Raw genomic sequence first — 115,343 nt, forward strand, 5'->3', positions numbered from 1 at the left:
CGAGCCTTACGCCGCGGCCGTGAAGGCGCTCGCCGACGCAGTCACGCGCGCGCCTATCGACGGCGTGTTCCTGTCGTCGCGGCCGCAATGGGGGCAGCCGCGCACCGGCGATTGGTGGCACCTCTCGCTCGAGCCCGCGGCGGCGCTGGTGTACCGGGCCTCGCCGGTGCGCACCGCCTCGCAGGCGGCCGCCGAGCGGCGGGTCGACCGTGACACCCTCCTGCGCGGCCTGGCCGAGTTCCCGCTCGAGCTGGTGCGGCACGCCCACGCGCTCCTCACCACCGACAAGCTCTACCGCTCCGAGGCGTGCATCAGCGTCGCCGCGTGGTTGCTCGCGCTGCACGAGCGGCTGGCGGCGACCGCCAACCAGCGGGCGCGCGACAACCTCGTGTGGCAGGCCGTCGCCGGCGCGCCGGCCGGGTTCGTGCGCGTGCGCAGCACGATGATCGGCACCTTGCTCGAGGACCTCGCGGCGGGCCTCTCGTTCGACGCGGTCAAGTCCCGCTTCGACGCCAAGATGCACCCGCTCGCCTATCAGCGGCCGACGGCGCCGCCGAGCGCCGGCAACATCGCCCGCGCCGAGGAGATCGTCGCCAAGCTCGGGGCGGCGGGTTCGCTCGAGCGGCGGTTCGCGCGGCTCGGCGACATCGTCCCGCTGTGGTTGCCGGCGCCGGAGAAGCCGGCGCGCGAGGAGCGGGGCGTCTTCTCGCACCTGCGCGAGCGGGCCTCCAAGCCGACGTGGCACGACGTCCCGCCGACCGTGATGACGTGGGACAAGTTCTCGCGCACCGTCTTGCCGACCGCCGAGGGCCTCGAGTTCCTCGTCCCCGACCGCGCCGATTCGTACCTCGGGCTCGTCACCGCCAAGAACCCGGACGCGCCGCCGATCGTGCAGTGGGACCGCGAGGACGCGCGCAACCCGGTCACCTGGTACCTCTACGTCAACGGCTCCGCGCCGGCGCGGTGGAACCTCAAGCCCGGCCAGTTCCATCCTGTCACCGCCGTCACCTATCAGCCGTCGATGTGGGGCGACGCGGCCAAGTTCCCGCATCACGGCCAGAAGGTCATCTTCCTCCTCAAGGGCGCCAGGGACCTCGAGTACAGCGGCGGCGCCGGCTTCTTCCCCTCGTTCCTCAAGAGCGAGTACCACGAGATCCGCAGCACCCTCGAGGCTTACGCCAAGAGCGCCGTCGTCGACGGCAAGGACGACGCCGAGGCGTGCGGGATCTGCCTGCAGAAGGGCACCACCTGGGACTACACCTTCCGCGTCGCCGGCAAGGGCGGCGTGCGCCTCGTCTACAAGCTCGACCGCTGGGATTGACGGCCCAGCGCGGAGTCCGCGAGCCCCCCACCGCGGTGGCAGACGGAGGCCCCGTCGAGTAGGGTGAGGTCTGCATGCGCACCCTGGCCCTCGGCGCCGCGATCCTGTGCGGCGCCGCCTGCATCCCCTCCGAGCCCTACTGGTGGATTCAGGACGCGAGGATGCTCGGCACGCGGATGCTCGTCGTCGAGCCCGGCGGCTATTCGACGCTGCTGCAGGTGCCGCCCGGCCAGCGGCGGGCCACCGCCTTGCCGCTCGACACCGTCGAGATCGAGTGGCTGGTCGCCGCGACCGAGGACGTCGAGATCCAGCCGCCGATCTGGCTGGCGTGCACCCGCGGCGGCTGCATCGAGGCGTACTACAACCGCGGTCACGGGATCCTCGACTGTCCGCAGCCGCTGCCGTTCGACATCCCGTGGGCCTGCCGCCTCGGCGAGGGTCACAAGATCCGCGTCGGCTTCGCCGGCGCCTTCACCCTCTCGCCCGAATTCTACTACGCCGGCCTGTCGATCATGGCGATCGGCAGCCGCACCCCCGACGTCTCCTCGCAGACCTGCCTCGAGCGCTACGGCACCACCCCCCACGCCGGCCTCGAGCAGTGCCTGATCGGCCGCGACATCCACATACCCGGGCCGCTGTGGGCCGTCTTGCCGTTCGCGCCCGAGCTCGCCGAGCTGCCGGTCGACTTCATCGCCCAGCCGCCGGACACCCACCCCGACGTCGTCGGCTTTCGCGTGTCGCGGGAGCTGGGCGCCGAGCGGATCGAGCTGCTCGCCGAGCCCGACGACACCGTGCTCGTCGCGCCCGGCGAGCGCGTCACGGTGCTACCGCTGTTCGTCGGCGGCGGCGCGCAGGATTACATCGAGAACAGCGTGGACGCCGACGGCGACGGCCCGGAGGAGCCGATGCCGGTGATGCGGACGGAGTTCCTCGAGATCAACGCGCAGCTCACTGCGCTCGTCGATCAGTTCAACGCCCCCAATCGCGCCGACCCCGAGGCCGAGATCGAATGGGTCGTGTCCGACCACCCTGAACCGATGACGATGTTCGTCTCCGTCCGCGACAACCGGGCCGGCCGCGGCTTCGCCCGCCTGCACTTCGACAGCACGACCCGATGATCGCGGCGGTCCTCCTCGTCGTCCTCGCCGCGGCCCCAGCGGCCGCGAAGGCCACGCCGGCGGCCGGCGAACGGCCGGCCCGCGCGACCGTCCAGGGCACGCTGCGCAGCGCCGGCGAGCGCACGCCCGTCGCCGGCGCCAAGGTCTTCGCCAGCGCGCGGCGCGGGCCGGCGTGGACGCGCGAGGCGGTGTCGGGCGAGGACGGCCGGTTCGTCCTCACCGACCTGCCGGCGGAGGACTTCATCCTCACCGTCGTCGCCGCCGAGCATCAGCGCCTCGAGCAACCGGTCACCGCCCCGTTCTGGCGCCGGCGCAAGCCGCCGGTGATCTACCTGCAACCGGCCGGCTCCGGCAGCTACCGCACGATCGTCCAGCAGGAGCGGACCGCGCGCCCGAGCCCGTACAGCGCCCGCCTCTCGCCCGACGAGATCCAGGGCCTCCCCGGCAGCCAGGGCGATCCGCTGCGCGCCTTGCAGAACCTGCCCGGAGTGGCCCGCGCGCCCGGCGGCCTCGGCCTGCTGGTGCTGCGCGGCGCGACCCCCAATCAATCGCAGGTGTTCTTCGGCGAGCACCCGCTGCCGCGCGCCTTCCACGTGCCCGGCCTCGCCAGCGTGATCCAGACCGGCGTCCTGCAGGATCTGCAGTACATCCCCGGCAGCTTCTCCAGCCATTACGGCAACGCCGTCGGCGGCGTCGTCACCATGACCCCGCGGGTCGGCCGGCGCGACGGCCTGCACGGCCACGCCAAGCTCGACATCACGTCGGTCGGCGGCCTGGTCGAGGGCCCGCTCGGCAAGGGCTCGTTCCTGATGGCGGCCCAGCGCGGCTACCTCGACCTCGTGCTCAAGGCCCTGCCCGCGGACGTCCGCGGCGACCAGTTCATCCGCCCGCGCTACCACGATTATCAGCTGATCTTCGACCACCCGGTCGGCAACGGCGGCAGCCTCACCGCCCGGGTCCTCGGCGCCACCGACGACCTCCGCTACCCCGATTCGACCTACAGCCCGGGCTCGAACTTCGCCCTGCGCGCCGGCTTCCACCGCTTCGACCTCACGTATCGCAAGCGCCACGGCACCTGGGACTTCCTGCTCGCGCCGGCGCTCCGCCTCGACCGCACGGTGTTCGAGACCAGCCAGCTCTACCGCCGCCGCACCGACGTGGTCGGCCTGCTGCGCGCCGAGGTGACCGCCCGCCCGTCGCGCAACTTCCAGCTGACCGTCGGCGTCGACACGCAGATCGATCGCTACGCCACGCGCCTGCGCCAGGAGCCGCTGCCGCCCGGGACCTACGGGCCGCCGGACTACGAATTCCCCGACACCACCGACCGCGGCCTGGTGACGACCAGCGGCCTCTATCTGTCGTCGCAGATCGGCAGCGGCCGCTTCACCCTGTTCCCGGGCGTGCGCGTCAACCTGTTCACCGGCAAGGACAACGCCGCGTTCGCGGTCGACCCGCGCGTGCTGGCCCGCGTCGTCGCCCACGACCGCGTCACCCTGCAGTTCGGCGCCGGCCTCTACTCGCAGGCCAGCCAGCGCAAGTACGAGGAGACCTCGGGCTTCATCTCCAACTCCGAGAACCCCTACGGCGGCACCACCTCGATCGCCGGCTTCAGCCCGCTGGTCCTGCCGGGCGCGCTGCGCTACCTCGACGCGCGCCTCGAGTTCGACCCGCGCGGCCGCGTCGGCGCCGCCAGGGCCGTGCAGCTCAGCGCCAACGTCCACGTCGACATCACCAACACTCTCGGCTTCGACGGCACCGTCTTCTACCGCCGCGTGCGCGACAACCTGCCGCTGCTGCCGGAGGCCCCGGCCTTCCCGGACGTGGGCACCCAGACCTGGGGCGCCGAGGCGATGCTGCGCCACGACCTCACCGCCCGCCTGTTCGGCTGGATCGCCTACACGTACATGCGCTCGCTGCTCGGCTACGCGACGTGGGACGTGGTGCGGCCGAACATCCCGGCCGACTTCGACCAGCGGCACAACCTCGTGCTGCTGCTCGGCTACAAGCTGCCGCGCCGGTGGACGATCGCCACCCGCTTCCGCGTGGTGACCGGCCTGCCGTACACGCCGCGGGTGGGGGCGCAGATCGAGAGCGGCCTGGGGATCCGTCCGCTCGACGGGCCGGTCAACAGCGCCCGCCTGCCGGTGTTCCACCAGCTCGACCTCCGCATCGATCGCACGTGGGTCTACAAGCGGGCGATGGTGGCGGCCTACCTCGACGTGCAGAACATCTACAACCGCCAGAACCCCGAGGGCATCCTCTACAACTACGACTTCTCCGACCAGCGCGCCGTCGTCGGCGTGCCGATCCTGCCGGTCCTCGGGGTGCGCGTGACGTACTGACAGCGGCTCGTCCCGCAACCTGTCCTGAAGGCCACCAACTCGTCTTGGGCAGCGCCAACGCGAGTTGAGCCGCGAGCGCACGCCGGCGACCGTGGCGAAGGGCAGGCCGACCTCGTATCAATGTGTCGAGGTTGTGATGTCGATCTTCGAAGTCGTATGGAAGGGCGTCGTATTGTTTCTGCTGGCGAGCTGCCAGCTCCCCACGGGGATGACGGGCACCACCGAGTCGCCGGGCGAGTCGGCGACTTCGAATCCGGCGACCACGAGCGAGGGCGAGTCGGCCTCGTCGACCAGCGCGCCCACGTCCTCGACCACGAGCGAGGGCACCTCGACGACCGGGCCGACATCGTCTTCGACCGCGACCACGACCGCCGGCGACGAAGTTTCCACCACCACCGGCGCGCCGGACCCCGAGTGGGACGCGTCCTGCGCCGCCTGGTGCACCCGCGCGGTCGAGTGCCTCGGTCCGCCCGACTTCCGCGACTTCGATTCGTGCATGCGGATGTGCGTCCCCGACCCGCCCGACAGCCCCGCCTGCGTCGAGGCCACGATCGCCTTCCGCCACTGCGTCGCCGGCCTCTCGTGCGCCGAACTCGTCACCGGCGATTACACTCCGTGCTCGGAGGAGCTCCTCGCAGCGAGCGAGGTCTGCGCGTGCACCACGTCCTGGGGCGGGTGCTCGCTCAAGCGCTGGTGTCCTGGGCATCCCACGATCGCGATCGAGTGCGACGAGAGCAGCTGCACGTGCACCTCCGACCATGAGGTCATCGGCACCTGCCCGGCCGCGGACTTCTGCGACCTCGACCTGCCCGGCCAGGAGGCCTTCGCCGAGGCCTGCTGCGGCCTCGTCTTCTCGCCGTCACCGGACATCTGAAGCGGCCCTGCCAGAAGCGCGGCTCTGGCCCGGCCCCGCCGCTTGCGAGACTCGACGACGAGGTGGCGCCAGCCGGCGCACCGTGGACGCCGCGGAGCTCGGTGAAGTGCTCGTCGTGCGAGGGTGAAGCACAGCGCGTCGACTCGATGCCGCCCGTGTTCGTCGCTCCAAACGCCGAGAACTGGGCCACCTCGGCACCGCCGCACGACTTCTTTAAACCCTCCACATCACCCGCAACCCCTCCGTTCGTCGACCCACCCCTTCTGTCTCGATCACGCCGAGCCAATACAGTCCGAAGGGACATCCTGCCAGTGCGCTTGACTCACGCCGGCCACCGTCCGATCGTCTGCGCCCCCCATCGCAAAGGCAGCAGATTGTCCGCATTCAGCTTCCTCATGGTCGTCGACGCGGCCAGGCCATCGCACGCCGACAAGTCCCCGCGCTTCCCCGAGATCGCCCACGCCCGCGGCTTCGTCCCGCTCGCCTGGCTCGCCCTGTTCGAGCCCGACGACCTCCACGTCATGCCTCGCCGGGGCGGCCGCGCCACCCTCACCGGCTTTACCACCATCGCCCGCGCCCGCGAGAACCTCGCCCGCCGCAGCGCCATGCTCGGCGACATGTTCGCCAGCTACAAGGTCGGCGACCGCCACGTCCCGATCCTCGATCGCCACCTGCAACGACTCGACCCCGAGCGCCACGTCCAGGTCTGGACCGACGACCTCGACGCGCCCTGGCAGGCCGCCGACAAGCCCGCGATCGCGGCCCTGATCCGCGGCTTCGATCGCAACGACAACGACGCGTGGACCGCCCTCCTGCGCGCCGTCGACACCCGCCGCGACGTCACCGGCCTGCCGACGTTCCGCGACTTCGCCGACGCCGTCGGTCGCTGCGTCGGCTGGCTCGCGGGTGAGCCCGCCCCGGGCAGCGCTCACGTCTTCGAGCCGATCCTCGAGCGTTTCGCCGAACACTTCGCCCAGGCCATCGAACAGGCCTGGGCCGCCGCGATCCCGGAGATCCTCCACGACCTGTGGTGGTGGGCCGGCGAGCACGACCGCTGCTACGCCGTCGTCGAGCGGCTCGACCGGGCGCGCGCCGCGGAGCGCCTCGCCTGGTACGCCGCCCTCGACCCCGACCCCCGCCGCGCCAGCGAGCGCGCCGCCCAGGCCCGCGCCCTCGCCCCGCGCGTCAAGGTCGCCCCCCGCCGCGAGGAGTTCGAGATCTGGCCCGACCACCTCGCCGCCGAGCTCTCCGCGGACCCGGCCCGCGCCCTCGCCATGGTCGAGGAAACCACCCCTGGGTACGAGCGACGTGCCCTCGCCACCAGAATCGCCTTCACCCTCCGCGACATCCCCCCGGCCTGGCACGCGGACATCCTCGCCCACGGCGCCAGCGCCGAGAACGACTACATGGAGGGCACGATCGTGCCCGTGGAGCGCTGGGTCCGTGAGTGGACCGCCGAGCGCTGCGGCGGCCCGCCGGTCCTCGCGGCCGCCGAGGCGGACCTCCTCGCCGCCGCCCGCCGCGCCGCCGAGGCGTTCGCCACCACCTTCGGCATCGTCCCCGGCCGCGCTCCGCCGACCCCGAAGCGCGTCGCCAGGGTGGTCGAAGACCTCGTCGCCAGTCGCACCACCGGCCGTCTCGCCGGGCTGCTCCCCCTCCTGCTCCAGCTCGGCGAGGCCGGCGAGGTCGAGCGCGTACGCGAGGCCGTCGAGCAGGTCGAACGCGCCGTCGGGACGCTGCTCGGCCACGACTACAAGTTCGCCCGCGAGGTCGTCTCGTTCATCCCCGGCCGCGCCCTCGAGGCCGACGCGGACCACCTCGGCGTCGTCGACCTCGCGGCCTGGCCGTACCGCAGCGCCCTCGTCGCCGACGGCCTCACCCGCGACGGCGAGCACATCAGGGCCCTCGCCCTGGCCAACGAATTGCTCGAGGACCCGCCCGGCACGCACGAGTGCAAGGTCATCGGCCGCCTCGCCCGCACCGCCCTCCACGGCCACGACGACGGCCCCGCACGGCTCACCGCGATCGCCACCGCCGTCCTCGCGCGCCTGCCCTGAGCATCGCCGCCGCCACCCGCGAGGCGGCGACGGCGGTTCGCGCTCACTGGAACATGACCGGGAGCGCCGAAGATCGCTGGCCCACCGAGTCGGCCCGCCGGAGCACTGCTGGAAGCAGCACGCCTGGGTCGGGCGCGTCGTCTGAACGACGGAGGTGGACTGCCGGAGCGCTGGCCGTCTCCGCGGCGACATCGACCCGCTCGGGCTCAGCGAGTCGTTCGGCCGGCCTTCCGCGCGTCGGCTCCACGACATGCGCGAGTGACGGGAGTCGCGCGGGCGCAGCTGCCTCTGGGCGGAGAGGGATGGCGCACCGCAGCTCCATCTCGCGGCTCTGCAGGGCCTGTGGCGCGGTCCGGGTGCGGCGCTAAGCTCCTCTCGCCATGTCCGACGACAAGGACCCGCCGGCGTTCCTGCAGGCTCGCCTCGCCAACGAGCGCACGCTCCTGGCCTGGCTGCGCACGGCGGTCGCGCTGATGGGCTTCGGCCTGATGGTCGCGCGCCTCGGCGTGTTCCTCGACACGCTGTCCCGGACCACCCACGAGCACCTGCGGGCCGCCGGCCAGTCGCGCTGGACCGGCGCGGCCCTGCTGATCACCGGCAGCATCGTCGCCATCATCGGCTACCACCGCGTCCGCGCCTACGCCAGGGTCATCGACCCGCAGCGGCGCCCGCCCGGCGACCGCGGCCTCTACCTCACCGCCGGGCTCGTCATCGTCCTCGGCGTCGGCCTGGCCACCTTCGTCGTCGTCATGTACTGAAGGGCATGTCCTGCAGGACATGCCCTTCGCTACATGCCTCTTCGGGCATGTTCGTTCATCAGAACATGTCGCGCATCCAGCCGACGAAGCGCTTGCCGAGGCCGGGGCGGCGCTCGCCGCGGGGCGCCTGGACCTCCGCGGCGGCCATCGGCTGGTGGGCCGCGCCGTAGAGCACGAGGCCGACGCCGGTCGAGAACTTGGGGTCCTGGATGACCTGGGCGAACCCGCCCTCGGTGAGGGCCGGCTGACTGCGGCCGAAGCTGGCCCCGTGGACGGGCACGCCGCGGCGGACCGGCATCTGGAACACGTCCTCGACGATCTCGACCATGCCCTCCATCTGCGAGCCGCCGCCGGTGAGGACGATGCCCGAGCCGGCCATCTCCATCATCCCGGACTTCAGCAGCTCCTCCTGGGCCATCAGCAAGATCTCCTCGACGCGCGGCTCGATCACCTCGCCGAGGAAGCGGCGGGGGAACGCCCGCGGCGGGCGCGGGCCGACGCCTGCGACCTCGACCACCGCGTCGCCCTCGATCATGCTGACGAGCGCGCAGCCGTGGCGGCGCTTGATCGCCTCGGCTTCGGCGACGCTGGTGTGGAGGCCGTGGGCGACGTCCTGGGTGATCCGGTGGCCGCCCATGACGATGACCGAGGTGAACACGTTGGTGCCCTCGGAGTAGATGGTCAGGTCGGTGGTGCCGCCGCCGATGTCGATGAGGACGACGCCGAGCTCGCGCTCGTCCTCGTGGAGCACGCTGATCGCCGAGGCGAGGGGCTGCAGCACGACCTCGACGACGTCGAGGCCGGCGCGGTTACAGCACTTGATGATGTTCTGGACGCTGGTGGTGGCGGCGGTGATGACGTGGGCGCGGGCCTCCATGCGCACGCCGCTCATGCCGATCGGGTCCTTGATCTGGCCCTGGCCGTCGATCATGTACTCGAGCGGCAGGGTGTGGATGATCTGGCGGTCGAGCGGGATGTTGACCGCCTTGGCCTGCTCGAGCACCCGCGCGACGTCGGCCTCGGTGACCTCGCGGTTGCGCATGCTGACCTGGCCGAGGCTGCTAAACCCGCGGATGTGACCGCCGGCGATGCCGACGAACACCGACTGGACCTCGACGGCGGCCATCTGCTCGGCCTCCTGGATCGCCTGGGCGATGCTGTTGGTGGTCGCCTCGATGTTGACCACCACGCCCTGGCGCAGCCCCTCCGACGGACAGGTCCCGACGCCGATGATGTCGACCCCGCTCTCGGTCACCTCGCCGATGATCGCGGCGACCTTGGTCGTGCCGATGTCGAGTCCGACGATCACTTCTCCGACTTCTGCCATGGCTTCGTTCCTAGTCGTACTTCGGGATCCCGGAAGCAAATTTGTTGCCGGAGGCGGCCTTCTTCTTCTTCTTGCTCTTGGCCTTGGCCGGCCCCGCGGGCTGGCTCGCCGCCTGCGCCGGGGCGGCTGGCTCTTGGGCAATGTCCTTGGAGACAGGCTTGTGCGCGCCGGCGCCGCGGGCCAGCACCGCCGCCTCGGCGTCGGCGTCGAGGAAGCTGGCGACCACCCGCTCCGGCGTGCCGGGGGCGGCCTCGAGGTCGAGGTGGACCACCGCGAGCTGCTCGGCCCGCTCGCCGAGGGCCGCGCGCAGGGCGTCGAAGCGGGCCAGCTTGGGCTCGACCTCGCCGCGGCCGAGCCGCAGCGCCGCGCCGGTCTTGGCGGTGTACAGCGCGACCGACCCGCCCTCGTCGACGTGGACCTCGGACAGCCGCGGCCGCGGCGCCTGCTGGTAGGCCGTCAGCGCCGCCAGGCCGCGGCGGATGGCCGTCTGGGCCCGCGCGTCGCCGGCGACCAGCTGCTCGCGGTCGATGCCGGTGATCACCGGCAGCTCGCCGCGCTCGCCCTCCTCGAGCCGCTTGAACGGCACGCCGTCGCGGTCGATCAGGTAGAAGTAGCCCGACAGCAGCGCCGCCGCCGCCTCGTGCTCCTCGACCTCGACGATCAGCGTGTCGGGCAGCGAGCGCTGCACGCTGGCGCGCTTGACCCACGGCTCGGCGGCGATCTTGGCCTGCAGCGCGTCGGTGTCGACGGCGAGGATGTTGGTGCCGGGCTCGAGGCCGAGCAGCGACTGCAACCTGTCCACAGGGACATGTGGCGTGGCCTGGAACACCAGCGACTTGGCCTCGAAGCGGGCCGAGGTCGTGACGTACTGATAGCCGGCCTGGACCGCCAGCAGCACGCCCCACGCCAGGGTCACGGCGATCGCCAGGCGGGCCGCGAGGCTGAAGAACCGGCGGCCGCGCGCGCCCACCCGCGGCACCGCGGCGACCAGTTGCTTCAGACCGGCGCGCGGCACGTGCACCGCCGGCTTGACCCCCGCCCGCGGCGCGTCGACGCGGCGATTGACCCGCTGGCTCGCCCGGCTCGCGGTCACCGCCGGCTTGCGCGCGACCGGGGCCGGCGCCGGCATCGGCCGCGGCCGCGCCTGCTGCACCCGTCGGTTCTGCTTGCGCGCCTGCGCGGCGTTCGCGCGAGGGCTGTTGTTGAAGAGACCCATGGCGAAGTGAGCGAGCCTGGCGACTATCAGGCGCCCCATGTGTGGGCAAGAATTCGGCGCCATGTGGGACTGAACATCCGCGCGGTACCGCGTCCTCGCCGCGCCCTCGCCGTGCCCGCCTGCGCGCGTCCGCGCGAGGACGTGAGGCACAGCTCGTTCAGTCCGCCGCGCGGCCGGCGACCGGGCGCGACGAACCTGTCCCCACGGACAGGCGCTCGCCGCCTCGCCCACCTGTCCATTCGTACAGGGCCCATCCTCGGCGCCCGCTCGCCGCGCCGTCTCACATGCCTTTTCGGACAGGCGAACCGCCGCGGCGCGCTCGCCTGGCGTCTCACTCGTCCACTCGCCCCGTCGGCTCCTCGCGTCGTGACATCCGCGCCCATCACATGCCCCTTCGGACATGTGAATCTCCGCGGCCCTCGCCTGCTCTCACCGCTCTTCCCTCGTCCCGTCGGCTCCGCGCGTCGTGGCACCCGCGCCGCGCACAGGACCTTCGGACACGTGAATCTCCGCGGCGCGCTCGCCCCGGCCTCACGACGTGACCGCCCATCCTCCGCAGGACAGGTGCTCCCGCGCTACAGCGCGAAGTCCCCGAGCCGCGGCCGCTGCAGCCAGTTGCGCTCCGACCACGCGACGCCCTTCTCGGCCGCGTGCATCGTGAACGCGTGGCGCGACGTCGCCGAGTGGTTGTGCGAGCTGCGGTGCGGCAGGTGGTCGTGGAACACCACCACGGTGCCCGCGGGCACCTCGAGCGCGACCGCCTGCTCGGCCGTCGGCCACGGCGTGGCGTCGACCGTGCGCAGGGTGCCGACGCGGGCGCGCCAGTCGACCTCGTAGAGCTCGCGCAGCGGCGTGCGGTGGCCGCCGGGCTGCACCCACAGGCAGCCGTTGTCGCGGTGCGCGTCCTCCAGCGCGATCCACATGCCGGTCACGCAGGGAGGCTCGCAGATCAGGTACGTCGCGTCCTGATGCCAGCGGACCTCGCCGCCGATCCGCGGCTGTTTAAAAATCAGCATCGTCTGCCACAGCACCGGCGCCGCGTAGCCGAGGTCGCGCAGCAGCTCGCCGAAGCAGGGGCGGCGGCAGAACTCGCGGAACTCGGGCACCAGGTCGTGCAGCGCGTGGCCGATCTTGTTGATCGCCAGCCGCGGCGGGCACACCAGCCGGCCCTCACCATCGAGCGCCTGCTCCTCGAGGAAGCAGCGCACGCCCTCGGCCGAGGCGAAGAACGCGTCGTCGCGGCCGGCGTCGCGGTCCCTGGTGGTGAACACGGTGCGCTCGGCCGCGGGGTCGAAGCGATCGACGATCGCCAGCGCCGCCGCGCGGAGCGACGCCAGCGCCGCCTCGGGGACGAGGCGCGGCAGCACCACGTAACCCTGCTCGCGGAAGTCGTGGACCTGGTCTCGGCTCAACATCGGCTCGGCTCCTTGCCCGCCGCGAGCGTCCTGGCGGCGGCGAAGATCTGCTGGCGCAGCCACAGGTGGCCAGGGTCGTCCTGGTGGCGCTCGTGCCACACCTGCCGCACCGTGAAGCCGGGCACCGCGAGCGGCGGCGCCAGAGTGCGCAGGTCGAGCGCCGGGCCGAGCCGCCGCACCAGCCGCGCCGGCGTCGTCAGCACGAGGTCGGAGCTGGCGACGATCAGCGGCGCCGCCAGGAAGTGCGGCACGACCAGAGCGATCTGCCGCGCATGGCCGAGCTCGGCCAGCTGGTCGTCGACCACGCTCTGCGAGCCGCCGCGCACGCTGACCAGCACGTGGCGCAGGCGCAGGTAGGTCGCCAGGTCGATGTTGCGCTTGACCTCCGGGTGGCCCTTGCGACACACGAGGACCATCTCCTCGGAGAACAGCGCCTGCTGCTGCAGGCCGGGGCTGGCGTCGAACACCACCCCGAGCGCGAGCGACAGCGCCCCCGTCTCGAGCGGCGCGGCCACGTCGCTCAGCTCGAGCGGGCGCACGCGCAGCTGCACGCCCGGCGCCGCCGCGGACACGCGGGCGAGCAGCGGCGGCAGCAGCACCGCCTCGATGTAGTCGGTGCTGGCCAGCACGAACTCGCGGCGGCTGGTCTTCGGGTCGAAGCGGGCCGACCCGCTCAGGAGGGCCCCGGCGTCGCGCAGGACGGCGCGCAGCGGGATCAGCAGCTGTTCGCCGCGGGTGGTGGGGATCATCCCGCCCCGGGTCCGCACCAGCAGCTCGTCGCCGAAGGTCGCGCGCAGGCGCGCGAGGGCGTGGCTGGTCGCCGAGGCGGTGAGCCCCAGCCGCGCGCCCGCCCGCGTCACGCTGCGCTCGCTGAGCAGGGCCTCGAGGGCGACCAGCAGGTTGAGGTCCACGCCCTGCAGTTGCACGCCGTGCATCCTATCATGAAGAAGATGCGCTTACTGCAACTTGGCCGGCGGCGCACGATGGCGGCCGAGGAAGACGACATGAGCAAGCGAATCATCCTGATCACCGGGGCGAACAAGGGCATCGGCTTGGAGACCGCGCGGCAGCTGGCCCGCGAGGGGCACACGGTGCTCGTCGCCGCGCGCGACGCGGCCAAGGCCGAGGCCGCGGTCGCCGAGCTCGCCCGCGACGGCCTCAAGGCGGAGGCGGTCCAGCTCGACGTGACCGACGCCGCCTCGATCGCCCGCGCCGCCGAGCAGGTCGGCGCCCGCCACGGCAAGCTCGACACCCTCGTCAACAACGCCGGCGTCGTGCTCGAGGGTTGGGGCACCACCACCAGCCAGACCACGCTCGAGCAGTGGCGCGGCACCTTCGAGGCCAACGTGTTCGGCCTGGTCGCGGTGACCCAGGCGCTCCTCCCGCTGGTCCGCAAGAGCGAGGCCGGCCGGATCGTCAACGTCAGCAGCATCCTCGGCTCGCTGACCCTGCACGCCGATCCGTCGTCCCCGATCTACGACATGAAGTCGGTCGCCTACGACACCTCGAAGGCCGCCGTCAATCAGTACACCGTCCACCTCGCCCACGAGCTCCGCGACACGCCCATCAAGGTCAACGCTGCTCACCCCGGGTGGGTCAAGACCGACCTCGGCGGCGAGCAGGCCCCGATGGAGATCCCCGACGGCGCCAAGACCAGCGTGTGGCTGGCCACCCTGCCCGAAGACGGCCCCACCGGCGGCTTCTTCCACATGCGCGACCGCCTGCCCTGGTAGCCCGCGAATGACGGATGTGCGAAGGGACATGCTCTGTCGGGCATGTCCCTTCAGTCATTGATCAATGTCCCTCGAGAAGACCTTCGGGACATGTCCTAAAGAATCTCGCGCCGACGCCGGGGGCGCGTAGCCGCTCCGCGGCGGCGATCGCGGCGTCTCCGTGTCGCCACAATTCTTCTCGCGGCCCGCGAGCACGGGCCCGCGGCGAGGCAAAACAGGGGACGTGACCTCGAGCCCCGCCGAGCCTGACCGCGCCCGCCCCGCTCCGCCCTCCTCGGTCCTGCGCGCGGCCCGGGACCGGCTGCTCGCACGGCTCGACGCGCTCCCGCAGACCGCAACGGACGAGCCGGCCGCGGCTCCGTGGCCCGAGGCCGACGAGCGCTACCAGTTCGGCCCGCCGTTCGCGGCCGGCGGGATCGGGGTGATCCGCCGGGCCATCGATCGTCGGCTCGGACGGGTCGTCGCGGTGAAGGAGCTGCGCAGCCGCGACCCCGCGGCCGCGCGCAGGTTCGAGCTCGAGGCGGCGATCACCGCCCGCCTGCAGCACCCGGCGATCGTGCCGCTCTACGACCTCGGCCGCTTCGCCGACGGTGAGCCCTACTACTGCATGAAGCTGGTCGACGGCGACTCGCTCGAGCAGCTGCTCGGCGAGCAGACGAACCTGGCCGGGCGACTGGCGCTGCTCGAGCACGTCCTCACGGTCGCCGACGCGATCGCCTACGCGCACGACCACGGGGTGATCCACCGCGACCTCAAGCCGGCCAACATCCTGGTCGGCGCGCACGGTGAGACCGTGGTGATCGACTGGGGACTGGCCAAGGACGCGCTCGGCGAGGTGTCGGCCGGGCTCGTGGCGCCGGCGCAGGCCGCGAGCGACGCGACCCTGACCGAGGCCGGCACGGTCATCGGCACGCCGCGCTACATGCCGCCGGAGCAGGCCCGCGGCGAGGCGGTCGACCCCCGCAGCGACGTATTCGCGCTCGGGGCGGTGCTGTTCCACCTGCTCGCCGGTCGCCCGCCCTTCGCCGGGCTCGAGCGCGCCGCGGTGCTGCACCGCCTGGCCGACGACGCGCTCGAGGACCTGCGCCCGCTCGCCGGCGCCGCGCCGCCCGAGCTGGTGGCGATCGCACAAAAGGCCATGTCCCCGCGGCCAGGCGATCGCTACCCGACCGCGCAGGCGTTCGCCGCCGACCTCCGCCGCTTCCTCGCCGGCCGCCTGGTCGACGCTCACCGCTATCGGCCCGACGAATTGCTGCGCCTGTGGTTGCGACGGCACCGCGGCGCCGCGGCGGTCGCCGGCCTGGCGATCGTCGCCTTGACCGCGGCCACCCTCGTGTACGTGCGAGCGGTCGGCGAGCAGCGCGACCGGGCCGAGCAGGCGCGCGCGGACGCCGAGCGGCGGGCGACCGCGGCCGCGCTCGCGCAGGCCCACGCGGCGCTCGCCGAGGATCTGGGGGAGTCGCTCGCGCTGCTGCGACCGCTCGAGCTCGAGGCGCCGGCGGACCTCCGGCGCGCGCGGCTGATCGCCCTCGCCGCCGCGGCCCGCGGCGCCCCCGACCGGGTGCTGCGCGGGCACGTGCGGCCGATCGAGCACCTGGCCGCGCTGGCCGGCGGCGACCTGGTCAGCATCGACGCCGGCGGGGCGGTTTGGCGATGGAACTTCAGGACAGGTTCCGGAGGACAGGTGGTCGACCTGGCCGCGCACTCGGGGACGGTGATCGCGGCCGCCGGGGCGCCGGTGTGGGCGGCCCTGGCCGACGACCGCGCGCTCGTCTTCCGCGACGACGAGCCGCCGGAGTCGATCGAGCTGGCGCCGCTGGGGCAGATCAACTTCTCGAGCGGGACCCACCGCTGGGAGCTGTCGCGCGGGGGCGAGACCCTGGCGGCCCTCCAGACCATCAACCGCGTCGAGGGGCGAGAGTTCGCGTCGGCGTACCTGTGGGACCTCCGACAGCAGCCCGCGCGTCGCATCGAGCCGCCGCTCGCGGGTGTCCACGACGTCGTGATGAGCCCCGACGGGCAGACCGTGGCGCTGTTCGACGTGTTGCTCCGGACGGTGCAGCAGCGCGGCGGCGCGACCACGCTGCTGCCGGACCTCGGCGGCGCCGGGCGGTACTCGCCGCGCGGCGATCACTTCGTCGGCAACAAGGGCTCGCTGGAGCTCGCCACCGGCGCGCGGCGCGAGTACGAGGGCCGCCTGCTCGCGGTCACGGCCGACGACCGCGCCCTGGTGTTTCGGCCGTCCGGACGCACCTGGACCTCGCCGGAGGAGCAGCTGCTCGTCCTGATCGATCTGCAGACCGGCGCCGAGTCGTGGCAGACCGACCTGCAGCCGTCGACCGCGCTCAATCTTTCGCTGTGGGAGCAGGGCGGCGGCCTGATGATCGCCCCGCGCGGCGACCGCTTCGCGCTGCGCTACCAGCACGACTGGACCCTGTGGTCGATGGCGACCGGCAAGCTGCTGCGGGTCCTCGAGGTCGGCGACGCCACGCGCGGGGCGTTCCTCGCCGACGGCAGCTTCGTCGCGGTCCACCACCACGATCTGTGGCTGTGGGGCCCCGAACCACTGCCTGCACCGACGAGCGGCACATGGGTCGCCGCGGCGCCCGACGGTCGGCACGTCTTGGTGTCCGTGGCGAAGGGCGAATCACTGCACCGCCTCGACCGCGCCGATGCGAGCACCCGACCGCTCGGCTGCCCGGTCGCCCCCGACGCGTGGGCGCACCGCGCCTGGCGAAACGGCGTCGTGCTCGACGAGCGCGGGCGCGTGCTGGCCCGGACGCGCGACGGCGGCGCTTGCCTGCAGGACGAGGCCGGCGCCGAGCGCACGCTCGCGGTCGACGGCAAGGTCACGACGGTCGCGCTGGCGCGGGGCAGCGAGAGCTTCGCCGTCGGCCTCGAGGACGGGCGCGTCCTGCTGTACGGCCGCGCCGAGGCCCCGCTGGCGCGGTGGCAGCTCGCCGGCCCGCTGGAGCGGCTGTGGGCGCTGACGGGCGGCACGGACCTGCTCGCCGCGACCCGCGAGGGCCGGGTGTTCGCGCTGCGCTCGGGGCAGGCCGCGCCGCTGTCGCTGGGGACGCTGCGCGAGCCGCAGGAGGTCGGCGCCATCGCGGTCGCGTCGCACCCGCACGCCGCGACCGCGGTGATCGGTCTGCCGCGCGCCGACCAGCTGCTGTTCTACGCCGCCGGCGAGGTCGCGTCGCGCCCGGCAGTCCTGCTCAAGCCGAACCTCGCGTACAGCCCGAGCGGCGCCCGGGCGGCGATCATCCTCGCCGACCGCCGCCTGCTCGTCGTCGCCGGCGCGGACGATCCGGGCCGCGAGATCGCCCTGCCGGAGGACCACGACGTCCGCCCGTGGCCGGGCTGGCTCCTCGGGACGCACTCGCTGCAATTCGTCGACGAGGACACGGTCGAGGCGTTCAGCGGCACGTCGCTGCGGGTCCGCGTCGACCTCGAGCTCGGCGAGGCCTTCGTGATCGAGCGCGAGACCTCGACGGACTCGCTCGGCCTCGGCCTGCGAGCGCCCCGCCCGGCCGAGCTGCTGCGCTGGCTCGGCGCGCGCGCCGAGGCGACCGAGCCTGTCCCGCAGGACAGGCTCGAGTTCGCGGCGTGGCTGGCCGCGCGCACCCGCTGAGCTCGAGCTCGTCCGCCGCCGAGCCGGGAGGCCCCGTCTCGCCTAATTGTTGCGCTCGGCTCGGCGCGCGCACCGAGACGATCGATCTGCCCCGAAAGCCATGCCCGAGTCTGCGGCGCGGCTCGCCGCGCGTCCGCCGGGCTCGAGCCCGCTCCGCGCCGAGCCGCGCAAAAGCACGAAGGGACATGCTCTTTCGAGCATGTCCCTCGAGTCATGCGCGCGGCGCCGGCGTCAGCGGATGAAGCCGTTCTCGTCGCGGCGGCGGAGGAACGCGGGGATCTCGCTGGGATCGCCGCTGACGGCCGGGGGCTCGAGGCGCTGCGACTGGCGCACGCCCTGGTGGACCTGCTGCTGCGGGTGGACCTGCTGCTGCGGGTGGACCTGCTGCTGCGGGTGGACCTGCTGCTGCTGCGGGTGAGCCTGCGGGTGGACCTGCTGCGGGTGGACCTGCGGCGCGCTCGGCTGGCCGATCACGCCGGAGCGGCTCATGCTCGACGAGCTGGCCGAAGGGACAGGTACCGCGGCGCCGCGCTCGTGGACGCTCAGGCGCTCGACCATCGACTGGCGCAGGCTGCTGGAGCTCTGCTGCGGCTGCGGCGGCGGCTGCGGCGGGGTGGGCGCGAACATCGGGTTCTGCTGCACGGGCTGGGGGTTCGGCATGCCGAACGGGACCTGGACCTGCGAGCGGCGCTTGCCCGGCGGGCTCGTCATGGTCGAGCGGATGACCTGCTCGAGCTCCTCCTCGGCCGGCGCGTGGCGGTCGAAGCCGGTGGCGATGACGGTGATGCGCAGGGCGTCGCCCATGTTGTGGTCGATGACCGCGCCGAAGATGATGTTGCAGTCCTCGTGGGCGGCCTCCTGGATGAGGGAGGCGGCCTCCTCGACCTCGTGGAGCTTGAGGTCGGGCCCGGCGGTGATGTTGATGAGGATGCCCTGGGCGCCGTGGATCGTGACGTCCTCGAGCAGCGGCGAGCTGATCGCCTGCTGGGCGGCCTGCATCGCCCGGCCCTCGTCGTGGCCGATGCCCATGCCCATCAGCGCGCGGCCCTGGCCGGACATGATGGTGCGCACGTCGGCGAAGTCGACGTTGATGATGCCGGGCACGGTGATGAGGTCGGACACGCCCTGGGTCGCGTGCTGCAACACCTCGTCGGCCAGGCGGAAGCTGTCGAGCAGGCTGGTGTTCGAGGAGGTGACCTGCAGCAGGCGGTCGTTCGGGATCGTGATCAGGGTGTCGACGGCCTTCTCGAGCTTCTCGATGCCGGCGTCGGCGAACCGCAAGCGCCGCTTGCCCTCGAAGCGGAACGGCTTGGTGACCACGCCGACGGTCAGCGCGCCCATCTCCCGCGCGATCTGGGCGATGATCGGCGCCGCACCCGTGCCGGTGCCGCCGCCCATGCCCGCCGTCACGAACACCATGTCGGCCCCGCGCAGCGCCTCGGCGATCTCGTCCACGCTCTCGAGCGCAGCCTCGCGGCCCTTCTCCGGGTTGGCGCCCGCCCCGAGCCCGCGAGTCACGTCCTTGCCGAGCTGGATCACGGTCTGGGCCATGCTCTTCTCGAGCGCCTGCACGTCGGTGTTCGCCGTGTAGAACTCGACGCCCTCGACCTTGTTCGTGATCATCGTATTGACGGCGTTGCCTCCCGCCCCGCCGACGCCGATGACCTTGATCTTCGCCTGTTGAACGATTTCCTCGAGTTCGAACTGCGCCATACTGCCTGCCCACTTTCCCGTCGGGCTCCTGGCCTGACGGTCATGTGCTTCGCTTCTCGAACTACGCACTTATCCGAGGCGATCGCCCATTGCAAAAAATTTGTGTTCTTCGCGAAGGCATGTAGCCGGATGTAGGTCCGACTCTCACCTCCACAAACCAGGCCCGGGCGCCCAGGCGGCGGCGAATTCACCGCGTAGATCGTCCAATCGGGCGTACGGCCGCCCTCGCGGGGGCTCGGCCGATGTGTCTCATGGGACAGATTTTCCCTTCGGCACGTGCGGCCGGGCCCGCCGCCCGCGAGTCCGGCTGGAGGGCCTCGATCACACCGGATCGAGGCCGATCGTTTTTCAGGGAGATCGGACGCGTCAGCAGCTCCGAGGCGCACCGAGGCGGCTGTCCTCACGGACAGAAAAGGTGATCAGGTTTTCAGGCCCGATCACAGCACCAGATCGATCGGCCAGGTTCGAGAGCGCAGCAGGCGCGGCGACCATGCCCGAGCCCGATCGGCGGAGCAAATTTTCGGGCCTGCCGACCCCGGTGCCACGATTGCGGCCCGCCGCCGATCCACGCATGCAGATCGGGGGATCGGTCCTCGGGGACAGATCGGTGATTGGCGCCGACCGAGCCGAAACGCCGCAGAGGCCGCCCTGGACGGCCAGATCGGCGATTGACCCGTGCCCTGGATCAGCCGTGGAGCGCAGGGGCGGCCCCTCGGACGGATCGGCGATTTCCCCGCCGATCCCCCCGGATCGCGGATCGGTCCTCGAGGACAGATCGGCGATTTCACCGCCGCTCGCGCCGGCCCGGGCGAGCGGTCCCCGGGGGCAGATCGGTGATTTCACCGCGGTGTCGCGATTCACCGCAGGGCGGCCCGCATGGCGGCGACGACGTCGACCCCGAGCGGGCGCCCGAGCCACAGCTCCTCGGCGAACACGCCCTGCCACAGGAGCATCTCGAGCCCGTCCTGGACCAGGGCCCCGGCCGCCTCGGCGAGGTCGAGCAGGCCGCCGGCCGGCCGCGGGTAGACGATGTCGACCACGCGAGCCGCGGGCGCCAGACCGCCGACCAGCGCGGCCGCCGGCACGGGGTAGTCGGACGGGCCGTGGGCCATGCCGACGGTGGTGCAGTTGACCAGCAGGTCGACCGCCGGGCCGCCGCCGACCGCGTCCCAGCCGGCGGCGACGACCGGCCCGCTCGCCGGGAGCTCGGCCGCCAGGGCTGCCGGATCTCGGCTGACCCAGCGGACATGTCCTCCGGGACCGAGGAGCTCGCCGGCGATCGCGTCGACGACCGCCCGCGCGGCGCCACCTGACCCGAGGACCATGGCCTCTCGGACATGTCCTGCAGACAGCTCGCGGACGGCCGCCGCGAAGCCGCGGCCGTCGGTGTTGTGGCCGACGATCGCGCCGGCCGCGAACACGATCGTGTTGACGGCGCCGATCCGCCGCGCCTCGGGGCCGAGGTCGTCGCACAGCGCCAGGGCGGCCTGCTTGTGCGGCACGGTGAGGTTGAGCCCGCCGAAGCCGAGCGCCCGGGCCCCGCGCACGGCCTCGGCCAGGCGCTCCGGGCCGACGTGGAACGCGAGGTAGCGGTGCGGCAGACCGAGCCTCGCGAACGCGGCCGCGTGCATCGCCGGCGAGCGCGAGTGCGCGACCGGGTCGCCGAGCACCCCGAAGCACTTCGCCATCGCCTGCCCGCCGCTCGCCGTCGACATCGCCGCGAGGATACCGCGAACGGTCAGCCTCGCGCGGACACACCGCCGCTGCCTCGCGGACGCAAGCGCTGCGCTCGCGGTGCCGCGCGGAGCCCGAGCGAGGTTCGCTCGCAAGGTTCGCCCGCGGCTCAGGCGGCGCTCCGGGCCGGACCGTCGCTCGCGCGAGGCACGGCCCCACCGGGCATCCGCGGCGCTCGCGCCCGTGAGGTCCTGTACGATGCCGCATGACCGCGATTCGAGTCACCTTCGTGGACGCCGCGCGCGGCGTCGTCTTCGGCGAGACCGACGTGCCGGCGGATCACCTGCCCGAGTCGTTCTCCGCCGCGACCACGATGAGTCTGGGAGACCGCCGGTGGCAGGTCGAGGAGGCCGAACCCGCCGAGCGCCGCGACTTCCTGGCCAAGGGCCGGCTGCGGCTCGTCTTGCGCGAGCTCCAGTGGGTCGACCCGAAGACGATCATGTACACCCTGCCGACGCTCGAGAACACGATGCCGCCGCTCGTCGAGGGCGAGACCGCCGGCGCGTTCGCCATGCACGAGGACGACTGGCGCCAGCGCGAGCTGGTGTCGATCGCGTTCATGCCGGAGATCGAGGCCGAGCTCGCGGCGATCCAGGTCGTGCTCGCCGAACGCAAGGGCCCCGGCTTCGCCGACCTGCACGTCCGGGAGCGGATCCCCGAGCCCCTGAGCGACACGGGCCTCGTGCTCGGCGAGCTGCAGGCCGCGCTCGGTCATCCTGCCCGGCGCGACCTCGTGGTCGACGACCTGCGAGTGGTCGGCGGCTTCGCCCTCATGCCCGCGTCGGGGCCGGTCTACGGCCACGAGCACGAGGGTCTCGTCGCGGCGGTCGGCGTCGTCGACGGCTTCCCGCCGGCGCTCGCCGAACTCGCGCGGGCGCGAGGGCTCGTCCTCGTCGACTGGTGCGCCGCGACCGTCGTCGAGCCGCACCAGTGAGCGCAGGCGCAGACCCTCGGCGCGAGCTCCACGGTCCCGCCGCGGCGCACAGGCGTCCTGCGCGCTCGCTCGCGCAGCCATCGCCGCGAATCCCGATGCGGATCCGCGGCTCCGAGGCTCAACGCTTTCGCTCGCCGAGGTTCGGTGCGATCAGGTCACCGACTTCGCCCCGCTTGGGGAAGCGACCCAGCTGATCCTTGCTGAAGATCCGCTGGCCATCGGCGAGGACGTCGAACACGCCACGATCGCCGCGGTGGACCTTGCACTCGACCTTGTCGCCGAAGCGAGCCTGCAGTTCGGCCACCAGACCGGTGGCTTGGGGCAGGTAGTTTCAGCGCACGCAGTAATAGACGTCGATCTGCATGCCTCGATCCTAGCACGTCACTTCTTGGCGGCTGACGTCGCGTCCGCCGGCGCGGCGGGCTGAGCCGGGATGCCCGGGACCGCCTGGTCGCCGATGGTCGCCAGCGAGCCCGGGCACTCGAGCGCCCCGAGGAAGGCCACGAGGTCGTCGATCTCGGCGTCGGTGAGGTTGCGGTTGGCGTAGTTGGGGTCGAGGTCGGTGCGCTTCGGACCGCCGGCCATGGTCGCCACGACGGTGCGGAGGTCCGCCACGCTGCCGTCGTGGAAGTACGGCGCGGTCCGCGTCACGTTGCGCAGCGTGGGCGTGCGGAACTTGTACAGGTCGGCCTGATCCTTCGACGCGTCCATGCGGCCCTTGTCGGGGCCCTCGCCGGCGTCGGACAGGCCGATCCCCATCTTGTGGTAGAGGTCGTCGCTGAAGTTGTCACCGCTGTGGCAGGTGGTGCACGCCCCCTTGCCGCGGAACAGCTCCCAGCCGCGCTGCTGGGCCTCGTTCATGCTGTTCTTGTCCCACGCGGTGCCGCCGCACAGGAGCGTGCGCTCGTACGCCGACAGCGCCTTGACGACGTGCTCGGGCAGCACCGGGTCGCCGTCCTTGAGGCCGAACACGCGGCCGAACTCGGCCTTGTACTCGGGCAGCGCGCCGACCTCGGCCGCCTTGGCCGCCAGCTTCTCCTCGCCGACGCCCATGTTGCCGCCCTTCCACGCGCCGATCGCCTGCTTCTCGAGGTTGGCCGCGCGGCCGTCCCAGTACAGGGCGGTGTGGTAGGCGACGTTCCAGATCGTCGGGGTGTTGCGCGGCAGCTCCTTGTCGCCGGGGCCGAGCGCCCGCGCCCGCCCGTCCGCGTTGCCGAGCTCGTTCTGGTGGCAGCTGTAACAGCTGCGCGAGCCGTCGACGCTGAGCCGCTTGTCCATGAACAGCTTGTGCCCGAGCTCGACCTTGGCCGCGGTCATCGGGTTGTCGGCCGGCACCTCGGGCGCGCGCATGCCCTGCGGCAGCTCCCACGCGTACTCCTCGACGGGCTCGGGCTGGGCCTCCGGCGTCGCGGGCGCCTTGGCGTCGCCGGCCTTGCCGTCCTTCGCGCCCGCCTTCTCCGCCTTGTCGCCGCCCTTCGGCGCGACCTCGCCGGGTTCGCCGCAGGCGAGCAGCGTGCAGAGCCCGCACGCGAGCGCGGTGCGGAGGCGGTGCGAGGTGGCGAGGTGGGGCGGGCGCGCGTGCATGCGCCGCACCCTACACCAGTTCCACCACGCCCCCAAGCCCGCAGCAGCCGGACGACTCGCCCGCGCGCCGGGCCTCGAGTATCCTGCCACGGCGATGAAGCCGGACGAGCTCGGGCCGATGCGGACGCTCCTCTTGCAACGCCGCGCCGAACTGCTGAAGGGCGGCGACGTGCCGGTGGAGTTCGAGCACAACGAGGTGGTGACCAAGCCCGACGAGGACGCCGCGCCGCTGGCCGAGATGACGCAGGTCATCGCCTCCAACCGCAACCGCGCCCGCACCGAGGCCCTCGCCGCCATCGACGACGCGCTCCGCCGAATGGCCGACGACCCCGAGGAATTCGGCCTCTGCGAGGCCTGCGACGAGCCGATCGCCCAGCGCCGCCTGCTCCTCGTGCCCACCGCCACCCTCTGCGCCACCTGCCAGCGCGAGGACGAACAGGCCAACAGCGGCCGCGGCCGCAGCCGCCGCCACCTCACCGACTATCGCTGAGCCTGTCCCTCGGGACAGTTGTCAAAAGGGGCATGCTCGAAGGGTCATGTTTTGAAGAACATGCCCATCAGGACATGGCCTACAGGCCTCGCCGAGGGCGAGCACGCCGAGGCTTCACCCGCGCCGCGCTCGGACGTCCCCCTGTAGATCCGTCGCGGACCTGTCCGCCGTCACTCGAGCGGGTAGTCGGTGTACCCGCGCTCGCCCGGCGTATAGAAAGTCGAGTGGTCGCCCGCGGCCAGCGGCAGGCCCGCGCGCAGGCGCGAGACCAGGCGCGGGTTCGCGATGAACGGGCGGCCGAACGCGACGAGGTCGCCACGGCCTGCGGCCAGATCTGCCTCCGCGCGGGCCGCGTCGTACTCGCCCGAGAGGATCAGGCGACCGCCGAAGCTCCGACGGATCTCCGCCTGCAGGTCGGCCGGCACCACCTTGCCGCCGAAGTCGACCAGATGGACGTACGCGAGCCCCAGCTCGGACAGGCCGCGCACCAGGTGGACGTACACCGCGTCGAGCTCGGGGTCGACCGCCATCCCATTGAAGGTGCCGTACGGGGACAGACGGATCCCCACGCGCCCGGCCCCGATCCGCGAGACCGTCGCGCGCGCGACCTCGAGGGCGAAGCGCGCCCGGCCCTGGGCCGTGCCGCCCCAATCGTCGCGGCGCTGGTTGCTGGCCGTGTTCAAAAATTGGTCGATGAGGTAGCCGTTGGCGCCGTGCAGCTCGACGCCGTCGAAGCCGGCCTCGCGCGCGAGCCCTGCCGAGTGCGCGTAGCCGTCGATCGCGGCGGCGATGTCGGCCTCGCTCAGCTCGCGCGGCACCGGATGCGGCTGCGGCCCCTCCTGGTCGGTGTACATCGCGCCCGCGAGCGCGATCGGCGAGGCTCCGCGCACCTCCGCGCCGGGCGGCAAGTTGAGCGGGTGACCGACGCGCCCGGTGTGCATGAGCTGGACGAAGATCTTGGCGCCGCCGGCGTGAGCCGCGTCGGTGGCGCCGCGCCACCCGCGAGCCTGCTCGTGAGTGAAGAGGCCGGGGATCCGCGCATAACCGAGCCCGTCGGCGATCGGGGCGGTGCCCTCGGTGATGATGAGGCCGGCCTCGCTGCGCTGGCCGTAGTAGGTGGCCATCAGCGCGTTGGGGAGGTTGCCGGTCGCACGACTGCGCGTCATCGGGGCCATGACGACGCGGTTCTTCACTTCGACGTCGCCGAGCACGATCGGGGTGTAAAGGAGCTCGCTCATGGGTTCAACGTAGTGACGGCCGTGCGACTAAAGTAGATGCGCCGCCGACAACACATTGTTGCTCCCGGCGGGTCAATCGACGTCCGCGCGCCGATCGCCCACCATGACGCCATGGCACCCCGTCCGCTCGAGCCGCTCGACGCCTTCATCACCCGCCTCCGCCGCGCCGCCCCGACCGTCGCTCAGCAGCCGGTCCGCTTCGGCGGCCATCACTTCAGCCACGCGGTGGTCGTCGAAGACGGCCGCTGGCGCGTGCGCCCCCTGGTCCTCGATCGCGAGGTGGCCGACAATTTTTTAAAGGAGCGCGGCTACTTCATGCCGGAGAACGCAGAGGCCCTCAGCCAGCCCGGCGACCCGGTGCTGCTCGAGGCGGACAGCCTCGAGCAACTGATCGAGGGGATCAAGGGCATGAAGTGGCCGATGTGGTAGGCATTTCGCTATCTGCCATGAAGGACATGTCTTTGAAGGCATGTCCTCGATGACATGTCCATCTCTGCGAGATGCAGCTCAGAACGGCACGGTAGGAATGGACAGGGGCATCTCGTCATCGCCGATATCGAGGTCGTTGCCCTGACCGAGCTGGCCGTACTTGTTGGCGCCCCAGCAGCGCAGCGTCTCGTCGGTCAACACGGCGCAGGTGTTGGCCCCGGCTTCCTCGCCGCCGTCGCTACCCGAGGCTGAAATCAGCCTGGCGCTCACACCCAGGGGGACCGCCATCTCGGGCGCGAACCGAGACTCCCCGTCACCGTACCCGAGCGCACCCTTCGCACCGCGGCCCCAGCACAGCACGTCGCCGACGAGGAGGCGCGCGCAGGTGTGGAAAGAGCCGGCGACGACCTGATCCACGCCGGTCAGGATGTCGTCGTGCGGCAAGGACTCGGGCGTGTTGCCGACGTTCTGCATCCCACCGGTTCCGAGCTGACCATCCGTCCCCCTGCCCCAGCAGCGGACGGTATCCCCCTCCATCAGGGCGCACGTATGAAAGGCGCCGGCGGTGACTGCACGCGCCGGGGCGCCGAGCTTGACCGGCGCGGGCAACTCCCCGGGATTGTCGCCGATTGAATCGGTGTGCCCGAGACCGAGCTGTCCGGATTGATTGTGCCCCCAGCACAGGATGTCGCCGTTGTCCCTGAGGACGCATGTATGCTCGCCGCCCAGGGCCAGCTGCTTGGCGCCCGTGACGCCCGGCACATCCACCTTGGGGACCTCGCGTTTTTCACTCGAATCACCATATCCGAGCATGCCGTACAGGCCGTCACCCCAGCACCGGACCGTACCGCCCTCCACGATGGCGCAGGTGTGCTCATGACCGGCTGCGATATCCACCACCCCATCGGCGATGCCGTCCGGAGGCGGCATTTCGCCCGGCTCGTCGCCTCGATGGATGGACAGCTGGACATCCTCGAGCTTCCCCGTGTAGCCGTCCCCGAGCTGTCCCGTGTGATTGTTCCCCCAGCAGCGCAGCGCGTCGGTATCGAGGCGCGCGCAGACGTGATTGAAACCGGCGGCCAACTGCACCACCTTGCCACCGACCTCGACGTCGGCGGCCGGTAGTTCGCCCGGCCCGTTGCCCAGATCGTCGGTCTTGCCCTGCCCCAGTACGCCGTATTCGCCCTGCCCCCAGCACCTGACGCGTCCGTCGCCGAAGGCGACACACACGAATTCGCCGCCGACGGCGAGGCTCTTGATTTCCGTCGACAAGCAAACGGCGTCGCACTCGTCACCCGCCGCCAAGTTCCCGTCGTCGCAAATCTCGCCGGCCTGGAGGATGTCGTCGCCGCAGGCAGGGAGAGCGCAGGCATTGCTGCACCCGTCATCATTGACGAGGTTGCCGTCGTCGCAGCCCTCGCCGCTCTGCACCAGCCCATCCCCACATGTAGCGAGGGTGCACGCGTTCGTGCAACTGTCGCTGTCGTCGAGATCGCCGTCGTCACAGGCCTCGGTGCCCTCGACGATGCCATTGCCGCAGATCGGCGAGTCGCCGCTCATCATGTCGGGAGGGTCGGGAGGGTCGAGAGGGTCGAGAGGCTCGAGAGGATCCGTCGGGTCCATCGGAGACGAAGGGCCGCTCGACCCGTCCGTCTCGGATTCGCGCGAGGCCGTGCTGTCCGAACCGGTCGGCTCGTAGAAACAGGCGAGCCCGGCCGCAGCGACGAACCAGGTATACAATAGGATCTGGCGCATGGTGAGTCGCCTCTCAGAAACGAACGGGTCCGGCGAACATTTCGTCGTCGGGGGTCTCGTCGTCGCCGATGTTGTTTCGATGGCCGTAACCGAGCTGACCTTTTGTGTTTCTTCCCCAGCACCGGAGAGTGTTGTCCATGAGCACTGCGCAGGTCGACCGGCCCAAAGTACCGAAATCCCAATACCCGCTGCTGGAGCGCAGCATCCTGGCCGGCCCGCCGAGCGCCACGAATTCGCCCGGATTCGGGAATTTTCCGGACTTCGCATAGCCGAGGGTCCCTTCATCCGCCACGCCCCAACACTTGACGCCCCCGCCCTCGAGCAGGGCGCACGTGTGACCAAATCCTGCGGCGATTTCCTTCGCAGCATCGCCGCCGAGGTCGACGTCCTCGATGAGCTCGATCTCCCCCGGCTCATCCCCGATGTCTTCATTCAATGTCCCGTTCCCGAGCTGCCCGACGCTATTATCTCCCCAACATCGCACCGTACCGCCCATCATGAGCGCGCAGTTGTGAAAAGCGCCGGCCGCGATCGCCTGGACAGGACCGCCGAGAGGGACCGCCGGGGGAGGCATCTCCCCCTTGCTCGCGTGTCCCTGGCCGAGCTCACCCTGGGTGTTGTAGCCCCAACACCGCACCGTATCGTCCTCCAGAAGAGCGCAGGAATGCCGCGTACCCAGAGCGAGCCGCCGCGCCCCCGTGATCCCGGGGACATCATCCTTCGGCGCTGACTGCGAGTAGACATTGTCGACACCGAGCTGCCCCAGAGCGCCGTAGCCCCAGCAGCGCACTTTCTTTCCGGTCAAGATGACGCAGGTGTGATAGCCACCGGCGGCGATCCGTATCGCGCCACCAATTACCTCCTTCGGCGGGAATTCCGCGGTAGGGCCGCACCGATCTGCGCTGTCCCCATACCCCAGAGCTCCGAGCACGCCTTGGCCGCAACAGTAAACGCTGCCCGTTTCAAGGAGTGCGCAGTGATGATTAGCTCCTGCGCTGACCTGAACCACCCTCCCGCCCGCGTTGACGTTCGCTACGGGCAGCTCTCCCGGGTCGTCGCCGAGGTCCTCGGTGTCGCCGTTGGCCAGCGTGCCGAACTCGTTCTGACCCCAGCAGCGGAGGGTGCCGCCCTTGAGGACGATGCACGTGTGCTGGGCGCCCACCGCGAGGTCCTCCACCTCGGCGTTCTTGCACTCGGGCGAGCAGGCATCGTCCGCTTCGCGCCCGCCGTCATCGCACTCTTCGCCCGCGACGAGGTTGAGCACGCCGTCGCCGCAGGCGGGCTTCATGCAGTTCGCCTCACAGGAGGCGGTCTGGGCCTCCTCGTCGCAGTCCTCGCCGAGCTGGACCACGCCATCGCCGCAGGTCGCCGGCACGCAAGCGTTGCTGCAGCCGTCGAGGTCGTCCGAATTGCCGTCGTCGCAGCCCTCGCCGGCGTGAAGCACCCCGTCCCCACAAAAGGCCAGGCGGCACGCATTTGTGCACGCGTCGCCGTCATCCTGGTCGGCGTCGTCGCATTGCTCGTCACCCTCGACGATGCCGTTCCCGCATATGGCCTCGAGACCGGCCGTGGGGCCCGAGGAAGCGTCGGAGGCGGAGGTCGTGGTCGTGGTGGTGGTGGACGACGTATTCGCCGTGGTGGTCCCCGTGAGGCTCGCTTCGCCGTTGGAGCTCGTGGACTCGGTGGGCGATGCGGTGAGATCCGCCGAGCATCCTAACCCGAGCAGAGCGGCCGTAAACGCGAGATACGGGCCCGGTGGCCGAAATCGACGGCGCCCAGAGCGCGGGCAGCATGGTAGCAGGCTATAAAGTCCCATCACGACCGAAGGTATCACGGATGGGGCATGACCAGGAATGGACGAGCATGTCGGGCTATTACGGACCGACGAACCTTTGTCCCACAATTTCCATTCTCAAAAAGAATGGGGCGGAGATTGATTTTGGACAGCTCGCCCGCGAGCGTTCGGCCGCAACCGCGTAAAAATGGTCGGCTCGCGCTTCGGCGCGATACCTGCTTTCAACGACGGCGACATCGTGCTCGCCCGAATCGGCCTTCGTGCTCATCCCTGAGCGGACGGAGCGGGCGACGCGGCGGCACGCGGCGCGCCGATGAGATCCCCGCTCACAGCCTCGGACCGTCCCGCCGGCCTCCTGCGAATACGCGCAGGCGGGTCGGCGGAAACGAGGTCGCGGCCGCCGATTCAGGGACCTCGCCCCGCAGAGCCGCGTCGGCTCCGCGGCCGAATCACCGAATTCGTCACGCGCACGAGCGACCGGTTCAGGAGCTTCGCCACGCGGAGCGCGTCGGCCTCGCGGCCGAATCGGCGACTTCGTCACGAGCCGCGCAGAGCGCCCGTCACTGCGAGCGCGCCACGGCCACGCGCTCGAGCGCCGTATTGCTGACGATCGCCGGCGCCCACCAGCTGCCGCCGACGCGGCGCGTGTGGCGGGGCGTGTGGGCCTGGCCGTCGAGGTAGACCAGCTCGAGCTCTGCGTCGCCGATGCCGGCGCTGAGCGCCGGGGGCCCGTAGATCGTCGGGCTCGGCTGCAGCACCGTCGCCGCGGCCTGCCACGCCCCGCCGACGAACAGGGCCACGTAGAGCTGGCCGTCGAGGCCGCGGAAGGCCAGGGCCGCGTCGCCGCCGGGTAGCGGCGCGAGGGCGGCCCGCGCCGAGGTCTGGGCGCCGGGGACCTGCGCGGGGGCCGACCACGCTCCATTATCAAAAATGCCGAAGCGCAGCTGACCGCCGCCGTTGACCGCGTGCACTGCGAGCACCCGATCGTTCGTGAGCGTGACGACGGCCGGCTGGCGGTCGAACGCCTGCGTCTCGGCGTCGACCGATTGCTGCGCTTGCCAGGCTCCGGTGCGCCGGCGCGCGAACAATTGATTGCTCTGCGCCCCGTCGTGGAAGACCAGCAGGGCGTCGGCGCCGAGCGTGGTCACGCTGCCGGGCCCGGGGCCGAAGCTGCCGATCATCTCGGCCGTCGGGTTCCACGCGCCGGCGGTGAAGCGCGCGTAGTAGTGCTGGAAGTTGTCGCCGTGGAAGACCGCGTGCGCGCCGGCCCCCGCGGCGCTGATCGTCGGCGCCGCGCGGGTCGTGTCGGCGCCGATCTGCGCGGGCGCGGACCAGGTGCCCGCCTGCCACGTCACGTAGCGCAGCTGGTTGTCGGCCGGGTCACCGATCTTGGTGTAGCGGAACACGCCGACGCCGACATCCTCGCTGGTGATCGCCACGTCGAGGCCGTCGACCGTCGGCGCGGGGATGTTCTTCACCGTCCACGTCGCGCCGTCGAAGTGGCCGCCGAGCATCGCCCCGGCGTGGCCGCCGAGCAGTAGCACGAACTCGCACGACTCGCAGTCCGGCCCGCCGCAGTCGACCCCGGCCTCGCCGCCGTTCTGCTGGCCGTCGCTGCAGGTCGCCGCGGTGCAGTCGTTGGCGCAGTCGTCGTCGTCGACCAGGTTGCCGTCGTCGCACGCCTCCATGCCGGCCCACACGAGGCCGTCGCCGCACTTGGCGACCGCGCAGGCCAGCGTGCAGGCGGCGTCGTTCGCGTTGAACATGCCGTCGTCGCACGCCTCGCCCGGCCCCACCACCCCGTCGCCGCACTGCGGGAGCAGGCAACCATTGGTGCACTCGTCGTCGTCGACGTCGTTGCCGTCGTCGCACGCCTCGCCCGGCCACACCACCCCGTCGCCGCATTCGTTCAGGGTGCAGTCGGCCTTGCATTCGTCGAAGTCGTAGTTGTTGCCGTCGTCGCACGCCTCGCCCGGGTCGAGCTCGCCGTCGCCGCACTCGTCGCCGGGGCCGGTGGAGGTGCTCGTATCACTCGTCGAGGTCGTGTCGCCCGTCGTCGTATCACCCGTGGTGGTGTCCCCCGTCGTCGTGGACGTCGTACTCGTCGACGTCGTGGTCGTATCATTCGTCGTCGTCGAGCTGTCCGTCGTCGTCGTCGACGTGCCGGTGGTCGTCGGCGCGTCGGTGGTCGTCGGTGCGCCGGTCGTGGTCGTCGTCGTGCTCGTCGTGGCGCTGACGAACGAGGTGCTCGGATCGTCCGTCGTGCTGCCGCTCGTGCTGCCGGTGCTGGCGGTGTCGCCGTCGCCGCAGGCAGGGACGAGGAGGGCGAGGACCAGCGCGCGGGCATATCTCGACATGGCGGGCAGGATACCCGCGGCCGCGCTCGCCCAGGCGGACAAATCACCGCATACGGTCCACGTCGCGATCGCCCGCAGGGTCCGCGCCTAGACCTGCAGGGTCCGCACGATCGGCAGGTCGCGCACGCGCTGGCCGGTGAGCGCGAAGATCGCGTTGGTCAGCGCCGGCGCGACCGGGGGCACGCCCGGCTCACCGACGCCGCAGGGCGGGCCGGTGTCGGCCACGATCTCGACGTGGATCGCCCGCGGCGCGTCGGGGAAGCGCATCAGCCGGAAGTCGCGGAAGTTGCTCTGCACGGTCGCGCCGTGCTGCATCGTGATCTCGCCGTACAGCGCGTGGCTGAGGGCGAAGATCACCGCGCCCTCGAACTGCGAGCGCACGCGCTCGCGATTGATGAGGGTGCCGGCGTCGAGGCAGCTCCACACCTCGTCGACGCGGATCTTGCCGTCCTTGCCCTTGACCACGCTGACGACCACCGCGACGTAGGTGAGGAAGCTGCGGTGGCACGCGAGGCCGAGGGCGCGGCCGTTCTTCTCGCGGTTGTCCCAGTCGGCCAGCTCGGTCACGCGCTCGATCACCCGGCGATGGCGGCCGGTGTCGATCGGGTGCTCCGTCAGCGACTGGTCGTAATTCGGCAGCGACTGGACCCCGAGCTCCGCGAGCGTGACGATCCGCGGCGGGCCGAGGATCTCGAGCAGCGTCTCGCGCGGGTCGCTGCCCCGAGCCGCCGCGATTTCGCCGATGAAGCTCTGGACCGCGAACGCGTGATAAATGTTGGCCACCGAGCGCAGCCAGCCGATCCGCACGTGCGCCTTCGCCTCGCAGTTCTCGGCCTGCACGTTGGCGATCGCCAGCGGCACGTCGAGCACGCCCTGCTGCAGCTCGCCGGGGTTCGACAGGGTGGTGTCGGAGAAGGTCGAGCCGATCGGCGGGAAGGCGGTGCGGTGCTGCCACGCGACCACCTTGCCCTGCGCGTCGAGGCCGGCGACGAGCCGCTGGGTGCTGACCGTATGATAGTAGTCGTGCTGGATGTCGTCCTCGCGGGTCCACTGCACCCGCACCGGGGCGCCGGTCGCCTTGGCCAGCAGCGCCGCCTCGACCACGTAGTCCGGCTTCGACTTGCGGCCGAAGCCGCCGCCGAGCAGCGTCACGTGGACTGTCACATTCTCCTCGTCGAGCCCCAGCGCCTTGGCCACCGACTTGCGCGAGGCCTGCGGGTTCTGGGTCGAGGTCCACACCTCGCAGGTCTGGCCGTCGAACTTCGCCACCGCCGCGGGCGGCTCCATCGTCGCGTGGGCGAGGTGCGGCACGTGGTACACGGCCTCGACCTGTTTGGCCGAGCCGGCCAGCGCCGCCGCGACGTCGCCGACCTCGCGGACCACCACGCCGGGCAGGCCGACGGCGGCCAGCAGGGTCTTGCGGTAGCTCTCGGAGTCGTAGTCGCCGTTGTCGCCGGGGGCCCAGGTGACCTCGAGCTTGGCGCGGCCGCGCAGGGCGGCCCAGGTGTCGTCGGCGACCACTGCGACCCCGCCGAGCGGCTGGAACGCGAACGGAGGCGTGGGCGCCGGCAGCGGCACGACGTGGCGCACGCCGGGGATCGCCAGGGCCGGTTTGGCGTCGTGCGCGGTGGCCCGGCCGCCGACCACCGGCGGGCGAGCGACCACCGCGGTCAGCATCCCGGGCAGCACCACGTCGGCCCCGTACACCGCGCGGCCCTCGACGATCGCCGGCCCGTCGAGCAGCGGCAGCTCCTTGCCGACGTGCAGCAGCTCGGCCTGCGGTCGCAGTAAAATGTCCTTCGGGACAGGCAGCTTCGAGGCCGCGATCGCCAGCTCGCCGAACCCGAGCGAGCGCCCGCTGGCCTCGTGCCACACCGCGTGGTCGTGGGCCACGCAGGTCGCCGGCGACACCTTCCACTGCTTGGCCGCCGCCGCGATCAGCATCATCCGCGCGCACGCGCCGAGCTTGCGCAGGGCGTCGTAGAAGCCGCGCACGCTGTGCGAGCCGTCGGTGTTCTGGTCGCCGTAGGCCGCGTCGCCGGGGGCCTGCACGACCTCGACGCGGTCCATCGCCGCGCCGAGCTCGTCGGCGATCAGCACCGGCAGCGAGCTGCGCACGCCCTGGCCCATCTCGGAGCGCGCGCACACGATCTGGACCCCGCCGTTGGGGGTGACGTGGACGAACAGGTTGGGCCGCAGGCCGGCGCCCTCGGCCTCGGCCGCCGCCTTGGCCGCGGGGTCGACCGCGGGGGGCATCGCCGGCGCTGCGCGGGCGAACGAGCCGAGCGCGAGGCCGGTCAGCGCGCCGCCGAGGCCGGCGAGGAAGGTGCGGCGGAGCAGGCGGATCGGCGGCCCGGACATCGCGCTCACTTCTCCTTGGCCTTACCGGCGGCCACGGCCGCCTGCTTCACCGCGGTGCGGATCCGCAGGTACGTCCCGCAGCGGCACAGGTTGCCCGCCAGCGAGGTGTCGATCTCCTCTTCGGTCGGGTGCGGATTGCTGGCCAGCAGCGCCGCCGCGGTCATGATCTGGCCGGCCTGGCAGTAGCCGCACTGCGGCACCGCCAGCTCGACCCACGCCTGCTGCAGCGGGTGCGAGCCGTCGGGCGAGAGGCCCTCGATCGTCGTCACCTTGCGACCGTCGGCCCGCCGCACCGGCGTCACGCACGCGCGCACGGCCTCGCCGTCGAGGTGGACCACGCACGCGCCGCACAGCGCCTGGCCGCAGCCGTACTTGGTGCCGGTGAGGCCGACGTGGTCGCGCAGCGCCCACAGCAGCGGCATCTGCGGATCGATCTCGAGGACGTGCGCCTTCCCGTTGACGTGCAAGGTGATCGTCATGGCCCCTCCCCGACCGGACAGGCCGCGCCGTCGGCGACCCACGCGGCCATCAACGCCCCGAACTCCGCCTGCGTGCCCGGCACCGGCGCGCGCTCGTGGCCGGGCGACCAGCCCCACGCGACGAGCTCGTCGTGCGCCGAGTGCTCGACGATCTGCGCCAGGGTCTTGCCGCCGTTGCGCTTCGGATCTTTGAGCTGCTCGCACAGGCCGGCCGGGGTGAGGCCGACCCACGCCATCTCGATCGGCGCGAGGTGCCACTTCGGCGCCCCAGGCACGCGCGCCAGCTCGAGGTTCTGGTCCTGATGACACGACGTGCACAGGAGCCCCGGCACGCCCTCGTTGTTCGCGCCGCGCACCACCGGCGGGTCGTGCACCCGGGCGTCGTCGCCCTGCAGCGGCGTGTCACCGGCCGGGTGACAATTGGTGCAGCGCGGGTGGAGCATCACCGTCGACGCCTCGAGGAACAGCGCGCGCGAGCGTTCGACCGGGTCGGCGATCGCCGCGAATTGCTGCGGCTCGCGCAGCTGCCCCGGCTCGGCCGGCGGCAGCGCGGCGCCTTTCTCCGGCTCCTGTCCCCGCGCCTGTTCGCCCTCCGGCGCCGGCGCGCGGCGACAGGCGACCAGCGCCCCCGGCAGGCACGCGCAGACCACGAGGCATGCGAGGAGGCGCATCGCCCCACTGGTGTGATCGGATTTGGCGCCCGCGCAACCGGCGAGCTCGCCGCGACCGGCTCAGCGGACGGGCGTCACTTGGCGGGCGCCTTGGCCGGCTTCTTCGCCGCCGGCTTCTTCGCCTTCTTCTTGCCGCCGGCCGGCACCACCACGACGGAGCCGTCCTCGGGCTCGGCGCCGATCGTCGGGTCCTGATTGAACAGCTTGAGGGCCGCGTCACGCAGGGTGCTGTTGCCGCTGGCCGGGGCCGGCGCGGTGTAGCCGAGCCAGGCCTGGCGCAGGACCATCTGCTCGTAGGTGGCGCCCGGGTCGAGGGCGATCTTGTAGGTGATGGCGCCGCCGGTCGCGGCCACCGCGGTGCGCTCGATCATCCGCGCCCCGCGCTGGACCGTCAGCGTGTGCCGCGAGTTGCCGGCCATCGCCTTGATCTGCCGCTTGGCCTCGGCCGCGCCGCCGATCTTGAGGCCGTCGATGGCGACCAGCACGTCGCCGTTGGCCAGGCCGGCCTTGTCGCCGGCGCCGCCCTGGCGCACCAGCTCGATCAGCGCGCCCTTGTCGCTCTGCTCGGCGAACACCAGCTCGAGGTCGCCACCTGTATCTTGGACCAGGTCCATCTTGTAGCCGGCCTGGCGCAGGTGCTTGCCGTACTCGATCTCGTCGAAGCCGTGGACGTACTTGCGGAACAGCTCGCTGACCTCCGCGCCCGCGGCCCCGCCGGCGGCGACGAAGGTGGCCTCGAGCTCGGTCGGCGAGATGCCGGCGCCGGTGTTCTTCCAGCGGCCGAAGAGCTCGCGCATGACCGTGTCGAGGCTGCGCTGGCCGCCGGAGATCCGCCGCAGCTCGATGTCGAGGGCCATGGCGATGAGCATGCCCTTGTTGTAGTAGTCGACGTAGCTGTTGCCGCCGTCGTCGGGCCGCAGCCAGGCCTCCCACGAGGCCTGCTCGACCGTCATCTGCTTGCGCCCCGGCGACTCCTGCAGGCGCTTGATCTGCTCGCCGAGCGCCTCCATCGCCTCGGACTCGCTGGCCAGCCCGGCGCGGGCCAGGATCACCCACGCGTAGTAGCTGGTGAAGCCCTCCGAGAACCACAGCATGCTGGTGTGGACCTCGCGCTCGTAGGAGAACGGGCCGAGCACGCCGGGGCGGATGCGCTTGACGTTCCAGGCGTGGAAGAACTCGTGGGCGGCGACGCCTAGGAATTTTCGGTAGGCCGCGGGGTCGCCGAAGATCCACGGCTCGAGCCCGATCGCGGTCGAGTTGCGGTGCTCGAGGCCGCTGCGACCGCCGGGCCGCAGGTGCAGGATGTACGTGTAGTCGGTGAACGGCACGCCCTCTTCGCCGCCGAAGATCGCGTAGGTGGTGTCGGCGATCTTGGCCAGGTCGGAGCTCAGCTTCTTGTCGCTGTAGTTGCCGATGCCCTGCAGGGCGACGTGGAACTGGACCTTGCCGGCCTTGAAGTTGATGGTGTCGACCTTGCCGACGTGGACCGGCGCGTCGACCAGCATGTCGTAGTCGTTGGCCTTGAAGGCCTTGCCGCCGCTGCCCGCGCGCGGCAGCGCACACACCACCTGCGCGCCCGGCAGGCCCTCGACGCGCAGCTCGATCGGCCGGTCCTTGTGGCCGACGGCGTAGGGGAACAGGTACACGCCGTTGAAGAAGCCGAACTCGTCGTCGAGGAAGGCGCCGCCGATGCCGCTGTACGTGCCGCGGTAGACGCGGTAGCGGAGCTTGAACGGCTGGCCGCCGTGGGTCACGCGCCAGGTGATCTCGTCGACCTTGACGACGGGGATCGGCTTGCCGCCGGCGGTCTCGGCGACCATGCCGCGGACGTTGCGGTGGGCCTCGGTGACTCGATACGCGCCGGGGTTCCAGCGCGGCAGCTGCAGGTCGGTGACCTCGCCCGGCAGGTCGGAGAAGCTGAGCTCGACCTGGAATTCGTGGCGATGCGGGTCGTCCATCGCGACCTTGTAGACGAACGCGTCGAGCTTCTTGGCCGCCGCCTCGGCCCCCGGCGCCGCCGACGTGGTCGTCGGGTCGACGAGCAAGAGGCCGAGCGCCAGCGCCGCGGCGAACCGGCGCTTCGAGAGCAAGCGAGACAGCATGGCCGGAGGATACTCGAAGTGCCCCCCGGGGCGCCCGCGCCGGGGCGTTTGCTGCGGGTAGAGCCGCGGAGAAAACGAGTACACTCCGGCGCCTTGTCCCTCGCCCCGCCCCAGCGCCAGCCCGCGCGCCCCGGTCCGTGGCCGCTCGCCGCGATCGCGGGCGCCGTCGCGGCGCTGGTGCTGATCCCCGGCCACGGCGCGCACGGCTTGTGGTCGCAGGGCGAGATCGGGGCGCTGCAGCGCGCCCAGGCGGCCCTCGGCGCCGCGCTCTCGGGCCTGGAGCGCAGCCCGTGGCTGCCCGACGCCCTGCGGACGCAGGCGCTCGCGCTCACCGGCGACCCCGCGGCCATCCGCCTGCCCGGCGCGATCGCCACCTGCGTCCTCGTCGCGCTCGCCGCCGGCCTGGCCCGCGCGCTCGGCTTCTCCGCGACCTACTCCCTGCTCGCCGGCGCGTTCGCCCTCGCCTTCCCGCTGTCGCTCACCCAGGGCCGCCTCGCCGTCGGCGACCCGGTCGGCGAGCTGGCCTCCACCGCCGCCGCCCTGCTCCTCGCCGCCGCCCTCGCCAGCCCCCGCCTCGCCCGCGCCCTGGGCCTCGCCGCCGCCGGCGCCCTCGCCCTCGCCCTCGCCGCCACCGCCTCCGGCCTGTGGCTCGGCGTGGTGCTGCCGCTGATCGCCGCCGCGCTGTGGGGCCCTGCTCCTTCGCGCATGTCCTCTAAAACATGGCCGCCCGGACATAGCCTGGAGGGCATGCCCGTGAGCGCAGCCGACCTGTCCTCCGCGCCAGCCGCTCGCTCGGCCGCCGGCAACCCGTCCTCGTCGCTCTCCGCCGACCTGTCCTTCGCGCCAGCCGCTCCCGCGGCCGCCGGCGGCCTGTCCTCGTCGCTCTCCGCCGACCTGTCCTTCGCGCCAGCCGCTCCCGCGGCCGCCGGGGCCCGGCGCGGCGCGGCCCCGGTCTCACCTGCTCCTTCGGACCTGTCCCCTCCGCCATCCGCGCTCTCGCGCCCGCTGCGGCTGGTGCTGGTCGCCGGGGCGCTGGCGGCCGCCGGCGCGGCCGGGTGGCTGGCGTACCACCAGGGGGACGGCTACATCCCCGCGCTCGGCGCGGCCAAGGACCTGGCGCTGCGCGAGCGGCCGCACGTGCGGGGCTTCCACGCCGCGCTCGAGGACTGCGGCTACCAGCTGTTCCCGTGGCTGCCGCTGGTGCTGCTCGGCCTGCTGCAGCCGGGGCGGGCGCGCTGGCCGGCGCTGTGGTTCGCCGTCGGGCTCGCGCTGGTCAGCGCCTCCTCGCTGCTGTACGGCGCGCGGGCGGTGCCGCTGACCGTCCCGGCCGCCGTCCTCGCCGCGGCCGCCTTCGCCCGCCTCGTCTCTCCGCGCACGCCCGCGGCGGCGCGCCGGCTGGCCCTCGTGCTCGCCCTCGCCGGCTGCTGGATCTTCGCCAAGGATGCCCGCCGCACCCCCAGCCGCGTCGGCGCCGCCCTGGCGCCCGCGCGCGGCGAGCACAACTACCCGGCCGCCGACCTCGGCGCCCCCGACCTGCTCGCCGGCCTCGCCGGCGGGGCCGCGCTCGCCCTGTTACTTTCGGCCATGTTCTCTGCGCCAGGTCCCGGAGGACAGGGCGCTTCGCGCATGTCCCGAAGGCTCTACGAGCTGCGGACCCGCCTGCCGGTCTGGCTGCCCGCCGCGGTGATGGTCGCCTGCCTCGGCCGGCAGGCCTGGAGCTACGGCCGCGAGCTGCTGCCGCGGACCAGCGAGCAGTTCTCGCTGCTGCGCCCGCTGTCGCGCTGGGCCGCGTGGGCCGACGCCGGCGCCCTGCCGAAGGCCCTCGGCGTCCACCGGGTCACCGACCCCGGCCTCGACCTCTACGGCCCGGCCGCCGACCAGCGGGTCCCGCTGGCCACGCGCGACGCGCTCAGCAACGTCCTGCGCCAGCCGGCCCCGGCGGCCGCGCTGATCCGCACCAGCGAGCTGGCGGCGCTGCACCAGACGGCCCGCGCCGGCGGCTTCCCGCTGTACGTCCTCGACGCCAGCAACCGCGACGTCCTGCTGATCGCCAACGCCCTGCCGCCCGGCGAGGCCGACGTGAACCCGATCCGCCGGGTCCTGTTCGACGAGCCGCCGGCGCTGGCCCACCAGACCCTGGTCCGCTTCGACGACTACGTCGAGGTGATCGGCTGGGAGTGGGACGAGCCGGTGGTGCGCGGCCGCGACGTCGAGCTGCGCGTGGTCCTGCGCGCGCTCAAGCCGATGCCGAGCGGCAGCAAGATCACCTTCCGCCTGCAGCAGGGCCGGCTGTCGCGCGTCAACCCGATGCCGCACGACCTGGTCGAGAACATCTACCCGCCGCAGTACTGGCGCGCCGGCGACTACCTCCTGCACCGCTTCCGCGTCCACGTGCCCACGCTGGAGATCGTCCCCGGCCCGCACGAGGTCGTGCTCGGCATGCGCCGGACCGAGAACGCCAACTACAAGATCACCGTCCCCGAGGGCGAGACCGGCGAGCACGGCGTGCGCGTGTTCCCCGGTCCGCACGAGTTCGCGGTCGTCGGCGAGCTCCAGGTCTGGTGACCGCGGCGGTCCGCGAGGCTTCGACCTGTCCCTCGGGACAGCATCTTCGGCCTGCTCTCGGAGCACACCGCGGCGGCCCTGCGCCCGCCGCGATCCGCGGCACGCGCCTCAGCTCTCGACTACCCGCGACGTCGTCCGCACGAACGAGGCGATGTGCTGCGCGCTCGCCTCGGGGTGCTGGTGGTGCGGACCGTGGCCGGCGGACGGGTACGTCAGCAGCTGCACCGTCGGCAGCGTCTGATTGAGCGCGTACCAGTTCTCGACCGGGAAGATGATGTCGTGGTCGCCGGCGATGTGGAGGATCGGCAGCGTCGTCGCCCGCAGCGCCTCGAGGACCGGCAGCGCCGGGAAGATCGGGGCCGTGTGGTCTTTCGAGAGGTTGGCGCGGGCGAACTCGGCCGGCACCGGGACGCTGCGGTCCTTCGTCCTCGCCGCGATCCGGTCGACCGAGCGCCGGGCCGCCGCGCGGCTCTCGGGCGAGCGCGGCTCGAAGAACAGGATCACCTCGTCCTCGAAGTCGTTGACCTCGCGGGCGGCGGTGGTGAAGAACAGCTCCTCGGCCGGCTTGACGATCGGCCCCGGCGGCGTCGTCCCGAACAGCACCGCGTGGCTCAGGTGCGTCGGGTGGACGGCGACGACGACCTGGGCGACGATCCCTCCGAGCGACCAGCCAGCGATCACCACGTCGCGGAGCTCCAGCGCCTCGATCAGGTCGCGGGGATCGGCGGCCATCGCGAACGGGTTGTAGGTGGCGGTCCCGGTCGACAGGCCGAGGCCGCTGTAGTCGAAGGTGATCACACGGAACCCCGCGCCGGCCAGCGCGTCGAGGAACGCAGGGTCCCAACAATCCAGGTTGCCGCGGAAGCGCGTGCAGAGGACGATCGGCTGGCCGGAGCCGATCGATCGGTACGCCAGACGGCGGCCGTTCGTCTCGATGAACAGGTTCGGTGCGTCGATCGCGGACATGCTCCCCGTGTAGCGAGTTCCGCGGGGCCGCAAAACCCGACCAAGGTGGGGTGTGGACGCCCGACGACGGTCGCGCGAATCGGCCGTCTCGGTCTGCCGCCCGAGCGCGCGAGCGACCGCCGCGGGCCGCGCTTCTTCATGCGCCGTGACATGTCCGTCGAGACATGTACGATTCTGGCCCGGATACCACGTCCCGAAGGCCATGGTCTTCCGGTCTGCCAGCGGTCGCCCTCGCGGCTGTCATCCCTCGACTCCGCTCCTGTCCTCACGGACATGTCTTTTACGCCTGCCGGCGGTCGCGCTCGCAGCGGCCATCCCCGGACGTTCTCACCTGTCCCGACAGACATGTCGTTCGACCCGTCGCGCAACTCGCCGCCCGCCGTCATAAATCTGTCCCGAAGGACAGCTTATTCTCCCGCTCAGCGCGGGCGCAGCCAGCGAATCGCCCCGGCCTGCTCCTCCGCCGCGCGGCGGTGATTCAGCGCCAGCAGGCCCGACAGCACCGCCGCCTCGGAGCCGTCGCCCGCCAGCGCGTACGCGCCCGCGACCCGGTGATCGATCTCCGCGTGCACCGCCTGCAGCTCGGCCGGCGGCGCGTTGTACATCGCGGTGATCGTCCAGCCGGCGGCCGCGAGCCTCCTGCGGCACGCCTCGAGGCGCTCGCCGAGCGCCGCGAGCTCGGCCCGCGGCTCCGGCTCGCACGCGGGGAACGGGAACGTCTCGAAGCACACGCTCTTGTTGTAGCGCGGGCGGTCGGCCAGAGTGCCTCCGTTCGCGCGCGCCCACAGCCGGTGGATCTGCGACGACAGCACCGCCAGGTGGAACGCGTCGTCGAGCGCGATCGCCAGCAGCGGGTGCTCCGGCACCACCGCCCCGTCGACGAACACGAACACGCGGTGCTTCGCTGTCTCCGGCGTGACGATGTAGCGCGACAGCCCCGCGATCGTCCGGCGCGTCGTCGGCATCGTCTCGGCGAATTGCCAGTAGCGCTCGCGCCGGCCGGCCCGGCTGTTGCGCGCGCGTTCGGGCTGCACCGCGGCCACCAGCCGCTCGAACGCCGCCGGCGCCGCGCTGCGGGCCGCCGCCTCCGACAGCCCCGTGAAGTCGATCACCCGCACCTCGCGCGACCGCTGCAGCACGTCGCGGCCGTTGACGATCGGTCGCACGTACCCCGACTCCTGCCCCGCGCTCGCCGGCAGCAGGAACCCGCGCCCGCCGAGCATCACCCCCGCCCCGGCCAGCCCCCCGTTGGCCAGCAGGCGGCGCGCGCTGGCCAGTTCGACGCCGACGCGCAGGTCCGCCGAGATGATCCCGCGCTCGACCGCCTCGTCGCCGCCCGCGCGCACGCGAATGCAGCGACCGTCGCCGCGGCCCGCCGCCGCCACGGTCATGGCGATCCGCACCGCCGCCCCGCGCGGCCCGTCGACCCACGGGTGATCCGCGATCGCGCCCACCAGGTGGATCGCCCCGCGGCGCAGGAAGCCCTCGATCACCCGGCGGTTGTAGATCTGCGTCACGCTGTTGGTCGTCACCAGGCCGAATCGCCGCAGCTGCCCGGACTCCAGCAGCGTCGCCGCGCGGTGCCACCAATACATCACCAGGTCCGCGCTCTCGGGCACCGCCGAATCGTAGCAGGCGCGGAGCCGCGCCACATACGATTCGCCGAGACTCGCGCGCAGCCGCGATTTGCCGAGGAACGGCGGATTGCCGGCCACGAACGTCGCCGGCGGCCACGGCGACAGCAGCGCGTCGGCGTGGACGATCGTCGCCCGCTGGCTCGCGCCCCGCGGTCCCGCGCGCAGGCCGGCGATCCACAGCACCAGCCGCGCCACCTCGCAGGTCCAGCCGCTGCGATCGATCCCGATCATCTGCGCCGGCGTCACCGCCCGCTCCGCCGATTCGCGACAATCAGCGCCCAAGAACGACAGCACCTCGTCCTCGAGCCGGCGCAGCGACTCGTGGGCGACCACGAGGAAGTTGCCCGCGCCGCACGCCGGGTCGAGCACCCGCACCGCCGCCAGCTCGGCGAGGAACGCCCGCACCGCGCGGCCGGCCGCCGGCGCCTCGTCACGCGAACGCAGCGCCAGGGTCTCGTCCTGCACCCGCGCCCAGTCGGCGCGCAGCGGCTCGTCGACCACCAGCGCGACCAGCCGCTCGACGTAGGCCCGCGGGGTGAAGTGCGCGCCGAGCCGCCGCCGTTCGCCCGGCCCCAGCGCTCCCAGCAGCAGGTCGCCGAAGATCACCGGATCGATCTCTCCCCAGGGCGCCTCCGTGAGCGCGTACAGCTCGACGAGCTCGCCGCGCCGCAGCGCCAGCGCCGGCGTGGCCACCAGCGCCGCCGCCTCTCCCGGCCAGATGAGCGCCGCCCACAGCTCGCCGAGCGCCGCCGCGAACCCGTCCGGCGCCGCGATCGCTCGCCCCACCAGCGCCGCCATCCCGCCCCGCGCCGCCAGCCCGAGCGCCTCGGCGATCAGCGTGAAGGTGCAGCGGATCAAGAACCGCGCGACCCGCTCCGGCTCCCCCGTGCGCCGCCGCAGCCGCGCCGCCAGCGAGGACAACCTCGCCGCCGCCGCGCGCGTGGCCTCGACCTCCATCGCAACCTCGACCATAGCGCAGTCGCCTCATCAGGGCGCCGCGCCGCACCGTCGTGGCCGAGGAACCGCGTCTCCGACGGCGCGCCTCCGCCGAGGCGCGACCTCTCCGACCTCACGCGCCAGCACTCCGCCCGGCCCGCCGGCCGGCGTCGGACCGACCTCGACCGGGGCCGAGAGCGGCCGCAACGGACCCGCCGGCTCTCGCTGTTCCTGGCCCAAGGGACAGGTCGCATATCTCTCCGCGACCGCCCCGGCTCGCCCTCCCCGACCTCGCTCTCGGTGGATTCGCCGCTGGGTCCTGCTCACCACATGGCACAAAAGACACATCATATGTCTCTTGCGCCATGTCGCATCCTGTTAAAACACTTCAGGACTGCCACGAATCGCGCTACGAGGCTGATATCGGGCAGTCACCGAAGAAGCCTCGTGCACACGCTCCGCGGTGAACCCGCGCAGCCAGGCGCGATCTTCGCGTGATAGCTTCCGGCCATGCGGAAACAACGTCTCGCCTCTCCTGCACTGACCCTTCTCCTCGCGCTCTCGGGCTGCGCCGACCCTGCGGCCGGCACCGAGACGCTCGCCACCGAGACCAGCACCGGCACCGACACCTCGACCGGTAGCGACGACACGACTGGCAAGCCGCCGACCACGACCGACAAGCCGACGAGCACCACCGACGATCCGACCACCACGTCGACCACCGATCCGGAGACCTCGACGACCACCACCTCGACCACCGATCCGATCACCGGCACCAGCACCGAGCCGATCACCAGCACCACCAGCACCACCACCGATTCGACGACCACCGACGGCACGACCGACACGACCACCGACACCACCACCGACACCACCACCGACACGACCACCGACACGACCACCGACACCACCGGCATGCCGCCCGACTGCACGCCGGGCGAGTCGCTGTGTGTCTGCGACAACGGCGCCTGCAACAGCGGCGCCCCGTGCTTCCTCGGCGAGTGTCCCCACGTCACCGGTCTGTGTCAGTGGGAGGGCGACGGCGAGTGCGACGAGGGTGGCGCGTGCGCCGAGGGCACCGACCCGTTCGACTGCTGCGCCACCAAGCTGAACGGCGTGTGCGAGGAGCACGACTTCCCCGGCGGCACCTGCTCCAAGGGCTCCGACCACTGGGACTGCGGCTACTGTGCGTGGCCCGACGACGGCGAGTGCGACGAGGGCACCTACTGCCCCGAGGGCACCGACACCAACGACTGCTGCGCCACCCCGCAGAACGGCGTGTGCGAGGAGATGTCGCAGGGCGGCGAGTGCCCCGACGGCACGGACTCTTACGACTGCGGCGTGTGCCCGACCGCCAACGACGGCACCTGCGACGAGCCGGGTGACTGCCCGGTCGGCACTGACGGCGACGACTGCTGCGCCACCCCGAAGAACGGCGTGTGCGAGGAGCCGTCGGAGGGCGGCGAGTGCCCCGTGGGTTCGGACCCGTACGACTGCGGCTTCTGCCAGTGGACCAACGACGGCGAGTGCGACGAGCCCGACCTGTGCGAGCCGGGCAGCGACGCCGCCGACTGCTGCGCCACCCCCGAGAACGGCGTGTGCGAGGAGATGTCGCAGGGCGGCGAGTGCCCCGACGGCTCCGACCCGTGGGACTGCGGCTTCTGCCAGTGGACCAACGACGGCGAGTGCGACGAGCCCAACCTGTGCCCGCCGGGCAGCGACGTCGAGGACTGCACCTGACGCCGCCCGCGCGGACGAGGCTCTGCTAGCCTCGTCCGCGCATGGCCCCCGTCGCCCCGCACGTCTTCGCCGTCAGCGAGCTCGTCAACCGCGCCCACCGCAGCATCGAGCAGCAGTTCCCGCCGCTGTGGGTCGAGGGCGAGATCACCAACCTGCGGCTCGTCAACAGCGGCCACGCCTACTTCACCCTGCGCGACAGCCACGCGATCCTGCCGGTGGCGATGTGGCGCAGCGCCCTGTCGCGCCTGCGCCACCGCCTGGCCGACGGGCAGATGTTCCGCGTCTACGGCCGCCTCGGCATCTACGCCGCGCAGGGCAAGTTCCAGCTGTACGCCGAGCGCGCCGAGCCGGCCGGCCTCGGCGCGCGCATGCAGCAGCTCGAGCAGCTCAAGGCCAAGCTGGCGGCCGAGGGCCTGTTCGCGCGCGAGCGCAAGCGGCCGGTGCCCGCCTGGCCGCGGATCGTCGGCGTCGTCACCTCCGCCAGCGGCGCCGCGATCCACGACATCCTCAAGGTCTCGCGGCGCCGCTGCCCGGTGCGGATCCTCCTCTCGCCGGCGCAGGTGCAGGGCGAGGACGCGGCCTTCAGCCTGGTGCGCGCGCTGCTGCGGCTGCAGCGGCGGCCGGGCGTCGACGTGATCATCCTCGGCCGCGGCGGCGGGGCCCAGGAGGACCTGTGGGCCTTCAACGACGAGGGCCTCGCGCGGGCCGTCGCCGCCTGCCCGGTGCCCGTCGTGTCCGCCGTCGGTCACGAGGTCGACATCACGATCTGCGACTTCGTCGCCGACCTCCGCGCCGCCACCCCCTCGCACGCCGCCGAGCTGGTGGTCCCCGATCGCGACGGCTACCTCTCGCGCCTCCATCACGTCGAGCGCCGCCTCGTCCTCGCCACCAAGCGCCGCGTCCTCGACGAGCGCGGCCGCCTCGAGCTGCTCACGCGGCGCCTCGCCGCCACCGGCCATCGCCTCGTGCTCGCGCCGCGCCGCCGCCTCGACGCCCTGCTCGCGCGCCTCGGCAACCAGCACCCGCGCGCCCGCCTCGCCCGCGACCGCCGCCTGCTCGTCGCCCTGCACGCGCGCCTGCTCGCCCAGCACCCGCGCCACCGGCTCGACCGTGCCCGTCGCCACCTCCTCGCCGCCGAGCTCGCCCTGCGTGAGCGCGCCCGGGTGCTGGCCGGGCCCGCGCGCCTGCGCCTCGCTCGCGCGGCCGCGGCGCTGAACGCCCTCAGCCCGCTCGCGGTGCTGCAGCGCGGCTTCGCCGTTGTCAGCAAGGACGCGGGGGTCGTCACCGACGTCGCCCAGGTCGCCGCCGGCGACGCCGTGCGCGTGGAGCTCGCGCGCGGGGCCTTCGCGGCGCAGGTCACTGCTGTCGAGCCGGTGAAGCTACCTTCATGATGAAGCGCGGTTCATCGCCAAGTGCGGCCTGACGCCACCTGGCCGCGGACCGGCCGGCCCGCGCGGCTCGGGTCGATGAATCCTGCACTCGCTCTCTTGAACCGCGCTTCTCCCCTCGACTACGCTGAGCCTCGCGTCCCGCACGAACGGCGTACCGCGCCGTCTGTCTCGCGGGACATGGCTCCAAGGACAGCATTCGAGGTCTCGCAATGAGCAACCGCAACGTCCCCGCTGACGGGCTCGCCGGCCTGCGTCAGAACCTGCAGTCGGACCTGGTCGCCGGCTTCCTCGTCTTTTTGATCGCGCTCCCGTTGTCGCTGGGGATCTCGATGGCCAGCGGGTTCCCGCCGGTCGCCGGCATCTTCACCGCCATCATCGGCGGCCTCGTCGTCAGCCTGTTCATGGGCGCGAGGGTCACGATCAAGGGGCCGGCGGCCGGACTCATCGTCATCGCGCTCGGCTGCATCGAGGAGATGAGCCGGGGCGTCGACCCGGTGCTCGGGTATCAGTACGCCCTCGCGGTGATCGTCGCGGCCGGCGTCATCCAGATCATCTTCGGCCTGATCCGCGCCGGCGTCATGGCCGACTTCTTCCCGTCGGCGGCGGTGCACGGCATGCTGGCCGCGATCGGCATTATCATCGCGTCGAAGCAGCTGCACATCATGGTCGGCGTCGACCCGACGGCCAAGACGCCGCTCGGCCAGATCGCCGAGCTGCCGCAGCGGTTCGTCAGCAACAACCCCGAGATCGCGCTGATCGGCCTCCTGAGCCTCGCTATCCTCGTCATCATGCCGCGCCTGCGGCACCCGCTGGTGCGCAAGATCCCGGCGCCGCTGGTGGTCCTGCTGCTCAGCATCCCGCTCGGCATCTACTTCGACCTCGACCACGCCCACAACTACACGTTCGCCGGCCACGAGTACCACCTCGAGCCGACCATGCTGGTCAATCGGCTCGACAACCTGCTCGGGATGATCACGTTCCCCGACTTCTCGAATCTCGGCAACTGGGCCTCGATCAAGTGGATCATCGCCTTCGCGCTGGTCGGCAGCATCGAGTCGGTGGCCAGCGCCAAGGCGGTCGACACGCTCGACCCGCACAAGCGCAAGTCGGACTTCAACCGCGACCTGCTGGCCGTCGGCGTCGGCAACACCGCGGCCGGCATGATCGGCGGCCTGCCGATGATCTCGGAGATCGTGCGCTCCTCGGCCAACATCAACAACGGCGCCAAGACCCGCTGGGCCAACTTCTGGCACGGCGCCTTCCTGCTCGGCTTCGTCGTCCTCGCGCCCGGCCTCATCCACATGATCCCCAAGGCCGCGCTGGCGGCGATGCTGGTGTTCACCGGCTTCCGTCTGGCCCACCCGCGCGAGTTCATCCACACCGCGCAGGTCGGCAAGGACCAGCTGCTGGTCTTCCTGGTCACCATCGGCGTCACCGTCGGCGAGGACCTGCTGCTCGGCATCTTCGCCGGCATCGCCACCAAGCTGCTGCTGCACATCGTCCGCGGCGCCCCGCTCAGCGCGCTGTTCAAGCCCGACCTCGAGATCCGCGACGACGGCGCGAACACGACTCGCATCACCGCCCGCAAGGCCGCGATCTTCAGCAACTACATCGGCCTCAAGCGCGCCATCGATCGCGTGCCCGCGCCGCGCAACGTCGTCGTCGACCTGCAGGCCACGCGGCTCGTCGACCACACGGTGATGGAGCGTCTGCACGAGCTCGCGCGCGACATGGAACACGAGGGACGCGAACTGACAGTCGTGGGTCTCGAAGGCCACAAGCCGGTGTCGGGCAATATGCTCGCTGCGCGAACCCGTGCAGCCTGAACTCGATTTCGGCGAACGGCGCGCGCGCCGTTCGCCGAAAACTTGATTTGCGTCTCGCCGAGGGGTTGCGCCCCCCGATGCTTCCTCCATAGACTGCTAACTCCCTGCAGCAGCCTCTGCGGGGATCTGCAGGGAGACCCATCGATGCGTGACGCAGCGGATAAGCTCTCTCCACGGCCCTTGGCCCAGCGCTTGACGCTGTTTGCCGCGCTCGGCGCCGGCCTCGGTCTCGTCACCTGCGCCGCAGTACCGGCGAAAGAGAATGCGCCGATCGCAATGCAATCGGTGCTCGCCACGGGGGCCGATCTCCCCGCATCGACAATCCCACCGGCGCGCGCGCCGGCCGACGATATCCCACTCGCGATTCCGGTCTCGGCGGATTCCGCGAATGCGCAATCGGGGCCGGTGACCCCCGCGGTCGCGGGCGAACCGTCCGAGATCGAGGACACAGCGGTCGCGGACGCGGACGAGCGGCTGCACGAGGTGTTCTGGACCGCGCACGAGAAAATCTCGCTCGACGCGCTCGCCATCGCCTGGGGCATCAAGGCCGCACAGCTCCGCGAGCTCAACCCCGAAGTCGACCGCGAGGCTCCGATCGCCGAGGGCACCAAGCTGCTGGTCTATCGCCACGACCCCGAGCACCTGCCGCAGTCGATCGGCTCGCCGAACCGCGGCAAGCTGCGCAACGGCATGCCCCTGCCCGAAGGGCCAGGTTGGCGCCTGCGCACCCACCGGCCGCGCACCTACGGCACCACCAACACGATCCACGCGCTGGTCGAGGCCTTCGAGGACTTCACCGAGCTGTACCCGACCGGCCCGAAGATCCGCGTCGGCGAGCTGGCCCGCCGCAGCGGCGGCCGCGTCCCGCCGCACCGCTCGCACCGCTCCGGCCGCGACATCGACATCGGCTACATCTTCCGCGGCATCGACGACGGCGAGCACCGCTGGAAGTACATGAACGTCCGCAACTTCGACGCCGAGAAGAACTGGGCCCTCGTGCAGGAGCTGCTGGAGACCGGCCAGGTCCAGACGATCTACATCGCCAAGAAGCTGCAGAAGCTGCTGCACAAGGAGGCCAAGAAGCACCTCCCGCCCGAGCAGCTGGCCGCGCTGTTCGAGTACCCGAAGACGTCCGAGAGCCCGCACGCGAAGATCCAGCACTGGCGCGGCCACTCCAACCACATGCACGTCCGGTTCCTCTGCGAAGAGGGCAACCGCCGCTGCAGCGCCCGCAGCAAGTGAAATTCTAAAACAAGCGACATGTCCCGAGGAGCAGGCCCGGCGCCGGCTCTTCGGGGCACGTCGACCGCGAGGCGGCCGCCCCGGGCTCGACCTCTGACGAGAACCGGCGCGTTCCGTGGGCGACCCGCCCCGATTGAGAGCGGCGACTGAATCCAGCTCGCGCCGAACCCCCCTGAACTGCCCGACCTCACGCCCCGGCGGCTTGCCCGCGCGGCCCGGCGTTTGCGACGCTGCGGGCGTCATGTCCGGCAAGCCCATCATCGACCTCAGCGACAAGGTAGCGATCGTCACCGGCTCGAGCCGCGGGATCGGGCGGGCGATCGCCGAGCACCTGGCACGCGCCGGGGCGCGGGTGGTGATCTCGAGCCGCAAGCCGACCCCGTGCGACGAGGTCGCCGAGGCGATCCGCGGCGCCGGCGGGCAGGCGATCGCGGTCCCGTGCAACATCTCCGAGAAGGCCCAGGTCGACGCGCTGGTCGACCGCGCTCTGGCCGAGTGGGGCAAGGTCGACGTCCTCGTCTGCAACGCCGCCACCAACCCCTACTTCGGCGCGCTCGAGGGCCTGTCCGACGAGGTCTTCCACAAGATCATGCACAACAACGTGCTGTCCAACCTGTGGCTGGCCAAGCGCGTGGCCCCCGGGATGATCGAGCGGCGCGACGGGGCGATCCTCATGATCTCGAGCATCGGCGGCCTGCGCGGCGACCCGCTGATCGGCGCCTACAACATGTCCAAGGCCGCCGACATGCAGCTCGTGCGCAGCCTCGCCGTCGAGTACGGCCCGCACAACGTCCGCGTCAACGCCATCGCCCCCGGCCTCGTCAAGACCGACTTCGCCCGCGCGCTGTGGCAGAACCCCGACCTCAAAGAGATGGTCGAGCGCCGCACCCCGCTCGGACGGATCGGCGACCCCGACGACATCGCCCCGCTCGCCGCCCTGCTGTGCTCCCCCGCCGGCTCCTTCATCACCGGCCAGGTCCTCGTCGCCGACGGCGGCGTCACCATCGCCGCGGCGTGGTGACGGATCGCCGCCCTCGCGCACAGGTCGCTCGCCACGCGCCCGTTTGTACGTGTGCTCGAGGACGTGTCCGTAAGGCTACCCGCTCGCGTCGGACCCGGGCGCATGGTCGCGCCGAGCCGGCCGCAACCGCGACGATGTCCTCGAGGACATGTCCGTAACGACACTCGGCGCACGATCGCCGCTCGCGTCGAGCCAGTCTCCGAGGCGACCCTGTCCTCGAGGACATGTCCGTGGACCCCGCGCCGCGTCGGGGCGTCTGACCGCCGCTCGCGTCGAGCCAGCCGCCCGCATGCCCGAAAGAACACGTGTCTGCTCGGTCGCTCCGGAGCCGTCCGCCTCCGCGCGGCCGACCTCGCGTCTCCGGCCGGCTGCGATCTGATCTATCCTCGCGGCATGTCCGTCCGTACCGAGCGCAACGGCCCCGTCACCACCGTCATCCTCGCCCGCCCCGAGCGGCGCAACGCGGTCGACGGGCCCACGGCAGAGGCGCTCGAGCGGGCCTTCCGCGAGTTCGACGCCGACCCCGACGCGCGCGTCGCCGTCCTGTTCGGCGAGGGCGGGCACTTCTGCGGCGGCGCCGACCTCAAGGCTCTGGCCAGCGGCGAGTCGAGCAACCAGCTGCACCTCGACGCCCCGGCCGACGCGCTCGGGCGGCCGGCGCCGATGGGGCCCACGCGGCTGCTCCTGCGCAAGCCGGTGATCGCCGCCGTCAGCGGCTACGCGGTCGCGGGTGGCCTCGAGCTGGCGCTCTGGTGCGACCTGCGGGTCGCGGACGACGACGCAGTGTTCGGCGTGTTCTGCCGCCGCTTCGGCGTCCCGCTGATCGACGGCGGCACCGTGCGCCTGCCGCGGCTCGTCGGCATGGGCCGCGCGCTCGACCTGATCCTCACCGGCCGGCCGGTCGAGGCCGACGAGGCGCTGGCGATCGGCCTCGTCAACCGCGTCGTCCCGTCCGGCCGGGCCCGGGCCGCCGCAGAGGCGCTGGCCGCCGAGATCGCCGCCTTCCCGCAGGAGTGCATGCAGGTCGACCGCCGCTCCGCGCACCTGCAATGGGACATGTCCCTCGAGGAAGCCCTGCTCGCCGAGGCCCGCGGCGGCGCCGAGGTGATCGCCCGCGAATCGATCGCCGGGGCGCAGCGCTTCGCCGCCGGCGCCGGTCGCCACGGCGCCCAGTGACTCGCGCCGCGGCCGAAGCCTCTCGATCGTCCCGTCACGGAATCATCACACTTGTCCCTTCGGACATGTTCTTTAAACCGGTCGACGCTGCGGCTCTCAGCCCCCGCGGCTCCGGCGAGCCTGTCGATCTCCGTTCACCGCCGCCGAACGCCGAAAGCCGCTCCGCATGACGCGGTTTCGCGGGCAGTCCTCCTCCCCCCTTTTTTAAAAAGGGGGGCCGCGTTGCTGGCGACGCGCGATCGCCCCTATAGTCGCGGCCGCATGCAACGCCGCGAATTCGTCCTCGGGTCCCCAGCCGTCCTCGCCACCGCCTGCAACAGCGCGCCCGACGAGCTGCCGCCGCCGCCGGCCAAGACCCCGGGCAAGACCACCGCGCCGCTGCCTGCCCCTGCCGCCCCGAGCACTCCCGCCGCCGACCCGCACGCCGGCCACGCCGGCCACGCCGGCCATCCCGCGAGCGACGACGGCACCCTCGCGGTCGCGCTCGAATGCCTCAAGACCGGCGAGGTCTGCGTGCAGCACTGCTTCGTCTTGCTCGGCCAGGGCGACACCAGCATGGCGGCCTGTGCCCGCTCGGCCTACGACATGCTCGCAGTCACCCGGGCCTTGCTGGCGCTCGCCGCCGGGCCCTCGGAGCAGCTGGCAGCCCAGGCCCGGGTCGCCCTCGCCGTCGGCGAGCGCTGCGAGGCCGAGTGTCGCAAGCACGAGGCCAAGCACCCCGCCTGTAAGGCCTGCGCCGAGTCGTGCAAGGCCGCCATCACCCGTTACCGGACCCTCATCGGTTGAGGTTGGGGCCGCGCCGGCGGCCGCGGTACCATGCGTGCGTGGATCTCCGCGCCCTCGTCACGCTCGCCCTGTCCCTCGCCCTCACCGCGTGCAGCGACGACGGCGGCGGCGGGCTCACCGGCGACCTGACCTCCGGGACAGATTCTGGCGAACCATCCAGCCCCACCGGCGACGCCTCGACAACAACAACAACAACCACGACCAGCGGGACCACTGGGCCCGATCCGACCACCGGCGGATCGACCTCCGAACCCGGCACCACGAGCGAGCCCGGCACCACCACCGGCGAGCCCGACACGACCTCGACCACCGGCGTCTCCGGCTGCGAAGGCGGCGGGCTCGGGCCCGGCGATCACACGATCATGCTCGAGCACGGCGGGGCGATGCGTTCGGCCATCGTGCACGTCCCGCCCGGCCACGACCCGCAGGCGCCGAGCCCGGTGGTGCTCAACTTCCACGGCTTCACGCAGGACGCCGCCGGCGAGGTGCTGTTCAGCGGCATGAACCCGGTCGCCGACGCCAACGACTTCGTGGTCGTCTACCCCGAGGGCCTCTACAACTCGTGGAACGCCGGCTTCTGCTGCGGCCAGGCGGTCAACAGCGCCGTCGACGACATCGGCTTCGTCCGCGCCCTCGTCGCCCGCCTGCACGAGGAGCTCTGCCTCGACCCCGCGCGCGTCTACGCCGCCGGCATGTCGAACGGCGGCTACATCTCGCATCGCCTGGCCTGCGAGGCCACCGACCTGATCGCCGCCATCGCCCCGGTCTCGGCCACCATCGTCATCGACCCCTGCGCCCCGAGCAGGACCATCCCGGTGATGATGTTCAACGGCACCAGCGACATTCTCGTCCCCTACGACGGCGGCATCTATCAGAGCGCCCCGCAATCGTTCGCCGACTGGGCCCTCTATAATAATTGCACCGACATGCCCGAGGTCACCCAGCAGGTCGGCGGCGTCACCTGCGAGACCTACGACGAGTGCGACGACGGCGTCTCCGTCACCCTGTGCACCATCGAGGGCATGGGCCACTGCTGGCCGGGCAACCCCGTGTGCCCGTTCGGCACCCCCAACGTCGACATCCAGGCCAGCGAAGCCGCCTGGCAATTTTTCAAAAATTACTCACTGCCATGAGGAGCGCGGCCTCGTCGCGCATCACCGCTCGAGCCTTCAGCCGCGGCGGCACAGCTGGTCGACCAGGCGCAGCACCGTCGGCACCCGGTGCGGACCGTGCATCGCCCTCACGTGCGCCGCGGCCTCGTCGTCGGGCATCCCGGTCGCGGTGACGAACAGCGGCCGGCGGCTGTCGCCGCGCAGCACCTCGCGGGCCGGCGCCCCGCGGAACGGGTTCTTGGCCACCCCGATCACGGGCGTCGCCTCGCCGAGCGCCCGGTACAGGTGCGCGCCGAGGCCGGGTCGGTCGGGGCCGAGCCACACGTGGCCGTCGACCACGATCGCCGTCGGCGGCGCCGGGCAGCGGCCCAGCGCCGCCAGCAGGCACGGCAGCTCGCGGGTATAAAACGCCCCCGGCTCGTAGTCGGCGGCCGCCGGGCTCGTCACCGTGTAGCTCTGGAGGACATGTTCTTCGGACCATGTCTCGAAGAGCACGCAGGCAGTGACCGCCGCGTCCGGGCGGTAGTCGACGTCGAGGGCGGCGATCGCCACGCCTCGTCGATACCAGCTCACGGCCGTGGGCGCGAGGGGTCGACCACGTGGACGCGCCGGCTGACCAGGTGCTCCCCTTTTTTGAAGCCGCGGATCCGGTAGACCGAGCGCACTTTCGGGTTCTGCGCCCAGGCCTGGAAGTCCGCGCCCTGCTGCAGGATGTACTCGAAGCCGGCCGGGCGGCCCGGCAGCGTGCGCAGCACCTGCCCGCCCGCGAGCGGCAGCGCCTGCACGTTGGCCCGGAACTCCGGCGTGTACAGGAAGTACTGCTCGATGTTCGACAGGTACAGCAGGCCCACGCGCAGGTTCGCGGCGCGCAGCGCCTCGGCGACCGCGCGGACCGTGCCGGCGCGGGTGAAGTCGCCGCGCAGCGCGATCACCCGGCCCGCGCGCACGAGCCCGGCCACGCGGGCGTACAGCGCCGGGTCCGACAGCAACCACGCCCGCCCCTTGCTCGCCATGTGCCGCTCGAGCTCGGCGAACCGGCGCGCCACCGCCGGGCGCGCGGCCATGAACGTCGCCACCAGCGCCTCGCCGCCGGCCGTCTCGACCAGGGCCAGCGCCTCGGCCTCGCCCGCGGGCGTCCACAACCGCGAGAACTCGGCGGGCCCCTCCGCGGCGGCGAAGAACGCGGCGTAGACCGCGTGCAGCGACACGATCGCCGGGTCGAGGTCGATCAGCACCAGCGCCCGCGCGTCGGCCCAGGCCGCGAGGATGTAACCGGGGTCGGCCGCCACGGCCACGACCACCTCGCCGACATCCTGCACCGCGTCGGCGACGAGATCGAGGTCGCGCTCGTTGGAGGCGAAGTAGTGCAGCCCGTTGGTCAGCGGGCCGGTGTCGACGTCGGCGGCGAGCGAGCGGGCCGCCGCGGCGAAGCCCCCGACCGCGCCCGCATCGGCGCGCGCAGTCGCGGGCAGCAGCGCGAGGACGAACAGGGCCGAGAGGAGGCGACGCACCGCGGCTCTACGCCCGACCGCGCGCCGCGATTCCACCGCTGCGAGGTCGACTCAGCCGTGGAAGCCGGTGCCGTCCCAGCGGTGGGCCGGGTCGGGGTAGAACAGCGCGCCGCCGGTGTCGCGGTACTCCTGGCAGATCAGCACCAGCCACCCGCCGGGCACGCGGGTCCGATAGGTCTCGATGTTGTTGCTCGCGGTGAGGCGCTCCCACACCACCTGGGGGCGCTTCATCCCGCGCTCGGTCCAGTAGGCCTCGCTGTTGGGGTCGCCTTCGGTCTCGTAGCCGCCCTCGTCTTCGCCCCGCATCATGTTGCTGATCGCCATGGCAGGGCGATGGTGACATAGCCCGTGAGAGGCGACCAGGGGGCCCGGACCATTGTCGCGTCCGCCTGCCTTTGGCAATCTCGAGGGCCCCCCGTGCAGAAGGACGCTCCGGCGGACGCCCATGACGGCGACTCCTTCGCCGCGCAGTTCGCCGCGGCCGAGCCCCCGCGGCCGCGCGAGGCGCCGGCCGAGCACACGCGCGCCCGCCTGGCGGCCCAGCTCTTCGGCGCCGCGCTGCGGGTGACGCCGCTGGGGCGCTACACCGTGCTCCGAGAGATCGGGCACGGCGCGATGGGCGTGGTGCACGAGGGCCGCGGCCCCGGCGACCAGCAGGTCGCGCTCAAGACGCTGCGCCGGCCCGACCCCGCGGCGATCGCCCGGCTCAAGAAGGAGTTCCGCAACGTCGTCGACGTCGGCCACGCCAACCTCGCCGCCGTCTACGAGCTCGCCCTCGATCAGGCGCGCGGCGAGTGGTACATCGTCATGGAATATGTCCCCGGGGACAGCTGGCTGGCGCACCTGCGGCCGGGCGGCGAGCGGGCCCCGGAGGCGGCGATCCGCGGCGCTCTCGGTCAGCTCGCCTCCGGCGTCTACGCGCTGCACCGCGCCGGCCTGCTGCACCGCGACCTCAAGCCGTCGAACGTGCTCGTCACCCGCGAGGGCCGGGTCAAGATCGTCGACTTCGGCCTCGCGCGGCTGGCCGACGGCCGCCACGAGGGCCTGGCCGGGACCGCCGGCTACCTCGCGCCCGAGCTGCTGGCCGGCGCCCCGCCGTCGCCGGCCAGCGACTGGTTCGCCGTCGGCGTGATGCTCTACGAGGCGCTCGCCGGCCGGCGCCCGCGCTTCCCGCCCGGCCCGACCCCGGTCGACGGCGCGCCGGCCGACCTGCTCGCGCTGTGCCGCGACCTCCTGGTCGAGGACCCCGACGCGCGCCCGAGCGGCCGCGACCTGCTGCTGCGCCTCGGCCTCGCCGCCCCGCCCGCGCCCTCGCCGGTGTTCGTCGGCCGCGAAGACGAGCTGGCGGTGTGCGCCCGCGCCAGCGAGCGCGCGCCGGCGCTGCTGCTGCTGGTCGGCCCGTCGGGGGCCGGCAAGTCGGCGCTGCTCGCCCGCCTCGTCGCCGACCTCCGCGACCGCCGCGGCGCCCTGGTCCTCCACGGCCGCTGCTACGCCGGCGAGTCGGTCCCGTACAAGGCGCTCGACGGCGTGGTCGAGGCGCTGGCCCAGCACCTCGAGACATGTTCTCCAAGACATGTCTTTACACTCATGTCCGAAGAAGCAGCAGACCTGCGGCGCGTGTTCCCGGCGCTGCAGCGGGTGGTCGGGGCCGTGGCCGGCGGCGAGGCGGCCGACGCCGCGCCGCGCGAGACCCGGCGGCGGGCGGTCGCGGCGCTGCGCCGGCTGCTGGGCGAGCTGGCCGGGGCGCGGCCGATCGTCCTGGCGATCGACGACCTCCAGTGGGGCGACGCCGACTCGGCGCGGCTGCTCGGCGAGCTGCTGGCCCCGCCCGACCCGCCGGCGATCATCGTCGCCGCCAGCGTGCGCAGCGACGTCCGCCCCGGCTCGCCGTTCTTCGCCGAGCTCGACGCCGCCCCCCTGGCCTGCCCGATCCACGAGGTCGAGCTCGCCCCGCTCGGGCCCGCCGACGCCGAGCGCCTGGCCGCCACCATCCTGGCCGAAGGACCAGATCGCGGCGACGACCCGGGCCTGCGCCAGCGCCTCGCCGCCGCCATCGCCCGCGAGTCGCAGGGCAACCCGCTGTTCATCGAGGCCATGGCCCAGCGACAGGGCGGCGAGGCCGGCGACGTCGCCACCTCGCTCGACGGCGCCCTGCAGGCCGAGGTCGCCGCGCTCGAGCCCGGCGAGCGGCTCGCGCTCGAGCGCCTCGCGGTCGCCGGCCGCCCGCTGCGCCGCGACCTCGCCCTGCGCCACAGCCCGGGCGCCGCGGCCGCGCGCGTGCTCGACGGCGCCGCTCTGGCGGTCCTCGGCGCGCGCCGGCTGGTCCGCCCGTGCGGCGAGGGCGACAGCGTCGAGACCTACCACGACCGCGTGCGCGAGGTCGTGCTGCAGCGCCTCGGCGCCGACGACCGCCGCGGCCATCACCGCGCCCTCGCCCTCGCCCTCGCCGCCGCGCCCGACCCCGACCCCGACGAGCTCGTGCTCCACTTCCACGGCGCCGACGACCTGGCCGCGGCCGGCCGCTGGGCCCTGCGCGCCGCCGAGCGGGCCGCGGCCGCCCTCGCCTTCACCAAGGCCGCCGGCCTGTACGAGAAGGCCCTGTCCTGGGGGACATATCCTCCTGAACATGTCCTGAAATACACCCTCGCCCGCGCCGACGCCCTCGTCCACGCCGGCCGCTGCGCCGAGGCGGCGCCCGTCTACCTCACCGCCGCCGCGCTGGCGCCGGACCGCCTGCAGGAGCTCGAGCTGCGCGGCCGCGCCGTCGAGCAGTACCTCGTGTCCGGGCGCGTCGACGCCGGCCTGCGGGTGCTCGGGCCGCTGGCGCACGAGCTCGGCCTGCCGTTCCCGGCCACCAGCGCCGGCACCACGGTGCGCTTGGTCGGCGAGCTCGCGCGCCTGGCGATCGCGCGCCGCCGGGCCCCGCGTGAGCCGGTGGCGGCCGCGGACGTCGACGCCGCGCTGCGCCTGCGCATCGACCTGTGCTGGTCGGCCGGCAAGGGCCTCGGCTTCATCGACCCGATCCGCGCCGCCGCGATCTCGGCCCAGGGCCTGCGCCTCGCCCTCGCCAGCGGCGAGCCGCGGCGGATCGCCCGCGCGGCCGCCTACTTCACGATCGTCGACATCAACGCCCCCGACCCGCGCCGGGCCAGCGCCGCCGCCCGCGAGCTGGCCCTCGCCCGCGGCCTCGCCACCCGCCTCGCCGAGCCCCACCTCACCGGCCTCACCACGATCCTCACCGGCGTCGCCGCCCTCAACAACGGCCAGTGGCGGCGCGCCCTCGCCGGCGTCGAGGCCGGCGCCGACCTCCTGCGCGCCCGCTGCGTCGCCGTCCACTGGGAGCGGGCGATCGCCCACGCCATGGCGATGCACGCCCTGCTCATGCTCGGCGACTTCGCCGGCCTGCGCGCCCGCGCCGAGACCTGGCAGCACGAGGCCGAGGACATCGGCGACCGCTTCGCCCTCGTGGTCGCGATCCTCTACACCGCCCACGCCGCCCTGGCCGCCGGCGATCCCGGCGGCGCGCGAGCGGCTGTCCGCAAGGCCCTGTCCTTGTGGCCATACGAGGGCTTCTCGTTCCAGCACTGGCTCGCGCTCGGGGTCGAGGTCGGCTGCGACCTCTACGACGGCCGCGGCCGCGACGCCTGGGCGCGGGTCGAGCGGGCCTGGCCGGCGCTGGTGCGCTCGCAGCTGATGCGCATGCAGATCCCCCGGATCGACGCTCACCGCCTGCGCGCCAGCGCAGCCGTGGCCGCCGCCCGGGCCGGCCAGCGCGGGCTCGTCCGGGCCGCCGCCGCCGACGCCGCCGCCCTCGCCCGCGAGCGCATCGAGCTGGCCCACGCCGCCGAGGACCTCATCCGCGCCCAAATCGCCGTCCTCCGCGGCCGCCCCGCCGCCGACCTGCTGCAACGCGCCGCCGACCGCTTCACCGGCGGCAACATGCCCGCCCTCGCCGCCGCCGTCCGCCACGGCCTCGACCGCCTCGCCGGCCGCCCCGCCCTCGCCGCCGAGCTCGCCCTCGCCAGCTGCGGCGTGCGCGACCCGACCCGCTGGTCGGCCACGATCGCGCCTGTCCTTTACGACCTGGCCTCGTGAGCATGTCCTGATCGTCAGGCGACCTGCCGGCCTACGCGATCCACCACTGTCGCGCCTCGCGCCAAGCGTGACCTGTCCTTTCAGCCACCTCGACGCATCACGCTCGCCGCGCCGCCGTCTCTCTCGCGGCGCCCGACCTGTCCTTTACGACCTGTCCTCTTGCACTTCCCAGGCCGAGCTCGGCAGCGCCGCGACCCACCGATCGAGGTCGAGGTCGACCGCCGGCAGCTCGGCGAGCGCGTCGCCGGCCGCGAGCTCGGCCATGTGGCGGCGCAGCTGCGTCTTGGCGGTCTGCAGCTTGCCCTTGACCGAGCCGAGGCTGACGCCCAGCGCGGTCGCCAGCTCGCTGTGGCTCATGCGCTCCCAGTAGTGGAGCTCGAGCAAGATCTGCAGGTCGAGGGGGATCCGCCGCAGCGCCGCGGCCAGGAGGCGCGCCGCCACCGCCTCGTCGACCAGCCGGCTCGGGCTCGGTCCGAGGTCCTCGAGCGACGTGTGCACCGCGTCGAAGCGCTCGTGCAGGTGCTTCCGGTAGTGCGCGTAGAGCACATTGCGCGCGGTGCCGAAGAGGTACGCGCGCACGCTCGTCGTCGACTCCCCGGCGATCCGGTCGCGCCCCTCCACGCACGCGAGCATCGTCTGCTGGATCAGGTCTTCGACGTCGCGTGACACCTTGCCCGCGAAGAAGCGGTAGAGCCCGTCGAAGTGGCGTTCGAACAATGCGTTGCCGGCCGCGAGGTCGCCCCCTCGCCACCGCCTCAGCAGCTCGTGCTCGTCGTCCACTGCGCACATCGTAGCCGCCTCGTCGTCCCGCGTGCCACATCCGAGGAACCTGCAGGCGCAGGCCCGCAAAGCCCCTGCGCGAGGCAACGACATGGCCGGAAGGCCATGGCAGAACGGTCACGCGTGAACCCCGCTAGAGCTCGCTGGACTGCAGATGTCCGCGCTGTTATGGCGCATGAACGCGATTATTTTCAGAAAGACAGATCCCTGAGCACGTGGCCATCACTACTAAGGCAACGACTGGACGGCCCCCATGCCCCCCATCAAGCCCCCACGCACCCTTGCAGACGCCTCACCTCCGCGCGAGGTGTCTGCACCGGAGCTGTCGTCACGGACCTCGCCCCCCGAGTCCGACCCACTCCGTCAGCTCTTCCGTCGCCACGCGAACCACTTTTCGAGCGTCCGCGCCCGCCAGATCCAGCATCGCCTGCGCGACCGTCTGTTCCGCGAAGTTCCGGGCGAGCCCGAGACCCCCTGAGTACGCCCGACGGCCACGTCTGCGGAACCCCCTCCGCTGCACACGCCTGCACATGACCTCGCTCGTGTCCTCGCAGCGCCGGTGACGTGCGACCTTCTGTCGCACCACGCCTCGCGCCGCTGCCGGAGCACGCGCGCTCTCCGTGCTCCTCGCCACGTCGGCGACGCATCACCGCAGCGCTCGCACGAGCCGTAGCCGACGCGGCGTCCGTCGCCAGCGCACTCCGGCGAACGGACGCTCGCACGATGCACGTCGCCGATGCGACCTCCGGTTGCCAGCACGACGCATCGGCAAGCGGACCCGACTCGCACCATTCATCGCCGACCACCGCGGCCGAAGGCTAGCGCGTCGCGTCGGCAAGCCGATGCACTCGCACGAGCCGTCGACCGGCCGTGGCCGACACACCGCATCGACACAAGCGCTCGCACGAACCTTCGCCGACGCTGATACGCCGCGTCGATGACCGGACCCTCTCGCACGCGGCTTCGCCGACCCGGCCGCGTCAGCAGACGGACCGACTCGCACAATGCGCGTCGCCGCCGCGTCACCGCCACGTGGGCGAACGCGGCGTGCTCCTCGCTCCCGTGACGCGTCAGCGCCGGCGGTCGCGCGCCGCGGCGATCGCCTCGTGCACCATCACGTCGTGCTCGGCCGGGTCGGCCCAGCGCTTCTGACCGGCCTCGGGCAGCAGCTCGATCGGGTCGAAGTACAGGTAGTGCGCCTCGGCGTTGACGTTGGGGCTGCGGTACACGCTGATGCCCGTCTCGCGGTTGTAGTGCTCGAACGAGTGACAGTCGCGCTTGCCGCCGCCGCCGGGCGCGTCGACCACGAAGGTCGGCGTGTTGAAGCCGGCGGTCAGGCCGCGGACCTGCTTCTCGAGCTCGATCGCGGTGTCGACGGTGGTGCGCAGGTCCTCGACGCCCTTCACCAGGTCGTGCACGTACACGTAGTACGCGTGGACGTTCAGGTAGCTCATGCGCTTGATCAGCAGCCGCATCGCCTCGGGCGTGTCGTTGACGCCGCGCTGCAGCACCGACTGGTTGCGCACGAACACCCCGGCCGCGAACAGCCGGTTCATCGCCCGCTGGGTAATCTCCGTCAGCTCGGACGGATGGTTGAAGTGGGTGTGCAGCACCACTTCCTTGTGCATCTTGCGCCCGCGCTCGACCACGCCGACCAGCGCCGAGAACCACGCGTCGTCGGTGAGGATCTTCTGCGGCATCACGGCCGGACCCTTGGTGGCGAAGCGCATGCGCCGGATGTTCGGCATGTCCAGCAGGCGGTTGCCGATCGCCTCGATGTGCTCGGCCCGCAGGTTGTACGCGTCGCCGCCGCTGATGACGATGTCCTCGAGCTCCGGCCGCGAAGCCACGTACGCGAAGGCCCGCTCCCACCGGTCCTGCGTCGGCCGCAGGTGCACCTTCTCGACCTGGTCGGTGTCGATGCCGACGGCGTAGCTGCGGGTACAGAACCGGCAATAGACCGGGCAGGTGTCGAGCGCCAGGAACAGCGCCTTGTCGGGGTAGCGGTGGGTCAGCCCCGGCACCGGCGCGTCGGCCTGCTCGTGCAGCGAGTCGAGGTCGAGCTTGGGATGGTCGGGCCGGAGGCGCGAGCCCAGCGGGATGAACTGCCGCCGCAGCGGGTCGGCCACCGGATTGGACCAGTCGATGAGGCTCAGCAGATACGGCGACACCCGCAGGCTCATCGGCGAGCGGTGGAACCCGTCGCGCACGTCGGCGATGAACTCCGGCGCGACCAGCTCTTGCACCGCCTCGAGCAGCTTGTCGGGCCGCGTGATGGTGTGCTTGGCCTGCCACTTGTGGTCGAGGAAAGTGGCCTCGTCGATGTCGCGATACGCGGGGATCTTGCGCCAAAAATCGCCGCCGAGCAGCTGCCTGTGGACGAGCGTGGCCGGGTCCACCGGCGGTTTGAGTGCCGGCACCGGCTCGCCGCCGGAAGCCGCCGTGGTGGTCGTCACCACGGGCAATTTGATCGGGCTCGTCACGCTGCTCTCCATAGCGGACAAGGTGTAGTCGAAAACCTCGCTCGCGGGCACACAGGCGCGGATCTTCGCCGCAATCGCGCCCAACTCGCGGCCCTCGCTGCGACCTTCGACACGCGCGAGGCCCCCGCACACCTGTCCACAAGCGCAACGCCGCACACGCCGGGATCTACCTCACAAGTGCGCCGCCTGCGTGGAATCAGCAACCTCTGCGCATATGCGTGGACCGATGAAATCGACCTGCAGGCCGCCGCCCGGCGGACTTGAGAACACCAGCTCGAGGTCGTGCAGCGCGGCGACGCGGGCCGCGATGTGCAGCCCGAGCCCCTGGCCGTCGGGCGCCCGCGTGCGCGCGGCGTCGCTGCGGAACCCTCGTTCGACCAGCCGCGCCAGCTCGTCCGCCGCCACGCCCGGCCCGTCGTCGACCACCCGCAAGCGGAACCTGTCGTCCGCGAGAGCTTCGAGCAGCACCGCCACGTGCCCGCCCGCGCGGTTGTGACGGATGGCGTTGTAGACCACGTTGCTGACCGCCTGCTCGAGCAATGTGACATCGGCATCGACGTGCAGCGGCGACTCGGGCACCGCGCCGTCCAGCTCGACCCGCAGCCGCCGCGCGATCGGCCGGTGCCGCGCCAGCACCCGCTCCACCAGCACGCCCATCGCCACCGGCTCGCGGTGCAGCCGCGGGGCGTCGGCGTCGATCTTGGCCATGATCGCCAGGTTGTGCACGATCGCCGCGATGTAGTGCGCCTCTCCCATCGCCGCCACCAGCGCCCCGCGATCGACCGCCGACCCCGCGCTCGCGCCCTCGAGCAGCTCGCTCAGGTGCCCCTGCAACACCGTCAGCGGGATCATCACGTCGTGCGTGGTGTTGGCCAAGAACTCGCGCAGCGCGGCCTCGCGGCGATCCTTGGCGGTCAGCTGGGCCCGCACCTCCTGGCCCGCGGCCTCGAAGGCGCGCGCGAGCTGACCGACCTCGTCATCGCCGTCGATCGGCACCGCGCTCGCGTAACCCGCCGACGCCGAGCGCCGCACCGCCTCCGTGAGGCGGCGGATCCGTCCGACCACCGGACCCATCGCCAGCAGCACCGCGGCGAACAGCGCCACCAGCGGCGCCAGCCAGATCCGCGTCGGCGGCAGCACCGCCCCGAGCCAGCCGGGCACAGTGTTGCCCTGCGCCAGCACCAGCGCGCACGGCCCCGACCCCCACGGCATGCGCATCAGGACCTCGACCTCCGCGCTCATCCACGAGCGCGCCCACGACTGCGGCCAAGACTGCGGCCAGGTCGCGACCTCGGAGGTCGCGATCGCCGCCGCCAGCGGCTCCGCCACCGCCGGCGCCGCCGGGTTCGCCGACCTCAGCTGCGCGTCGTAAGCAAAGAGCACCGCCGGCCGCCCCCGCGGCCGCCCGTCGTCCAGCGGCGGCGGCGGTCGCCCGCGCGGTTGCCCGTCGTTCAGCGGCGGAGGCGGCCGCCCTCGCGGTTCACCGGGTCCCGTGAGCTTCTCCGGCCCCTCGCTCTGCTTCGAGTCGCGACCTCGCAAGGGCTCGGCCTCACGACCTCGCAAGTCGCTCTCGGCTCCACGACCTCGCAAGTCACCCGCCTCGCCCTGCGCCGCCGCACGACCTCGCAGGTCTCCCGCCTCGCGCGACCCCTCCTCACGACCTCGCAAGTCCTCCCCCGCCCGCGACGGAGGCCCATGCCCCGGCGGCAGCTCGCCGCCCCAGCCAGCAGGATCTGCCTCGCAGCGGTCGCGCCCGCCGGGCTCCTGCATGCGCGCCAGCGTGTAGCCGACGAGGGCCTCCTCGGCGGCGCGGTGACGGGCCACCGCGTCGAACAGCACCAGCACGACGACCATCGGGATGGTCACCGCGATCGTCGTCAGCGCCAGGCGCAGCCGCAGCTTCACGGCGACGGCTCCGCGCGCAGGCGATAGCCGATGCCCCACACCGTCTCGATGCACTCCTCGGGCGCCAGCTTCTTGCGCAGCCGCGACGCGTGGACGTCGAGCGTGCGCTCGCTGCCCTCGCGCTCGGGGCCCAGCACCTGCTCGGCCAGCCACGCGCGGGTCACCGCCGCTCCCGGACGGCGGGCCAGCGCCGCCAGGAAGTCGAATTCGACCCGCGTCAATTCGACCGCCCGCCCGCGCACCTGCACCACGCGGCGCGCCCGGTCGATCGACAGCGCCCCGACCGTCAGCGTGTCCTCGCGCTGCAGCGCCGGCCGGCGCAGGCGCGCCCGCACCCGCTCGACCAGCTCCTCCGGCCAGAACGGCTTGGTCATGTAGTCGTCGGCCCCGAGCTTGAGCGCGCCGACCTTGTCCATCGTGTCGGCGCGGGCGCTGAGCACCAGCACCGGCACGTCGGAGCGGGCTCGCAGGTCGCGGAGGATGTCGAGCCCGTGCGCGCCCGGCAGCATCAGGTCGAGGATCACCAGCGCCAGCCCGGCCGCCTCCTCCGGCGCGAGGGTCCGCCCCTCCGTCCACCACGTCGGCTCGTAGCCCGCGCGGCGCAGGTGCAGCACGATCTGGCGCCCCAGTTCGTGATCGTCCTCGATGACCAGCACGCGCTCCGCCACGCCTCAGTGATTCTCGATCCGCCCGCCGCGCGCAACGCCGCCCCACGTGAGCCGCCTGCACGACTCCAGTTGGTGATCGCCCGCGCTCTGCAATATTTGCTTAAGATCCCTCGCCCACCCTTTGTGACGAGGGAGCGAACACCATGACAGCGCAATCCATCCATCGACGTCCCACGCGGCGCGAATTCGCGCTAGGCGCCCTCGGCGGCGCTGCTGCAGCGGTCCTGGTCGCCTGCGGTGACTCGAGCGCCGGCGACACCGACACCACCACCGGCACCACCGGCGACGACACCACCGGCGGCACCACCGACCCGACCACCGGCACCACCACCTCGTCGTCCACCGACCCGACTTCGACCGGCGACCCGACCTCGACCACCGGCACCACCGACGACGACACCGGCGACACCACCGGCGCCGCCTGCGGCGAGGCGGCCGCGTGGGCCACCGGCGGCACCGCGGCGATGACGATGAAGCACTGCTACCCCGACCCGTTCGCCGGCGGCGTCCGCGAGTGCCTGCTGATGTGCGAGACCACCGAGGGCCCGTGCACCGCCGACACGATCGAGCGCCAGGACGTGAGCGAGGGCTTCTCGGGCCTGCCGGTCCGCCTCGCGCTGCTCGTGGTGGCCGCCGACACGTGCGCGCCGCTGGCGAACGCGAAGGTGGAGATCTGGCACACGCAGCGCACGGGCGTGTACTCGGGCGTGACGCCGAGCGGGGCCTTCTGCTACGGCGACGACCCCGACGCCGAGAACTACCTCTACTTCCGCGGCACGCAGACGACCGGCGCCGACGGCCGCGTCGACTTCGATACCTGCTTCCCCGGCTGGTACAACGGCCGCGCGATCCACATCCATTTCCGCGTGTACATCGACGACACCCTGCACGCCACCTCGCAGCTGTTCTTCGCCGACGCGCTCAACGAGGAGGTCTTCGCCGACCACCCCGAGTACAGCGAGTTCGGTCAGCCGAACACCACCAACACGACCGACAACATCATCGGCGGCGAGAGCGACATGACCAACTATCTCCTCACCACCGCCCGCATGCCCGACGGCGCCATGCTCGCGTCGAAGGTCATCGCCATCCGCTCCTCGCTCGACCAGCCCACCTGCCAGACCCAGGGCGGCGGCGGCGGCGGCATGCCTCCGCCGCCGATGCCCTGATCCTCGCGTCGCCTCGGCCTCACCGCGAACGCTCGCGGAGTGACGCGACCCAATCACTCCCCGAGCGCGACCGGATGCACTTCCGTCGCCCCGGCACGGCCTCGCAAACCTCGCCACCGGCGAGGCCCGTCGCGCCAGAGTTCGCCTCCTCGCTCGCGCTCCCTTCGCGCGAAGCGACCTCGCGTATCTCAGTCCAAGCTCGCGTCATGCTCGCGCCGACACGACCTCGCGTACCTCGACGCGAGCTCACTGACTCATCGCTCGCCGCACTTCGACCTCGCTTCATGCTCGCCGACGCGACCTCGCCTACCTCGCCGCTCTCACTGACTCATCGCTCGTCGCACTTCGACCTCGCTTCATGCTCGCCGACGCGACCTCGCCTACCTCGACGCGAGCTCACTGACTCATCGCTCGCCGACGCGACCTCGCCACAGCTCATCGCTCGCCGCGCCTCGAACCGCGACGCGATCTCGCCGGCTCGACGCACACCGCCTTGCGAGATCGCCTCCAGCTCGCACCGCTCGCGCGACCTCGCCGCGCGCTCCGGCCTCCCGCCGCATCACCGCTCGCGCGATCGCCGACCGGCCCGATCTGCCGTTCGCGTCGCTCCGGCCGGCCCGCCGTCGAAGCGCGGGCCCGCTCGCGCTACACTGGCCGGCCAGTGACGGCCAACCCCAGTGAGGACGTGCTCGACGGCGCAGCCCTGCGCCGCGCCGTCGACATGCTCGCGGGCAGCCCCGTGCTCGGCGTCGCCGTCGTCCTCGCCGCGCCGCACCCCGACCTCCCGCGCGAGTCGGCCAGCGATCCGCGGCGCGTCCGCGTCGACCTGCTCGCGCTCTCCGCCGGCGGTCGCACCTTCGTCGTCCACTGCAACTGCTTCTCGCCCTCCGACCTGCGCCAGCTCGTCCCCGTCCTCGCCGGCCCGCACGCGCCGTACGTCGTCTTCCCCGACGCCCACTTCCACCTCACCGCCCTCGCCGGCCTCGGCCTGCCGGTCGCGCGGGTCGGCTGCACGCGGACCGCCGCCACCTTGCTCGCCGAGGGGGTCGTCGCCCGCCACGACGAGCTCGAGATCGCCGCTCTGGCCGGCCGCCACCTCGGCGTCGCCCTGCCCGGCGAATGGCTCTCGGGACAGGTCCTTCCGGCCTGGTCGCGCCTCGAGGTCGTGGCCGCCGCCGCCGCCGCCGCGCCCGCCCTGCTCCGCGTCCTCACCCCCGAGCTGCGGGCCCACGGCCTGTCCCGCGCCTACGAGCTCGAGTGCAAGCTCCTGCCCGCGGTCGTCGCCATGGAGTCCGCCGGCGTCCCCGTCGACGGCCCGCGCTGGGGCATCATCGCCGACGGCTGGCGCGCCGAGCTGCAGGTCACCGACGCGCCCGAGCGCAAGGCCCAGCTGGAGAAGTTGATCTCGACCTACGCCCACTGGCCGCGCGAGCACCTCGGCGACGACGGCCGCATGCGCACGCACCTGCACCCGCTGGCCACCGACTCCGGGCGGTTCGCCTGCAGCCAGCCCAACCTGCAGCAGGTGCCCTCGGAGCACACCGCCCCGGGCCTGCGCTCGTGCTTCCGCGCCGAGCCGGGCCACGTGCTGGTGGTCGCCGACTACGCGCAGATCGAGCTGCGGGTGGCGGCCCATCTGGCGCCGTGCGCGGCCATGCGGGAGGTGTTCCACGCCGGCCGCGACCCGCACCGCGCGACCGCGGCGACCCTCGCGCGCAAGCCCGAGGTCGAGGTCACCGCCCACGAGCGCAAGCTCGCCAAGGCCGTCAACTTCGGCTTTTTGTTCGGCATGGGCGCGCGGCGCTTCCAGGAGTACGCCGAGGGCAACTACGGCCTCGTCCTCGACCTCGCCGCCGCCGAGCGCGCCCGCGAGGCCTTCTTCGCCACCTTCCCCGGCGTCGCCGCCTGGCACCGCAAGGTCTCGGCCCTGCAGCCCCGCAGCGCCCGCGAAGATCTCACCGTCCGCACCGTCCTCGGCCGGCGCAAGCGCTTCCTCGCCGGCAAGTTCAGCTTCAACGCCGCCCTCAACATCCCCGTGCAGGGCACCGCCGCCGAGGGCTTCAAAAAGGCCATGACGGCCCTGCATCCGGCCCTCGCCGAGCTCGGCGGCCGGGGGATCCTCTGCGTCCACGACGAGTACCTGGCCGAGGTCCCGGAGGAGCACGGCGAGGCGGCCCGGGCGCTGGTCCAGCGGGTCATGCAGGAGGCCATGGCCGAGGTCGTCCCCTCGGTCCCGATCGTCGTCGACAGCCGGGTCGCCCGTCACTGGGCCGAGTGATTCCTCCCGACCAATCGGCTGCGTCCGCTCGACGCCGCGAAACCTCACGCCCCTTCTTCGGTTCCAAGCACGCCAGCACCCACGCGGAGCCCATTCATGCAACAGACCCTGTCTCGCCGCTCGTTCGCGGCTATCTCGACCCTCGGCCTCGGGCTCCCGGGCTTGCTCGGCGGCTGCCGAGGGACCACAAAAGCCGGGAGCACCACCATGATCCCCGGTGAAAACGCCCCCCTCGCCGACCACCTCGGGTGGTTCTCCGTCGACAAGCCCACGATCGCGCGCGTCATGAGCGAACTGACGGCGCGCGGCGCCGACGCTGCCGACCTCTACTTCCAGTACAGCCGCGACAACTCGATCACGATGGAGGACGGCATCATCAGCCGGGCCAGCTCCTCGATCGACCAGGGCGTCGGCCTGCGGGTGGTGGTCGGCGACCAGACCGGCTACGCGTTCACCGAGGACCTCTCGCTCGAGGCGATGCTGGCGGCGGCGCGCACGGCGGCGGGCATCGCCCACGGCGGCGCGGCGCACGCCCCGGTCGAGTTCAAGCAGCGCTCGCGGCCGACCAACTTCTACACGCTCAGCCAGCCGTGGGCCGAGGTGCAGACGGTGCAGAAGCTGCCGCGCATCGAGCACCTGGCCGCGCTGGCGCGCAAGGGCGACCCGTCGATCCACAAGGTCACGGTCAGCTGGGCCGACGGCGAGGAGCTGGTGCTCATCGCCGACATGCACGGCAACATCCACACCGACATCCGGCCGATGACGCGGCTGTGGTGCATGCTCACCGCCAAGAAGGGCGAGGTCACCCAGAGCAACAGCGCCAACCTGGCCGGGCGCCACGGCTTCGACTGGTACACCGACGACCGGCTCGAGTTCCTGGCCAAGGAGGCGGTGTCGCGGACGATGGTGCTGTTCGACGCCAAGCGCCCGCCCGCCGGCGAGATGCCGGTGGTGCTGGCGGCCGGCGCCAGCGGCATCCTCCTGCACGAGGCCATCGGCCACGGCATGGAGGCCGACTTCAACCGCAAGAACACCAGCATCTACGCCAGCATGATCGGCAAGAAGGTGGCGCCCGACTTCGTCACCATCGTCGACGACGCCACCCAGTCCGGCGAGCGCGGCGCGCTCAACGTCGACGACGAGGGCAACCCGGTCGAGAAGACGGTCCTGGTCGACCACGGCGTGATGGCGTCGTACCTGCACGACAGCATCAGCGCCAAGCACTACAAGGTGAAGGCGACCGGCTCGGGCCGGCGCGAGTCGTTCCGCCACTCGCCGATGCCGCGCATGCGCAGCACGTACATGGAGAACGGCCCGCACACGCGCGAGGAGATCATCGCCTCGGTCAAGAAGGGCATCATCGCCGAGACCTTCACCAACGGTCAGGTCCAGATCGGCGCCGGCGACTTCACCTTCTACATCAAGAACGGCTGGCTCATCGAGGACGGCAAGATCACCGCCCCGATCAAGGACATCAACATCATCGGCAACGGCCCCGAGGCGCTGCGCAACGTCACCATGGTGGGCAACGACTGCAAGCTCGACTTCGGCGGCTGGACCTGCGGCAAGGACGGCCAGAGCGTGCCGGTCTCGCAGGGCCTGCCCACCACCCTGGTCTCGAAGATGACCGTCGGAGGCGAGAATGTCTGACCTACTTCAGAGCGCCAAGACCGCCGTCGACCTGGCCAAAAAGGCAGGCGCCCAGGACGCCTGGGCCGCCATCTCGCGCGACCGCTCGGTCTCCCTCGTGTACCGCGACGGCAAGGTCGAGAAGGTCGAGGAGAGCACCTCCCGCGGCCTCGGCATCAGCCTCTACGTCGACGGCCGCTACTCGTCGCACAGCACCACCGACCTGCGGCCCGACCGCCTGGCCGGCTTCATCAAGGAGGCGGTCGCGCTGACCCGCGTGCTGCAGCCCGACCCCTACCGCGTGATCCCCGACCCCGCGCTGTTCAAGGGCCGCCCCACCGTCGACCTCGAGCGCGTCGACCCGAGCGTCGCCAAGCTGACCCGCGAGCAGCGCGAGGCCTGGTGCGCCGAGATGGACGCCAAGGCCCACTCCGACTCGCGCGTCATCTCGGCCGAGAGCAACCTGTTCAGCGGCGAGTCGCAGGGAGCCGCCGCCAGCAGCAACGGCTTCGACGGCGTCTGGGACGGCAGCTACGTCGGCTACGCCTGCACCGCCACGGTGCGCGAGGGCGAGGACAAGCGCCCCGAGGGCTCGGCCCACGCGGTCGGCCGCTTCCTGACCGGCCTGCCGGAGCCGGCGGCCATCGCCGCGCTGGCGCTGCAGCGGGCGATCGACCGCCTCGGCAGCGCCAAGGGCCCGACGGTGCGCACGACGATGGTGGTCGACCCGGAGGCCGCGGTCTCGCTGATCTCGCGCGCCCTGTCGCCGCTGTCGGCCGCGTCGATCCAGCAGGGCCGCTCCTACCTGGCCGGAAAGCAAGGTCAGAAGGTGTTCGGCGACAAGCTGACGATCACCGACGACCCGCTGCTGCCGCGCGGCCTCAGCTCGCGCCACTTCGACGGCGAGGGCATCTCGGCCAAGCGCATGCCGCTCATCGAGGCCGGCGTGGTCCGCAACTACTACGTCGACACCTACTACGGCAAAAAGCTCGGCTGGGCCCCGACCACCGGCTCGGCCAGCAACCGCGTGCTCGGCCTCGGCGACAAGCCGCTCGCCGCCCTCATCGCCGACGTCCAGGACGGCATCTACGTCACCTCCTGGCTCGGCGGCAACAGCGACGCGACCACCGGCGACTTCTCGCTCGGCCTCCGCGGCCACCAGATCAAGGGCGGCAAGATCGGCGCGCCCATCGGCGAGATGAACGTCACCGGCAACCTCGCCGCCCTGTTCGCCAAGCTCGCCGTCGTCGGCAACGACCCCTACCCGTTCTCCAGCCTGCGCGCCCCCACCCTCGTGTTCGAGGACGTGCAGTTCAGCGGGACATGACCCGAAGGACCTGTCGCTTACGACAGGTCCTTCGAGACAGACGAGGCGCGATCCTCCGCCCCCGGCCGGGCGGCGGCTCGCGCCTCGCGCCTTGTCGACGAGCGCCGGCGCCTCGAACCGTGTATCGTGTCGAGGCGCCATTCGCTCGGACGTCTCGTCCATGCCGACCCAATCGCCCGTCCGCCGTCCCGCCACGCCGTCCGAACGGACGCGTCGACATCGAGCGCGGTCGACCGCGGACGGCCACGATGAAGTCATGACGCCGAAACCCGGTGACGAGGCGGCCGCCTCCTGGCGACGGACTGCGCGTGGCAGGACGGTGGAGTAGTCGCGTCCTCGGCCGGGCGCTCCGCGGAGCGCTCTGCGGCGTGCCGTCGCTCCTCGCTTGCTCCGCGCCTGCGTCCTCGGCCGAACGGACGGAGACAGCTCGACGACCGTCTCCGACGCCGGCGCTGTCAGCCATCGCCGTCGACGCGCCCGCGGTGGCCGTTCCCGACCCGCCCCCTGTGTTCGTCCCGCAGGCCGACGCTCGCCCGCACGAGCTCGATCGGACGCTGTGGCGCTGCAACCAACACATCATCCTCGCCTTCTGGGGCGAGCACTGCGTCAGGGCCGACATCGACTGGGCGATGCTCGCGATGGGCATCCAGCAGATCCACACTCGCTCCGACTTCGCGCTGGTGTACGGTCCTCGCGGCTCGTTCACGCCGACCGGCAGTTACACGGTCGCCCTGCGACGGACCGAGTGGCCCTACGGTCAGCGGTCTCCCGTCGACTACGGCGAGGCCCCGCTCCACATGGCCTACACCCTCGTCAATGACCACCTGTTCACGCGGGGGAGCCGCAAGCACGAGCCGCTCGAGTGCGTGCGCCAGAGCTTCGACGGCGACTTCGAGGTGTTCATGGACGCTCGCTACGGGGGTCCGCCCCCGGCCCCGGCCGAACGCGCCCAGCCCCACGAGCTCGACCGCACCGTCTGGCAGTGCGGCGCGCACAAGACCTGGGCGTTCTGGGGCGATCACCTCGTCGAGGTCGAAGCCGATCCGGCCACGAAGGATGAGCGCTTCAATGGCTTCGCTAGCCGCACCGAGTACGCCCTGAGGTGGAAGCCCGGCCGGCGCCTGACCGCGAGGCGCTGGCGGATCGAGCTCGCCGCCGAGAGCTACGAGCCGCGGTCCGTCGCGGGGCGCACGGAGACGCTGCGATACGAGCTGTCGGGCGATCGCCTGGTGGTCTCCGGCAAGTCGCTCGGCCGCGACCTTCGGTGCACGCGCAAGTGCTTCGACCTCGAGTACCTGACGCGCATGGACCGGCGCTACCACACCTTCACGCCTCCGGACGTCCTCTGCACGCCGCCGACGTGAGCCCCGGCCCTCGCGCCCGTCGGCTCGACAAAGAACGAACGCGAGCGAACTGCCTCACCGCAGGCGTCAGTCGCGGAGCCGCTCGCAGCGCGGCTCCCCCGTCGTCATGTCGATCACCGACCCGAGCGAGCGCCAGCCCGGCTGGTCGGGCACGCAGCTGTCGGGAAACTCCCACTTCACGCCGCGCGGGTCGTAGGCGTGGGTGATGGAGTCCCTGCACGCCTCGGCGCGCGTGCAGCCGGCCAGCACCCTGGGCTCGCGGCAGCGCGGCCATCCGTACACGGCCTGGCAGAACGCGTGCGCCTCGCACTGGTCGACGCGCAGGCGCTCGCACGCGCAGAACTCCCGGTCGTCCTCGGTGCAGCTCGGCGTGACCATGTCCACCTGCGGCAGCGCCATCGCCCGCCGCACCGCCGTGTAGGGCCCGAGCAGAGTGACGCTGGTCAGCAGACTGTCCGGGTAGCTGTCCCGCACCCCGTCGGCGCGCGCGAGCTCGACGACCTGCTCCAGCCGCTCGCGCAGCTCCGCCTCGCTGAATCGCACATCGTTCCCGCGCTCGTCCTGGTGACGCTCGCCGAGCCTCAACGTCCACCACAGCAGGACGTCCGGGTGCTGCCGCGCCTGCAAGCACCGCGCGCGGTCCTGCGGGGCGTGGCACTTCTCTTCGACGTCCCCGGGCGCGAGCGTCGCGCGAGTCAGCAGCGACGGATCCATCCCCACCGGCTCGACCGCCGCGGCCACCACCTCCGGCGCTCCCGGCTCGACCGCCGCGGCGGCCACGTCCGGCGCTCCCGTTCCGACCGGTCGCGCGCACGCCAGCAGCCCCAGCACCCACGCGACGCCGCTCCCTCTCGCCATTCGCCTCACGCTATCCGCGACCTCCGCCCTCGCCATCGGACTCCCGTCGTTCCTTTCGACGCCTGGCTCTCGACCCGGCCGTCGATGGGCGTGGACCTCCGAGCCAATCACTTCTCCGCGATCGTCACCAGCCCCATGTCGACATAGCGCTGCTGCGCCGCGGCGCCGGTCAGGTACGTGTCGTAGCCGGGGTTGTCGCGCAGGTATCGCCCGAAGTACGCGACCACGTAGGCGCGCGCCAGGTCGTTGACGACCGCGTTGGCGAGCGTGGGCGCCTGGCAGAACGAGCAGGTGATCCCGCACGACGCGACGTCGTCGAGGAAGCTCATGTGATTGGCGCCGTTCACGGTCACTTGCAGCGCCGGCGAGCTCGCCTCGGCGTAGAAGGTCGTGAAGTTCTCGGCCGCCGGCGCGCAGGCCATGAAGCCGGCGGTGTCGAGGGTCTCGCCGAGGAAGCCGAGCGGGATGGAGATCGGCAGCATCGCGCTGACGTCGGGGCAGGCCTGCATGTCGGGGCACATGTTGGCGCCGTCGACGGGATCGAGGGTGAGCGAGGCCTTGACGCGGGCGTCGAACATCGCAGCGAGCACGGAGATCTTGCCGCCCAGGGAGTGGCCGGTGGTGCCGACGTTGTTCACGTCGGAGATGTCCGCGAGGTCCGGATGCTCGGCCGCCCAGTCGAGCGCGGCGAGCACCTGCTTGGCGTTGGCGACGTGGTCGACAGCGCCGAACAGATAGCCGGCGTGGTCGACGTTGAGCACGACGTAGCCGTGCGACGCCAGCCGCGTGGCGTAGCCGGTGTACTGCGTCGGCGGCAGGTTGAAGCCGTGGGCGATCGTCACCACCGGATACGGCCCCGGACCCCGCGTCGGATAGTACGCGGTCACGCCGATCGCCTCGCCGTCGACGTCGATCTCCCCGACGAGCTCGTCGAACTGCCACGGACCGTCCTCGTTCGGGTCATGAACATCCTCGCCGGGCTCGCCGGTGGTCCCCTCGGTCGTCTCCACCCCGGTCGTGTCGGTGCCGGTCGTGGTCCCTGCGGTCGTCGTCGGTCCCTCCTCGGTGGTCGGCGCGACGGTCGTCGTCGGGCCCGTGGTCGAGGTGGTGCCCGTGCCGGTCGGATTCGCAGCGCTCGTCCCCGGATCGCCCCCGGTGGTGGTGCCGCTGCTCGTGCCGCTGCCGGACCCGGTGTCGGAGTCCGTGCCCGACGACGTCCCGCCGCCGTTGCACGCGATTGTGAGGACAAGGAGAATGAGGACGGACCGCTGCATGTCGCCACGTCTAGCGGCGCCCCCGACTGCGAGCAATCGCGGAACGCTCACGAAACGCCGCCCAAACCCCGGTAAAGCGCCGGTTCTCGCCGCCTCGGCGTGGCCTCGCGACGACACCGCATTCACCGTTCGCGCCGCACCGTCGCGCCGATCGCCCGCGCAGGAGCGGCGCGCGAGGTCTCGACACCACGCATTTTTAAAACTGCGTAGATTCGCTTTCTTACCCCGCGAACCGCCGCGCGCGGCCGGAGCCGATCACCCGGCGCCCGTGGTGATATGTCTTGATGGACATGTCCAATTCGCCACTTTCTCGACGACGCGCGCGTCGGTCGGCGGATGTCCTTCGGGACATCCTCTCGTCGACGAGAGCGCCTCAGCCGCCGTAGCGCTTGATGTACTGCCGCATCAGGAACCGGCGGAACCACGTGTTCACGGCCGGGAAGTCGAGCACCAGCCGGCCGTACACGACCAGCGACTTGTCACCGATGCTGACGCCGTGGGGAAAATCCTCGCGCAGCGTGTGCGGCCGCAGGGGCGGCACCCCGTGCGGGTAGCCGGGCGCCTCGCGGGCCAGCCGCTTCAGGTTGTCCGCGGTGAGCCACGCCTGCCACAGGCACTCGATGGCCCGCTGCATCGTCGGCCACTCGCCGGTCCCGCTCTGCACCCGCGCGGCGTCGCCGATGGCGAAGATGTCCGGCCGCGTCGGCTTCGGCGTGGCGAAGCACTGCAGGGTCGGCCCGACCGCCAGCCAGCCGGCCTCGGTGCGCGGCAGCGGCAGCTTCGCCAGCACCGGCGCCGGTCGCACACCACCGGACCAAAAGGCCATGTCGCAAGGGACATCCACCGCCGCGCCGTCGCCCCCGGCCGGCCGGACCGAGGCTGTCCCGGCGGACAGGCGAGTGAGACGCGTGCGCAGCCGCAGCTCGACGCCCTGGGCCCGCAGGTGCGCCTCGGCCTTGTGACCGGCGCGCGCGCACAGGTGCGGCAGCAGGCGCTCGCCGGAGTGCACCAGAGTGACCCTGGGCGCGCGCCAGCCGCTCGGGCGCACGCGCGCCAGCCGACCCAGCTCGCCCGCGAGCTCGACGCCGGAGATCCCGCCGCCGACGACGACGATCGCGGGCCGCTCGCCGGCGGGGCCGCTGGCCTCGCCCTCGCGGTAGGGTCCGTCGCCGCTGCTCACCCGTCGCGTCGCCTCGCCGTCCGGCCCCAGCAGCGCGGCCAGGCGGTCGGCCGCGTGCACGAACTCGTGGTCGAACTTGTAGTCGACGAACCGCTCCGCCCCCTCGATGCCCGCCGGCGGCGCCAGCACCGAGCCGAGCGCGACGACGAGGAAGCGCCCGCGCAGCCGCTCGCCCGAGGCCAGCTCCACCTCCTTGCGGTCGGGGTCGAGGCCGACGACGTCGCCGACCACGTAGCGCGCCGCGGCCCGCTTCTCGACGCAGCGCCGGGTCGGCAGCACCGAACTGTCCCGGTCGAGCCGACCGACCAGCCGCTCCTGCACCAGCGGGATGTACGGGTGCTCGGCCTGGCGGTCGACCACGGTGATCTTGAGGCCCCGCCCGCGGGCGCTGCGGCGCAGCTGGTGGACCAGCTCGATCCCCGCGAAGCTGGCCCCGAGGATCAGGACGTCGATCTCGTCATGTGTCCCTTCGGCCATGTCCTTCGCCTCCTGTCCCTCGGGTCCTGTCCTCGAGCGCACCCGCTCAGTGGCCGAACACGACCACGCGGTCGCGCACGCCGGCGGGGAACCGCTGGCGCACCAGCCGCTCGGCCTCGGCCCGGCTGTGGCGCATGCTGCGGTGGACCAGCACCAGCGCCTCGCCGGTGAACCGCTCCGACTCGGCGACCAGCTCGTCGAGGTGGGTGTGGCCCCACTGGCGCGTCTGCGCCACGTCGCGCTCGGCCGTCCAGCTGGTGACCTCGTGGACCAGCACCCGGCAGCGGCGCGCCAGCTCGTGCTGCTGGAAGAACTCGATCTGGGTGTCGCCGGTGACGCAGATCAGCGGCTCGGTGTGGGCGTCGAGGACGTCGACGCCGCCGCGCCGCAGCTCGGCGATCTCCGGCCCCGGCAGGCCGACGTACTCCGGCTTCAGGCGACTGGTGGTGCGCTCGACGACCCACGCCAGCGACGCCACCCGGTGCGTGGTCCGCAGGCAGGTCGCCGCGCAGCCGCGCGACAGCCCGCCGCCGAGCGAGAAGCGGTCGCCGGGCGCGTGCCCGTGCAGCTGCCACTGCAGGTCGAAGCCCTCGATCTCGGCCCAGGCGCGGAGGATCCGCGTCAGCGGCTCGTGGACCTCCTGCGGCACGTGGATCGCCGGCGGCGGCGAGCGCATCAGCTGGCGCTGCGACACCAGGTAGCCGACCCCGCCGAGGTGGTCGGCGTGCCCGTGCGACACCAGGATCGTGTCGTACTTGAGCGCGCCGGGCGGGCACATGCCGACGTCGAACATGACCCCGAGTTCAGGTACCATGAGACAGGTCTCGACGCCGCCGCGGGTGATGCCGCGCAGGGTGAGACCGCCGACCTTGAGCTCGTCGAGGACCGCGACGTCGTGCATCAGGTGACCGAGTTACGGCTCGGCGTCCACAAGATCTGCGGGCGCGCGAACACGTCGGCGCCGCCGCGCGCCGGCTTGGCCGGGGCCGCCGCCGCCGAATCGGCCGCGGACTTGGCCCGGCGGATCGACAGGACCTCGAGGACAGCCGCGTGGACCTTCTCCGGGCTGACCACGATCTGCTCCTCGATCTCGATCGGCGACGGGATGCCGGGGCTGGGGTCCTGGCCGAGCACGCGGGTGATCACGTTCTCGCCGGCCATCGCCTCCTGCACGGCACCCTGGATCTCGCGGCCCAGGCTGGCGAACACGCGGTCCTCGTGGACGACCAGCAGGCGGCCGGTCTTGCGCACGCTGGCCAGGATCGCCTCGGAGTCGTAGGGCACGATCGTGCGCAGGTCGATGAGCTCGACGTCGACGCCCTCGGCCGCGAGCTTCTGCACCGCCTCGCCGCAGAACAGGGTGCAGCGGCCCCACGTGACCACGGTGATGTCCTTGCCCGGGCGGCGCAGCGCCGCCTTGCCGAGCGGCACGCGGAAGTCGTCGGGCAGGTCGGGGATGTGGCCGCCGAAGCCGATGCTGCGCTTGAGCGCCGCGATCTCCTTGGGGTCGGTCGGCTCGCCCGGGAACGCGTCGCCCAGCGTCATGCGGTAGAGCCCCTTCGACTCGAACACCAGCACCGGCCCCGGGTACTCGGCGGCGCTGCGGAGCAGGCCGTACATGTCCCGCGAGGTCGTCGGCGCGACGATCGTGATGCCCGGGATCGAGGCGTAGAAGCCCTCCATGCACATCGAGTGGTAGACCGACCCGCCGTGCAGCGGCTCGACCGGCAGGCGCAGGATGACGTTGACGTCGACCGTGCCCGCCGACTGCCAGCGCTGGTTGCCGAGCAGCACCAGCCAGTGCAGCGTGTTGAGCGAGTAGTCGGAGAACTGGATCTCCGGGATCGCGGTCGCCCCCTTGTGCAGGGCGAACCCGAACGCGGTGCCGAGGATCAGCGGCTCGTTGATCGGCGCGTCGCGGACCTGGTCGGGGTAGCGCTCGTAGAGGCCCTTGGTGGCCACCATCACGCCGCCCTTCTTGGCGACGTCCTGGCCGTACACCCACGACATCGGGTTGGCCTTGAGGATCGCCTGCAGCGCCGAGCGGATCGCCCCGTTGATCGAGATCGCCGTCGGCCGGTTCTCCAGCGGCGCCTCCTCGACCACCGGGAACGGCGCGCGGATGTCCGAAAGGACAGACTCGTAGCTCGGCTCCGGCTCGGTGGCGCAGATCGCCATCGTCTCGACCACGTAGTCGTCGGCCGCCTTGGCCAGGGTGCCCCAGTCGTGGCGGCGGAAGTAGTCCTTGCCCTCGGTGATCGCGTTGCGCCGCAAGATCTCGTGCGGCGCCAGCACCCCCGCCTGCACCAGCGCCTCGCCGAAGTCGATCAGCGGGTCGTAGCTGTCGAACTCGAAGGTGAAGTCGGCCGCCGAGCTGTGGTTGTTGAGGCGCGACAGGTTCTTGACCCACATCAGCGCCGGCGCCTGCTGCTCCTTGCAGTACTCCGCGGCCGCGCGGGCGGTCTCGTAGCAGCCGAGGAAGTCGTTGCCGTCGCACTCGAAGTAGGCGAAGCCGAAGGCGGCCGCGTAGTGCTCGAAGCTGCGGATCCCGCGGCCGTCCTCGGGCCGCACGCTGATGGCGACGTTGTTGTCGGTGACCGTCAGCAGCACCGGCAGGCGCAGGATCGACGCGCCCGTCATGCCCTCGTGCATGTCGCTCTCGGCGGTCGTGCCGTCGCCGACCACCGCGACCACCAGGCCGTCGTCGTGGCCCTTGCGCCGCAGGCCCTGGGCGTAGCCGACGGCCTTGCCGAACTGCATGCCGAGCGCGCTCTGCACCGGCAAGGTGTTGAACCGCAGGTCGTTGAAGTGCGCCGTCATCAACCGCCCGCCCGTCCACGGGTCGGTCGACTTGCACAGCTGCTGCCGCATGTGGTCGAGGTGGAAGTCCTGGTAGCCGCGCAGCCGCGACCACATGGCCAAAAGGCCAGCCGAGCGGTAGTGGGCGCAGATGCCGAACGCCTCCGGGTTGACGACCTCGGCGAACGCGAGCGCCTCCGCCGCCCCGTGCAGCTCCTCGCCCGAGCCCCAGATGGCGAACTTGATGGTGCCCTTGGCGCACTCCTGGACCACCCGCTCGACGTGGCAGCGGGCGACCAGCATCTCCTGATAGGCCAGCCGCAGCAGCTCCGGGGTGAGGCTCGGGAACCGCGGGAGGTCGCGGAGATCGAAGCGGAGGGTCTTGCTGGGCGTCGGCATGTCCATGCGCGAGGCAAAGCCTAGGCGAGATCGGCGCTGGGGTAAACCGACCGCAGACGAGCGCCAAGTCGCAGCGCAGCGGGCGCGAACGAACCGCGTGACGTGGCGCATGCCTCGTGTGTGACGACCGCTTGAAGGCGCGCAAACGAAGTGGCACCTGGCGGAAAGGCCAGGTGCCACTTCAGCTCGCCGTCACGCCGGCGACGCGCAGGCTCACGCGCTCGGGAGGGCGCCCGCGGCCGCGTCGAGGCGCGCGCGCGCCTCGCTCTCCGGATCGCCGCCCTCGTGCTTGCGCCGGACCCAGAAGTACAGCCACACGCTCAGCCCCGAGAAGAAGGCGATCATGAACGCCATGACGCCATTGACGAGGATGCTGTTGAGGATCCCGCCGAGCGGCAAGAAGCCGAGGATCATGCCGACGATCGTCATGACGAGGCCGACCGCCAGGCCGGCGCCGAACACCGTGGCGAGGATCGGCACCAGCTCCAACTTCAGCAGGCTGAAGTTGCGCCCGATCACCGCGCCGAGCTTCTTGTCCTCGACGTAATAGATCGGCGCCGCGAACACCCCGAACACGATGCCGGGGATGAAGCAGTTCACCGCGACGTCGGCGACCCCGGCGATCGACTGCTGCACGGCCGCCTGGATCGAGATCGGCTGGCCGAGGTAGTGGCTCAGCATGAAGCGCCCGAGCGACGGCATGAGGATCACCATCGCCGCGAGCTGCACCAGCGACAGCAAGGTCGCCAGCAAGGCGGCGATGCTGAGCGGCAGGATCATCAGGCCGAGCTGCGCGAGCAGGCCGATCGGGATCAGCACCGCGCCGACGGTCGCGACCGCGGGCGCAGCCACCGGCTGGAACAGCTTCCAGCCCTCGAGGAGGATGAACTTCACCTGCGAGACCAGGTCGTTGCCCGCAGGACCGAGGGCCGCCACCGCGGGCTCGCCCGCCGGCGGCGTGTCGGCGATCGCGCTCTCGGGCACCAGCACCGGCGGCCCCATCGGCATCGGCGCCGCAGCCACGGGCTGGGAGATCGGCGTCGGCACGGCCTGCGGCGGCGGCGTGGCGATCGCGGACTGCGGCTGGACCGCGAACCGATCGGTCCCCGGCGCCGGCGCGCCGAAGCCACCCGTCGCCGGCTGGGCCCCGAAAGCCCCTGGACCCGGCCCCGGCGGCGCAGGCGCGGGGAACGGCGCGGGCGGGCCCATCGGCGGGGCCATCGGCTGCGGCGGCGCGGCCGCGAAGCCGCCCGGAGCGCCCGGCGCGGGCCCTCCCGGCGCAGGCCGAAGCAGCGGCCCCTGGTGCTGCGCTGTCGGCGCGAACGCGAAATTCCCCGGCTGCGGGGCTCCTACGGGCGCGGGCGGGGCCGGCATCACCGGCCCGGGCGGGGCCGGCATCACCGGCCCGGGCGGGCGCGCGGCGGCCGGCTTCATCGGCGCCGGGAAGCCGGGGACCATGCCCGGCGCGGCGATCACTGTGCGACCCTTGCCGGCGCCGCTCGAGCCGAGGCCGTCGATGCTCTGCACTGTGATGAGCGAGTTGCCGATGCGGAGGGCGATGCCCGCGGTCAGCTCGAGGTTGGCGACGCGCTGGCCCTGGAGGAGGAAGCTGCCGTTGGTCGAGCCGAGGTCGGTAAAGCGGAGGGTCGCTCCGTCCCAGAGGATCTCCGCGTGGCGGCCCGAGACCTGGCTGTCGTGGAGGGCGATGTCACCGGCGTCTCGGCCGATGAGGACTTTGGGCTGGGAGATCGTCCGGGTCTCCGCTGGGCGGTCGACGTACTGGATGTGGAGCGTGTACGAGGCCATCGAGGTCTCCGGGGGGTCGCGGTAGGCTTGGGCAGAGTGTCACAAATGCCCGCCGTGCGGCGCAACCATCGCGCCGATGTCCTGCCAGTACAAGAGTCGCCGCCGCCGTGGGGCCCGGCCGAGATCCGCTCGCTCCGGGACCGCTTGCGGCGAGCCGACGCCGATGGGCGCGGCCGAGCCGAACCCGCGTGGGACCTCGTCGTCGTGGGGGCCGGGATCGCCGGCGCCGGGGTCGCCCGCGACGCGGCCCTCCGCGGCCTGCGGGTCCTCGTCGTCGAGGCGCGAGACCTGGCCTTCGGGACCTCCTCGCGCTCGAGCCGACTGATCCACGGCGGCGTCCGCTACCTCGAGCAAGGCGAGCTCGGCCTCGTCTACGAGGCCCTGCGCGAGCGCCGGCTGCTCTACAAGATCGCCGGCCACATCGTTCAACCGGCGCGCTTCCTGTTCCCCGCCTACCGCGGCGACCGCCTGCCGCTGTGGAAGCTGCGCATCGGCCTGTCGCTCTACGACGCCCTCAGCCTCTACCGTAGCCACGGCCACCGCGTGCTGCGCCCCGCCGCCGCCCACGCGCTCGAGCCGCTGCTCCGCGAGGAGGGCCTCCGCGGCGCGGTGACCTACGAGGACGCGGTCACCGACGACGCTCGCCTCACCCTCGCCACGCTGCAGGACGCCCGCCGCCACGGCGCGCAGGTCCTCACCTACGCGCCCGTGGTCGCCATCCGCCGCGAGGGCGAAGTCCAGGTCGTCGAACTCGACGGCGGCCTCCGCGTGCAGGCGCGGGCCGTCGTCGTCGCCGCCGGGCCGTGGACCTCCGAGCGACTGCTCGGCGTCGCCGGCGCCCACCTGCTCGCCCTCTCGCGCGGCATCCACCTCGTCCTGCGCGCCACCGACGTCCCGGTCCGCCAGCCCCTCGTCGTCCAGGCCCAGCAGGAGCGGCGGATCTTGTTCGTCGTGCCCTGGGGCGCGCGGACCTACCTCGGCACCACCGACACCGCCTACGTCGGCGACCCGGCCGCCTCCGGCGTCACCGCGGCCGACACCGACGAGCTCTTCGCCCTGATCGGCAAGGTCTTGCCGCGCGCGGTCCTCGGCCGCGACCGCATCGTCAGCGCCTGGTCCGGCGTGCGGCCGCTGGTGCGCGACGAGCATGCCGCGTCCGGCGACCCGACGGCCGAGATCTCCCGCTCACACCGGATCCTCGAGACCGCGGAGGGCGTGATCGCCGTGGTCGGCGGCAAGCTGACGACCTACCGGTCGATGGCCGAGGAGACCGTCGACCGCGTGGTCCGCCGCTTGCGGCAACGCGGCCAGCTGCCGGCCGGCATCGGCCGCTGCCAGACCCATCGCCATCCTCTCGTGGCCGGCCTGCCGCTCTCGGCCGAGGAGTTGCAAGATCCCCGCATGGGCGATCTCGCCCAGCGGCACGGTCCGCTCGCTCGCCAGCTCTATTCGCAGATCCAGGCCGACCCGCGGCTCGGCGCGCGCATCATCGACGACCTGCCGTACTGCTGGGCGGAGGTCGAGCACGCCATCCGCCACGAGGGCGCAGTGCACCTCGAGGACGTCATGCGCAGGCGGATCCCCCTCGCCTTGACCGACGAGGGCCTCGGCGCCCGCGTCGCCCGCGAGGTCGCCACCCGCCTCGTCACCGCCTGGGGCGGCAGCGCCGCCGACATCGAGGCCGAGCTGCAGCGCTACCGCGAGGCGATGGTCGTCGAGACCGGCCGCACCCTCGGCCCCTGCTGAATTTGTTCAACCGGACATGTCCGGACGGTCATGTCCCTTCGAACATGAGCACCGAGACATGCTCGTCGGGACAGGCGCTCCACCGCGAACGAACCCGCCGCAGCGGCCGCGTCCCTCGCCGAGCGAGACGCTCGCGGCCACGCGACGCGTCCGCTTCGAGCGCTCCCCGGACCACCGCCGGAGGAGCGAGTCGACCTCGGCGCTTCGCCGCGCTCCGAGCTACCCGCCGAACAGCCCGGCGACGCCGGTGACGGCCCAGGCGATCCAGCCGTCGGGGTAGTGGGCGCCGACCAGCACGCCGCCGCCGAAGATCCCGCCGAACACGAGGCAGGGCACGCCGAACCAGCCGATGAACCAGGCCAGGCGGGACGGCGGCGCCTCTTCTTCCTCGCGCTTGGCCGGCTGGTTGGCCTGGGGCTCCTGGCGCTTGGGGCTGTTGTTGGCGACGCGGGCGGGGGCGGCCATCTCAGTTCTCTCCTTCGGGGGCGGCGTCGTCGGCCGGCTGCGCGGGCGGGGGTGCGTCCTCGACCTCGGGGGTGAACGGCAGGTGTTTGCGCTCGAGGATGATGCGGCGGTCCTCGGCGGAGAAGGCGATCGGGTCGGAGTCGGCGGCGATCGGGTCGCCGCCCATCGCGTGGGTGACCGCGCGCAGCAGGCCGCGCAGGTGCGGCGCGGGCGAGGTCGGGTCGGAGCTGAACGCGATCGCGGTCGACGCGTGGTTCTTCTCGGCCGCCGTGCCGGCCTTCACCTGCAGCGGCGTGCGGATGTTGCGACCGCCGAGGCCGATCACCAGGTCGGCGCCGTCGCTGCCGACCTTCTCGAGGTCGGCGAAGGCGACCTGTCCGGAAGACCAGGTCGTCGGCGAGGCGACCACCCCGCGCAGCTCGAGCTCGACGCCGAGCTGGCGCAGGAGCACCTGCGAGGCCCAGCGGACGTGGCGTTCGGCGTAGTCGATCCAGTCGCTGCGGCGGTCGAACACCTCCTCGTCGACCACCACCTTGACGCGGATCTTGAGCGGCTCGGCGAGCCGGGCCTGCAGCTCGGGGGGCAGCGGCGCGGGCTCGGCGACGGCCACGGGGACCGGGTCCGGCCCGCGCGGGGGCGCCACGGGCGTCTCGACCGGCTTCGGCTCCGGCGTCGTCGTCGGCTCCGGCTTCGGCGGCTCGGGCGTCGCCGTCGGCTCCGGCTTCGGCTCGGGCTTCGGCGGCTCCGGCGTCGCCGGCGGCTTGACCTCGGGCTTCGGCTCCGGTTTGGCGGTATCGGACGTGGGCTTGCTCGGCTCCCCGGGGACCGCCACGTCCATGCCGAGCCAGTCGCGCTCGAAGGAGAGGATCGCCGTGCGGTGCCCGTGGCCCACGTAGACGCCGGCCCCGAACAGGCCGACGACGAAGGTGACGGGCAGGCCGATGAGGACCACCAGCTTGCCGAGACTCTTCAGACGCGCCGCACTCATGACTGTGGAGGCAGTATACTGCGCCTTTTAAAAGGACCAGGCCGGAGCGCGAGATCGGCGTGAATTCGCCGTCCTCGCCGACTCCGGCCGGACCGGGAGCGCCCTCGCTCAGAGTCCCTCGAGCGCGGTCTCCGGGATCACGCACGACTTCGGGTCGCCGAACGAGTAGCCGGGCGCTTCGAGCGCATAGGGCTCGTTGAGCGCGCGCCACGTGAGGAAGCCGTCGCTGCCCTGGCACTCGTCGAGGAACAGGTCGCCATGCTTCATGTCGCCGACGCCCTCGACCTCGAGGATGCTGCCGCGCGCCCGCCCGTTGCCCTGGCCGTCCCACGCCGCCTGCACGCTCGCCTTCTCCTGCTCCGGCCCGCTCCAGCCGTAGTCGTCCCACTCGCCGTACAGCGTCAGGTCGAAGGTGCCGCCGCCCTCGGCGTCGCGGGTGTAGCTGTACTTGTCGTCGCTGTAGAAGACGTCGTCGTCGAGGTAGCCGAGGTACTCGAAGCTGACGGCCTTGAAGTCGAGGTCGATGCGCTTCTCCTCGGTCTCGACGTCGCGCTCGAAGGTGACCTCGACGAACCCGCCGATCACGCTCATGTCGCCGTCGGGACCCTTCATCTCGGCGTACTTCTCGACCACGTCGAAGTCCATCTTGAAGCCGCCGCTGCGCTTGGTGTCGTCCTTGTGCAGGTCGCCCGTCATCAGCAGCGCCATGTCGGCCTGGGCCTGGGCCTCGCGGCTGCCGACGTAGATCTCGTAGTTCGAGCCGTCCTCGATCGCCTCGACGCGGACCAGCCACGCCAGGTCGCGGCCCTCGGTGTCGGCGTACGGCCCGTAGATGCGGGTGTTGCCCTCGCGCGAGTTCGGCTGCACGTCGTCGAGGTAGGCGATCACGCGCGCGCAGTGCTCGACCAGCACCGTCACCCAGCGGTTGACCTGGTCGGCCGTGTACTCGACGCCGATGTGCAGGGTCCCGCGGACCTGCCCGCCCTCGCGCGCCGCGATCGACTCCGGCAGGTCGATCCGGACGTCGTCGGCCTCGATGAAGGCCGTCTCTTCGTTGGTGAAGAAACAGCCGGTGGACAGGGCCGCAGAGAGCGCGAACAGCGGGGCGAGGCGAGTCATGCCGGCCCCTCTAGCGGAGAACATTCCACCCGCCGCGGCCCGGTTTCACCAGCGATCCCGGGTGCTTGCGCCTGCGCATGAAATCGCGCCGCCGGCCTGTGGCGAAGCGCCACGCCGCGGCCCGCCACTCATCGGCCGGTGAGGACCGCCGCCGGGTCCATGCGCGCCGCCCTGCGGGCCGGCAGCCACGCGCCGAGGACACAGAACCCGGCCGCGAACCCGAGCGCGAGCGCCACGAGGTCGACGCTGAACGCGAAGTAGGTCTCGGGCTTGTACGGGAAGTCCGGCAGGTGCTGGGCCGAGACGTAGTCGAACACGCGGCTGGCCGCGTACGCCAGGCCGACGCCGATCGCCCCGGCGAGCAGGCCGACGCAGGCCGCCTCGCCGAGGATGATGCGCTGGATGTCGGACCGGCGGGCCCCGACCGCGCGCATGATCCCGATCTCCCGCTGGCGCTCGTACACCAGCATGAAGAACACGTGCATGATGTTGACCGCGGCGATGCCGACGATGATCGTCGACAGCAGGCTGAACACCAGCACGAACACGCTGATGAGGAAGCCGGCCTGCTCGGCGCCGCCGTCGGTGACCTCGAAGCCGAGCTCCTCGATCGCCTTGGCCACCGCCGCGACCTGGTCCTTGCTCTCGATCTTGATGATGATCGAGTGGTAGCGGGTCGCCGCCTCCGGCGTGCCGAAGTGCACGTTGTAGCGCGCCACCTGCGACAGCGGCAGCGTCACCCCCAGCGGCACCGCCTTGTCGGAGAAGCCGACCAGCTTGAGCCGCTCGTACAGCAGCTCGTCCTTCTCGGCCGCCTGCACCATCGACGCCCCGACCCGCATCTCGAGCGTCACGCCGACCAGGAAGTCGGGGTTCAGCCGCGGCAGGTTGTAGGCCCGGCGCAGCGAGCCGTTGTAGATCTCGAGCATGTGCGGCGACGCGATCACCGGCACGTAGTCGCGGCACACCTTGCCCGGCCCGCCCTGGTACGGCTTCCCGCAGTACATGTCCTTCGGGCAAGCCGAGTCGTCGGCGCAGGCCGTCGGCGCGGCCGCCGGCTCGGGCACGTCGCGGAACTGGTCGGCGCCGGAGAGCTCGCCCTGCACCAGCGCCGGGTCGACCCCGTCGACGATGAGCTCGGTGCGGATGTCGTTGCCGATGATCTCCTTGCCGCCGAGCCCGATCGCCGGGGCCGTCAGCTTCATCTTCGGGTAGACCCCGCGCACCCCCGGGACCCCGCGCAGCTGCTGGGCCGCCGCCTCGTCGAGCACGTCGCTGGCGAGCCCGAGGCTGACCGGGCCGACGTCGAGCGTCATCGACTTGGCGATCACCTCGAGCTGGTCGAGCGGGAAGATCTTGCCGAGCACGACCTGGCGCACGCCGGCGCCGAGGGCCAAAAAGAACGCGAACGCGGCGATGCCGACGATCACGCCGACCGACGCCAGCGCGAAGTGGACCGCGTTGTTGCGCAGGTTGCCGCGGACGATCGCACCGAGGCTGCTCACGCGCGCACCTCCTCGCCGCCGTTGCCGGCGAGCTCGACCACGCCGTCCTTGATCTCGATCACCCGGTCGGCGGCCGCCGCGATCGTCGGGTCGTGCGTCACGATCGTCAGCGTCACCCCCGACTCGTCGCGCAGCCGGCGGAACAGCGCGATGATGGCCGCCGCCGAGGTGCTGTCGAGGTTGCCGGTCGGCTCGTCGCAGATGAGCAGCTGCGGCTTGTGATAGAGCGCCCGCGCGATCGCCAGCCGCTGCTTCTGCCCGCCCGACAGCGTGCTCGGCCGCGCCCCGATCTTGTCGGCGATGCCGACCATCTCCATCAGCTCGCGGGCTCGCGCCAGCCGCACGTCCTTGCTCTCCTTGCCGTTCACCCGGAACAGCGCCGGCAAGGCCACGTTGTCCTCGCAGCTCAGGTGGTCGAGCAGGTGGAACGCCTGGAACACGAAGCCGATGGTGGCGTTGCGGTAGGCGCTGAGCTCGGCGTCCGAGAGCGTGCGCAGCTCCTTGCCCGCGACCTTGAGCTCGCCCGAGTAGTCGCTGTCGAGCCCGCCGAGCAGCGCCAGCAAGGTGCTCTTGCCGCTGCCCGAGCGCCCGACCACCGCCGCGAACTCGCCGTCGGCCACGTCGAAGTCGACGCCGCGGAGCACCGGCAGCTCGCCCGACTGTGCGCCGGTGAGGCGGTAGCTCTTGCGGATGCCGCGAGCGCGGATCATCGCGGTGGACGCTACTCGCAGCGGGCGATCGCGGTCAACCCCCGCTCAGGGCGTGGACCCGCGGCCCGCCTGGCCGTACGCGACGATCGAGAAGATTCCCCCGTGTGGGTCGCTCACCACCGCGAAGCGGCCGACCGGCGGGATGTCGCACGGCGCGACCACAATCGCGCCGCCGAGCCGCGCCGCGAGGGCCGCGCCCTCGTCGCAGTCCTCGACCCGGAAGTACGTCATCCAGTGCGACTGCATCGACCCCCACGCCTCCGTCATCTGCAGCATCCCGGCGACCTTGCGCTCGCCGACGAAGAAGTCGGTGTAGCGCGTCGACTCCACCGCCCGCTCGGCCCGCCGCCAGCCGATGACGTCGCTGTAGAAGACACCGGCCTCGTCCGCGTCGCGCGTGTTGAGCTCCCACCAACACATCGACGACGGCTCGTCGATGAGCCCGGCGCCCGCGTGGTTCACGGCCTGCCACAACGCCAGCCGCGCCCCGCTCGGGTCCTCCAGCACCGCCATGCGGCCCGAGTCGTAGACCTCGCGCGGCGCCACGATCACCCGCCCGCCACGCGGCTCGACCCGCGCCACCGAGCGGTCGATCGAGTCGACGTTGACGAACGGCATCCACCGCGGCACCTCGCCGCGCGCCTCCTCGTCGGCGCGCATGCGATGGATCGCGACCACGTCGCGCCCGCGCTGGTGCAGGATCGTGTAGCCCTTGCCGTGGTGGATCCCGAGATCGAACAGCCCGCTGTAGAACCGCGTCGTCACCGCCGGCTCCGGACTGCCGAGCTCGGCCCAGCAGAAGCTCCCGTGCTTGTAGCGATCGACGACCGGCACCCCAGGCAACCTACCAAACCGGCTCGGATCCGCCCAAGCGTTTTCGCCCCGCGACGTCAGCGCGCCGCGATGAGTCCGAACACGAACTCCCGGGGACATCCGGACCCGGGCAGGTCCGCCCGGGCCACCTCGACGTAGGCCATAAACGCCCCTTCGTCGCCGGCCGCCGAAGATGTCCCATCGTACAGGCGGCGCGGCGCGCCGCCCGAGAGCTGCAAGTCCAGCGCGCCGCGCCGGGTATCCCCGCAAGCTGTCTCTTCGACCATGCAGGTGCCGGGCGCCTCGCGCCACGCGAAGGGCGCGGCCCACCCGCCGCCCTCGGGGGGATCGACGCGCGCGCCGACGGCCGCCGCCAGGAGCAGCTCCCCGCCCGCGTCCTCCACCCGCAACCACACGTCCGGCTCGCCGACCACCTCGCCCGGCGCGACAATCGCCCGCAGCCTCAGCTGCTGCCCCACCTTGAAACCATCGCGGGCCGGCGCCGGGTCGGCCTCGACGTACAGCCGCATCGCCTCCCCCGCGCACGCGAGATCGAGGACGCGAGACCCCGCGTCACCGCGCATCGCCTGCACCTCGCAACTCAGCTCGGCTCCCGCCTCGCCCGGCATCGGCTCGAGCGCCGCGCGAAAAAACGCCGCTTCGGTCGGCACACAAGGTGAGAGCTCGGGGCCCGCCTCGTCCAGCGGCAAGATGTCGTCGCTGGGCGCCACGACCTCGCAAGCCGCCAACAGCAGACCCGCGCAACGCCGTACTCGCCCCCTGCCTGTCACAGCCGCGCAATTTAGCCGGCCGCCGGTGGGCCTGTCCAGAAGGACATGCGAAGCGAAGGCTCGGGCCGATCCCGGGCGCACCCGCAGACCACCACGTCCGCCTGGATCTTGTCGACCCGTGGGACCCGCGGCACCATCGAACCATGACCTTACGCCGGCTCGCATGTCCGACCGTGGCCCTCGCCCTCGCCGGCTGCCCGGGACCGACCACCCCGGCCGAGACCGAGAGCGAGAGCGAGTCGACGGTCACCCCCACCGCATCCAGCAGCAACCCGACCGAGACCACCGGCCCCCCGGTGACCACCACGAGCACCGCCGGCCCGACCAGCGAGCCGACCACCAGTGAGCCCGGCTGCGAAGGCGTCGACGAGCGGTGCGACGGCGAGACGCACCAGATCTGCGTCGGCGGCAGCTGGGCCGCCGACCCCTGCCCCGCCGGCACCGGCTGCCAGGACGGCGCCACGTCCTGCCAGCCGTGCGACTGCGCCGCCCCGCCCACCTGCGTCGACGCGATGACGCTCGAGACCTGCGGGTGCCTGGCGCCCAAGCAAATCACATGTCCCGAAGACCAGGCGTGTGACGTCGAGAGCGCCAGCTGCAGCGGCATCATCTGCACCCCCGGCGAGCAGACCTGCACCGACCAGAACACCCGCCAGACCTGCAACGACCACGGCACCGGCTACGACCCGCCCGAGGCGTGCGACGGCGACGAGCTGTGCGACGCCGACATGGGCAGCTGCCAGCCCGCGTGCGCCGTGGTGGCCAAGCGGCGGTCGAGCCTCGGGTGCGAGTTCTGGGCCGTCGACATGGCCAACGTCCCGCCGCGCGACGCCTTCGTCTACGCGGTCGCCGTCTCCAACCCGAGCGCCACCGAGTCCGTCAACGTCGAGATCTTCGACGGCAACAAGAACGACGCCGAGCAGAAGCTGCTGACCGGCGTGATCGCCCCGCGCCAGGTCCGGACCTTCCTGCTGTCGGGCAGCAGCAACAACCAGACCGGCTTCTACCCCGGCGACGCCGGCTTCACCGGCTCCGGCATCGCCCCCGGCCGCGCCTTCCGCGTCGTCTCCGACCTGCCGATCGTCGCCACCCAGTTCAACCCGCTCGGCGGCGCCCTGGCCTTCACCACCGACGCCTCGCTGCTGCTCCCGACCCACGCGCTCGGCACCCGCTACTTCCACCTCGCGTGGGGCGAGGGCCTCGGCAGCGGCTCCTCGCTGGTCGTGGTCGCCACCACCGACGACACCACGATCTCGATCAAGCCGACGGTCAGCGTCGCCGGCGGTCAGAACGGCATGCCGCCGATGCTCAAGGGCCTCACCACCGAGGTCACCCTCGACCGCTACGACTACATCCAGCTGCAGACCAACAGCGGCGACACCACCGGCTCGGAGATCGTCGCCGACAAGCCGATCGCGGTGTTCGGCGGCCACTCGTGCGGGCAGGTGCCGAACAAGGCGATCTCCTTCTGCGACCACCTCGAGGAGCAGATCTTCCCCGTCGAGACGTGGGGCGTCGAGTACGTCGCGCTGCGCAGCCCCAAGCGCGGCACCGAGGACATGTACTGGCGAGTGCTCGCGCGCGAGGAGGGCGCCACCGTCACCTTCACCCCCACCCCCGAGGGCCTCGGCGAAGCCACCCAGACCATCCCTCCCGGCGGCTTCATAGAATTCAACGCCAGCGGCGACTTCCGCATCAAGTCCAACCAACCGATCCTCGTCGCCGGCTACATGTACGGCTCCGAGGCCCCCGGCGTGCCGGTCGCCGGCAACCCCGGCGACCCGTCGATGGTGCTCATGGTCCCGAGCGAGCAGTGGCTCGGCGACTACGTGTTCCTGGTCGACAGCTCGTACGCCAACGACAACGTCCGCCTGGTCCGCAAGGCCATGAACAACAACGTCGAGCTCGGCTGCCTCGGCGGCCTCGTGCCCGACGACCACTGGGAACAGATCGCCGGCACGCCGTACGTCACCGCCGTCGTCAACATCAACCCCGGCGAGGCCGCCTGCGAGCCGGGCACCAACACCGCCTCGGCCAAGACCACCACCTTCGGCGTCATCGTCGTCGGCGAGGCCCAGGGCGCCTCGTACGCCTACCCGGGCGGCATGGCGCTGAAGGAGATCGCTCCGGGCTGAGGTCTCGGCGGCGCCGCCTCCGGCCCGCGGACCCGCGCGCATCGGCGGCTCTGGCGCCGGGTGCGACGACGAAGTGCGCCCGGGTGCGCGCGGATGGGTCCGCATGTCCTACCATGCGCCCCGCATGCCGCTGCACACCCGGATCTTGCTCGGCCTCGCGGTCGGCGCCGCCCTCGGCCTCGGCGCCAACCTCGGCCTCGGCGCCGACCATGCCGTCGTCCAGTTCGTGCTGAAGTACGTCGCCGGCCCGCTCGGCCAGGTCTTCCTGCGCATGCTGTCGATGGTGGTGATGCCGCTGGTGTTCGCCTCCATCGCCCTGGGCGTCGCCGGCGTCGGCGACATCCGCCGCGCCGGGCGCATGGGCGTCAAGACCCTCGCCTTCTTCCTGATCACCACCGCGCTCGCCTCCGCTCTCGGCCTCCTGCTCGTCAGCCTCGTCGAGCCCGGCGCCTACGTGTCACCGGCGGTGCGCGACGAGCTCGTGGCCCAGTACGCGCGCACCAGCGGCCCCCCGCCCGCGCCGACCTCGTTCGGCGTCGAGACCTTCGTCGGCATCGTCACCCGCAACCCGCTCAAGTCGGCCGTCGACGGCGACATGCTCGGCGTGATCTTCTTCGGCCTGATGTTCGGCGCCGGCATCACCCTGATCCGCGAGGACCGACAGAAGACGATGATGGGCTTCCTCGAGGCGCTCGCCGACGTCATTTCGGCGGTCGTCGACATCGCCATGAAGCTGGCGCCGTACGGCGTGGCCGGCCTGATCTTCGGCGTCACCGCCCTGTTCGGCTTCGCCCTGCTGGCCCCGCTCGGCGTCTACGTCGGGCTCGTCCTGGGCGCCCTCGCCCTGCACGCCGTCGGCACCATGGGCCTGGTGATCCGCGGCCTCGTCGGCGTCAGCCCGCGGATCTTCTTCTCCAAGATCCGCGCCGCCCTGGTCACGGCGTTCTCGACCTCCTCGAGCAGCGCCACCCTGCCGACCAACCTCCTCGTCGGCCAGCAAAACCTCGGCATACCGCCGCGGATCTGCGGCTTCGTCTATCCGCTCGGCGCCACCATGTGCATGAACGGCACCGCCCTGTTCGAGGGCATCACGGTGATCTTCCTGTGCCAGGTCTTCGGGGTGGCGCTCAGCCTCGGCCAGATGGCCGTCGTCATCGCCATGGCGGTGCTCACCTCGGTCGGCGCCGCCGCCGTCCCCGGCGGCTCGATCCCCTTGCTGGTCGGCATGCTGACCATGTTCGGCGTCCCGGGCGAAGGAATCGCCGTCATCATCGGCATCGACCGGATCCTCGACATGGCGCGCACCGCCGTGAACGTCCTCGGCGACCACGTCGCCGCGGCCTTCGTCGCCCGCAGCGAAGGCCTGTGGAGCCCGGACTTCCTGAAAAAATCTGTTCCTACGGACAGGTGAGCCTGCCTCGCACCCGGCGGAGGTGCGGCCCTTGTCCCCCACCTCCCGCGCGGCTCGGGTCGGCCCGGAGCCGCGCCGTCCGGAGGCGCGCGCGCTCGATCGCACATCGAAACCGCGAGGTCGGGTGCAGGGCCCAGTCGTCGGGGCCCACAGAACTCGGTATGTTAGTGCTCCATGGCGCCCCTTCTCGAGCAGGCTGGCGATGTCGCCGCGTGGAAGCCTCGTTCTGCGCTTCTCGGCGTGCTGCTGGCCAACCGCTACCGGATCACCCAATCCATCGGTCAGGGTTCGACCGGCGCGGTCTACCGCGCCGACGACCTCTTGATGAACCGCCCCGTGGCGGTCCGAATCCTCGTGCCGAGCCTCGCGCAGAACCCTGCGATGGTCTCGCGGATCCGCGCCCGCATCGATCGCAACGTCAAGATCCAGCAGCAGCAGCCTGATGCGTTGGTCAACCTCGTCGACGCCTTCGACGTCGGCATGACCCTCGAGGGCGAGCTCTTCATCGTCACCGACTTCCTCGACGGCGACCACCTGTCGGCGATGCTCGAGCGAGGGGGACGGCTGCCGTGGTCCCGGGCCCGCCACCTCTTCATCCGCCTGAGCCAGCTCCTGCAGGCGCTGCACGAGCGCGGCATCGTGCTCGGCACCTTGCAGGCGCAGCACTGCTACGCGGTGCGCAACCGGCCGAAGAACGAGGCGATCAAGATCGTGAGCACGGCGGTGTTCGAGCACATCGCCGCCAACCTCGGCCCGGGCGCCGGCGAGGTCGGGGTGCAGATGGCCCGCTACGCCGCGCCGGAGCAGGGCTGCGGCGAGCCGATCGACATCCGCACCGACGTCTACTCGTTCGGCATCATCGCCTACGAGCTGCTGACCGGGAAGGTGCCGTTCAACGAGACCAACCCGATCCGCCTGGTCGCGCAGCACCTCCACGCCACGCCGACGCCGCTGCGGCAGGCGGCGCCCGACGCCGAGATCCCGGCCGCCGTCGAGGAGGTCGTGCTCAAGGCGCTGGCCAAGTCGCCCGCCGATCGCCACCCGAGCATGGAGGCCTTCGTCGCCGCGCTGTCGGCCATCCCCGCCGACGAGGCCGGCACGCCGGTCGCCGTCGCCGCCGCGCCCGCCGAGCCGCCGCCGGCCCCCACGCCGCCGCCGCCGCCGCCGCCGGCCAAGCCGCTGGCCTCGACGCTACCTGTCTCTTCGGACAACCTCTCCGCACCTGTCCCTCCGGTCAGCTCGGCCGCCGCCGCCGGTGCCGCCGTCGAGGAGCCGCCGGCGCTCCCCACCACCGCGCCGGCGAAGATCGCCCCGTCGGTGGTCATGCGCGGCCTCATCGACGCCCCCGCGTCCCCGCCGGCCCCGCCGCCGCCGCCGTCAACCTCGATCGCTCCTCCGCCGCCCGTCGGCCCGCGGCGGCCGCCCTCGATCGCGATGCCGACGCTGATCCCTTCGCAGCGCCGGCCGTCCGAGCCGGTCGCCGCTGCACCTGCCTCTCCGGCCATGTCCGAAGGAGCAGCCGACAAGCCCGCCGAGGCGCCCGCCCCCGCCGCGCCGGCAGCCGCCCAGCCGCCCCCGCCTCCGCCGGTCGCCGCTGCGCCTGAGCCCACGCCGGTCGCCGCCGCGCCTGCCCCCGCGCCCGAACCTCCGCCCGCTGCACCGGTCGCCGCTGCGCCCGTCGCCGCCGAGCCTCCCGCGCCCGTCGCTGCTGCGCCCGTCGCTGCTGCGCCGGTCGCCGCTGCGCCCGTCGCAGCCGAGCCTCCCGCGCCCGTCGCCGCGGCCCCCGTCACTCCCGTCGCCGCGCCCGACACTCCTGCGCCCGTCGCCGCTGCGCCCGTCACTCCCGCGCCCGTCGCCGCTGCGCCCGTCACTCCCGCGCCCGTCGCCGCCGCGCCCGTCACTCCCGCGCCCGTCGCCGCCGAGCCGCCGTCTCCGCCTCCGCCCGCGCCGGAGCCGACCGCGGCGGTGGTCGCCCCGGTGCCGCCTCCGCCACCTTTCTCTTCGGACAGGCCCGCCGAAGCCCCGCGTCCCGCCGAGATCGTCCGGATCCCCGCGCCCGGCGACTCGGCCCGCGCCGCGGCGAGCGAGTCGATGCGTGGCCCCGTGCCCGCCGACTCGGTCCGCGCCCCCGCGCCCGCCGACTCGACCCGAGCCCGCGCCGCCGAGATCGTGGCTGTCCCTGCGGCCCTGTCCTCTCAGCCAGCAGAAGAGATTCATCCGGCCGCGTCGGTCAGCGCTCGCCGGGTGGCGGCCGCGGACGTGCACCCCGAGGCGCTGCGAGCCGCGGCCCTCCGGCAGTCGCAGTCGGGCGAGCGCCTGACCTCGAGCGCCGAGCTGCGGCCGACCGAGTCGATCATCGCCGAGCTGCCGAAGCGGAAGACCCCGTGGGTCGCCATCGTCGGCCTCGGCGCCGCGCTGGCCGCGGGCGCAGCCGCGTACATCCAGACCGAGCCGCAAGTGGCGCCCCAGGGCAATCGCGCAGTGACCCCGCCGCCCGCCAAGGTCGAGCCGAAGGCCACGCCGACGCCCGCCAAGGTCGAGCCCCCGCCGACGCCCGCCAAGGTCGAGCCCCCGCCGCCCGACCCGGTCCCGATCGTCGCCCCGCCGCCCGACCCGGAGCCCCCGCCGCCCGACGTCGAGAGCGAGGAGCCGAAGAAGAAGAAGAAGCGGAAGGCCAAGGCCGCCGAGCCCGAGGAGGAGGAGGAGGATCTGTTCGATCAGGTCCGCAAGCACATGGAGGCCAAGAAGGCCCAGGAGGAGGCCTACAGGAAGGCGGCAGAGGCCGGCACCTCGCTCCCGGGTCCGCCCACGCCTGCGGCCACCAACCCGACGCCCGCGCCCACGCCCAAGCCGCCCGTCGAGGACAACGCCACCAAGGCCAAGGACACCCTCGACCGCGCCCGCCAGGCCGCCCAGCAGGGCAACCACCCGCTCGCGTACAGCCTCGCCAAGCAGGCCAACGGGCTCACGCGCACGCAGGAGGCGATCGAGCTCATGGGCGTGTCCGCGTGCAAGGCCGGCAACGCCGACAACGCGCGCTCGGCCGCCGACCAGCTCACCGGTGCACGCCGCAGCGCCGTCTACAGCGCCTGCGCCGGCAACGGCATCACCCTCTGAGCGGCCTCACCGCCTCGACTCCGCCGCCCGCTGCAACCAGCGGGGCGGTCGGCCGTGCGCGGCCGAGAAACGAGGCGACGTGAAGACCAAACCCAAGCCCCGCTCCGGCGTGGCCCACAACCCACTCCGCTGAAATTTTAAATGGACATGTCTCCTTGGACATGTCCTTAAAGACAGCACGACGTCCGCCCCGGCCTTGTCCTGCTCGCCACGGCACACGCGGTGCGCCGCCACGCACTTCGGTCCGACTCGCGGGCGCGAGGCCGAACACCAGGAGCGATCTCGCAGCCTCGACGTCCGCCGCGACGCCTGTCAGCGTGACGATCGGCCACAAACGGCCGAGAAACGAGCTCCCGATGAAGACCAGGACGCATACCCGCGCCGGCGGCAACAACCCGCTACACAAAGACTGACCCAAAGACCATGTCCTCCGAGACTCGTCTCGGATCGGCAGCACCTGTCTCCCACGGCACACGCGGTGCCGCTTCAGTGCATAGAAGGCCCCGTCGCTATTCGACCCGACCAGTCCGTTTTGCAGACGAGCACCTGGCCCCTCGGACACGGGACCGGCTTCTCTTCTCTCTCAATCAAAGGCCCCGTCGCGATTCGAACCCGACCAGCCCGTTTTGCAGACGAGCACCTGGCCACTCTTCTCTCGATCAAAGGTCCCGTCGGGATTCGAACCCGACTGGTACAGCTGCTCCGAAGTTCTCCAGGGGTTCGCGCGCCGCCGCTTCACCGCAGCGTGGACGAATGCGCGCTTTTCACGCTGGATATCTCCAGGGGACCCCGGACGTCCGGTGAATACGGCGTTGCCGTCGGCCGTTCGCGGCGGGGTGCAGCGAGCCTCGTGGATCTTCAGTGGCGCATGCCTCGTGTTTCATGGTTGCGGCGGGCGGGCGGACACGCCGAGCGCCCGCGGCCCGGAGCCGGCCCCCGTGGTCGCACCGGCGCCCGACACCGCACCGGCGCCCGCGGGACCGCGCGCGAGCTGCCGCTCGAGCGCGCCCGCGAGTCATCCGCCGCTGAGCCACCCGGGCCCCACGGTCGAGATCGACGGACGGAGCTTCGCGCTGGCGTGGCAGGGCGTCGGGGCCGAGGTACAGACCGTGATCGTCGGGCTCGACGAGCGCGGCGCTCTGGTGACGACGCCGATCCCGATCGCGTACGCCGATCCGGTGGCGCTCGGCGGCGACGCCAACGGGCTCGTGCTGTTCAGCGTGGCGCAGCGCGGCGCCGGCACGCTGCTGCAGGTCGAGCTGGGCCCCGACGGCGCGCTGCGGCCCGGTACGCCGCGATCGCTGCCGGACATCGCGTGGGGCTGGCCCGGGGCGATCGGCGTCGCGGGCGGGCAGGCGATCGTCGAGCACTCGCTCGCCAGCCCAGATCGGTCGATCTCCAGGACCGCGCTGTACACCATCGATCTGGCGACCGCACGGGTGACGCGAACTTCGGACTCGGGGCGGCGCAAGCAGGTGCATTGCCACGCGGGCGCGTGCACGATCGTCGAGGTCGCCGCGTCGACCACGGATGCGCCGGCGCGCGCTGGCATCGTGCGCGGGGCGGCGCACCGCGAGCTCGAGCTGACCAGCGCGTGCCCGAATTTCTATCCGCTGATCCACGACGACGCGCTGCTGCTGGTCGCGCCCGGAGCTCCGTGGCGCGCGGTCGAGGTGACCGCGAAGGCGCCGTTCCTGCGCGAGCTGGCGATCGACCCGTCGCTGGCCGGGGAAGCCGGCTGTCACTCGCTGCTGCACGTGTTCCCGTCGGCGACCCGCCCAGGTCTCGTCGCGGACGAGGCCGGCGCGCGCACGCTGCTGCGCTGGGATCCCGCGAGCTCGAGCTTCGGCTCGCCCGAATCGCTGCCGGCGCCCGTAGGTCCTCGATCGCTGCGAGCCTCGCACCCGGACGGAGTGATCGAGGTCGGCTGGACCGGCGGGCACGGCATGATCCACACGCCGACCGACTCGCAGGGCCGGCGCCGCTACTTCAAGCAGTGGCATTTCGACGGCGGTCAGATCGCGCTGCTGCGCCACGAGGCGGGCGGCTGGACGAGCGTCGATCCGACGCCGCTGGCGCTGGGGCCGAGCGAGGGCACCTTCCACGACGGCTACACGCCGGTGGTGCTGCGCCACGGCCTGCACGCGGGCGTGCTGCTGGCGCCGGACGGCGGCGGCGACGAGGCGTGGTTTCAACCGTACCTCGCGCCGTGCCCGTGACGCTCTTTGCCCATGGCGTGCCTCGATGCATGCACTCCGAGCCAGCGACTTCCTCGCGGACCGAAGGCGCCGCGCCGCGCGAACCCCTGGAGAACTTCGGAGCGGCTGTACTGGCCCGTTTTGCAGACGAGCACCTGGCCACTCGGACACGGGACCGGCTTCTCTTCTCTCTCAATCAAAGGTCCCGTCGGGATTCGAACCCGACTAGCCCGTTTTGCAGACGGGCACCTGGCCACTCGGACACGGGACCGGCTTCTCTTCTCTCTCAATCAAAGGTCCCGTCGGGATTCGAACCCGACTAGCCCGTTTTGCAGACGGGCACCTGGCCACTCGGACACGGGACCGGCTTCTCTTCTCTTTCAATCAAAAGTCCCGTCGGGATTCGAACCCGACTGGCCCGTTTTGCAGACGGGCACCTGGCCACTCGGACACGGGACCGGCTTCTCTTCTCTTTCAATCAAAGGTCCCGTCGGGATTCGAACCCGACTGGCCCGTTTTGCAGACGGGCACCTGGCCACTCGGCGCCCAATGATCATTCGGCATCGTCAGATTGACGCGGCCGCGACGAGGCGGTGGCGCGAATCATGCGACCATGACCGGTCCGGCGGCGCCGCGAATGCGGTGACCACGACCGGAGGGGCCGACCGGCGACCAGGCGCCGGCGCACGGCCCACGAGCCGAATTCTGTCTCCCTCTCGTTTTAGAAGAGGGGCCCTGCAGCTCGGACCGAGCCGCCGCCTCAGAGTCGACACAACGACGTCGCGCTGCGCGGCTGAAAGCGCGCGCGCTGCGACAGGTCGATGTTGGCCGCACCGGGCATGATGCGAATGGGATACCACCGACTCCCCGCCCCGTCAACTCCTACGATTCACAATCTCATTTCTTTTAACGAGAAGCTCATCTCGGAGGTGCCGTGCAGCACTCCACCGATTCGCCTGCATCTCGTGTGCCCTCGCGCACTCGCGCGACCTCGGCGCCGCGACGGACAGCCCGCTGCAACCCTGTCTACGAGCCTTGAGGCGGCGCCGCGCGGCCGTTAATGTCGCGCCCCTCGTGCCCCGCCGCTCGCCAGCGATCGCCGCCATCTCGCTCCTCGCGCTCACCTGCGCCTGCACCGTCACGCGCCCGGCCCCGGCTCCGGCTCCCGAGCCGCCACCGCCCGCCACCGCCCCGGCCCGCGAGCCCGTCGCCTACACCCTCTCGCCCGTGTTCGAGCAGGACGCCCTCGTCGCCCTGCAGGTCGAGCTGCGCCTGCGCGGCGACGCCTCCGGTCTCACGCGCCTCCAGCTCCCCGAGCAATGGGGCGACGCCCGCGAGCTGTGGAGCCTGCTCCGCGACCTCGAGATCGACGGCGCCACCGCCGTCAGCGACGACGGCCCTGCGGTCCGGAAGATCTCCGCGGCCCCGGACGCGCCGCTCGTGGTCCGCTATCGCCTCGTCTCCGGCTTCGACCGCGACCCGACCTCCGAGGACGGCCAGCCCTTCAAACCGATCATCCGGCCCGGCTGGTTCGACGTGTTCGGCGAGGCCCTGTTCGCCTTCCCTGCCGGCCGCGAGGACGACCCTGCCACCTTCGCCTGGCGCGGCGCGCCGGCCGGCTTTCACTTCGCCAGCGACCTCGAGCACCTCGCGGGCGCGCGGCCGGGAGTCGTCGGCGACGTCGTCGAGAGCATCGTCATCGGCGGCCGCGACCTCGACCTCCGCACCGATCCGAGCGGCCAGGTGCGCGTGGCGCTCCTCGGCGACTACGACTTCAAGCGCGACGCCTTCTTCGACCTCTCGCTGGCCGTCATCGCCGCCGAGCGCGAGTTCTGGGGCGACAAGGACGGCGCCTTCCTGATCACCCTCGCGCCGCAGAAGAAGGTCGAGGGCCAGCTCTCGCTCGGCGGCACCGGCCGCTCCGACGCCTTCTCGCTCACCATGTCCGAGGACGCCCCGTTCGCCGAGCTGCGCCACCTCCTGGGCCACGAGTACTTCCACACCTGGAACGCGCGTCAGCTCGGCGGTCAGGCCGAGGGCCCGGCCGAGGGCGCCGGCAAGTGGTTCGCCGAAGGCTTCACCGAGTTCTACACCTGGCGCCTGCTCCTGCGCGCCGGCCTCTACAGCCTCGAGGACTTCGTCGCCGCCTGGAACGGCTCCCTCGTCGAGTACTGGACCTCGCCGGTGCGCGACGAGCCCAACGCGCGGGTCGTCGCCGACTACTGGAACGTCCAGGCCGTCAGTCGCCTGCCGTACCGCCGCGGCCCGCTGCTCGCCGCCATCTGGGAGCAACAGCTGCGCCAGGCCACCGGCGGCGCGCGCGACCTCGACGATGTCCTCAAGGCCATGCGCGCCAGGGTCCAGGCTTCGCCCGTGAAGCTCGCCCCCGACGCCGCCGGCGTGTTCCCGCCGGTCTACCGCGAGCTCGGCGGCCCCGACCTCGCCGCCGACCTCGAGCGCTTCGTCGTCCAGGGCGCCACCATCACCCTGCCCGCCGACGTGTTCGGCCCGTGCGTCCGCGTCGTCACGATCCCCCGCCGCGACTTCGAGCGCGGCTGGGACGTCGGCGCCACCAAGGCCGCCGGCCGCGTCGTCGGCCTGCGCAAGGGCTCGCCCGCCTGGCGCGCCGGCCTGCGCGACGGCATGACGATCGTCGGCGTGTCCGGCGAGGCCGGCAACTCGACCGTCCCCTACGTCGTCGACGTCCGCCAGGGCAAGCGCGAGCGCCGGATCACCTTCAAGCCCGAGGGCGAGCGGGAGATCCCGGTGCAGCAGCTCGAGCTCGCCCCGGGCCTCACGCCCGAGCGCCGCGCCGCCTGCGCGCGCGAGCTGTCGGGTGCATGACCCCGGGGACATGACCCTTCGAACATGCTTCCGACAACATGCCCCGAAGGGCATGCCTTCAAAACACTGATCAACGCCGGACGAAGTGGGCCGCGAGGCGACGGATCTCGCGCATCAATCGGTTGCGCGAGTACATCCCCTTCTGGATGACCTGCTCGACGCGGCCGCCGAGGCGCTCCCAGTCGTCGCGGGCCAGCTCCTGGGCCGCCATCACCGCCACGGGCACGCGCACGAACTCGGGGCGGCTGCGGATCCGCTGCAGCACCTCGTAGCCGTCGAGCTCGGGGATCTTCAGGTCGAGCAGGATCAGGCCCGGCCGGCTCTTCTCGATCATCTCGAGCGCCTGCGGCCCGGTGCTGGCCACCCGCACCGACCAGCCCTCCTCGAGCAGCGTGCGCTGCAGCAGCTCGCGCAGGCCCTCGTCGTCCTCGACCACCAAAATGTAGCCGTCGCGCACCGGCACCAGCCGCTGGATGCTGGCGACCAGCTGCTCGCGGCGCAGCGGCTTGGTCAGGTAGTCGTCGGCCCCGAGCGCCAGCCCGAGCGGCTTCTCGTCGAGCATGCTGACCACCACTACCGCCGTGCCCTTGAGGTCCGGGTCGGCGCGAATCGCCTGCAGCACCGCCCAGCCGTCCATCCCCGGCATCATGATGTCGAGCGCGATCACCACCGGCTTGAGCCGCTTGGCCAGCGCCAGGCCCTCCTTGCCGGTCGCCGCGCCGTAGACCTCGAGCCCCTCGCGGCTCAAGATCCGCTCCATCAGGTCGTAGACGTTGGGGTCGTCGTCGATGACCAGCATCGCCTGCGGCGCCGCCTCGCTGCGCGGGCCGATCGGCAGGGTCGGCTCGCGCGAGCCCTCCTCGGCCGGCAGGCTGGCGCCGATGACCCGCGCCGGCAGACGCACGCGGAACGTCGAGCCGGTGCCCTGGGCGCTCTCGACCGCGATCTCGCCGGCCATCATCTGACAGAACCTGCGGCTGATCGCCAGCCCGAGGCCGGTCCCGCCGTACTTGCGGGTCGTCGACGAGTCGCCCTGATAAAACGTCTGGAACAGGCGGTTCGTCTGCTCGGCCGACATGCCGATGCCGTTGTCGGCGACCACGAACTCGAACCAGTCCTGGCTGCGGTCGCGCGGGGCGCCGGCCTCCGCCGCGGCGCACGGCAGCCGCCGCACCTCGAGCGCGATGCGCCCGCGCTCGGTGAACTTGGCCGCGTTGCTGAGCAGGTTGAACAGCACCTGCCGCACCTTGGTCAGGTCGGCCGTCATGTCGCCGAGCTCGTCGGCGATGTGCAGGTCGAACGCGTTGTGGTTCTGCGACATCAGCCGCTGGGCCGTGTTGCACACGTCGTTCAGCATGTTCTGCACCGAGAACGTCTCGATGTGCAGCTCCATGCGGCCGGCCTCGATCTTCGACAGGTCGAGGATGTCGCTGATGATTCCGAGCAGGTGGTTGCCGGCGCCGTGGATCTTCTGCACGTCGACCGCGACCTGGTCGCGACGCCCGCGCAGCTCCTCGAGCACGATCTCCGAGTAGCCGATGATCGCGTTGAGCGGCGTCCGCAGCTCGTGGCTCATGTTGGCCAGGAAGGCGCTCTTGGCCCGGCTGGCCTCGATCGCCTCGTCGCGGGCCACCTCGAGCTTCTCGTTCAGCTCGCGCAGCCGTCGCTCCGAGCGCACGCTCTCGCTGATGTCCGTCGCCACCCCGATCGCGCCCAGCTGGGTCCCGTGCGCGTCGTGGAACGGCGCCGTCCACGTCTCGAAGTGGCGGTCGGTGAACTCGAACACCCCGCGCAGGCTCAAGCCCTTGAGCGCCCGCCGCACCCCGTCGAGCAGCGCCGGCAAGCCGGCGAACACCTCGTACACCGGCTCGCCGAGGTAGCCGCGCGGCTCGAGCCCGAGCGCCTGCAGCCCGCGGCCCTCGAGCAGCAGCAGCGCCCCGCGGGCGTCGGTCGCGAACAGCACGATCGGCACGTTGGCGACCACGCTGCGCAGCACCTCGCCCTGCAGCGCGCGCGGGTCCTCGGCCGGGCGGCCGACCACGCACACATCCTCGCAACCTGGCTCTTGGACCATGGTCCAAGCGACAGCCAGTTCGCCGGCCCGCGGGCGACAGACCACGCGGGCCGTCTCGCCCGAGCACGCGCGGCGCCAGGCGTCGACCCACGCCGGTTGGTCGACCGGGCGCAGCAGTTCGACGAACGCCATGCCGAGCGGCGGTCCGCCGAACAATTGCCGCAGGGCCACGTTGGCCGCCTGCAGCTCGCCCGTGGGGCCGAGGATGGCGAGCCAATCGCTCGACAGATCGAGGAGGCGGGAAAAGCTCGCGCTCACGAGGTTCGGCATGCCCGGACGGCGCTATGGTAGCCGGACGCGTGGCAAAAATGCTACGCGCGCGCTACTTCGCTCCGAACACTTGCGTCCACAGGTGGCCCCACTGGCCGCCGGGGTAGTACCCCACGCCGATGTGCTCGAACGCGGGGTTCATGATGTTGGCGCAGTGGCCGTCGCTGTTCATCCACTGGTCCATCGTTCCGGCCGCGTCGGGGGACCCGCCGGCGATGTTCTCGCCGGCGTTGCTGTAGTTGCCGTAACCCGCCTTGCCCATCCGGTCCCACGGCGGCTCGCCGTCAGGGTTGGTGTGGTCGAAGAAGTTGCGGTCGTTCATGTCCTTGGAGTGCATGCGCGCCGCGCACCGCAGCGCCGGGTCCATCGTCAGCGGGCCCGCGGGCCCGAAGTTGCCCTGCGCGCCGCAGTTCGCGCCCTCCGCCCGCCTTTGATTGACCAGCGCCAGGACGTCCTCCTCCAGCTGCTTCCATGCCGGATCCCAGCCCTTGGCCGGCTCGCAGTAGGGCACCCCGTCGGGCACGTCCGGATTCGCAGGCTCGCCAGTCGTGGACGTCGACGTCGTCCCGGGATCGCCAGTCGTGCCGCCGGAGGGATCGTTCATGGTCGTCCCCGGATCGGGACCGGTGGTCACGTCGGGCCCCGTGGTGGTGCTCGTGGCGGGCTCGCCGCCGGTGGTCGCCGCCGGCGAGGTGGTGCCGTCGTCTTCGCTCGTCGAGCCGGGATCGACACTCGCGCCCGACATCGAACCACCGTCGCCGTCGGTGGCATCGCCGCCGCCCTCGCTGTCGCCCGCGCCCTCGCTGCTGTCGGCCGCCTCGCTGCCGCCGGAGATCAGCGCGGTCTCGTCGGTGCCGAGGCCCGAATAACAACCAGCGACGAGCACCGCGAGCGCGACCCCGGAAATGCGTAGCGAGCTGAGCATGCTTCGACCTTAGCCTCCGCGTCGCGCTCGCCTCAAGCCCTCATCATCCGCGACGCGCCTTTGGGGCCTGCGGACGACATCCTGCGCGCGAGCCTCCGGGTAACCTCACCTCATGCCCAAGCTCATCGCCCAGCCCACGCGCGTCGTCGCCGACGGCGAGCCGCCCAAGCTCATCGACGAGTACGTCGGCCGCGTCAACACCCACGCGACCGCCGTCAGCATCGCCCACATGCGCTCGCCCGCGGGCTGGCGAGAGCGCGGCCAGAGGCCCGAATTCGACGAGTACTCGCTGGTCCTGCGCGGCACCCTCCGCGTCGAACACGACGGCGGCACGCTCGACGTCACCGCCGGCCAGGCGGTGCTCGTCCGCGGCGGCGAGCGCGTCCGCTACAGCACGCCCGGCGACGAGGGCGCCGAGTACATCGCCGTGTGCCTGCCGGCCTTCTCGCCCGACACCGTCCACCGCGACCCGTGACCCTTCGGACATGCTCTAAAAAGCATGCCCGAAGGGACATGGCCCCTCGGACATGGCCCTAAATTCATATCGATGTCGAGGTCGGCCGTCGGGCGCTCGGCGAGCCTCGCCGCGCGCGTGCTAGCGAGACGTGCCCGGCCCGGCCTGCTCGCCGCGCGAGCGCGGCCGAGCCGCGGCCAGAGCCGCGCGTGCTCGGCAGCCCGCGGGACGACCTGTCCGCGGGACAGCTCCGCTACTTGCCGCCGCCGGTGGCCGGCGCCGGGGCGGTGCCGCTCGGGGCGTCGCCGTCGTCGCTGGAGGCCGCGCCCTCGGGCCGGTCGATGAGCACCTTGAACTCGATGCGGCGGTTCTTGGCGCGGGCCTTGGACGTCTTGGCCGGGTCGATCGGCTTGTCGGGGCCGAAGCCGGTGGTCTTGACGCGCGACTCCTCGATGCCGTGCTCGACCAGGTAGCGCTTGACCGAGTCGGCGCGGCGCTGAGACAGCTCGAGGTTGAAGTCGCGGCCGCCGACGTCGTCGGTGTGGCCCTGGATCTCGATCTTGAGGCTGGGGAACTCCTTGAGCACCGCGACGGCCACGTCGAGCGTCTTCTCCGAGCCCTTCTTGATCTTGTCGGAGCGGGTCTCGAAGTTGATGCCCTCGAGCGGGCGCTTGTCCCACTCCTTGGCCTTCTCGGGCAGCTTGTCCGGGCAGCCGTCGGTGTCCTCGAAGCCGTTGTACGACTCCGGGTGCATCGGGCACTTGTCGTCCTTGTCGATGATCTTGTCGCCGTCGGTGTCGGGCGGCGGCGGGCAACCTGGCGGCTCGGGCCACGGCTCGGTCGGGCACTGGTCGTCGGGGTCGATGATGCCGTCCTTGTCGGTGTCGGGCGGCGGGCAGCCGTCGGGCGCCACGCCGGCCTCGAACGGGCACTTGTCGACCTTGTCGAGGAAGGTGTCGTTGTCGGAGTCGATCGACGGGCAGCCGTCGGGCGGGTCGCCGGCCAGCTTGGGGCACTTGTCGACGTCGTTTTGCACGCCGTCCTTGTCCCAGTCGAGGTCCTTCGGGGCCGGCTGCGGCCGCACGCGCCCGAGCACCAGGCTGAAGCCGACGGTGATCTGCGCGTGGCTGGTGAACGCCGGCGCCGGCTTGGCCGCCTTGGCCGAGATGATGTGGCGCGCGTCGACGCGGAACGCCGCCATCCGCGAGATGTAGATCTTGAGGCCGCCGCCCCAGTGGCCGGCCGGGTCGATGTCGCTGCCGAGGCCGGTGCCGGGCGAGCTGATGCCGAGCATGCCGTAGCCGCCGAGCAGGAACGGCGTGACGCGGTACGGCAGCTGCAGCACCGCGCTCCCGCGCAGCCCGTACACGAACGCCGGGCTGTTGTGCACGTTGCGGACGAACGTCGGCGTCGCCGAGAACTCGGCCTCGATGCCGAAGATCCGCAGCGGGAAGTAGCCCAGGCGGGCGCCCACCGCCGGGCCAAGGCGCCACAGCGCCTTGTGCTCGTCCGGCTTGCCGTTCACCGGCTTGTACAGGTCGTGATCGTCGGGCGGCAGGTTGAGGCCGCCGAAGATCCCGAGCTCGAACAGGTGCCGCTCGGGCGAGTAGCGGTGGATCCACTTGCGCGTGTCTTTGACCTTCCCGGTCTTCTCGTCGAGGATCACGCCGTCGGGCGCCTCACGCCTGCCCGACTTCCTGGCCTTCGGGACAGACGCGCCCGCCTTCACCTCGGCCTTGCCGCCGCCCGCGCTCGCCTGCGCGCCCGCGTTCGCGGGAGCCGGAGCCGGGGCCGCATCGGCCGGCGGCGCGCTCGCCTCGGTCGGCGGGCTCCCCTCACCGGCCGGCGCGGCCTCCGTCGCCGCCTCGGTCTTCGAGGCCTCCCCGGCCGCGGGCTCCTGGGCGGCCGCGAGGACCTCCGGCGAGGCCGCGGCCGCGAAGAGCAGCACGCCGGCGGGGATCAGAGCAGCGGTGCGAGGCTTGGAAGTCAGGGTCATGCGGCGGCCGAGAAGGTTACAGGAAAAGCTGAATCTGCGCGTCAATCGCACGCGGCGGCCTGCGCGTCACATCCCTCGTACAACGGCGGAACGGCGAGCATCTGGATGTAGCACAGATTGCACATTTCCCCGCCCTCGATGCACTCCGGCCGGGCGCTGCAGACCATTACGACGCACTCGGCCAGATCGAAGAACTTGAGCCACTCTTCCGCGGTCAACTTTTCGAGGCAGTCGTCGAAGAAGCACTCCTGCCAGTTGTATTCCGGCGGGGTGGGGTTCGGGATCTGCGTCGCGCACTGCGCACTGCACGTGACGCCCCAACGACAGGTCCGCTCGGGGACCGGGACCTCGGTCGTGCTCGTCGAGTCGACCGGTTCGCCGGTCGTAAAAGTCGGGACTTCCGTGGGGTTCTGCTCGGTCGTCGCAGAAGTCGTCGTGCTGCCGCTCTGCTCGAGGTCGTCCGAGTTGCAGGCGACCCCATACAGCACGGCCGCGATGAAAAACGCCGGGCGGCGGAGGAGGGGGGGCACCTGGCTCATGGCGCCCACCATACCAGGCGTGCCCCGCCACGACCAAATGGACTCGATTTGCCCTCCGACAGGCAAAAACGCGCAAGAGGCGCACGCAAGCTGCCCTCATCCGAGGGCCGCCTGAGATCTGCCTCCCGAGCCTGGTTTGCCAGTTATGCTCTGAAAGTAAGCCTGTTTATTCGGCCTAGGTCCAAGATCCCTGCGAGGCGTACCAGAAGCCTGGCGGGCTCAACCGCAGGAGCCGCTGGTGAACGGTCGGTCGCGCGCCGCGGTGAGACTCGACCCGAAGACATCGTCGGCCTCGACCGTCTGGGTGTCGATGCTGCTCTGAATCCATGAACCACCGAGGATCGAGAGCTGCGGCGTCGAGGTGTCCTGCAGATACATCACGTTGACCATGCCGGCGTCGGTCGTCCCCAAGACGTCCTCGTGGGGCACGCAGACCGCGAGGCCCCGGTTCAGGGTCGTGTACCACTCGCGACCGTACGTGACACATTCGCCGAAATCGTCCTGGCCTTCGGCGTCGTCCGCGACGAAATTGGTGTCCTGCGTCCACAGCACGTCGTCGGCGTCCGTCATCCCGCCGGAGGCGCCGCGAATGATGGCAATCGCGCCGCCGATGCCCTCGCCAGGGATCCCGATCGCCAGGTCTTCGAAGGAGTCCGCGTCCATGTTGCCGACGGCGATGGACTTGCCGAAGAATTCGTGTGAATCCCCGTTCCCCTCGACGTCCGCCCGCTCCTGGTACCAGAGGCTGTCGGCGGGCGAAGAGGCCTGGATCCCGCTCGTCGGCGTTCCAAACAGCACAGCGACGGCCCCGTCATTGACGGCGCCGGCATCTTCGAACGGGATCCCGATCGCCAGATCATGGCACGCGCGCCCGTTCGAGGTGTCGTTGTTGAAGTTCCCCGTGGCCAGGGCGTATCCGAACTCGTCGCCCGCCTCTGCTGCGCCCTCGACGTTGGGGCTGGTCTGATGCCAGGCCGTGGTGCCGGTCGCCGAGAGTCCGCTCGAAGTACCGTAGATGATATGCACCTGTCCGGCCCCTGATTCCGCGCCCACGTTTTGCTGGGGCGCACCGACCGCGAGGTCGTCCTTCCCGTCGCAGTTGAAGTCGCCCGTCGCCAACGACCAGCCGAAAAGCTCGAGGCCGGTGGGATTGCTGACCCCGAGAGCATCGAGGTCCCAAATCTGCAGGCCCGGACCGGCGGTGTCGGTGATACCGCTCGACGAGCCATAGAGGACCCAAACCTCGGACATGGAGCCCTCCTGCACGGCGATATCGTCGAAGCCGTCGCCGTTGAAGTCCCCGGCGGCCGAACTGTTGCTGAGCGCCATCGCCGTGACCACGATGTCGTCGTTCGCCAGGGATAGCCCGGTCGAGCTGCCGTAGAAGATCTGGAGATCGCCCAGCAAGGTCGTGACTGCGAGGTCATCGAAACAATCGGCGTTGAAGTCCCCCCAGGAGACCGTCCGCCCGAAGAAGTCCGAACCATCGGGCGCCCCCTCGACCCCGGGCACGCCCCGGTCGATGCTCGTGATTCGATTCGAGGGATCCGTGAGCCCGCTGGCGGAGCCGTAGAGGACGTTGACCATCCCGGCCAGCGACTCCACCCCGACCTGTTGGTTTGGGACGCCGATCGCGAGATCGTCGATATTGTCGTTGTCGAAGTCGGGGCCGCGGTTGGCGGCGTGAACGTCCGACGTCGAGCCGGACAGGACCAAAGCAATGAGGGCAGTCGATACCGTGAAACGCTTGCGCGAGATCATGAAACAACACTCCATTTGAACCACTGATTGTCTACAGGCCACTACAGCACTGTGTGCATATTTAGAAACCATCGCACGGACGAGTTGGCAACTCAGGCGTCCCCCTTGTGACCGGTGAAGAAAATCACAGCTCCGGCGCTCTCGCTCTCATGCCGGGGGCGATAGCGAGAGGGCGTGAGCCGCGGCGCTAAACTTTGTTCTATCTCCAGACACCTCAACTTTCAAAACAAACAAAACAGATCTTCAATCTCCGCGCACCCTGCCCCGGCGCCCGCGATCCTTCGCTCCGCGTGTGGCAAAATCCTCCTCGGGTGCAGTTTTTCGTCCGAAGACTCGCCCGGTTACCCCACCTTGGTTTAGGGAGTCCCAGGAGCATCATGCGCCACTCACTCGCCCTCCGTTCTGGCCTCGTCCACGTCCTCGCCCTGTGTGCCGCCTGCGACCTCGAGTCGTGCGTCCGCGGGGACCAGGAGGAGCTCGACTGCAGCGACCGCGAGCAGCAGTTCGACGACACCGTCGCGCGCGAGGGCGTCCTGCTCGACGCCATCCCCGACAAGCCCAGCTTCCCGATGGCGCTCGTGATCACCGAGCGCGGCATCGCCGAGCTGCTCAAGGGCATCACCAGCGACACCAACCCGGTGGCCGGCGGCAACCTGACGCTGTTCGGGCTCAACCTGCAGATCGTGCCGCAGAAGACCGAGGTCGAGCTGACCAGCGAGCTCGACAAGTGCAGCCGCTGCGTCATCTTCGCCGTCGACTTCAGCCTGCAGGCGATCACCGACGGCGGCACCTCGCAGCTGGCCGGCACCGGCAGGTCGAAGATCAGCATCCCGCTGCGGCTCGAGGAGCTCGAGGGCGACACCACCGCGCTGGTGGCCGCCTACGAGCAGATGACGATCCTCGACCTGACGTTGACGACCATGGGCTTCATCACGGCGCAGTACCCCGAGTTCGAGAAGGCGCTCGAGATCAAGATGACCCAGCTCATCCGCGAGCAGTCGGAGCCGGTCCAGCTGATGAAGTTCGAGCCGTGGACGATCGGCACCAACTCGGTCAAGGTCGCCGCCAAGCAGTTCGCCATCTTCCCCACGACCGGCGTCATCTCGCTCGGCATGCAGACCAACCTCGACCTGCCCAAGGCGGTCGCGCTCGAGGTCGGCCAGGCACTCGACGGGGACGCCATGATGGCGGTGCAGATGCACCCCGGCCTGCTCCTCGGCATGGCCGAGCGCATGCTCGCCGAGGGCGTCATCCCCCGCCGCTACGACGACGACGGCAACCCCGACCCCGAGGGCCCGCAGGGCATCACGCTCACCGGCCTCGGCAAGAACGCCCTCGGCGCCAACGACCTCGACGTCACCTTCCGCGTGTGGCGCACCAAGGGCGACTACTGCGGCTACGCCAACGCCGTCAGCGTCCTGCGGCTCGGGCTCGACGACAGCGACGGCATCCAGGACCGCATCACCGTCACGCCGACCGACGACCTGCAGGTGCTCGAGGGCGGCGTGGGCGTCGGCGAGCTGTACGAGGACAACAAGGAGCTGGTCGAGGAGAACAAGGGCCTCGTCGACAGCTTCAAGCGCAGCCTGGCCGACCAGATCGGCATCACCGTCAACTACAACGAGCTCGCGGTCGACGGCCAGAACATCGTCTTCGACGCCACCGGCCTCGAGGTCACCGACAAGAAGATCGACATCCTGCTCGACTTCCTGGTGCTCGCCGCCGAAGGCGGCTGACCCGCCGCTCTCGGTGTGCTTGTCTTCTCCTTCCCCTGAACTTCAGCGATGCGACACTTCAACAAAGCCCCCCTCGCCGCGGTCCTCGTCCCGCTCGCCACCGTCGCGCTCTTGACCGGTTGCCCCGGCCTCCTGGGCAACACCACAGCCGGCGCCGAGGGCGACACCTCGACGACGACCACGAGCGGCACCACGCCGCCGTCGACGCTCCCCGACCTCACGACCACCGGCTTCATGCTCGAGTGCTACCCGGGCACCATGCGCTGCGACCCGCAGAACCCCGGCGTGGTCCAGGAGTGCAAGGACACCGGCCTCGCCTGGGAGTCGACCGCCTGCACCGGCTTGGAGCAGTGCGTCGAGAAGATCGCCGAGAACACCGCCGAGTGCGTCGGCGCGTGCGAGGAGATCGACAACCCGACCTCGGTCGGGTGCGAGTTCCTCGCCATCCGCATGAACAGCTTCAACTATGACGAGGGCGACAAGGACGTCGTGATCGTCGGCAACACCGACACCACGCGCACCGCTCAGATCCAGCTGTACTTCACGCCCAACAACTCCTTCACCGAGGAGCCGCTGTTCGAGCCGGTGCTGCTGGGTCCCGGCGAGTCGCACATCTTCGACCTCGTCAACGACCCGCTCAAGGGCTACACCGCCTTCCGCACCGGCGGGGTGTTCCGCGTCGAGAGCGACCTGCCGGTCACCGCGTACCTCCACTCGGCGCTGAAGAACACCGCCAGCAACGACTCGTCGATGCTGCTGCCGCTCCCGACCCTGCGCCAGGACTACGTCATCGCCTCGTACCCCGGCTACGCGGACAAGGACAAGCCCGACGAGATCAACGGCCGCCCGAGCTACTTCGACGTCATCGCTGTCGAGGACGACACCACCGTCGAGTGGGTGTCGCCGCGCGACACCGCCGCCCAGGGCGTCCTCATCCCCGCGGTCCCGGCCGGCGAGAAGGGCACGATGAAGCTCAACCGCTTCGACGTGCTGCAGGTCGGCGCCTCCTCGGCCACCAACATGAACTCGAGCACCCACGACCTGTCGGGCACGGTGGTCTCCGCCAACAAGAAGATCTGGGTCGTGGGCGCGACCGAGTGCGCCTTCGTGCCGTTCGGCACCGGTTACTGCAACCACTTGCAGGAGCAGATGATCCCGCTCGAGTACTGGGGCAAGAAGTACGTCGGCCCCCACTCGCCCGCGCGCGCGGGCGAGAAGCACTACTGGCGGATCTACGCCGGCAAGGACGGCGTCACCGTCACCGTCGAGAGCAACGACGCCGGCGTCAAGGTGCCGCCGATCACTCTGGTCAAGCGCGGCGACTGGAAGGAGCTCGAGATCCCCCACGGCGTCAGCCTGATCTTCACCGCCACCGGCCCCATCTTGCCCGTGCAGTACCTCGCGGGCGGCACGTCGGCCGACAAGATCGGCGATCCTGCCATGTACCAGATGATCGCGGTGGAGCAGTGGCTGCGGCGCTACGTCGTCGTCACCGGCATCAACTACGACCTCAACTACGCCCAGATCTTGCGCAAGAAGGGCTCCGCCCCGGTGACGATCAACGGTCAGACCGTGGGCGACTACTACCTCATCAACGGCACCGGTCCAGACAACCAATGGGAGGTCGCCGACTTCCCGCTGGCCGACGGCGCCGACGCGAACACGTATGTCGCCGAGTCGGACGATCCGTTCAACATCGTCGTGCTCGGCTACAACAAGCTCACCCCGCAGCAGTCGGCCTACGCCTACCCCGGCGGAATGAACCTCAAGAAGATCTACGACCCGTGAGTCGCGCGGTCCAGAGCCTGCCGGCGCGCCCTCGCGCAGCCCTGGTGGCTGCGCGCGTGCCCGCATCGGGGCCTCCCTTCTTTTCTTCGATCGCGGCTGTTACTACAGTCGGCGGCATGAAACCCTCTGCTTCGTTGTCAGTCGCCGTCGCGCTGTTGTCGATTGTCGGTTGCGAATCCAATCCATCCTACTCCGACGATGAGAACGTCGCGGTGTCGTCCGATTCGGACACCCCCGGCGTCATCGCCGAGCTCCGCGTCCGCGAGCGTTCCTTCGTCCGATTCATCGACGAGAGGCTATCCTGCCCCGAGTGCGGCATCGGGATGTTGGTGCTGAACGCTCCCGAGGTGTCTGCTGGGATCGCGGAGCTGAAGCTGACCCCGCTCGAGGTGTTCCTCGCGCTCGCCCCCGAAGCCGTGGTTCCCGGCGCGCTCCGGGCCGATCACTTCGCCGGGGCGGCGACGGCCGATGCGTCTGCTCCCCGCAGCGGGAACGCGGGCCACCCGCTGATCACGGTCGAGGACTTGACTGCGCCGCGCCGCGTGTCGTTCGCGCAGGACGTGATCCACTCCACGAACCGGTGCAACTTCAACGCAATGGACACCGCCGGCGACTACTGCGATCACTTCGACGTCGATCGAGCGAACGACACCGCCGACGCCTGGGACTGCGTCGACGACCAGACCGGCAGCCGGACCGTATCGGCCGGATCGTCTGCCGAGCGCTGGCTCGGACTTTGCGCGCGGGCGTCCATCGATTGGAAGGTCCAGGTCGAGGGCGTGCCCGGTACGTGGAGCGACGTCTCCGGAACGGCGGTCTCGGTCGTCGACGACGACGAGGTTGCCTATCACAGCTCGGCGATCTCCATCGCCCATCAGCGCTCGAGCATCACGGCGTCGTCCACCGAGCACTACTCTTCGAGCTGGGCCCGCGATTGACACGAAGATGGCATCTCGAGCTCCTTCGGCCCGGGGGCCGGTCACCGACATGACGACCGCCGGACGAGCAGGCCCGGGCATACCTTCCGCGCCGGTTGCGCCTCCTGGGTTCGTGCTCGCATAGACCTCTGCGAGGCCATGACGCCGAGACAGCGGTTTGCCGGCCGCGTCTCGGCGCCCAATCTCCGCTACCCTCTCGGTATGTTCCGGTCGGTCGGCGGCGCCGGATCTCGCTCCTGCGTCGCCGGGTCGGTTGGTGCTGTCTCGTTGAATCTGTCCTTCGGGCCACCTTACATCTACTCATTGACGATTGGATTGCCTCATGTCTCACCACCCCGGTCTCCGCGCCTGTCTGGGCGCGCTCGTGCTGCTCGCGGCCTGTCCTGACCTGCTCCCCGTCGACCCCGACAGCGACAGCGCCGGCGCCACCGCTGCGGTCACCGGCGAGCCGGCGACCACCGCCGAGCCCGACCCGACCACCGGCTTCGTGCCGCAGTGCTTGCCCGGCCAGACGCGCTGCGACCCCGAGCAGCCGACCGCGCTGCAGACCTGCAAGGACACCGGCGCCGGGTGGGAGTCGAGCCCGTGCGCGCACGAGTGCGTCGAGGCGATCGACGCTGCCAGCTGCGTCGGCCCGTGCGACACCGACGACGACCCGACCTCGATCGGCTGCGAGTTCGTGGCCATCCGCATGGCCAGCGGCAACGACCCCGACGACTTCGACGCGCTGATCGTCGGCAACACCGACCCGCTCGAGATCGCCGCGGTCCAGCTGTACTTCACCCCCACCAACGACCTGGTCGAGCAGGCCATCCTCGACCCGGTGATCCTCGCGCCCGGCGAGTCGCACGTGTTCGACATCACCGTCGACCCGCTCCCCTTCACCAACTTCCGCAACGGCGGCGTGTTCCGCCTCGTCAGCGACCGCCCCGTCGCCGCGTATCTGCACTCGCCGCTCGCCAACGAAGCGAGCAACGACGCCTCGATGCTGCTGCCGGTCCGCTGGCTGCGCAAGGACTACGTCGTCGCCTCGTGGCCGCCGTTCGTCGACGCCGACGAGCCCGACACGAAGAACGGCCGGCCCAGCTACTTCACGGTCATCGCCCTCGAGGACGACACCACGGTCAACTGGAAGCCGCGGCGGCGCACCGCCGGCCTGGGCGAGCAGTTCGACGCGGTCGAG

80 protein-coding genes and 4 tRNA genes (2 of these 84 only partly in view) are annotated in these 115,343 nt (G+C 71.7%); 37 read left to right on the plus strand and 47 right to left on the minus strand.

Annotation, left to right across the window (positions count from 1 at the left end; translation table 11 throughout):
- The 6 genes from O0S08_RS41440 to O0S08_RS41465 all read left to right on the plus strand — a co-directional run.
- A protein-coding gene (locus O0S08_RS41440; protein WP_269035045.1) for a DUF8224 domain-containing phage-derived protein crosses the window boundary here: on the plus strand, positions 1 to 1,321 show its 3' portion. It extends 299 nt beyond the left edge of the window; only the last 1,321 of its 1,620 coding nucleotides appear in the window; its start codon lies beyond the left edge, outside the window; its stop codon occupies positions 1,319 to 1,321.
- 74 nt (positions 1,322 to 1,395) lie between these two features.
- Positions 1,396 to 2,439 carry a hypothetical protein gene (locus O0S08_RS41445; protein ID WP_269035046.1) on the plus strand — a complete coding sequence of 348 codons (1,044 nt, stop codon included), beginning with the start codon at positions 1,396 to 1,398 and terminating at the stop codon, positions 2,437 to 2,439.
- Entirely contained in the window at positions 2,436 to 4,781 is a 2,346-nt protein-coding gene (locus tag O0S08_RS41450) for a TonB-dependent receptor (protein ID WP_269035047.1), read from the plus strand. The genes O0S08_RS41445 and O0S08_RS41450 overlap by 4 nt, the downstream gene beginning before the upstream one ends.
- A 136-nt stretch (positions 4,782 to 4,917) precedes the next feature.
- Positions 4,918 to 5,655, plus strand: a complete 738-nt coding sequence (locus O0S08_RS41455) for a hypothetical protein (RefSeq protein ID WP_269035048.1) — start codon at positions 4,918 to 4,920, stop codon at positions 5,653 to 5,655.
- A gap of 374 nt (positions 5,656 to 6,029) precedes the next feature.
- A complete protein-coding gene (locus tag O0S08_RS41460) occupies positions 6,030 to 7,712 on the plus strand; it encodes a hypothetical protein (RefSeq protein WP_269035049.1) in 1,683 nt (560 codons plus the stop codon).
- A 380-nt stretch (positions 7,713 to 8,092) separates the two neighbouring features.
- Positions 8,093 to 8,470 carry a YidH family protein gene (locus tag O0S08_RS41465; RefSeq protein ID WP_269035050.1) on the plus strand — a complete coding sequence of 126 codons (378 nt, stop codon included), beginning with the start codon at positions 8,093 to 8,095 and terminating at the stop codon, positions 8,468 to 8,470.
- 58 nt (positions 8,471 to 8,528) lie between these two features.
- Here the strand turns inward: O0S08_RS41465 and ftsA are convergent, their stop codons facing one another.
- From ftsA to O0S08_RS41485, 4 genes are all read right to left on the minus strand, one after another.
- Positions 8,529 to 9,797 carry a cell division protein FtsA gene (ftsA, locus tag O0S08_RS41470; RefSeq protein ID WP_269035051.1) on the minus strand — a complete coding sequence of 423 codons (1,269 nt, stop codon included), beginning with the start codon at positions 9,795 to 9,797 and terminating at the stop codon, positions 8,529 to 8,531.
- Between the two features lie 10 nt (positions 9,798 to 9,807).
- A complete protein-coding gene (locus O0S08_RS41475; RefSeq protein WP_269035052.1) occupies positions 9,808 to 11,052 on the minus strand; it encodes a cell division protein FtsQ/DivIB in 1,245 nt (414 codons plus the stop codon).
- A gap of 536 nt (positions 11,053 to 11,588) precedes the next feature.
- Positions 11,589 to 12,428, minus strand: coding sequence for a phytanoyl-CoA dioxygenase family protein (locus O0S08_RS41480; protein WP_269035053.1), 840 nt, complete (start codon positions 12,426 to 12,428; stop codon positions 11,589 to 11,591).
- On the minus strand, positions 12,422 to 13,354 hold the full coding sequence (locus O0S08_RS41485; protein ID WP_269035054.1) for a LysR family transcriptional regulator: 933 nt from the start codon (positions 13,352 to 13,354) through the stop codon (positions 12,422 to 12,424). Before O0S08_RS41485 ends, O0S08_RS41480 begins: the two co-directional genes overlap by 7 nt.
- A gap of 78 nt (positions 13,355 to 13,432) precedes the next feature.
- Here O0S08_RS41485 and O0S08_RS41490 point away from each other — a divergent pair, with 78 nt between their 5' ends.
- On the plus strand, positions 13,433 to 14,161 hold the full coding sequence (locus O0S08_RS41490) for an SDR family oxidoreductase (protein ID WP_269035055.1): 729 nt from the start codon (positions 13,433 to 13,435) through the stop codon (positions 14,159 to 14,161).
- A gap of 223 nt (positions 14,162 to 14,384) precedes the next feature.
- Positions 14,385 to 17,795 carry a serine/threonine-protein kinase gene (locus tag O0S08_RS41495; protein WP_269035056.1) on the plus strand — a complete coding sequence of 1,137 codons (3,411 nt, stop codon included), beginning with the start codon at positions 14,385 to 14,387 and terminating at the stop codon, positions 17,793 to 17,795.
- A gap of 231 nt (positions 17,796 to 18,026) precedes the next feature.
- On the opposite strand, the gene ftsZ is transcribed toward O0S08_RS41495, so the two are convergent.
- A complete protein-coding gene (gene ftsZ / locus O0S08_RS41500; RefSeq protein WP_276082566.1) occupies positions 18,027 to 19,508 on the minus strand; it encodes a cell division protein FtsZ in 1,482 nt (493 codons plus the stop codon).
- An 857-nt stretch (positions 19,509 to 20,365) separates the two neighbouring features.
- Positions 20,366 to 21,223: a shikimate dehydrogenase family protein gene (locus tag O0S08_RS41505; RefSeq protein ID WP_269035057.1), complete on the minus strand. Its 858-nt coding sequence runs from the start codon at positions 21,221 to 21,223 to the stop codon at positions 20,366 to 20,368.
- Positions 21,224 to 21,447: 224 nt separating this feature from the next.
- Here O0S08_RS41505 and O0S08_RS41510 point away from each other — a divergent pair, with 224 nt between their 5' ends.
- The gene (locus tag O0S08_RS41510; RefSeq protein ID WP_269035058.1) at positions 21,448 to 22,176 is read left to right on the plus strand and encodes a hypothetical protein; all 729 of its coding nucleotides are present in this window, start codon (positions 21,448 to 21,450) and stop codon (positions 22,174 to 22,176) included.
- A gap of 118 nt (positions 22,177 to 22,294) precedes the next feature.
- Here O0S08_RS41510 and O0S08_RS41515 read toward each other — a convergent pair whose 3' ends face one another.
- Complete coding sequence (locus O0S08_RS41515; protein WP_269041902.1) at positions 22,295 to 22,501, minus strand: Rdx family protein; 207 nt, start codon at positions 22,499 to 22,501, stop codon at positions 22,295 to 22,297.
- Between the two features lie 56 nt (positions 22,502 to 22,557).
- Positions 22,558 to 23,760, minus strand: a complete 1,203-nt coding sequence (locus O0S08_RS41520) for a cytochrome-c peroxidase (RefSeq protein ID WP_269035059.1) — start codon at positions 23,758 to 23,760, stop codon at positions 22,558 to 22,560.
- Between O0S08_RS41520 and O0S08_RS41525 the strand changes: the two genes are divergently transcribed.
- Entirely contained in the window at positions 23,759 to 24,250 is a 492-nt protein-coding gene (locus O0S08_RS41525) for a TraR/DksA family transcriptional regulator (RefSeq protein WP_269035060.1), read from the plus strand. The two genes, O0S08_RS41520 and O0S08_RS41525, sit on opposite strands and share 2 nt — an antisense overlap.
- A 170-nt stretch (positions 24,251 to 24,420) precedes the next feature.
- On the opposite strand, the gene O0S08_RS41530 is transcribed toward O0S08_RS41525, so the two are convergent.
- The gene (locus O0S08_RS41530; RefSeq protein ID WP_269035061.1) at positions 24,421 to 25,488 is read right to left on the minus strand and encodes an alkene reductase; all 1,068 of its coding nucleotides are present in this window, start codon (positions 25,486 to 25,488) and stop codon (positions 24,421 to 24,423) included.
- 111 nt (positions 25,489 to 25,599) lie between these two features.
- Here O0S08_RS41530 and O0S08_RS41535 point away from each other — a divergent pair, with 111 nt between their 5' ends.
- Entirely contained in the window at positions 25,600 to 25,917 is a 318-nt protein-coding gene (locus O0S08_RS41535) for a hypothetical protein (protein ID WP_269035062.1), read from the plus strand.
- Positions 25,918 to 25,995: 78 nt separating this feature from the next.
- Here O0S08_RS41535 and O0S08_RS41540 read toward each other — a convergent pair whose 3' ends face one another.
- From O0S08_RS41540 to O0S08_RS41570, 7 genes are all read right to left on the minus strand, one after another.
- The gene (locus tag O0S08_RS41540) at positions 25,996 to 27,672 is read right to left on the minus strand and encodes an RCC1 domain-containing protein (protein ID WP_269035063.1); all 1,677 of its coding nucleotides are present in this window, start codon (positions 27,670 to 27,672) and stop codon (positions 25,996 to 25,998) included.
- Positions 27,673 to 27,685: 13 nt separating this feature from the next.
- Positions 27,686 to 29,488: a DUF4215 domain-containing protein gene (locus O0S08_RS41545; protein WP_269035064.1), complete on the minus strand. Its 1,803-nt coding sequence runs from the start codon at positions 29,486 to 29,488 to the stop codon at positions 27,686 to 27,688.
- Between the two features lie 539 nt (positions 29,489 to 30,027).
- A complete protein-coding gene (locus tag O0S08_RS41550) occupies positions 30,028 to 31,824 on the minus strand; it encodes a DUF4215 domain-containing protein (RefSeq protein WP_269035065.1) in 1,797 nt (598 codons plus the stop codon).
- A gap of 87 nt (positions 31,825 to 31,911) precedes the next feature.
- On the minus strand, positions 31,912 to 34,185 hold the full coding sequence (locus tag O0S08_RS41555) for a xanthine dehydrogenase family protein molybdopterin-binding subunit (RefSeq protein WP_269035066.1): 2,274 nt from the start codon (positions 34,183 to 34,185) through the stop codon (positions 31,912 to 31,914).
- A gap of 5 nt (positions 34,186 to 34,190) precedes the next feature.
- Complete coding sequence (locus tag O0S08_RS41560) at positions 34,191 to 34,664, minus strand: (2Fe-2S)-binding protein (RefSeq protein ID WP_269035067.1); 474 nt, start codon at positions 34,662 to 34,664, stop codon at positions 34,191 to 34,193.
- The gene (locus O0S08_RS41565; RefSeq protein ID WP_269035068.1) at positions 34,661 to 35,335 is read right to left on the minus strand and encodes an Isoquinoline 1-oxidoreductase subunit; all 675 of its coding nucleotides are present in this window, start codon (positions 35,333 to 35,335) and stop codon (positions 34,661 to 34,663) included. The genes O0S08_RS41560 and O0S08_RS41565 overlap by 4 nt, the downstream gene beginning before the upstream one ends.
- A 74-nt stretch (positions 35,336 to 35,409) precedes the next feature.
- On the minus strand, positions 35,410 to 37,437 hold the full coding sequence (locus O0S08_RS41570; RefSeq protein ID WP_269035069.1) for a M61 family metallopeptidase: 2,028 nt from the start codon (positions 37,435 to 37,437) through the stop codon (positions 35,410 to 35,412).
- Between the two features lie 93 nt (positions 37,438 to 37,530).
- Between O0S08_RS41570 and O0S08_RS41575 the strand changes: the two genes are divergently transcribed.
- Positions 37,531 to 40,002: a hypothetical protein gene (locus tag O0S08_RS41575; RefSeq protein WP_269035070.1), complete on the plus strand. Its 2,472-nt coding sequence runs from the start codon at positions 37,531 to 37,533 to the stop codon at positions 40,000 to 40,002.
- Between the two features lie 108 nt (positions 40,003 to 40,110).
- On the opposite strand, the gene O0S08_RS41580 is transcribed toward O0S08_RS41575, so the two are convergent.
- A complete protein-coding gene (locus tag O0S08_RS41580) occupies positions 40,111 to 40,968 on the minus strand; it encodes an alpha/beta fold hydrolase (RefSeq protein ID WP_269035071.1) in 858 nt (285 codons plus the stop codon).
- A 419-nt stretch (positions 40,969 to 41,387) separates the two neighbouring features.
- Positions 41,388 to 43,562, minus strand: a complete 2,175-nt coding sequence (locus O0S08_RS41585; RefSeq protein ID WP_269035072.1) for a class I SAM-dependent DNA methyltransferase — start codon at positions 43,560 to 43,562, stop codon at positions 41,388 to 41,390.
- Between the two features lie 489 nt (positions 43,563 to 44,051).
- Here O0S08_RS41585 and O0S08_RS41590 point away from each other — a divergent pair, with 489 nt between their 5' ends.
- The 8 genes from O0S08_RS41590 (at position 44,052) to O0S08_RS41625 (ending at position 53,856) form a co-directional block, all read left to right on the plus strand.
- Positions 44,052 to 45,281 carry a hypothetical protein gene (locus O0S08_RS41590; RefSeq protein ID WP_269035073.1) on the plus strand — a complete coding sequence of 410 codons (1,230 nt, stop codon included), beginning with the start codon at positions 44,052 to 44,054 and terminating at the stop codon, positions 45,279 to 45,281.
- Positions 45,282 to 45,322: 41 nt separating this feature from the next.
- Complete coding sequence (gene xseA / locus O0S08_RS41595; RefSeq protein ID WP_269035074.1) at positions 45,323 to 46,672, plus strand: exodeoxyribonuclease VII large subunit; 1,350 nt, start codon at positions 45,323 to 45,325, stop codon at positions 46,670 to 46,672.
- Positions 46,673 to 46,881: 209 nt separating this feature from the next.
- Entirely contained in the window at positions 46,882 to 48,498 is a 1,617-nt protein-coding gene (locus O0S08_RS41600) for a SulP family inorganic anion transporter (protein WP_269035075.1), read from the plus strand.
- A 405-nt stretch (positions 48,499 to 48,903) separates the two neighbouring features.
- Positions 48,904 to 49,740 (plus strand): penicillin-insensitive murein endopeptidase, encoded by an 837-nt coding sequence (locus O0S08_RS41605; RefSeq protein WP_269035076.1) that lies wholly within the window; start codon positions 48,904 to 48,906, stop codon positions 49,738 to 49,740.
- A gap of 241 nt (positions 49,741 to 49,981) precedes the next feature.
- Positions 49,982 to 50,761, plus strand: a complete 780-nt coding sequence (locus O0S08_RS41610) for an SDR family NAD(P)-dependent oxidoreductase (RefSeq protein ID WP_269035077.1) — start codon at positions 49,982 to 49,984, stop codon at positions 50,759 to 50,761.
- A gap of 393 nt (positions 50,762 to 51,154) precedes the next feature.
- Positions 51,155 to 51,937 (plus strand): crotonase/enoyl-CoA hydratase family protein, encoded by a 783-nt coding sequence (locus tag O0S08_RS41615; RefSeq protein ID WP_269035078.1) that lies wholly within the window; start codon positions 51,155 to 51,157, stop codon positions 51,935 to 51,937.
- A 261-nt stretch (positions 51,938 to 52,198) separates the two neighbouring features.
- A complete protein-coding gene (locus tag O0S08_RS41620; protein WP_269035079.1) occupies positions 52,199 to 52,723 on the plus strand; it encodes a Csp1 family four helix bundle copper storage protein in 525 nt (174 codons plus the stop codon).
- Between the two features lie 38 nt (positions 52,724 to 52,761).
- A complete protein-coding gene (locus O0S08_RS41625) occupies positions 52,762 to 53,856 on the plus strand; it encodes a CE1 family esterase (protein ID WP_269035080.1) in 1,095 nt (364 codons plus the stop codon).
- Positions 53,857 to 53,892: 36 nt separating this feature from the next.
- Here the strand turns inward: O0S08_RS41625 and O0S08_RS41630 are convergent, their stop codons facing one another.
- The 3 genes from O0S08_RS41630 to O0S08_RS41640 are packed head-to-tail and all read right to left on the minus strand — an operon-like array spanning position 53,893 to position 55,670.
- The gene (locus O0S08_RS41630) at positions 53,893 to 54,387 is read right to left on the minus strand and encodes an endonuclease V (protein ID WP_269035081.1); all 495 of its coding nucleotides are present in this window, start codon (positions 54,385 to 54,387) and stop codon (positions 53,893 to 53,895) included.
- A 17-nt stretch (positions 54,388 to 54,404) separates the two neighbouring features.
- Positions 54,405 to 55,346: an LIC_10091 family protein gene (locus O0S08_RS41635; RefSeq protein ID WP_269035082.1), complete on the minus strand. Its 942-nt coding sequence runs from the start codon at positions 55,344 to 55,346 to the stop codon at positions 54,405 to 54,407.
- A gap of 51 nt (positions 55,347 to 55,397) precedes the next feature.
- On the minus strand, positions 55,398 to 55,670 hold the full coding sequence (locus O0S08_RS41640) for a hypothetical protein (protein ID WP_267704743.1): 273 nt from the start codon (positions 55,668 to 55,670) through the stop codon (positions 55,398 to 55,400).
- A 93-nt stretch (positions 55,671 to 55,763) separates the two neighbouring features.
- Between O0S08_RS41640 and O0S08_RS41645 the strand changes: the two genes are divergently transcribed.
- Positions 55,764 to 59,441 (plus strand): serine/threonine-protein kinase, encoded by a 3,678-nt coding sequence (locus O0S08_RS41645; protein ID WP_269035083.1) that lies wholly within the window; start codon positions 55,764 to 55,766, stop codon positions 59,439 to 59,441.
- A gap of 144 nt (positions 59,442 to 59,585) precedes the next feature.
- Here O0S08_RS41645 and O0S08_RS41650 read toward each other — a convergent pair whose 3' ends face one another.
- The 4 genes from O0S08_RS41650 to O0S08_RS41665 all read right to left on the minus strand — a co-directional run bounded on the left by O0S08_RS41650 (position 59,586) and on the right by O0S08_RS41665 (position 65,277).
- Positions 59,586 to 60,230: an RNA polymerase sigma factor gene (locus O0S08_RS41650; protein WP_371879518.1), complete on the minus strand. Its 645-nt coding sequence runs from the start codon at positions 60,228 to 60,230 to the stop codon at positions 59,586 to 59,588.
- Positions 60,231 to 61,291: 1,061 nt separating this feature from the next.
- Complete coding sequence (locus tag O0S08_RS41655; protein ID WP_269035085.1) at positions 61,292 to 62,704, minus strand: KamA family radical SAM protein; 1,413 nt, start codon at positions 62,702 to 62,704, stop codon at positions 61,292 to 61,294.
- A gap of 171 nt (positions 62,705 to 62,875) precedes the next feature.
- Positions 62,876 to 64,609: a sensor histidine kinase gene (locus O0S08_RS41660; protein WP_269035086.1), complete on the minus strand. Its 1,734-nt coding sequence runs from the start codon at positions 64,607 to 64,609 to the stop codon at positions 62,876 to 62,878.
- Entirely contained in the window at positions 64,606 to 65,277 is a 672-nt protein-coding gene (locus O0S08_RS41665; protein WP_269035087.1) for a winged helix-turn-helix domain-containing protein, read from the minus strand. Before O0S08_RS41665 ends, O0S08_RS41660 begins: the two co-directional genes overlap by 4 nt.
- Positions 65,278 to 65,420: 143 nt before the next feature.
- Here O0S08_RS41665 and O0S08_RS41670 point away from each other — a divergent pair, with 143 nt between their 5' ends.
- The 5 genes from O0S08_RS41670 to O0S08_RS41690 all read left to right on the plus strand — a co-directional run bounded on the left by O0S08_RS41670 (position 65,421) and on the right by O0S08_RS41690 (position 73,044).
- On the plus strand, positions 65,421 to 66,446 hold the full coding sequence (locus O0S08_RS41670; RefSeq protein WP_269035088.1) for a peptidase associated/transthyretin-like domain-containing protein: 1,026 nt from the start codon (positions 65,421 to 65,423) through the stop codon (positions 66,444 to 66,446).
- Between the two features lie 661 nt (positions 66,447 to 67,107).
- Complete coding sequence (locus tag O0S08_RS41675) at positions 67,108 to 68,724, plus strand: DNA polymerase (RefSeq protein ID WP_269035089.1); 1,617 nt, start codon at positions 67,108 to 67,110, stop codon at positions 68,722 to 68,724.
- Between the two features lie 207 nt (positions 68,725 to 68,931).
- Positions 68,932 to 70,374, plus strand: coding sequence for a TldD/PmbA family protein (locus O0S08_RS41680; protein WP_269035090.1), 1,443 nt, complete (start codon positions 68,932 to 68,934; stop codon positions 70,372 to 70,374).
- The gene (locus O0S08_RS41685; RefSeq protein ID WP_269035091.1) at positions 70,367 to 71,680 is read left to right on the plus strand and encodes a TldD/PmbA family protein; all 1,314 of its coding nucleotides are present in this window, start codon (positions 70,367 to 70,369) and stop codon (positions 71,678 to 71,680) included. The genes O0S08_RS41680 and O0S08_RS41685 overlap by 8 nt, the downstream gene beginning before the upstream one ends.
- Positions 71,681 to 72,186: 506 nt before the next feature.
- Complete coding sequence (locus O0S08_RS41690) at positions 72,187 to 73,044, plus strand: hypothetical protein (RefSeq protein WP_269035092.1); 858 nt, start codon at positions 72,187 to 72,189, stop codon at positions 73,042 to 73,044.
- A 66-nt stretch (positions 73,045 to 73,110) separates the two neighbouring features.
- On the opposite strand, the gene O0S08_RS41695 is transcribed toward O0S08_RS41690, so the two are convergent.
- The 6 genes from O0S08_RS41695 to O0S08_RS41720 all read right to left on the minus strand — a co-directional run bounded on the left by O0S08_RS41695 (position 73,111) and on the right by O0S08_RS41720 (position 81,837).
- On the minus strand, positions 73,111 to 73,902 hold the full coding sequence (locus O0S08_RS41695) for a hypothetical protein (protein ID WP_269035093.1): 792 nt from the start codon (positions 73,900 to 73,902) through the stop codon (positions 73,111 to 73,113).
- A gap of 107 nt (positions 73,903 to 74,009) precedes the next feature.
- The gene (locus O0S08_RS41700; protein ID WP_269035094.1) at positions 74,010 to 75,176 is read right to left on the minus strand and encodes a poly(ethylene terephthalate) hydrolase family protein; all 1,167 of its coding nucleotides are present in this window, start codon (positions 75,174 to 75,176) and stop codon (positions 74,010 to 74,012) included.
- Positions 75,177 to 75,549: 373 nt separating this feature from the next.
- Positions 75,550 to 76,833: an NAD(P)/FAD-dependent oxidoreductase gene (locus tag O0S08_RS41705; protein ID WP_269035095.1), complete on the minus strand. Its 1,284-nt coding sequence runs from the start codon at positions 76,831 to 76,833 to the stop codon at positions 75,550 to 75,552.
- Positions 76,834 to 76,879: 46 nt separating this feature from the next.
- Positions 76,880 to 77,734: an MBL fold metallo-hydrolase gene (locus O0S08_RS41710; RefSeq protein WP_269035096.1), complete on the minus strand. Its 855-nt coding sequence runs from the start codon at positions 77,732 to 77,734 to the stop codon at positions 76,880 to 76,882.
- Entirely contained in the window at positions 77,734 to 80,037 is a 2,304-nt protein-coding gene (locus O0S08_RS41715) for a transketolase C-terminal domain-containing protein (RefSeq protein ID WP_269035097.1), read from the minus strand. The genes O0S08_RS41710 and O0S08_RS41715 overlap by 1 nt, the downstream gene beginning before the upstream one ends.
- A gap of 207 nt (positions 80,038 to 80,244) precedes the next feature.
- Positions 80,245 to 81,837 (minus strand): FHA domain-containing protein, encoded by a 1,593-nt coding sequence (locus tag O0S08_RS41720; protein WP_269035098.1) that lies wholly within the window; start codon positions 81,835 to 81,837, stop codon positions 80,245 to 80,247.
- Between the two features lie 204 nt (positions 81,838 to 82,041).
- Here O0S08_RS41720 and O0S08_RS41725 point away from each other — a divergent pair, with 204 nt between their 5' ends.
- Complete coding sequence (locus O0S08_RS41725) at positions 82,042 to 83,583, plus strand: glycerol-3-phosphate dehydrogenase/oxidase (protein ID WP_269035099.1); 1,542 nt, start codon at positions 82,042 to 82,044, stop codon at positions 83,581 to 83,583.
- A gap of 219 nt (positions 83,584 to 83,802) precedes the next feature.
- Here the strand turns inward: O0S08_RS41725 and O0S08_RS41730 are convergent, their stop codons facing one another.
- The 7 genes from O0S08_RS41730 to O0S08_RS41760 all read right to left on the minus strand — a co-directional run bounded on the left by O0S08_RS41730 (position 83,803) and on the right by O0S08_RS41760 (position 89,914).
- Positions 83,803 to 84,048 carry a hypothetical protein gene (locus O0S08_RS41730; protein WP_269035100.1) on the minus strand — a complete coding sequence of 82 codons (246 nt, stop codon included), beginning with the start codon at positions 84,046 to 84,048 and terminating at the stop codon, positions 83,803 to 83,805.
- A 1-nt stretch (position 84,049) separates the two neighbouring features.
- Positions 84,050 to 85,036, minus strand: a complete 987-nt coding sequence (locus tag O0S08_RS41735) for a hypothetical protein (protein ID WP_269035101.1) — start codon at positions 85,034 to 85,036, stop codon at positions 84,050 to 84,052.
- Positions 85,037 to 85,144: 108 nt separating this feature from the next.
- Entirely contained in the window at positions 85,145 to 86,155 is a 1,011-nt protein-coding gene (locus O0S08_RS41740) for a hypothetical protein (RefSeq protein ID WP_269035102.1), read from the minus strand.
- Between the two features lie 128 nt (positions 86,156 to 86,283).
- Positions 86,284 to 87,660, minus strand: coding sequence for an ABC transporter permease (locus tag O0S08_RS41745; RefSeq protein WP_269035103.1), 1,377 nt, complete (start codon positions 87,658 to 87,660; stop codon positions 86,284 to 86,286).
- Entirely contained in the window at positions 87,657 to 88,370 is a 714-nt protein-coding gene (locus tag O0S08_RS41750) for an ABC transporter ATP-binding protein (protein ID WP_269035104.1), read from the minus strand. The genes O0S08_RS41745 and O0S08_RS41750 overlap by 4 nt, the downstream gene beginning before the upstream one ends.
- Positions 88,371 to 88,415: 45 nt before the next feature.
- Positions 88,416 to 89,204, minus strand: a complete 789-nt coding sequence (locus O0S08_RS41755; RefSeq protein WP_269035105.1) for a VOC family protein — start codon at positions 89,202 to 89,204, stop codon at positions 88,416 to 88,418.
- A 56-nt stretch (positions 89,205 to 89,260) separates the two neighbouring features.
- Positions 89,261 to 89,914 carry a hypothetical protein gene (locus tag O0S08_RS41760; protein ID WP_269035106.1) on the minus strand — a complete coding sequence of 218 codons (654 nt, stop codon included), beginning with the start codon at positions 89,912 to 89,914 and terminating at the stop codon, positions 89,261 to 89,263.
- A 203-nt stretch (positions 89,915 to 90,117) separates the two neighbouring features.
- On the opposite strand from O0S08_RS41760, the gene O0S08_RS41765 reads away from it, so the two are divergent.
- The 4 genes from O0S08_RS41765 to O0S08_RS41780 all read left to right on the plus strand — a co-directional run bounded on the left by O0S08_RS41765 (position 90,118) and on the right by O0S08_RS41780 (position 98,856).
- Positions 90,118 to 92,109: an IgGFc-binding protein gene (locus tag O0S08_RS41765; protein ID WP_269035107.1), complete on the plus strand. Its 1,992-nt coding sequence runs from the start codon at positions 90,118 to 90,120 to the stop codon at positions 92,107 to 92,109.
- 124 nt (positions 92,110 to 92,233) lie between these two features.
- On the plus strand, positions 92,234 to 93,520 hold the full coding sequence (locus O0S08_RS41770; RefSeq protein WP_269035108.1) for a dicarboxylate/amino acid:cation symporter: 1,287 nt from the start codon (positions 92,234 to 92,236) through the stop codon (positions 93,518 to 93,520).
- Between the two features lie 174 nt (positions 93,521 to 93,694).
- Positions 93,695 to 96,637, plus strand: coding sequence for a serine/threonine-protein kinase (locus O0S08_RS41775; RefSeq protein ID WP_269035109.1), 2,943 nt, complete (start codon positions 93,695 to 93,697; stop codon positions 96,635 to 96,637).
- A 938-nt stretch (positions 96,638 to 97,575) separates the two neighbouring features.
- Positions 97,576 to 98,856 (plus strand): hypothetical protein, encoded by a 1,281-nt coding sequence (locus O0S08_RS41780; protein WP_269035110.1) that lies wholly within the window; start codon positions 97,576 to 97,578, stop codon positions 98,854 to 98,856.
- A 179-nt stretch (positions 98,857 to 99,035) separates the two neighbouring features.
- Here O0S08_RS41780 and O0S08_RS41785 read toward each other — a convergent pair.
- The 4 genes from O0S08_RS41785 to O0S08_RS41800 all read right to left on the minus strand — a co-directional run bounded on the left by O0S08_RS41785 (position 99,036) and on the right by O0S08_RS41800 (position 99,382).
- Positions 99,036 to 99,106: transfer RNA gene (locus O0S08_RS41785), tRNA-Cys, on the minus strand.
- Positions 99,107 to 99,129: 23 nt separating this feature from the next.
- Positions 99,130 to 99,200 (minus strand) — tRNA-Cys (locus tag O0S08_RS41790).
- A 23-nt stretch (positions 99,201 to 99,223) separates the two neighbouring features.
- A tRNA-Cys gene (locus tag O0S08_RS41795) sits at positions 99,224 to 99,294 on the minus strand.
- Positions 99,295 to 99,317: 23 nt separating this feature from the next.
- A tRNA-Cys gene (locus O0S08_RS41800) sits at positions 99,318 to 99,382 on the minus strand.
- Between the two features lie 527 nt (positions 99,383 to 99,909).
- Here O0S08_RS41800 and O0S08_RS41805 point away from each other — a divergent pair.
- Positions 99,910 to 101,679, plus strand: coding sequence for a M61 family metallopeptidase (locus O0S08_RS41805; RefSeq protein ID WP_269035111.1), 1,770 nt, complete (start codon positions 99,910 to 99,912; stop codon positions 101,677 to 101,679).
- Between the two features lie 70 nt (positions 101,680 to 101,749).
- Here the strand turns inward: O0S08_RS41805 and O0S08_RS41810 are convergent, their stop codons facing one another.
- Together O0S08_RS41810 and O0S08_RS41815 are read right to left on the minus strand one after the other, a co-directional pair.
- On the minus strand, positions 101,750 to 104,023 hold the full coding sequence (locus O0S08_RS41810; RefSeq protein ID WP_269035112.1) for a response regulator: 2,274 nt from the start codon (positions 104,021 to 104,023) through the stop codon (positions 101,750 to 101,752).
- Positions 104,024 to 104,075: 52 nt separating this feature from the next.
- The gene (locus O0S08_RS41815) at positions 104,076 to 104,948 is read right to left on the minus strand and encodes a CAP domain-containing protein (RefSeq protein WP_269035113.1); all 873 of its coding nucleotides are present in this window, start codon (positions 104,946 to 104,948) and stop codon (positions 104,076 to 104,078) included.
- A gap of 112 nt (positions 104,949 to 105,060) precedes the next feature.
- Between O0S08_RS41815 and O0S08_RS41820 the strand changes: the two genes are divergently transcribed.
- On the plus strand, positions 105,061 to 105,423 hold the full coding sequence (locus tag O0S08_RS41820) for a cupin domain-containing protein (RefSeq protein WP_269035114.1): 363 nt from the start codon (positions 105,061 to 105,063) through the stop codon (positions 105,421 to 105,423).
- Positions 105,424 to 105,655: 232 nt separating this feature from the next.
- On the opposite strand, the gene O0S08_RS41825 is transcribed toward O0S08_RS41820, so the two are convergent.
- The 3 genes from O0S08_RS41825 to O0S08_RS41835 form a co-directional block, all read right to left on the minus strand.
- A complete protein-coding gene (locus O0S08_RS41825; RefSeq protein WP_269035115.1) occupies positions 105,656 to 107,398 on the minus strand; it encodes an OmpA family protein in 1,743 nt (580 codons plus the stop codon).
- Between the two features lie 41 nt (positions 107,399 to 107,439).
- A complete protein-coding gene (locus O0S08_RS41830; RefSeq protein ID WP_269035116.1) occupies positions 107,440 to 107,937 on the minus strand; it encodes a hypothetical protein in 498 nt (165 codons plus the stop codon).
- A gap of 219 nt (positions 107,938 to 108,156) precedes the next feature.
- Positions 108,157 to 109,698 (minus strand): FG-GAP and VCBS repeat-containing protein, encoded by a 1,542-nt coding sequence (locus O0S08_RS41835; RefSeq protein WP_269035117.1) that lies wholly within the window; start codon positions 109,696 to 109,698, stop codon positions 108,157 to 108,159.
- A gap of 377 nt (positions 109,699 to 110,075) precedes the next feature.
- Here O0S08_RS41835 and O0S08_RS41840 point away from each other — a divergent pair, with 377 nt between their 5' ends.
- The 4 genes from O0S08_RS41840 to O0S08_RS41855 all read left to right on the plus strand — a co-directional run.
- Positions 110,076 to 111,434 (plus strand): hypothetical protein, encoded by a 1,359-nt coding sequence (locus O0S08_RS41840; protein WP_269035118.1) that lies wholly within the window; start codon positions 110,076 to 110,078, stop codon positions 111,432 to 111,434.
- 48 nt (positions 111,435 to 111,482) lie between these two features.
- Positions 111,483 to 113,222: an IgGFc-binding protein gene (locus O0S08_RS41845; protein ID WP_269035119.1), complete on the plus strand. Its 1,740-nt coding sequence runs from the start codon at positions 111,483 to 111,485 to the stop codon at positions 113,220 to 113,222.
- A 116-nt stretch (positions 113,223 to 113,338) separates the two neighbouring features.
- Positions 113,339 to 114,160 carry a hypothetical protein gene (locus O0S08_RS41850; protein WP_269035120.1) on the plus strand — a complete coding sequence of 274 codons (822 nt, stop codon included), beginning with the start codon at positions 113,339 to 113,341 and terminating at the stop codon, positions 114,158 to 114,160.
- Between the two features lie 322 nt (positions 114,161 to 114,482).
- A protein-coding gene (locus O0S08_RS41855; RefSeq protein ID WP_269035121.1) for an IgGFc-binding protein crosses the window boundary here: on the plus strand, positions 114,483 to 115,343 show its 5' portion. Its footprint extends 852 nt past the window's final position; the window shows 861 of its 1,713 coding nt (coding positions 1-861); its start codon is at positions 114,483 to 114,485; its stop codon lies off the right edge, out of view.

The organism is Nannocystis punicea, assembly GCF_026965555.1.
GTDB lineage: Bacteria > Myxococcota_A > Polyangia > Nannocystales > Nannocystaceae > Nannocystis > Nannocystis punicea.

What these genes read in the sequence shown, in the direction of transcription:
- O0S08_RS41445 (WP_269035046.1), top strand. Translation starts at nt 1,396, where the DNA reads ATGCGCACCCTGGCCCTCGGCGCCGCGATCCTGTGCGGCGCCGCCTGC.
- O0S08_RS41450 (WP_269035047.1), top strand. Translation starts at nt 2,436, where the DNA reads ATGATCGCGGCGGTCCTCCTCGTCGTCCTCGCCGCGGCCCCAGCGGCC.
- O0S08_RS41455 (WP_269035048.1), top strand. Translation starts at nt 4,918, where the DNA reads ATGTCGATCTTCGAAGTCGTATGGAAGGGCGTCGTATTGTTTCTGCTG.
- O0S08_RS41465 (WP_269035050.1), top strand. Translation starts at nt 8,093, where the DNA reads ATGTCCGACGACAAGGACCCGCCGGCGTTCCTGCAGGCTCGCCTCGCC.
- ftsA (WP_269035051.1), bottom strand. Translation starts at nt 9,797, where the DNA reads ATGGCAGAAGTCGGAGAAGTGATCGTCGGACTCGACATCGGCACGACC.
- O0S08_RS41475 (WP_269035052.1), bottom strand. Translation starts at nt 11,052, where the DNA reads ATGGGGCGCCTGATAGTCGCCAGGCTCGCTCACTTCGCCATGGGTCTC.
- O0S08_RS41480 (WP_269035053.1), bottom strand. Translation starts at nt 12,428, where the DNA reads ATGTTGAGCCGAGACCAGGTCCACGACTTCCGCGAGCAGGGTTACGTG.
- O0S08_RS41490 (WP_269035055.1), top strand. Translation starts at nt 13,433, where the DNA reads ATGAGCAAGCGAATCATCCTGATCACCGGGGCGAACAAGGGCATCGGC.
- ftsZ (WP_276082566.1), bottom strand. Translation starts at nt 19,508, where the DNA reads ATGGCGCAGTTCGAACTCGAGGAAATCGTTCAACAGGCGAAGATCAAG.
- O0S08_RS41505 (WP_269035057.1), bottom strand. Translation starts at nt 21,223, where the DNA reads ATGTCGACGGCGAGCGGCGGGCAGGCGATGGCGAAGTGCTTCGGGGTG.
- O0S08_RS41510 (WP_269035058.1), top strand. Translation starts at nt 21,448, where the DNA reads ATGACCGCGATTCGAGTCACCTTCGTGGACGCCGCGCGCGGCGTCGTC.
- O0S08_RS41525 (WP_269035060.1), top strand. Translation starts at nt 23,759, where the DNA reads ATGCGCCGCACCCTACACCAGTTCCACCACGCCCCCAAGCCCGCAGCA.
- O0S08_RS41520 (WP_269035059.1), bottom strand. Translation starts at nt 23,760, where the DNA reads ATGCACGCGCGCCCGCCCCACCTCGCCACCTCGCACCGCCTCCGCACC.
- O0S08_RS41530 (WP_269035061.1), bottom strand. Translation starts at nt 25,488, where the DNA reads ATGAGCGAGCTCCTTTACACCCCGATCGTGCTCGGCGACGTCGAAGTG.
- O0S08_RS41535 (WP_269035062.1), top strand. Translation starts at nt 25,600, where the DNA reads ATGGCACCCCGTCCGCTCGAGCCGCTCGACGCCTTCATCACCCGCCTC.
- O0S08_RS41540 (WP_269035063.1), bottom strand. Translation starts at nt 27,672, where the DNA reads ATGCGCCAGATCCTATTGTATACCTGGTTCGTCGCTGCGGCCGGGCTC.
- O0S08_RS41545 (WP_269035064.1), bottom strand. Translation starts at nt 29,488, where the DNA reads ATGGGACTTTATAGCCTGCTACCATGCTGCCCGCGCTCTGGGCGCCGT.
- O0S08_RS41550 (WP_269035065.1), bottom strand. Translation starts at nt 31,824, where the DNA reads ATGTCGAGATATGCCCGCGCGCTGGTCCTCGCCCTCCTCGTCCCTGCC.
- O0S08_RS41555 (WP_269035066.1), bottom strand. Translation starts at nt 34,185, where the DNA reads ATGTCCGGGCCGCCGATCCGCCTGCTCCGCCGCACCTTCCTCGCCGGC.
- O0S08_RS41560 (WP_269035067.1), bottom strand. Translation starts at nt 34,664, where the DNA reads ATGACGATCACCTTGCACGTCAACGGGAAGGCGCACGTCCTCGAGATC.
- O0S08_RS41565 (WP_269035068.1), bottom strand. Translation starts at nt 35,335, where the DNA reads ATGCGCCTCCTCGCATGCCTCGTGGTCTGCGCGTGCCTGCCGGGGGCG.
- O0S08_RS41570 (WP_269035069.1), bottom strand. Translation starts at nt 37,437, where the DNA reads ATGCTGTCTCGCTTGCTCTCGAAGCGCCGGTTCGCCGCGGCGCTGGCG.
- O0S08_RS41580 (WP_269035071.1), bottom strand. Translation starts at nt 40,968, where the DNA reads ATGTCCGCGATCGACGCACCGAACCTGTTCATCGAGACGAACGGCCGC.
- O0S08_RS41585 (WP_269035072.1), bottom strand. Translation starts at nt 43,562, where the DNA reads ATGGAGGTCGAGGCCACGCGCGCGGCGGCGGCGAGGTTGTCCTCGCTG.
- O0S08_RS41590 (WP_269035073.1), top strand. Translation starts at nt 44,052, where the DNA reads ATGCGGAAACAACGTCTCGCCTCTCCTGCACTGACCCTTCTCCTCGCG.
- xseA (WP_269035074.1), top strand. Translation starts at nt 45,323, where the DNA reads ATGGCCCCCGTCGCCCCGCACGTCTTCGCCGTCAGCGAGCTCGTCAAC.
- O0S08_RS41600 (WP_269035075.1), top strand. Translation starts at nt 46,882, where the DNA reads ATGAGCAACCGCAACGTCCCCGCTGACGGGCTCGCCGGCCTGCGTCAG.
- O0S08_RS41610 (WP_269035077.1), top strand. Translation starts at nt 49,982, where the DNA reads ATGTCCGGCAAGCCCATCATCGACCTCAGCGACAAGGTAGCGATCGTC.
- O0S08_RS41615 (WP_269035078.1), top strand. Translation starts at nt 51,155, where the DNA reads ATGTCCGTCCGTACCGAGCGCAACGGCCCCGTCACCACCGTCATCCTC.
- O0S08_RS41620 (WP_269035079.1), top strand. Translation starts at nt 52,199, where the DNA reads ATGCAACGCCGCGAATTCGTCCTCGGGTCCCCAGCCGTCCTCGCCACC.
- O0S08_RS41640 (WP_267704743.1), bottom strand. Translation starts at nt 55,670, where the DNA reads ATGGCGATCAGCAACATGATGCGGGGCGAAGACGAGGGCGGCTACGAG.
- O0S08_RS41650 (WP_371879518.1), bottom strand. Translation starts at nt 60,230, where the DNA reads ATGTGCGCAGTGGACGACGAGCACGAGCTGCTGAGGCGGTGGCGAGGG.
- O0S08_RS41670 (WP_269035088.1), top strand. Translation starts at nt 65,421, where the DNA reads ATGACAGCGCAATCCATCCATCGACGTCCCACGCGGCGCGAATTCGCG.
- O0S08_RS41680 (WP_269035090.1), top strand. Translation starts at nt 68,932, where the DNA reads ATGATCCCCGGTGAAAACGCCCCCCTCGCCGACCACCTCGGGTGGTTC.
- O0S08_RS41685 (WP_269035091.1), top strand. Translation starts at nt 70,367, where the DNA reads ATGTCTGACCTACTTCAGAGCGCCAAGACCGCCGTCGACCTGGCCAAA.
- O0S08_RS41695 (WP_269035093.1), bottom strand. Translation starts at nt 73,902, where the DNA reads ATGGCGAGAGGGAGCGGCGTCGCGTGGGTGCTGGGGCTGCTGGCGTGC.
- O0S08_RS41700 (WP_269035094.1), bottom strand. Translation starts at nt 75,176, where the DNA reads ATGCAGCGGTCCGTCCTCATTCTCCTTGTCCTCACAATCGCGTGCAAC.
- O0S08_RS41705 (WP_269035095.1), bottom strand. Translation starts at nt 76,833, where the DNA reads ATGGCCGAAGGGACACATGACGAGATCGACGTCCTGATCCTCGGGGCC.
- O0S08_RS41710 (WP_269035096.1), bottom strand. Translation starts at nt 77,734, where the DNA reads ATGCACGACGTCGCGGTCCTCGACGAGCTCAAGGTCGGCGGTCTCACC.
- O0S08_RS41715 (WP_269035097.1), bottom strand. Translation starts at nt 80,037, where the DNA reads ATGGACATGCCGACGCCCAGCAAGACCCTCCGCTTCGATCTCCGCGAC.
- O0S08_RS41720 (WP_269035098.1), bottom strand. Translation starts at nt 81,837, where the DNA reads ATGGCCTCGTACACGCTCCACATCCAGTACGTCGACCGCCCAGCGGAG.
- O0S08_RS41730 (WP_269035100.1), bottom strand. Translation starts at nt 84,048, where the DNA reads ATGGCCGCCCCCGCCCGCGTCGCCAACAACAGCCCCAAGCGCCAGGAG.
- O0S08_RS41735 (WP_269035101.1), bottom strand. Translation starts at nt 85,036, where the DNA reads ATGAGTGCGGCGCGTCTGAAGAGTCTCGGCAAGCTGGTGGTCCTCATC.
- O0S08_RS41740 (WP_269035102.1), bottom strand. Translation starts at nt 86,155, where the DNA reads ATGACTCGCCTCGCCCCGCTGTTCGCGCTCTCTGCGGCCCTGTCCACC.
- O0S08_RS41750 (WP_269035104.1), bottom strand. Translation starts at nt 88,370, where the DNA reads ATGATCCGCGCTCGCGGCATCCGCAAGAGCTACCGCCTCACCGGCGCA.
- O0S08_RS41765 (WP_269035107.1), top strand. Translation starts at nt 90,118, where the DNA reads ATGACCTTACGCCGGCTCGCATGTCCGACCGTGGCCCTCGCCCTCGCC.
- O0S08_RS41770 (WP_269035108.1), top strand. Translation starts at nt 92,234, where the DNA reads ATGCCGCTGCACACCCGGATCTTGCTCGGCCTCGCGGTCGGCGCCGCC.
- O0S08_RS41775 (WP_269035109.1), top strand. Translation starts at nt 93,695, where the DNA reads ATGGCGCCCCTTCTCGAGCAGGCTGGCGATGTCGCCGCGTGGAAGCCT.
- O0S08_RS41810 (WP_269035112.1), bottom strand. Translation starts at nt 104,023, where the DNA reads ATGCCGAACCTCGTGAGCGCGAGCTTTTCCCGCCTCCTCGATCTGTCG.
- O0S08_RS41815 (WP_269035113.1), bottom strand. Translation starts at nt 104,948, where the DNA reads ATGCTCAGCTCGCTACGCATTTCCGGGGTCGCGCTCGCGGTGCTCGTC.
- O0S08_RS41820 (WP_269035114.1), top strand. Translation starts at nt 105,061, where the DNA reads ATGCCCAAGCTCATCGCCCAGCCCACGCGCGTCGTCGCCGACGGCGAG.
- O0S08_RS41825 (WP_269035115.1), bottom strand. Translation starts at nt 107,398, where the DNA reads ATGACCCTGACTTCCAAGCCTCGCACCGCTGCTCTGATCCCCGCCGGC.
- O0S08_RS41830 (WP_269035116.1), bottom strand. Translation starts at nt 107,937, where the DNA reads ATGAGCCAGGTGCCCCCCCTCCTCCGCCGCCCGGCGTTTTTCATCGCG.
- O0S08_RS41835 (WP_269035117.1), bottom strand. Translation starts at nt 109,698, where the DNA reads ATGATCTCGCGCAAGCGTTTCACGGTATCGACTGCCCTCATTGCTTTG.
- O0S08_RS41840 (WP_269035118.1), top strand. Translation starts at nt 110,076, where the DNA reads ATGCGCCACTCACTCGCCCTCCGTTCTGGCCTCGTCCACGTCCTCGCC.
- O0S08_RS41845 (WP_269035119.1), top strand. Translation starts at nt 111,483, where the DNA reads ATGCGACACTTCAACAAAGCCCCCCTCGCCGCGGTCCTCGTCCCGCTC.
- O0S08_RS41850 (WP_269035120.1), top strand. Translation starts at nt 113,339, where the DNA reads ATGAAACCCTCTGCTTCGTTGTCAGTCGCCGTCGCGCTGTTGTCGATT.